General features: G+C 73.5%; 74 protein-coding genes and 2 pseudogenes. 42 read left to right on the top strand and 34 right to left on the bottom strand.

The window, feature by feature from the left end; genetic code table 11:
* Positions 1 to 50 precede the first annotated feature (50 nt).
* The 7 genes and pseudogenes from valS to EFE23_RS08000 form a co-directional block, all read right to left on the bottom strand.
* On the bottom strand, positions 51 to 2705 hold the full coding sequence (gene valS / locus EFE23_RS07975; RefSeq protein WP_123240260.1) for a valine--tRNA ligase: 2655 nt from the start codon (positions 2703 to 2705) through the stop codon (positions 51 to 53).
* Positions 2706 to 2904: 199 nt separating this feature from the next.
* Positions 2905 to 4470 (bottom strand): trypsin-like serine protease, encoded by a 1566-nt coding sequence (locus EFE23_RS07980; protein ID WP_148058421.1) that lies wholly within the window; start codon positions 4468 to 4470, stop codon positions 2905 to 2907.
* Between the two features lie 158 nt (positions 4471 to 4628).
* Positions 4629 to 6530 carry an ABC transporter ATP-binding protein gene (locus EFE23_RS07985; RefSeq protein ID WP_123240262.1) on the bottom strand — a complete coding sequence of 634 codons (1902 nt, stop codon included), beginning with the start codon at positions 6528 to 6530 and terminating at the stop codon, positions 4629 to 4631.
* Positions 6527 to 8341 carry an ABC transporter ATP-binding protein gene (locus tag EFE23_RS07990; RefSeq protein ID WP_123240263.1) on the bottom strand — a complete coding sequence of 605 codons (1815 nt, stop codon included), beginning with the start codon at positions 8339 to 8341 and terminating at the stop codon, positions 6527 to 6529. Before EFE23_RS07990 ends, EFE23_RS07985 begins: the two co-directional genes overlap by 4 nt.
* A gap of 37 nt (positions 8342 to 8378) precedes the next feature.
* Positions 8379 to 8891 carry a methylated-DNA--[protein]-cysteine S-methyltransferase gene (locus tag EFE23_RS07995; RefSeq protein WP_123240264.1) on the bottom strand — a complete coding sequence of 171 codons (513 nt, stop codon included), beginning with the start codon at positions 8889 to 8891 and terminating at the stop codon, positions 8379 to 8381.
* A pseudogene (locus EFE23_RS29725) lies at positions 8888 to 9265 on the bottom strand (DNA-3-methyladenine glycosylase family protein); the annotation flags it as partial. The gene EFE23_RS07995 and the pseudogene EFE23_RS29725, both read right to left, overlap by 4 nt.
* Before the next feature lie 89 nt (positions 9266 to 9354).
* Positions 9355 to 10378, bottom strand: a pseudogene (locus tag EFE23_RS08000) (bifunctional transcriptional activator/DNA repair enzyme AdaA); the annotation flags it as partial.
* Between the two features lie 389 nt (positions 10379 to 10767).
* On the opposite strand from EFE23_RS08000, the gene EFE23_RS08005 reads away from it, so the two are divergent.
* The 6 genes from EFE23_RS08005 to EFE23_RS27995 all read left to right on the top strand — a co-directional run bounded on the left by EFE23_RS08005 (position 10768) and on the right by EFE23_RS27995 (position 15705).
* Positions 10768 to 11223: a hypothetical protein gene (locus EFE23_RS08005; protein ID WP_123240266.1), complete on the top strand. Its 456-nt coding sequence runs from the start codon at positions 10768 to 10770 to the stop codon at positions 11221 to 11223.
* Between the two features lie 62 nt (positions 11224 to 11285).
* Positions 11286 to 12032 (top strand): Type 1 glutamine amidotransferase-like domain-containing protein, encoded by a 747-nt coding sequence (locus EFE23_RS08010; protein ID WP_123240267.1) that lies wholly within the window; start codon positions 11286 to 11288, stop codon positions 12030 to 12032.
* Positions 12033 to 12131: 99 nt separating this feature from the next.
* Positions 12132 to 13217: a redox-regulated ATPase YchF gene (gene ychF, locus EFE23_RS08015; RefSeq protein WP_123240268.1), complete on the top strand. Its 1086-nt coding sequence runs from the start codon at positions 12132 to 12134 to the stop codon at positions 13215 to 13217.
* Positions 13218 to 13701: 484 nt separating this feature from the next.
* Positions 13702 to 14199, top strand: a complete 498-nt coding sequence (locus EFE23_RS08020; RefSeq protein ID WP_123240269.1) for a SigE family RNA polymerase sigma factor — start codon at positions 13702 to 13704, stop codon at positions 14197 to 14199.
* On the top strand, positions 14196 to 15242 hold the full coding sequence (locus EFE23_RS08025) for a hypothetical protein (protein WP_123240270.1): 1047 nt from the start codon (positions 14196 to 14198) through the stop codon (positions 15240 to 15242). The genes EFE23_RS08020 and EFE23_RS08025 overlap by 4 nt, the downstream gene beginning before the upstream one ends.
* Before the next feature lie 241 nt (positions 15243 to 15483).
* Complete coding sequence (locus EFE23_RS27995; RefSeq protein WP_148058422.1) at positions 15484 to 15705, top strand: hypothetical protein; 222 nt, start codon at positions 15484 to 15486, stop codon at positions 15703 to 15705.
* A gap of 28 nt (positions 15706 to 15733) precedes the next feature.
* Here EFE23_RS27995 and EFE23_RS08030 read toward each other — a convergent pair whose 3' ends face one another.
* Positions 15734 to 16432 (bottom strand): SanA/YdcF family protein, encoded by a 699-nt coding sequence (locus EFE23_RS08030; RefSeq protein WP_123240271.1) that lies wholly within the window; start codon positions 16430 to 16432, stop codon positions 15734 to 15736.
* A gap of 244 nt (positions 16433 to 16676) precedes the next feature.
* On the opposite strand from EFE23_RS08030, the gene EFE23_RS08035 reads away from it, so the two are divergent.
* Positions 16677 to 17156: a hypothetical protein gene (locus EFE23_RS08035; protein WP_148058423.1), complete on the top strand. Its 480-nt coding sequence runs from the start codon at positions 16677 to 16679 to the stop codon at positions 17154 to 17156.
* 25 nt (positions 17157 to 17181) lie between these two features.
* Here the strand turns inward: EFE23_RS08035 and EFE23_RS08040 are convergent, their stop codons facing one another.
* The 3 genes from EFE23_RS08040 to EFE23_RS08050 are packed head-to-tail and all read right to left on the bottom strand — an operon-like array spanning position 17182 to position 18443.
* On the bottom strand, positions 17182 to 17739 hold the full coding sequence (locus EFE23_RS08040) for a class I SAM-dependent methyltransferase (RefSeq protein ID WP_199736965.1): 558 nt from the start codon (positions 17737 to 17739) through the stop codon (positions 17182 to 17184).
* Positions 17739 to 18101 (bottom strand): PH domain-containing protein, encoded by a 363-nt coding sequence (locus EFE23_RS08045; RefSeq protein ID WP_123240273.1) that lies wholly within the window; start codon positions 18099 to 18101, stop codon positions 17739 to 17741. Before EFE23_RS08045 ends, EFE23_RS08040 begins: the two co-directional genes overlap by 1 nt.
* A gap of 33 nt (positions 18102 to 18134) precedes the next feature.
* A complete protein-coding gene (locus tag EFE23_RS08050; RefSeq protein WP_123240274.1) occupies positions 18135 to 18443 on the bottom strand; it encodes a 4a-hydroxytetrahydrobiopterin dehydratase in 309 nt (102 codons plus the stop codon).
* 184 nt (positions 18444 to 18627) lie between these two features.
* On the opposite strand from EFE23_RS08050, the gene EFE23_RS08055 reads away from it, so the two are divergent.
* Positions 18628 to 19068 carry a (deoxy)nucleoside triphosphate pyrophosphohydrolase gene (locus tag EFE23_RS08055; protein WP_199736966.1) on the top strand — a complete coding sequence of 147 codons (441 nt, stop codon included), beginning with the start codon at positions 18628 to 18630 and terminating at the stop codon, positions 19066 to 19068.
* Between the two features lie 86 nt (positions 19069 to 19154).
* On the opposite strand, the gene EFE23_RS08060 is transcribed toward EFE23_RS08055, so the two are convergent.
* The 6 genes from EFE23_RS08060 to EFE23_RS08085 all read right to left on the bottom strand — a co-directional run bounded on the left by EFE23_RS08060 (position 19155) and on the right by EFE23_RS08085 (position 26626).
* Entirely contained in the window at positions 19155 to 20225 is a 1071-nt protein-coding gene (locus tag EFE23_RS08060; protein ID WP_123240275.1) for a succinate dehydrogenase/fumarate reductase iron-sulfur subunit, read from the bottom strand.
* Entirely contained in the window at positions 20225 to 22138 is a 1914-nt protein-coding gene (locus EFE23_RS08065) for a fumarate reductase/succinate dehydrogenase flavoprotein subunit (RefSeq protein ID WP_123240276.1), read from the bottom strand. The genes EFE23_RS08060 and EFE23_RS08065 overlap by 1 nt, the downstream gene beginning before the upstream one ends.
* Positions 22139 to 22149: 11 nt before the next feature.
* Positions 22150 to 22971, bottom strand: coding sequence for a succinate dehydrogenase subunit SdhC (sdhC, locus tag EFE23_RS08070; protein WP_123240277.1), 822 nt, complete (start codon positions 22969 to 22971; stop codon positions 22150 to 22152).
* Between the two features lie 241 nt (positions 22972 to 23212).
* Positions 23213 to 24610 carry a TldD/PmbA family protein gene (locus EFE23_RS08075; protein ID WP_123240278.1) on the bottom strand — a complete coding sequence of 466 codons (1398 nt, stop codon included), beginning with the start codon at positions 24608 to 24610 and terminating at the stop codon, positions 23213 to 23215.
* Positions 24607 to 26043 (bottom strand): TldD/PmbA family protein, encoded by a 1437-nt coding sequence (locus EFE23_RS08080; protein ID WP_123240279.1) that lies wholly within the window; start codon positions 26041 to 26043, stop codon positions 24607 to 24609. Before EFE23_RS08080 ends, EFE23_RS08075 begins: the two co-directional genes overlap by 4 nt.
* A gap of 34 nt (positions 26044 to 26077) precedes the next feature.
* Positions 26078 to 26626, bottom strand: coding sequence for a Uma2 family endonuclease (locus EFE23_RS08085; protein ID WP_123240322.1), 549 nt, complete (start codon positions 26624 to 26626; stop codon positions 26078 to 26080).
* 238 nt (positions 26627 to 26864) lie between these two features.
* Here EFE23_RS08085 and EFE23_RS08090 point away from each other — a divergent pair, with 238 nt between their 5' ends.
* The 5 genes from EFE23_RS08090 to EFE23_RS08110 all read left to right on the top strand — a co-directional run bounded on the left by EFE23_RS08090 (position 26865) and on the right by EFE23_RS08110 (position 32811).
* Entirely contained in the window at positions 26865 to 27968 is a 1104-nt protein-coding gene (locus EFE23_RS08090) for an ABC transporter ATP-binding protein (protein WP_123240280.1), read from the top strand.
* Entirely contained in the window at positions 27965 to 28963 is a 999-nt protein-coding gene (locus tag EFE23_RS08095; RefSeq protein ID WP_123240281.1) for an ABC transporter ATP-binding protein, read from the top strand. Before EFE23_RS08090 ends, EFE23_RS08095 begins: the two co-directional genes overlap by 4 nt.
* Positions 28960 to 29973: an ABC transporter permease gene (locus EFE23_RS08100; RefSeq protein WP_123240282.1), complete on the top strand. Its 1014-nt coding sequence runs from the start codon at positions 28960 to 28962 to the stop codon at positions 29971 to 29973. The genes EFE23_RS08095 and EFE23_RS08100 overlap by 4 nt, the downstream gene beginning before the upstream one ends.
* Positions 29974 to 29982: 9 nt before the next feature.
* Entirely contained in the window at positions 29983 to 30969 is a 987-nt protein-coding gene (locus EFE23_RS08105; protein ID WP_123240283.1) for an ABC transporter permease, read from the top strand.
* A 264-nt stretch (positions 30970 to 31233) separates the two neighbouring features.
* Positions 31234 to 32811 carry an ABC transporter substrate-binding protein gene (locus EFE23_RS08110; RefSeq protein ID WP_233600915.1) on the top strand — a complete coding sequence of 526 codons (1578 nt, stop codon included), beginning with the start codon at positions 31234 to 31236 and terminating at the stop codon, positions 32809 to 32811.
* Positions 32812 to 32897: 86 nt separating this feature from the next.
* Here EFE23_RS08110 and EFE23_RS08115 read toward each other — a convergent pair whose 3' ends face one another.
* Positions 32898 to 35042: a S9 family peptidase gene (locus tag EFE23_RS08115; RefSeq protein ID WP_123240284.1), complete on the bottom strand. Its 2145-nt coding sequence runs from the start codon at positions 35040 to 35042 to the stop codon at positions 32898 to 32900.
* Between the two features lie 86 nt (positions 35043 to 35128).
* On the opposite strand from EFE23_RS08115, the gene mshB reads away from it, so the two are divergent.
* From mshB to EFE23_RS08130, 3 genes are all read left to right on the top strand, one after another.
* Positions 35129 to 36049 (top strand): N-acetyl-1-D-myo-inositol-2-amino-2-deoxy-alpha-D-glucopyranoside deacetylase, encoded by a 921-nt coding sequence (mshB, locus tag EFE23_RS08120; protein ID WP_199736967.1) that lies wholly within the window; start codon positions 35129 to 35131, stop codon positions 36047 to 36049.
* A 17-nt stretch (positions 36050 to 36066) separates the two neighbouring features.
* Positions 36067 to 36540: a hypothetical protein gene (locus EFE23_RS08125; RefSeq protein WP_199736968.1), complete on the top strand. Its 474-nt coding sequence runs from the start codon at positions 36067 to 36069 to the stop codon at positions 36538 to 36540.
* An 83-nt stretch (positions 36541 to 36623) separates the two neighbouring features.
* A complete protein-coding gene (locus EFE23_RS08130; protein WP_123240287.1) occupies positions 36624 to 37088 on the top strand; it encodes a hypothetical protein in 465 nt (154 codons plus the stop codon).
* Positions 37089 to 37091: 3 nt separating this feature from the next.
* On the opposite strand, the gene EFE23_RS08135 is transcribed toward EFE23_RS08130, so the two are convergent.
* Positions 37092 to 38051: a GNAT family N-acetyltransferase gene (locus EFE23_RS08135; RefSeq protein WP_123240288.1), complete on the bottom strand. Its 960-nt coding sequence runs from the start codon at positions 38049 to 38051 to the stop codon at positions 37092 to 37094.
* A gap of 79 nt (positions 38052 to 38130) precedes the next feature.
* Between EFE23_RS08135 and fdxA the strand changes: the two genes are divergently transcribed.
* From fdxA to EFE23_RS08160, 5 genes are all read left to right on the top strand, one after another.
* Positions 38131 to 38457, top strand: coding sequence for a ferredoxin (fdxA, locus tag EFE23_RS08140; protein ID WP_123240289.1), 327 nt, complete (start codon positions 38131 to 38133; stop codon positions 38455 to 38457).
* Positions 38454 to 39560 (top strand): succinyldiaminopimelate transaminase, encoded by a 1107-nt coding sequence (dapC, locus tag EFE23_RS08145; protein WP_123240323.1) that lies wholly within the window; start codon positions 38454 to 38456, stop codon positions 39558 to 39560. Before fdxA ends, dapC begins: the two co-directional genes overlap by 4 nt.
* A 67-nt stretch (positions 39561 to 39627) precedes the next feature.
* Positions 39628 to 40638, top strand: a complete 1011-nt coding sequence (locus EFE23_RS08150) for a prephenate dehydrogenase (protein WP_123240324.1) — start codon at positions 39628 to 39630, stop codon at positions 40636 to 40638.
* A 56-nt stretch (positions 40639 to 40694) separates the two neighbouring features.
* A complete protein-coding gene (locus tag EFE23_RS08155; RefSeq protein WP_123240290.1) occupies positions 40695 to 41339 on the top strand; it encodes an SIMPL domain-containing protein in 645 nt (214 codons plus the stop codon).
* Positions 41339 to 41986: a nucleoside/nucleotide kinase family protein gene (locus tag EFE23_RS08160; protein ID WP_123240291.1), complete on the top strand. Its 648-nt coding sequence runs from the start codon at positions 41339 to 41341 to the stop codon at positions 41984 to 41986. Before EFE23_RS08155 ends, EFE23_RS08160 begins: the two co-directional genes overlap by 1 nt.
* Here EFE23_RS08160 and EFE23_RS08165 read toward each other — a convergent pair.
* Complete coding sequence (locus EFE23_RS08165) at positions 41963 to 44539, bottom strand: hypothetical protein (RefSeq protein WP_123240292.1); 2577 nt, start codon at positions 44537 to 44539, stop codon at positions 41963 to 41965. The genes EFE23_RS08160 and EFE23_RS08165 overlap by 24 nt on opposite strands.
* 89 nt (positions 44540 to 44628) lie before the next feature.
* Entirely contained in the window at positions 44629 to 45195 is a 567-nt protein-coding gene (locus EFE23_RS08170; RefSeq protein ID WP_123240293.1) for a sugar O-acetyltransferase, read from the bottom strand.
* A 105-nt stretch (positions 45196 to 45300) separates the two neighbouring features.
* Here EFE23_RS08170 and EFE23_RS08175 point away from each other — a divergent pair, with 105 nt between their 5' ends.
* Positions 45301 to 48678: a S8 family serine peptidase gene (locus EFE23_RS08175; protein ID WP_123240294.1), complete on the top strand. Its 3378-nt coding sequence runs from the start codon at positions 45301 to 45303 to the stop codon at positions 48676 to 48678.
* Between the two features lie 82 nt (positions 48679 to 48760).
* Here EFE23_RS08175 and dapD read toward each other — a convergent pair whose 3' ends face one another.
* Entirely contained in the window at positions 48761 to 49720 is a 960-nt protein-coding gene (gene dapD / locus EFE23_RS08180; RefSeq protein ID WP_123240295.1) for a 2,3,4,5-tetrahydropyridine-2,6-dicarboxylate N-succinyltransferase, read from the bottom strand.
* Positions 49721 to 49744: 24 nt separating this feature from the next.
* On the opposite strand from dapD, the gene dapE reads away from it, so the two are divergent.
* Positions 49745 to 50818, top strand: coding sequence for a succinyl-diaminopimelate desuccinylase (dapE, locus tag EFE23_RS08185; protein ID WP_123240296.1), 1074 nt, complete (start codon positions 49745 to 49747; stop codon positions 50816 to 50818).
* Positions 50819 to 50884: 66 nt separating this feature from the next.
* Here dapE and EFE23_RS28440 read toward each other — a convergent pair whose 3' ends face one another.
* Positions 50885 to 51046, bottom strand: coding sequence for a hypothetical protein (locus EFE23_RS28440; RefSeq protein ID WP_199736969.1), 162 nt, complete (start codon positions 51044 to 51046; stop codon positions 50885 to 50887).
* A 156-nt stretch (positions 51047 to 51202) separates the two neighbouring features.
* Between EFE23_RS28440 and EFE23_RS08190 the strand changes: the two genes are divergently transcribed.
* The 7 genes from EFE23_RS08190 to EFE23_RS28445 all read left to right on the top strand — a co-directional run bounded on the left by EFE23_RS08190 (position 51203) and on the right by EFE23_RS28445 (position 62058).
* Positions 51203 to 52081 (top strand): LOG family protein, encoded by an 879-nt coding sequence (locus tag EFE23_RS08190; RefSeq protein WP_123240297.1) that lies wholly within the window; start codon positions 51203 to 51205, stop codon positions 52079 to 52081.
* Between the two features lie 3 nt (positions 52082 to 52084).
* Positions 52085 to 52630, top strand: a complete 546-nt coding sequence (locus EFE23_RS08195) for an LOG family protein (protein ID WP_123240298.1) — start codon at positions 52085 to 52087, stop codon at positions 52628 to 52630.
* A gap of 231 nt (positions 52631 to 52861) precedes the next feature.
* Positions 52862 to 56395 (top strand): ATP-dependent helicase, encoded by a 3534-nt coding sequence (locus EFE23_RS08200; protein WP_123240325.1) that lies wholly within the window; start codon positions 52862 to 52864, stop codon positions 56393 to 56395.
* Positions 56392 to 59844, top strand: coding sequence for an ATP-dependent helicase (locus EFE23_RS08205; protein WP_123240299.1), 3453 nt, complete (start codon positions 56392 to 56394; stop codon positions 59842 to 59844). Before EFE23_RS08200 ends, EFE23_RS08205 begins: the two co-directional genes overlap by 4 nt.
* Before the next feature lie 211 nt (positions 59845 to 60055).
* The gene (gene cspE, locus EFE23_RS08210) at positions 60056 to 60259 is read left to right on the top strand and encodes a transcription antiterminator/RNA stability regulator CspE (protein WP_007464836.1); all 204 of its coding nucleotides are present in this window, start codon (positions 60056 to 60058) and stop codon (positions 60257 to 60259) included.
* A 216-nt stretch (positions 60260 to 60475) separates the two neighbouring features.
* Positions 60476 to 61741, top strand: a complete 1266-nt coding sequence (locus EFE23_RS08215) for a DEAD/DEAH box helicase (protein WP_233600916.1) — start codon at positions 60476 to 60478, stop codon at positions 61739 to 61741.
* A gap of 143 nt (positions 61742 to 61884) precedes the next feature.
* Positions 61885 to 62058 carry a hypothetical protein gene (locus tag EFE23_RS28445; protein WP_199736970.1) on the top strand — a complete coding sequence of 58 codons (174 nt, stop codon included), beginning with the start codon at positions 61885 to 61887 and terminating at the stop codon, positions 62056 to 62058.
* Positions 62059 to 62108: 50 nt separating this feature from the next.
* On the opposite strand, the gene EFE23_RS08225 is transcribed toward EFE23_RS28445, so the two are convergent.
* The 3 genes from EFE23_RS08225 to EFE23_RS08235 are packed head-to-tail and all read right to left on the bottom strand — an operon-like array spanning position 62109 to position 64823.
* On the bottom strand, positions 62109 to 62993 hold the full coding sequence (locus EFE23_RS08225) for an ABC transporter permease (protein ID WP_123240301.1): 885 nt from the start codon (positions 62991 to 62993) through the stop codon (positions 62109 to 62111).
* Positions 62983 to 63762, bottom strand: coding sequence for an ABC transporter ATP-binding protein (locus tag EFE23_RS08230; protein WP_123240302.1), 780 nt, complete (start codon positions 63760 to 63762; stop codon positions 62983 to 62985). The genes EFE23_RS08225 and EFE23_RS08230 overlap by 11 nt, the downstream gene beginning before the upstream one ends.
* The gene (locus EFE23_RS08235; RefSeq protein ID WP_123240303.1) at positions 63759 to 64823 is read right to left on the bottom strand and encodes an ABC transporter substrate-binding protein; all 1065 of its coding nucleotides are present in this window, start codon (positions 64821 to 64823) and stop codon (positions 63759 to 63761) included. The genes EFE23_RS08230 and EFE23_RS08235 overlap by 4 nt, the downstream gene beginning before the upstream one ends.
* Positions 64824 to 65017: 194 nt before the next feature.
* Between EFE23_RS08235 and EFE23_RS08240 the strand changes: the two genes are divergently transcribed.
* From EFE23_RS08240 to nudC, 3 genes are all read left to right on the top strand, one after another.
* Positions 65018 to 66328 carry a M16 family metallopeptidase gene (locus tag EFE23_RS08240; protein WP_123240304.1) on the top strand — a complete coding sequence of 437 codons (1311 nt, stop codon included), beginning with the start codon at positions 65018 to 65020 and terminating at the stop codon, positions 66326 to 66328.
* Positions 66329 to 66501: 173 nt separating this feature from the next.
* Positions 66502 to 67839 (top strand): M16 family metallopeptidase, encoded by a 1338-nt coding sequence (locus tag EFE23_RS08245; RefSeq protein ID WP_123240305.1) that lies wholly within the window; start codon positions 66502 to 66504, stop codon positions 67837 to 67839.
* A gap of 37 nt (positions 67840 to 67876) precedes the next feature.
* A complete protein-coding gene (nudC, locus tag EFE23_RS08250) occupies positions 67877 to 68824 on the top strand; it encodes an NAD(+) diphosphatase (RefSeq protein WP_123240306.1) in 948 nt (315 codons plus the stop codon).
* Positions 68825 to 69028: 204 nt separating this feature from the next.
* Here nudC and EFE23_RS08255 read toward each other — a convergent pair whose 3' ends face one another.
* The 3 genes from EFE23_RS08255 to EFE23_RS08265 form a co-directional block, all read right to left on the bottom strand.
* Positions 69029 to 69298, bottom strand: coding sequence for a hypothetical protein (locus EFE23_RS08255; RefSeq protein WP_123240307.1), 270 nt, complete (start codon positions 69296 to 69298; stop codon positions 69029 to 69031).
* A gap of 213 nt (positions 69299 to 69511) precedes the next feature.
* The gene (locus tag EFE23_RS08260) at positions 69512 to 69751 is read right to left on the bottom strand and encodes a DUF397 domain-containing protein (protein ID WP_123240308.1); all 240 of its coding nucleotides are present in this window, start codon (positions 69749 to 69751) and stop codon (positions 69512 to 69514) included.
* A 74-nt stretch (positions 69752 to 69825) separates the two neighbouring features.
* On the bottom strand, positions 69826 to 70803 hold the full coding sequence (locus tag EFE23_RS08265) for a helix-turn-helix domain-containing protein (RefSeq protein ID WP_123240309.1): 978 nt from the start codon (positions 70801 to 70803) through the stop codon (positions 69826 to 69828).
* Positions 70804 to 71035: 232 nt separating this feature from the next.
* Here EFE23_RS08265 and EFE23_RS08270 point away from each other — a divergent pair, with 232 nt between their 5' ends.
* On the top strand, positions 71036 to 72310 hold the full coding sequence (locus EFE23_RS08270) for an MFS transporter (RefSeq protein ID WP_123240310.1): 1275 nt from the start codon (positions 71036 to 71038) through the stop codon (positions 72308 to 72310).
* A gap of 61 nt (positions 72311 to 72371) precedes the next feature.
* Here the strand turns inward: EFE23_RS08270 and EFE23_RS08275 are convergent, their stop codons facing one another.
* Positions 72372 to 72614, bottom strand: coding sequence for a mycoredoxin (locus tag EFE23_RS08275; protein WP_123240311.1), 243 nt, complete (start codon positions 72612 to 72614; stop codon positions 72372 to 72374).
* An 80-nt stretch (positions 72615 to 72694) separates the two neighbouring features.
* Here EFE23_RS08275 and EFE23_RS08280 point away from each other — a divergent pair, with 80 nt between their 5' ends.
* The 3 genes from EFE23_RS08280 (at position 72695) to EFE23_RS08290 (ending at position 75736) form a co-directional block, all read left to right on the top strand.
* The gene (locus tag EFE23_RS08280) at positions 72695 to 74857 is read left to right on the top strand and encodes an ATP-dependent DNA helicase UvrD2 (RefSeq protein WP_123240312.1); all 2163 of its coding nucleotides are present in this window, start codon (positions 72695 to 72697) and stop codon (positions 74855 to 74857) included.
* Positions 74858 to 74981: 124 nt separating this feature from the next.
* Entirely contained in the window at positions 74982 to 75236 is a 255-nt protein-coding gene (locus tag EFE23_RS08285; RefSeq protein ID WP_123240327.1) for a hypothetical protein, read from the top strand.
* A gap of 134 nt (positions 75237 to 75370) precedes the next feature.
* Complete coding sequence (locus tag EFE23_RS08290) at positions 75371 to 75736, top strand: WhiB family transcriptional regulator (RefSeq protein ID WP_123240313.1); 366 nt, start codon at positions 75371 to 75373, stop codon at positions 75734 to 75736.
* A gap of 297 nt (positions 75737 to 76033) precedes the next feature.
* On the opposite strand, the gene EFE23_RS08295 is transcribed toward EFE23_RS08290, so the two are convergent.
* The 3 genes from EFE23_RS08295 to EFE23_RS28450 all read right to left on the bottom strand — a co-directional run bounded on the left by EFE23_RS08295 (position 76034) and on the right by EFE23_RS28450 (position 78872).
* Positions 76034 to 77380 carry an ABC1 kinase family protein gene (locus EFE23_RS08295; RefSeq protein ID WP_123240314.1) on the bottom strand — a complete coding sequence of 449 codons (1347 nt, stop codon included), beginning with the start codon at positions 77378 to 77380 and terminating at the stop codon, positions 76034 to 76036.
* Positions 77377 to 78504, bottom strand: coding sequence for a hypothetical protein (locus EFE23_RS08300; RefSeq protein WP_123240315.1), 1128 nt, complete (start codon positions 78502 to 78504; stop codon positions 77377 to 77379). The genes EFE23_RS08295 and EFE23_RS08300 overlap by 4 nt, the downstream gene beginning before the upstream one ends.
* Positions 78505 to 78704: 200 nt before the next feature.
* Positions 78705 to 78872 (bottom strand): DUF5679 domain-containing protein, encoded by a 168-nt coding sequence (locus EFE23_RS28450; RefSeq protein ID WP_007464795.1) that lies wholly within the window; start codon positions 78870 to 78872, stop codon positions 78705 to 78707.
* A 493-nt stretch (positions 78873 to 79365) separates the two neighbouring features.
* On the opposite strand from EFE23_RS28450, the gene EFE23_RS08305 reads away from it, so the two are divergent.
* Both EFE23_RS08305 and EFE23_RS08310 read left to right on the top strand, forming a co-directional pair.
* A complete protein-coding gene (locus EFE23_RS08305; RefSeq protein WP_123240316.1) occupies positions 79366 to 79896 on the top strand; it encodes a M48 metallopeptidase family protein in 531 nt (176 codons plus the stop codon).
* A 195-nt stretch (positions 79897 to 80091) separates the two neighbouring features.
* Positions 80092 to 80694 carry a hypothetical protein gene (locus EFE23_RS08310; RefSeq protein ID WP_123240317.1) on the top strand — a complete coding sequence of 201 codons (603 nt, stop codon included), beginning with the start codon at positions 80092 to 80094 and terminating at the stop codon, positions 80692 to 80694.
* 41 nt (positions 80695 to 80735) lie between these two features.
* Here the strand turns inward: EFE23_RS08310 and EFE23_RS08315 are convergent, their stop codons facing one another.
* Complete coding sequence (locus EFE23_RS08315; RefSeq protein WP_123240318.1) at positions 80736 to 81938, bottom strand: zinc-dependent metalloprotease; 1203 nt, start codon at positions 81936 to 81938, stop codon at positions 80736 to 80738.
* A gap of 184 nt (positions 81939 to 82122) precedes the next feature.
* On the opposite strand from EFE23_RS08315, the gene EFE23_RS08320 reads away from it, so the two are divergent.
* The 3 genes from EFE23_RS08320 to EFE23_RS08330 all read left to right on the top strand — a co-directional run bounded on the left by EFE23_RS08320 (position 82123) and on the right by EFE23_RS08330 (position 86910).
* On the top strand, positions 82123 to 83136 hold the full coding sequence (locus EFE23_RS08320; RefSeq protein WP_199736971.1) for a YlbL family protein: 1014 nt from the start codon (positions 82123 to 82125) through the stop codon (positions 83134 to 83136).
* Between the two features lie 127 nt (positions 83137 to 83263).
* Positions 83264 to 86248, top strand: coding sequence for a UPF0182 family membrane protein (locus EFE23_RS08325; protein WP_199736972.1), 2985 nt, complete (start codon positions 83264 to 83266; stop codon positions 86246 to 86248).
* A 152-nt stretch (positions 86249 to 86400) separates the two neighbouring features.
* The gene (locus EFE23_RS08330) at positions 86401 to 86910 is read left to right on the top strand and encodes an RNA polymerase sigma factor (RefSeq protein WP_123240320.1); all 510 of its coding nucleotides are present in this window, start codon (positions 86401 to 86403) and stop codon (positions 86908 to 86910) included.
* The last annotated feature ends 145 nt before the right edge of the window (positions 86911 to 87055 follow it).

The raw sequence follows: 87055 nt of genomic DNA on the forward strand, positions 1-87055 counted from the left end.
CGATCTTCGCGGCGCGGCGCGGCGCGGCGCGGGGTGGGGCGGCGCGGGGGTCAGAAGGCGCAGGCGATGACGAGTTCGGTGGTGCGGTCGGGGAGGAGGTCGAGCTTGGCGATCCGGCCCGCCGACCTGAGGTCGTCGGCGACCAGGGTGAGCCGGTCGAGCAGGGCGGCCGGGCCGAGCGCCTCGGCCAGCGGCACCTCCGCCTTCATCGACAGCTTCCGCTCCGACTTGGCCCGGCGCACCTGACCCAGCGCGTCCGCGGCCAGCCGCAGCAGCTCCGGGTCAGCCGGCCCCCGCACCGCCCGGCCCACCTCGTAGGTGGTCGGCCAGGTCGCCCGGTGCACCGAGCCGTACCGCCACCAGGACCACACCTCCTCGGTGACGAAGGGCAGCACCGGGGCGAAGAGGCGCAACTGCACCGACAGCGCGGTGGCCAGCGCCGCCCGGGCCGAGTCGGCCCCCGGCCCGGTGCCGTAGGCGCGCTCCTTCACCAGCTCGATGTAGTCGTCGCAGAACCGCCAGAAGAACGCCTCCGTGGCCATCAGCGCGGCCGTGTGGTCGTACCCGTCGAAGGCGGTGGTCGCGGCGGCGACCACGCCGGAGAGTTCGGCGAGCATGGCGGTGTCCAGCGGCGCGGTGGCCGACAGCTCCAGGTCGCGGCGCGCCGAGCCGGAGTTGTCCGGGGCGCGCAACGCGTCGGCGGCGCCCAGCCCGAGCACGAACTTCGACGCGTTGAGCAGCTTGGTGGCGAGCCGGCGACCCACCTTGATCTGCGCCGGGTCGAAGGAGAGGTCCATGCCCGGCTTGCCGTTGGCCGCCCAGTAGCGCACCGCGTCCGAGCCGTGCTGCTCCAGCAGCCCCATCGGGGTCACGACGTTCCCCTTGGACTTGGACATCTTCTTCCGGTCCGGGTCCAGGATCCAGCCGGAGAGTTCCACGTCCCGCCAGGGCAGCACGCCGAACTCCAGGTGGGAGCGGACCACGGTGGAGAAGAGCCAGGTCCGGATGATGTCGTGGCCCTGCGGGCGCAGGTCCATCGGGAAGACCCGGCGGAACAGGTCCGGGTCGGTCTCCCAGCCGCCGACGATCTGCGGGGTGAGCGACGAGGTCGCCCAGGTGTCCAGCACGTCCGGGTCGCCGACGAAGCCGCCCGGCACGCCGCGCTGCTCCTCCGCGAAGCCCGGCGGCGGCTCGCTGGTCGGGTCGACCGGGAGCATCGACTCGTCCGGGGTGAGCGGCTGCGACCAGTCCGGCTCGCCGGCGTCGTCGAGCCGGTACCACACCGGCACCGGCACGCCGAAGAACCGCTGCCGGCTGACCAGCCAGTCGCCGGTCAGGCCGCCCACCCAGTGCTCGTAGCGGTGTCGCATGTGCTCCGGCACCCAGTGCAGCTCCCGGCCCCGGGCCAGCAGATCGTCCCGCAGGCCGGCGTCGCGGCCGCCGTTGCGCAGGTACCACTGCCGAGTGGAGACGATCTCCAGCGGCCGGTCGCCGCGTTCGTAGAACTTGACCGGGTGGGTGATCGGGCGCGGCTCGCCGACCAGGTCGCCGGCGTCGGCCAGCAGCTCCACGATCGTCCGCCGGGCGCCGTTGACGGTCTGCCCGGCCAGCGCCGCGTACGGCTCTGCCGGCACGCCGGCCGGCGGCTCGGGAAGCAGCCGCCCGTCGCGGCCGATCACCACCCGGGTGTCCAGCTGGAGTTCCCGCCACCAGGTCACGTCGGCCAGGTCGCCGAAGGTGCAGACCATCGCGATGCCGGTGCCCTTGGCCGGGTCTGCCAGCGGGTGCGCGCGCACCGGCACCTCGACCCCGAAGACCGGGGTACGCACCGTGCCGCCGACCAGGTCCGCGTACCGCTCGTCGCCGGGCTGGCAGACCAGCGCCACGCAGGCCGGCAGCAGCTCCGGCCGGGTGGTGTCGATCAGCACCTCCCGGCCGTCCGGCGCGTGGAACCGCAGCCGGTGGTACGCGCCGGGCCGCTCCCGGTCCTCCAGCTCCGCCTGGGCGACGGCGGTGGCGAACCCGACGTCCCAGAGCGTCGGCGCCTCGGCCTGGTACGCCTCGCCCCGGGCCAGGTTGCGCAGGAACGCCCGCTGGCTGGTCGCCCGGGCCACCCGCCCGATCGTGGTGTACGTCAGCGACCAGTCCACCGACAGCCCGAGCCGCCGCCACAGCGCCTCGAAGACCTTCTCGTCCTCCGCCGTGAGCAGCTCGCACAACTCGATGAAGTTGCGCCGGGAGATGGTGGTCGGATTCTTCCGGGCGTCGTCGCTCACCGGCGCGGCCGGCGGCCGCCAGTCCGGGTCGTACGGCAGGGCCGGGTCGGGGCGCACCCCGTACACGTTCTGCACCCGGCGCTCGGTGGGCAGGCCGTTGTCGTCCCAGCCCATCGGGTAGAAGACCGTCCGCCCGCGCATCCGCTGGAACCGGGCCACCATGTCGGTGTGCGTGTACGAGAAGACGTGCCCCATGTGCAGCTCGCCCGATACGGTCGGCGGCGGGGTGTCGATCGCGTACACGTCCTGCCCCCGGCCGTCCGGGATCGGCGCGTCCGCCGCCGCGCCGTGACCCCGGACAGCCGCTCTGGTGCGGTCGAACGCGTAGGTGCCGTCCTCCTGCCAGCGGCGCGCCCAGGTCTCCTCGATGCCGTCCAGGGTGGGACGCTCGGGGACACCGGCGCGGGCCGTCCTCGCCGTATCGGTCATCGCCCGATCGTAGGCACCCGGTGACGGACGGCTCCACACCTTTGCCGGCTACCGGCGTCCGGGCGCGGCGGGCGGCCGTGATCCGGGCTCTGCGAGGCCGGGCGGCGCGCCGGACCGGATGCGGGCCGGTCCGCCGCCGCGCCGCGACCCCGGACCGCGTCCCGCCCGGCGAGCCCCCGGGCGGGACGCGGTGGCGCGGTCAGCGGGCGAGGCCGGCCCCCGGGCCCCGGGTGGCGAGCTGGAAGTAGCCCGGGCCGCCCTGCAACGCGTTGACCCGGGCCAGGATGGTGGAGACCGGGGCGTAGTGGTTGCGCTCGTCCGGGTTGGTGCACGGGCCCGAACCGGGGTCGCCGTCGGAGAGGATGCCCAGCGCCTTGCCGTCGGACTCGGTGAAGAGCGGGCCGCCGCTGTCGCCGGGCCGGGCGCAGATGTGCACGTCGATGCCCCCGCCGGTCTTGTCGTAGATCTCGCCGCAGCGGGTGCCGGGCACGTAGCCGGCCCCGGCACCGGAGTCGACGTAGACCTCGCCGGACTTCGGCGTGTAGCCGGACCCGGTCGCGCAGACCACCCAGCCGGTCTGGATCGCGCTGTACGGCACGTACCCGGTGATCGGCACGTCCCGGCTGGCCGTGCAGGCCGGGTTGTCGGCCACGCACCAGTAGTTGACCAGGCTCGGCCCGGCGGCGCCCGGGTACTGCCAGCGCTGCAGCGCCCCCGGCTGGTACGGCATGATCGCGTAGTCGTTCGGGAAGGCGTTCTCGGCCAGCACCGGGGCGGTCGACTCGACCGAGACCGGCACCTTCGGCCCGAGGTACTGGTGCCACGTCTGGTCGACGTGCTGGTGCCGGCCGCCGACCACGCAGTGCCCGGCGGTCAGGATGTACCACTGCCCGACCCGGGAACGGATGTTGAAGCCGACGGTGCAGCCGCCGACCGTGCCGTCGTCGCGCGGCACGTCCAGCCGGATGCCGCCGCGCATCGGCGCCTGGGCGCAGTAGCGCGGGTCGCACGCCTTCGGCACCACACCCGCCGGGCGGGGCCGGGCAGTCGCGGGCACGCCGGCGGCGGCGAGCGCCGCGGTCAGCCGGCTGTCGTCGGCGGCGATCCGCCCCCCGGTGAGCACCGCCAGCGCGTTGCGCCGCGGGTCCACCACCACGTCCTCGCCAACGGTCCCGCCGAGCGTGGTGGCCAGCCGGGCGGCGGCGTCGGTGAGCCGGCGCAGCGGGTGCCGTACCGTCACCACCCGTACGTGCGCGGCGTCCGGTGCGTCGGCCACGGCCGCCCGTACGGCGGCCGGGTCGGTGGCCGCGACGACGAGCACCCCGCCGGCGGTCTGGTCCAGCCACATGCCGCCGTAGGTGCCGGGCTGGTCGGCGGCCAGCCGGTCGGCGAGCGGGCCGGAGTACTCCTGCAGGGCGAGCCGCCGGGCCGCCTCGGTTGCCGAGACGCCGTAGCGCTCGCGCAGGTAGCCGACCGAGGCGGGGGCGGCCGCGGCCACCTGGGCGGCCGGCCGGGCGGCGGTGGTCGCGGCGGCGCCGGTGGACGCCGGACGGCCACCGGGGCTGGTCGTGCCGCCGCCGCGGCTGCCGAGGCCGGCCTGCGCGGTCGCCGTCGGATCGTCCACCGGGCCGTGCACCGGGTCGTCGACGCCCGGCCGTTCGACGGCGGTGGCGGCGACCGGTGCCCGGTCGGCGTCGCCGCCCTGGCTCACCCCCACCGCGGTCGCCCCGATCGTGCAGGCGACCGCCACTCCGGCAACAATCACGCGTCGGCGGATACGCACGCCGCGAACCTCCCCGTGTCGGCGATGCCGATCGGCCCGTCGGCGTCCCGCGTCGGGTCGCCCCGGAGCGGAGCCCGGGACGGGCCGATCGATGATCGCGAAGTCTAGCCGCAGCACCGCTCGCCGGCCGCCCCGTGCGCTCAGATCAGCGAGTCCCGCCACTGGCGGTGCAGGGCGGCGTACCGGCCACCGGCGGCGGCCAGCTCGGCCGGCGACCCGTCCTCGACGATCCGGCCGCCGTCCAGCACCAGCACCCGGTCGGCGGTCTCCACCGTGGAGAGCCGGTGCGCGATGACCAGCGCGGTGCGGTCCCGCAGCACGGTGCGCAGCGCCCGCTGCACCAGGCGTTCGGTGGGCACGTCCAGCGACGAGGTGGCCTCGTCCAGGATCAGCACGCGGGGATCGGCGAGGAACGCCCGGGCGAACGCGACGAGCTGGCGCTGCCCGGCCGAGAGCCGGCCGCCCCGGCGGCGCACGTCGGTGGCGTACCCGTCGGGGAGCGCGGCGATGAAGGGGTGCGCGCCGATCGCGCGGGCGGCGGCCTCCACCGCCGCGTCGTCGGCGTCCGGCCGGCCGAACCGGATGTTCTCCGCCACCGAGCCGCTGAACAGGTGGTTCTCCTGGGTCACCAGGACGATCGCCCGGCGCAGTTCGGCGTCGGCCAGGTCCCGCAGGTCCACCCCGTCCAGGCTGACGGTGCCGGCGACCGGGTCGTGGAACCGGGCGAGCAGCTTCGCCACGGTGGACTTGCCGGCGCCGGTCGGTCCGATCAGCGCGACGGTCTGCCCCGCCGGCACGGTCAGCTCCAGCCCGGCCAGGATCGGCGTGTCCGGCCGGTAGCCGAAGGTGACCGACCGGAAGGCCACCGCGCCCCGGCGCGGGTCCGTGGGGAGCCGCACCAACCGTTCCGGCTCGGCCACCGCGGGCCGCTCGTCGAGCACCCCGGCCAGCTTCTCCAGCGCCGCCGTGGCCGACTGGAGGGCGTTGTAGAACTGGCTGAGCTCCTCCATGGGCTCGAAGAAGCGGCGCAGGTAGAGCAGGAACGCGGCGAGCACCCCGACCTCCGTCGCGCCGCCCAGCACCCGGGCGCCGCCGTAACCGAGCACCAGCGCGGCGGTCAGGTTGCCGATCAGCCGGATGCCCGGCGAGTAGACCGCGATCAGCCGGAACGCCGCCAGGCTGGCCTGCCGGTAGTCGTCGTTGACCGCGGCGAAGATGCGCTGGTTGCGCGACTCCCGGCGGTACGCCTGCACCGCCCGGATGCCCCGCAACGACTCGACGAAGTGGACGATGACCAGCGCCACCGCCTCCCGGGTCCGGCGGTACGCCCCGGCGGAGGCGCGGGCGAACCAGCGGGAGAGCAGGAACAGAAACGGAAAGGCCAGCAGGGTGACGGCGGCCAGCGGCGGGTCCAGCCAGAGCAGGATGCCCGCCACCGACAGCACCGACAGCGCCGCCATCACCAGCTTGTCGACGCCGCCGTCGACCAGCTCGGCGATCGAGTCCAGGTCGCTGGTCAGCCGGGACACCATGCGGCCGGAGGTGTACCGCTCGTGGAAGCCGACGTCGAGGCGGAGGAAGTGGGCGTACACCCGGCGGCGGAGATCGAGCAGCACGGCCTGGCCGATCCGGGCGGAGCGGGAGAGGAAGCCGCGCCGGGCCGCGTACTCCGCGCCGGTGGCCCCGGCGAAGGCGGCGGCGACGGCGATCAGCGGACCGGCGTCACCGGCCCGCAGCGGACCGATGCCCCGGTCGATGCCGAGCATGACCAGGTACGGGCCGGCCATCGCGGCGGCGTTCTGCACCAGCAGCAACGCCACCGCCAGACCGAGCCGCCCCCGGTGCGGGCGCAGCAGCCGGCCGAGCAGCGCCCGGCTGCGGGCGCGGAGCCGGGCCACCGCCTCCGGCGTGGTGTCCTCGGCCCGGCTGCGGTCCGCGTCCGGGTCGGTGGCCCGCCCCCGCCAGCGGGACAGGTCGACGTCGTCGTCGGGGGGCCGGCGCGGCCGGGGGACCGGGGGTGGCCCGCCCGGCGCGCCGGTCACGAGTGCACCAGGCCGACGCCGCCGTGCTGTCGCTCCGGCTCGGCGGAGAGCACCGCCCGGTAGGCGGGCACGCCCGCCAGCAGTTCGGAGTGGGTGCCGACGGCGACGATCCGTCCGCCGTCGAGCAGCGCGACCCGGTCGGCGAGCGCCACCGTGGACGGCCGGTGCACCACCAGCAGGGCGGTGGTGTCCCGCAGCACCCGGCGCAGCGCCGCCTCGACCAGCGCCTCGGTGTGCACGTCGAGCGCGGAGAGCGGGTCGTCGAGGACGAGCAGCGCGGGCCGGCCGAGCACCGCCCGGGCCAGCGCCAGCCGCTGCCGTTGCCCACCGGAGAGGGAGAGCCCCTGCTCACCGACCCGGGTGGCCAGCCCCCACGGCAGCCGGTACGCGAATTCGGCCTGGGCCAGCGCCAGCGCGGCGCGTACCTCGTCCTCGCCGGCGTCCGGCCGGCCGAGGGTCAGGTTCTCCCAGACCGACATGGAGAAGAGGGTGGGCTCCTCGAACGCCACCCCGACCAGCCGGCGCAGCGACCCGAGCCGCAGGTCGCGCAGGTCGTGCCCGTCCAGCGTGATCCGGCCGGCGGTCACCTCGTGCAGCCGGGGGACCAGCGAGAGCAGCGTGCTCTTGCCGCAGCCGGTCGCGCCGACCAGGGCCAGCGTCTCGCCCGGCTCGATGGTCAGGTCGATCTCGCACAGCACCGGCGACCCGGCGCCCGGGTAGCCGAAGGCGACCCGCTCGAAGCGCAGCCGGCCCCGGACCTGGCCGCGGTCCAGCGCCCGGGCGTGCGGCGCGTCCACGATGGTCGGCGGGGTGTCCAGCACCTCCTGGATCCGGTCGGCGGCGGTCGCCGCCTCCTGCCCGTTGGCGATGATCCAGCCGAGCGACTGCACCGGCCAGATCAGCATGAGCTGGAGGCTCACGAAGGCGACCAGCTCGCCGATGGTGAGCTCGCCCCGGGCGACCGCGGCCGCGCCGGCCACCAGCACCACCCCGAGGGTCAGGTTGGGCACCAGGTCGAACAGCGCCGAGGTCCGGGCCAGCAGCCGCGCCTTGTCGAGGCCGATGTCGTGCAGGGTGCGGGCGCCGGTGCCGAACCGGGCGGCCAGCTCCGGCCCCCGCCCGTACGCCCGCATGGTGCGCAGTCCCTGCGCGGTCTCCTCGACCAGGGTGGCCACGTCGCCCTGCTGGTCCTGCATCCGGCGGGAGGCCGCGTGGTAGTGCCGGGCGAACCGGCGGCTGATCAGGAACAGCGGCACCGCGCTGGCCGCCACCAGCAGGCCGAGCCACGGGTGCAGCCGGATCAGCAGCACCACCACGGCGGCGTAGGTGACCAGGTTGAGCACCAGGAAGAGCAGGCCGAAGGAGAGAAACCGGCGGATCACCGACAGGTCGCTGGTGATCCGGGAGAGGAGCTGGCCGGACTGCCAGCGGTCGTGGCACCCGGCCGGCAGGCGTTGCAGGTGGGCGTAGAGGTCGGCCCGGAGCGCCGCCTCCATGCCGACCGAGGAGGAGGACTGGGTCCACCGCCGGATGAAGATCAGCACCGCCTCGGCCACGCCGAGCAGGAGGGCCAGGGCGCCGAGCCGGAGCAGGCCCGTCCCGTCGTGCCGGGCCACCGGCCCGTCCACCACCCGCTGCACCACGAGCGGCACCGCGAGGCTCGCCGCCGTGGCGGCCAGGGCGGCGAGCAGCAGCCAGGCGAACTCGGTGGCGTAGGGACGCAGGTAGGGACGCAGCCGCCAGAGGTTGCGCAGCGGGTGGGTGCGGGCGTCGTCACGCGCCGCTGGGCTGCCGTCGCTCTGCGCAGGCACTACCCGACGGTAGCGGCAGGGGGTGACCGCCCCGCTGTCAGCTTCCCGTCAGGCGTCCCTCATGCCCGAGAAGCCACTTCTTCACGTCCAGCCCCCAGCGGTAGCCGCCGAGCGTGCCGTCGGTGCGCAGCACCCGGTGGCAGGGGACGAAGAGCGCGGCGGCGTTGCGGGCGCAGGCCGCCGCGGCGGCGCGTACCGCGGCGGGCCGCCCGGCCAGCCCGGCGAAGCCGGTGTACGTGACGGGCTCGCCCGGCTTGACGTCGCGCAGCACCCGCCAGGCGTGCGCCAGGAAGGCCCCGTCGGTGTGCTGTTCCACCTCGACCATGTCGATCGCGGTCAGGTCGCCGGCCAGGTACGCCCGGACGGCGGCGCTCACCGGGCCGAGGTCGGCGCGTTCGCGCAGGTCCCCGCGGAGGCTCGGGTGGGTCAGCGGCACCAGGGCCGCCGGGTCGGCGGTGAAGCCGGCGGCGCGTACCGCTCCGGACGGGCCGGCGAGGACGCTCAGCGGGCCGGCCGGGGTCTCGATGACGATGCTGTCCAGGGTGCTCATGCCGCTCTCCAGAGTCGGATCACCGCGTACGACCGCCAGGGGCGCCAGCGGTCCGCGTAGGTGTTCAGGGTCTTCGGGCCGCCCGCCAGGCCGAGCGCGGTCGCGCCCCGGCGTACGCCCAGGTCCGTGGGGAGGAGGACGTCGGGGTCGCCGAGGGCCCGCATCGCGACGTAACCGGCGGTCCACGGCCCGATCCCCGGCAGCGCGACGAGCCGCCGGACGGTCTCCTCCCGGTCGCCACCCGGTTCCAGGTCCAGTTCTCCCTCGGCGACGGCCCGGGCCAGCCCGCGCAGCGTCTCCCGCCGCGCCGCCGGCATCCGGAACGCGCTGTCCGGCAACCCCGCCACCTCCTCCGCGCCCGGGAACGCCGCAAGCTCCCGTCGATCATGAAGTTGGCTGCTGTTTCGGAGATCGACTTCGCCGTCAACCTCATGATCGACGGAGCGGCCGGGGCCGGTGGCGGTGAGGAGGTGGGTGAGGGTGGTGCGGGCGGAGGCCAGGGAGATCTGCTGGGTGGTGATGGCGCGGACGGCCATCTCGAAGCCGTCCACCGCGTGCGGGAGGCGGACGCCGGGTTCCGCGCCGACCGCGGCCGCCAGGGCGGGGTCCCCGGCCAGGGTGGCGTCGATCGCCACCGGGTCGGCGTCCAGGTCGAGCAGGCGACGGCAGCGGGCCACCGCGGGGGACAGGTCGCGCAGGTCGGTCAGGCGCAGCGTGGCCGCCACGTACCCGTCCGCCGGGGTCAGCGCGATGCTGCCGGCGCCGTGCGGCAGCCGGACCCCCCGCCGGTACGTGCCGTCGCGCACCTCCTCCACGCCGGGCAGCGCCCGCACGGCGAGGAAGTCCAGCAGCGCCGCCGCGTGCAACGGCGGCCGGTACGCCAGCCGCAGCGAGATCGTCCCCGCCCCGCCCGCCACCGGCCGCCCGCCCCGAGTGACCCGCAGGTCGGACGGGGCGGCCCCGTACACCTCGCGGACCGTGTCGTTGAACTGCCGGACGCTGCCGAAGCCGGCGGCGAACGCGATCTCGGCCATGCCCAGGCCGGTGGTCTCGATGAGAATCCGGGCGGTCTGCGCGCGCTGCGCCCGGGCCAGCGCCAGCGGCCCGGCCCCCAGCTCGGCGTGCAGCATCCGGTGCAGGTGCCGCTCGGTGTAACCGAGCCGGGCCGCCAGCCCCGGCACCCCGTCCCGGTCGACCACCCCGTCGGCGATCAGCCGCATCGCCCGCCCCACCACGTCCGCCCGGACGTCCCACTGCGGCGAGCCCGGCGCCGCGTCGGGGCGGCACCGGCGGCAGGCGCGCAGCCCGGCCCCCTGCGCCGCCGCGGCGGAGGGGAAGAACCGGACGTTCTGCCGTTTCGGCGTCATCGCCGGGCAGGACGGCCGGCAGTAGATCCCGGTCGAGGTCACGCCGGTGTAGAACCACCCGTCGAACCGCTGGTCGCGGCTGTCGACGGCGCGGTAGCACCGCTCAAAGTCCAACTCCACGCCACCGATACTGCCTCGCAGGTCCAGCCCCCGGCTGGCGGGATTCGGACCTGGCCGTCCACGCCCGCACCCGCCTCCGGGCCCGCCCGCCTCCGCGCCCGCCCGCCTCCGGGCCCGTTGCCGGGCCCGCCGGCCGTCGCCCCCGTCCCCCGCCCTGCCCGCAGCCCGGCCGCCGGCCGTCGCCCCGTCCGTCCGGGCGGCCGCGGCGCGGATTGCCGCATCCCGGGGCCTCCGCTCGCCCGGCGGCGCTGACCTGCGGCAACCCGGGAAACCCCGGCGCCGCAACGGGTTCCGGCGCGGAAAGTGTCGGTAGTGGTCGGTAGGGTCCCGCCACCAACTCAAGAAAAGGTGCGGGAAATGGCGAGCGTGGCCGGGCGAGGTGCCCGCTGATGCGGTCGGGGCGGATCCGGCTGGACCGCGCGGTGGTGCAGGGCTTCTACGACCGGATGCGGGTGGTGGCGCCGGCCGCGTACGGCGCGATCGAGCGGGACCGGGCCGACGGCCCGGGGCGCGCCTTCGCCGAGACCGCCTGCGGCCGGCTCGCCGGCTCGCTCGAGGCGGCGGAGCTGCGCGCGCTCGGCATGTGGGCGCACCACTGGTGCGTGCGCTTCTACGACGACGACACCCGGGTCGGGTTGCGGCTGCTCCGGGAGATCGCCGGCCGGCGCGGGCTGGGCTGGACCGTCGACGAGGTGCGCTGGCTGCTCGACCGGTCGTACGCGGCCGGCCCCGCGGCGGTGCACCGGTTCGACCTGCCGCGTGCCGCCGCGGCCGACCTGCCGCCCGGCGTCCTGCCGGAGTGGGGCGACGAGGCCACCGACCTGTCCCGCCTCCTCGCCGGCTGACCTCGCCGGCCCCGCCGACCGGGCATGATGATCGTGACCATCGCCGACCTGAGGGGGAAACCGTGCCCGCCAGCGCACCGACCATCGTCGCCACCAGCATGGGCTTCAGCAGCCGCCGCCGCGGCCCGTTGGACGTCCGGCCCGGACCGGTCTTCGAGCTGATGGCCGAGCTGGCCCAGGCCGGCGACGCGCCGAGGATCTGCTACCTGAACCAGGCGGTCGGGGACCAGCCCACCTCGTTGACCCTCTTCCACGGCGCCTTCGCCGGCACCCCGTTCCGCGCCTCCCACCTGGCCCTGTTCCCGATGCCCAACGTCGACGACATCCGGGCGCACCTGCTCGCTCAGGACGTCATCTGGGTCGGCGGCGGCAGCGTGGCCAACCTCTGCGCGGTGTGGCGGGTGCACGGGCTGCCGGACATCCTGCACGAGTGCTGGCAGGCCGGGGTGGTGCTCGGCGGCGTCTCCGCCGGGTCGATCTGCTGGCATCTCGGCGGGGCCACCGACAGCTACGGCCCGGAGCTGCGGCCGTTCACCGACGGGCTCGGCTGGCTCCCGTACGGCAACGGCGTGCACTACGACAGCGAGGAGCAGCGCCGCCCGCTGATGCACCGGCTGGTCGCCGAGGGCACCCTGCCGACCAGCCACTGCACCGACGACGGGGTCGGGCTGGTCTACCGGGGGACCGAGCTGGTCGAGGCGGTGGCCGACCGCGAGGGCGTGGCCGCGTACGAGGTGACCCGTGCTCCGGACGGCACCGCCCGGGAGACCCGGATCGAGCCCCGGCTGCTGGCCGCGCGGTCCGGCTGAGCCCGGCGGCGGGCACCCACGGTGACCGCCGTCCCTTTTCCCGGCTTTGGTGCACCTGCCTGCCCGCTGCCGGCCGCGAACCGCGTAAGCTGGCTCGTCGTGAGTCTCACCATCGGCATCGTCGGCCTGCCCAACGTGGGCAAGAGCACCCTGTTCAACGCGCTGACCAAGAACGACGTGCTCGCCGCGAACTACCCGTTCGCCACCATCGAGCCGAATGTCGGCGTGGTCGGGCTCCCCGACGAGCGGCTGACCAAGCTCGCCGAGATCTTCTCCTCGCAGAAGGTGCTGCCGGCGCCGGTCTCGTTCGTCGACATCGCCGGGCTCGTCCGGGGCGCCTCCAAGGGGCAGGGCCGGGGCAACGCGTTCCTCGCGAACATCCGCGACGCCTCGGCGATCTGCCAGGTGGTGCGGGCCTTTTCCGACCCGAACGTGGTGCACGTCGACGGCAAGGTCTCCCCGGCCGACGACATCGAGACGATCAACACCGAGCTGATCCTGGCCGACCTCCAGACCCTGGAGAAGGCGCTGCCCCGGCTGGAGAAGGAGGCCAAGCTCCGCAAGGACCGGGCCGCCGCCGTCGAGGCCGCCAAGAAGGCGGTCGAGGTCCTGGACAACGGCACCACCCTGTACGCGGGCGCGGCCGCCGCCAAGATCGAGCTGGAGCACCTGCGCGAGCTGCACCTGCTCACCACCAAGCCGTTCCTCTACGTGTTCAACGTCGACGAGGCCGAGCTGGGCAACGCCGAGTTCCTCGACGAGCTGCGTGCCCTGGTGGCGCCGGCCGAGGCGGTCTTCATGGACGCCAAGATCGAGTCCGAGCTGGTGGACCTGCCCGAGGACGAGGCCCGCGAGCTGCTGGAGTCGATCGGCCAGTCGGAGCCGGGCCTGGACCAGCTCGTCCGCGTCGGCTTCCGCACGCTCGGGCTCCAGACGTACCTTACGGCCGGACCCAAGGAGGCGCGGGCCTGGACCGTCCCGGTCGGGGCGACCGCGCCGGAGGCCGCCGGGGTCATCCACAGCGACTTCCAGCGCGGCTTCATCAAGGCCGAGGTGGTCTCCTACGCCGACCTGGTCGAGGCCGGATCGATGGCCGCGGCGAAGGCCGCCGGCAAGGTCCGGATCGAGGGCAAGGAGTACGTCATGCAGGACGGCGACGTGGTGGAGTTCCGCTTCAACGTCTGAATCCGGCATCAGGCGCCCGTGCCCGGTGCAGACAGGCGAAGTGGCGTTGCGGTGCCAGGTAGCCTCCTGGGCATGCCGAGATATCGGATCCGCCCGAGTAAGGCAGAGTTCCTACTCGCCGCGGTGGGACGCTGATCCTCCTCTTCGGCATCACCCAGTTCGTCAGGCAACCCTTCTCCTGGTTCTTCGTGGTCTGGGTGGCCGGCGGGATCGCGATCCTCGGAGCGCATCTGCGGGGCGGGTTGGGTAAGGGGAGTGGCCACTGGCTGGTCACCACCATCGAGGTTGACGAGAATGCCCGCTCTCCAGATGACGCCCAGATGACAGTCAGCCGGTTCCCCTGACTGCGGAGTGAACCCCGAGCGGCGAACCTTCCAAGGCAGTGGCCTGGGCGCGAATCGTGACTTCGGCCCTGCCTCGCATGCAACCTTCTCGGGTCCCAGGCGGTACTACCCGGTGACCGACTGAACAGAAGGGCGGGCACGTGATCACACCGGAGGGCTTCGACGACTTCGTCGTCACCCGGTCACCGCGGTTGTTGCGCACCGCGTTCCTGCTCACCCGCGACTGGGCGTCGGCCGAGGACCTGTTGCAGACCGCGCTGGCGCGGGCCTGGGAGGCGTGGCGGCGCATCGACGGTGACCCGGAGCCGTACGTGCGGCGAATCATCGTGAACGCGTACGCGTCGTCGTGGCGGCGCCGATGGCGGGGTGAGCTGCCCACGGCCGACCTTCCGGAGATGTCGGTCGAGGCCGACCCGCACGCCGGCCTTGACAATCGGGACAGCCTCTGGCGGGCGCTGGGCCGGCTACCCCGGCGGCAGCGTGCCGTGCTCGTGCTGCGCTATTTCGAGGATCTCTCCGAGATCGAGATCGCCGAGGTTCTCGGTTGTTCGGTCGGCACGGTCAAAAGCCAGGCCAGCCGGGCTGTGGCCAAGCTTCGCCTCGACGAGACGCTGACGCCGGAAGGGATGCTGGGATGAACCTGACCGACCTGAAGCAGGTGCTCGACGAGCACTCCGGCGACCCGGCCGAGCACGTCATGCACCACCTGCGACTGCAGGGCGTACGCGCCAAGGTGGTCGCCCGCCGGCGCCGGCGCGTCGCGACCTGGGCGGCATGCGCGATCGTCCTCGTGGCCGGCGTCGCGGCGGCCGCCGTCGTGCCCGGGCTGCACTCCGACGTCACCCCCACCCCGGCGGACAGCCCGCCGCCGGTACGCACGATCGAGGGATTCCCGGAGTACGCGAACGGAGCACGCGTCGTGGCCGCGAAGTCCGCCGAGCTGTCTCAGCAGCGCCTCGAACTGACGATCGTGCCGACCACTCTCGATCTCGTCGTCTTCAACCGCTGCGACGGCTCGGGAGAGCGGGTCGGGATTCTGCAGAAGGTGACCGTCAACGGGCGCGAGTTCACGTCGGGCGGCTGCGGCGGTGCCTACCGATCCGCGGACTGGGCCGAGATGGGTGTCACGGTCGGCTCGCCCGCCACCTTCGTCGTCACGATCACCGGAGCAGAACGGTTCGACGACACCGGCGTCGTCGGTGTGCCGATCCCGCACAGCGGCACCTTCGCGCTCGCGGTCGGTGAGCGGATCCCGTTCGACCGGTACCCGCTGCCACCCCGGCCGTCAGGAACGCTCGCCCCACTGTCCGAGGTGCTGCCCTCCGGCTGCAGCGAGGCGCTCTGCCCGGACGCCGTCATCATCAGATCCGACGCCGCGGACCCGACCCGACCCGTACGGCGGACTGTGACGTGGAAGACGCTCGACTCGATCGACATGGTCGCCCAGACGCCTGGGCTGCTCCACCTCCGCATCAACGGTGTGGAGATCACCACCGGCGAGTGGTGGGACTACGCGATGACCGGCAACGGCATGTACGGCGACAAGGGTGGTGACTGGAAGCGCGAGTTCGGCCTCGACCTGCACCCGGGCGACTCGGCGACGATCGAGATCGTGCCCGAGCACATCACCGGCGCCTGGCAGGTCGTCCTCTCGCCGGACCGAGCGGGCGGGGGCGGGTGACGCCGCGCAGGGGCAGCTGACCCATCGCGGAAGAGCGAACGGAACCGGAACCGCTGGCCGCGGCCGATTGCGATCTCGGCTCGGCCGGTCCGACGCTTGCGGCCCACGCGTTCCTAGCTCTTTGATCTCCAGCCCTGTGCTGCGACGATGCTGGTCATCGACGCGGCTGTGCGCGTCTCGTTGCGACGAAGGAGCCAGAGTTGCAGCTGCCCCGCGAGCCTCACCCCGTCGACGGTCGGGCTTGATCTTTTCCATGATCGTATGTGCCGGTTTTGGAACGATCGCGGCGAGCGGATGGAACGGCGATGCAGGGCGGTTCCAGCCGGTCGCGGCAGTGCTCGCCATCGTGCTGTTCGCGTGCTTTCTGATCATGTTTGCGGTCTTCTGCGTCGGGTGGCTGATGCGCGGGCACGAGTTGTGGCGCGAGGGGCGGCGAGGGGAGACCGGCCAGGACAACGATTGAGGGGCCGTGGTGGGCCGTGGGGGTCGGGTCAGCCCTCCCGGAGGGCGTCGTCGATGCCGGTCTCGCGGCGGCCGAGGTGGACGGGGTCGCGGCCGGAGAGCACGTCCACCGCCGCCTTCACCGCGGCGCCGTACTCGCGAACGGAGCCGATCCGCCACTTGGAGTATTGGCGGACGGTGTCGTCGCCCACGCCGTTGGCCTCGATACCGAAGTGTCGGCACAGCGCTACGGCGCGGGGCAGGTGGAAGGACTGGGTCACCACCGTCATCCGGTCCACCCCGAAGATCCGCTTGGCTCGCGCGCACGAGTCGTACGTGTCGAAGCCGGCGTAGTCCAGCACCACCTTGCCCGTCGGCACGCCCCGGTCGACCAGCCAGCGCCGCATCGCCTCGGGCTCGTTGTAGCCGGCGTGCATGTTGTCGCCGGACACCAGGATCGCGTGGACCTTGCCGGCGGCGAACAGCCGCTGCGCCAGCTCCAGCCGGGCGGCGAGGAACGCCGACGGTGTGCCGTCCGCCTCCACCTTGGTGCCCAGGACCAGGGCGACCGGCGCGTCCGGCACGTCGGCCTCGGTGAAGATGTGCCCCTCGGCGCCGCCGCGGAGCCATGCCACGCTGGCCACGCTGCCGCCGGTCGCCAGCATCGCGCCGGCCGCGACCGCGAGCAGCGCCCAACGCACCCATCGGACGTTCCACCACCGTTTGACGAGCCCGAACCGTCCCCGCATGGGCACGATTATCGCCGGAATGCGGATCGCCGACGTTCCCGTCGCCGCCCGGCCGGCTGGCTTTGGGTGCGTATATCGAAAGTTGTGCCGCTGACGTGCCCGTCAGGAGGAGGACGCGATGGGGAGCGGCATCCGCTGCTCGCGTGGCTGGACGTGCCTCGCTGTACGCCGACCCGCGCGGTGCGCACCGGGTCTCCCTCCGGCAGGGGCAGCGGCGGAAGACCGGGAGGTGCAGACTGCCGCCGTGGCGATGACTCCGGCGCGGCGTATCGAGGTGGTGCGGCTGCTCGTGATCGGCGCCGTGGTGACTCTGGTGGCGCGGCCCGTGACCTGGATGGTGACCTTCGGGTTCCTGGGCCCGGGGTTCGGCTGGTTCGACTACGCCGCGTGGGCCGCCAGCGGCGGCGGCGGGCGGCGGGCGGTGATCGTGATGGTGTGGGCCCTGCCCGCAGTCGCCGTGGTGGTCGCGCTCAAGGTGGCTCAGCAGGTCCACCGGGGTTCGGCCCGTGCCGCCTGTGCCGTCCCTGCGCTGGGCTTTATCTTCCTTTCTGCCACGGTGTTGTACCTGATCAGCATCGCGGTGGTGGGGCTGCTCCACGGCCATCTGGTTGATTCGGCCACCCTGGCGACGGCCATGTTCGTGGTCGGGCCCGTGGTGGGGGTGCACCTCTATCTGCTGCGGCTGTGCTGGCGGATCTGGCGCTGGCGTCCGGGCGGCGCCTGAGATCAGACCGCCCGGGCGACGACGATCAGCTCGCCGTCGTCGCGCGCCCTGACCGGCTCGCCGGCCCAGCCGCCGTACACCCGGTCGACGGTGAAGGCAGCGACCGCCTGGGACTCCCGCAGCTCCGCCTCGGTGCGGAACCGCAGCGTGCCGGGGCTGCGCAGTGCCTCCCCGCCGGGGAGCAGGTAGTGGGGCAGTAGGCCAGCGCGCCGTCCAGCAGGGCACGCCGCAGGTCGGCGAGAGCGCCCGCCCACTCGTCGTCGCCTCGGATCTCCTGCGCCACGTGGCTGGTCAGCAGGGCCAGGTCGAACGCGGCGTCGGGCAGTTCCTCGGCGGTGCCCTCGATCCAGGTGACCTGCCCGGCGCCGGGCTTGGCGCGGGCCGCGTCCAGGGCCGCCCGGGCCGGTTCGACCCCGGTGACGGGTGGCCGGCGGCGGCCAGGGCCAGGGGTGAGCCGCCCGGTGCCGCAGCCCGGGTCAACGACCCGAGCCGCCGGCGTCTCGGCCGCGAGGCGGAGGAAGAACTCGTCGTCGCGCCCCCACGGGTTCTCGGCGTCGTAGAGCGCCGCCAGCCGGTCGTCCATCAGGAGATGTGGTGGAGGATCACGTTGTGCACGTGGTGGCTCTTCTGCGCGCCCCGGAACTCGACCTCGTAGGTGTGCGTGCCGACGTGGATGGCGATCGCCCCGGTGGAGAAGAACGAGCCGCCCCAGGACTTGTTGCTCACCACGCTCACGCTGGTGATCTTCGAGTACGGGATGCTGGTGATGGCGTACTTCTTGCCGACGAAGGAGCGGTCCTGGATGATCACCCGCCGGTCGGTCAGGCCGATGAACCCGGTACCCGCGCCGATCGCGTCGTAGACGGCGATGATCTGCTCGCCGGCCAGGAGGCCGCTCTGGATCTGCTGGAACTGTTCCCTGCGGTCGTACGTCGGACTCGCCATGGGTCCGACGGTAGGTGGACCGTGCCAGTCGACTCAGGGCGTGGTGACCGCGCGGACCGCGTCCTCGATGCGGGCGGCGAGCAGGACCTCGCCCTCGGTGAGCGGCTCGCCGTCGCCGTGGCCCACCCTGATCTGCGTACGGTCGGCCCGGCGGCTGATCTCGGGGCGCAGCCGGAGCGCGTCCGCGACCACCGCGACCCGCTCGGTCAGCGCGGCGTGCTGGGTGTCGTCCAGGACGAGGGTCCGGCGGATCTGCTCACCCTCGCGGGTCCACCCGGACAGCAGGGCGAGGGCGTCGCTGAGGTAGTCGTGCTTCGACCTGCTGTTGAACAGCACGCGCATCACCGCACCTCCCAGGCGTCGTTGCCGGCTTGTGGCCAAATCGTCGCCATCCCGTGTCCTCGTCGACGACCTCTAGTCTGTCGTCGCGCGGATGGTGTGTCCACGCCCACACTTCCGTCTTCTGTTGGCCTGACGTCGGCCTCAGCTACCCAAACCGCCGATTGATCTGGCACGCTGGACGGCCGTGCGGACCGAACGGGTTAGCGGTAACGGGCAGGCGGAGCGACGGGAACCGAAGGTGGTCGTCGGGGCGGCGATCATCGCGGACGGCAGGGTGCTGGCCTGCGCCCGCTCCGCACCCCCGGAGGTGGCCGGCCGCTGGGAGTTCCCCGGCGGCAAGGTCGAGCCGGGCGAGGGCGAGATCGCCGCGCTGGTCCGCGAGTGCGCCGAGGAACTCGACGTACGCGTGGAGATCGGCGCGCGGCTCGGCCGCGACGTGCGGATGGCCCACGGCCGTTCCGTCCTCCGGGTGTACGTGGCCCGCCTCCTCCATGGTGACCAGCCGAAGGCCCTTGAGCACTCCGAGCTGCGCTGGCTCTCCGCCGCCGAGCTCGACAGCGTGCCCTGGCTCCCCGCCGACGCGCCGATCGTCGCCGCGTTGCGTCCCCTGCTCACCAACGGCTGAGCGGCGGGAGCGGACACGGGGGCGGAAACGGGACGGGGGCCGTCGGCATCCGCCGCGGCCCCCGTCGTCGTGTACGTCTGTGCTGATCAGTGCTTCGGCTCGTCCTGCTGCGGGTGAGCGAAGTTGAGGTGCTCGGGCGGCAGCGGGAAGGTCACGTCGTCGCCGAACGGCGACGGCGCGGCCGGCTTGTCGAAGGTCAGCTCCGTCAGCGGCAGCTTGCCGTTGGCGTCGACCGCCGGGGCGGTCGGGTGCGGCACCTCGCGGTGCCAGTTGACGCCCTGCTGCGCCTGGCGCTCGGCCGCGGTGTCGTGCGAGCCGCCGGCGTGCGAGTGCACCCCGCCGTGAGCGGCGCTGGCGGTCGCGGCGCCGCTGGAATGCCCGCTGGTCACGCTGGTCTGAGGCACCTGACCCCTCCGGAAGATCTTGCTACCAAGCCACACAAGGGGATCGTACCTGCGGTCGACGACCCGCTCCTTCATGGGGATGATCCCGTTGTCCGTGATCTTGATGTGCTCGGGGCAGACCTCGGTGCAGCACTTGGTGATGTTGCAGAAGCCGAGGCCCATCTCGGCCTGCGCGTACTCCTTGCGGTCCGGCTTCGCGTCGAGCGGGTGCATGTCCAGCTCCGAGGCCCGGATGAAGAACCGGGGACCGGAGAACGCCGGCTTGTTCTCCTCGTGGTCGCGGATCACGTGGCAGACGTTCTGGCACAGGAAGCATTCGATGCACTTGCGGAACTCCTGCGAGCGCTCGACGTCCACCTGCTGCATCCGGTACTCGCCGGGAGCCAGGTCGGCCGGCGGCGCGAACGCCGGCGTCTCCCGGGCCTTCTCGTAGTTGAAGGAGACGTCCGTGACCAGGTCCCGGATGACCGGGAACGTGCGCAGCGGGGTGACCGTGACGGTCTCGGTCTCCTCGAACGTCGACATCCGGGTCATGCAGCTCAGCCGCGGCTTGCCGTTGATCTCCATGGAGCAGGAGCCGCACTTGCCGGCCTTGCAATTCCAGCGGCATGCCAGGTCGGGCGCGTCGGTGGCCTGGAGCCGGTGGATCACGTCGAGGACGACCTCGCCCTCGTTGACCTCGACGGTGTAGTCCTGCAGGTCACCGCCGGTCTCGTCGCCCCGCCAGATGCGGAACGGCCTCTTGGTCCCCATCAGTTGCCCGCCTCCTCGGTGAGGGCGTCGAACTCGGCGAGTTCCTCGTCGGTCAGGTACTTGGCCAGCTCGGCCCGGTCGAAGAGCTGGATCAGCTCCGGGCGCATCTTCGGCAGGGGCTTCTGGGTCAGCCGGACCGTCTCCCCGTCCAGCGAGCAGACCAGGTTCACCCGCCGCCACTTCGCGTCCATCGCCGGGTGGTCCTCCCGGGTGTGCCCGCCCCGCGACTCCTGCCGCTCCAGCGCGGCCTTCGCCGTGCACTCCGAGACCACCAGCATGTTGCGCAGGTCCAGGGCCAGGTGCCAGCCCGGGTTGTAGCGCCGGCCGCCGGCCGCGCTCACCTTGGCCACCCGCTCGCGCAGCTCCGCCAGCCGAGCCAGCGCGTCGACCAGCTCGCCCTCCCGGCGGATGATCCCGACCAGATCTCCCATCACCGCCTGGAGGTCCTGCTGCAGGGTGTACGGGCTCTCCCCGGTGTCCCGCTGCAGCGGGGCCAGCGCCGTCTCCACCGCGGCCTCCACCGCCGCCACCGACACCTTCGGCCGGGCGGTGAGCTGGTCGGCGTACGAGGCGGCGTGGCCGCCCGCCCGCTTGCCGAAGACCAGCAGGTCGGAGAGGGAGTTGCCGCCGAGCCGGTTGGAGCCGTGCATACCGCCGGAGACCTCACCGGCGGCGAAGAGCCCGCGTACGGTGCCGTACGCCGCACCGGAGTCCGGGTCCACCTCGACGCCGCCCATCACGTAGTGGCAGGTCGGGCCGACCTCCATCGGCTCCTTGGTGATGTCGACGTCGGCCAGCTCCTTGAACTGGTGGTACATCGACGGCAGGCGGCGGCGGATCTCCTCGGCCGGCAGCCGGGAGGCGATGTCCAGGTAGACGCCGCCGGCCGGGGTGCCCCGGCCCGCCTTGACCTCGCTGTTGATCGCGCGGGCGACCTCGTCGCGGGGGAGCAGCTCGGGCGGGCGCCGGTTGTTGTCCGGGTCCTTGTACCAGCGGTCCGCCTCGGCCTCGTTGTCCGCGTACTGCTTGCGGAAGACGTCCGGGACGTAGTCGAACATGAACCGCTTGCCCTCGGAGTTCTTCAGCACCCCGCCGTCGCCGCGGACCGACTCGGTGACCAGGATGCCCTTCACCGAGGGCGGCCAGACCATGCCGGTCGGGTGGAACTGGAGGAACTCCATGTTGATCAGCGTCGCCCCGGCGCGCAGCGCCAGCGCGTGACCGTCCCCGGTGTACTCCCAGGAGTTCGAGGTGACCTTGTAGGAGCGGCCGACGCCGCCGGTGGCCAGGACCACCGCCGGGGCCTCGAAGAGGATGAACTCGCCGGACTCCCGGTAGTAGCCGAACGCGCCGGCCACCCGGTCACCGTCGAGCAGCAGCTCGGTGATGGTGGTCTCGGCGAAGACCTTGAGCCGGGCCTCGTAGTCGCCGTGCTCGCGCTTGTCCTCCTGCTGGAGGGAGACGATCTTCTGCTGGAGGGTGCGGATCAGCTCCAGCCCGGTCCGGTCGCCGACGTGCGCCAGCCGGGGGTACTCGTGACCGCCGAAGTTGCGCTGGGAGATCTTCCCGTCCTTGGTGCGGTCGAAGAGTGCCCCGTACGTCTCCAGCTCCCAGATCCGCTGCGGCGCCTCCTTCGCGTGCAGCTCGGCCATCCGGAAGTTGTTGAGGAACTTGCCGCCGCGCATGGTGTCGCGGAAGTGGACCTGCCAGTTGTCGCGCGGGTTCACGTTGCCCATCGCCGCCGCGGCGCCGCCCTCGGCCATCACCGTGTGCGCCTTGCCGAACAGCGACTTGGAGATGATCGCGGTCTTCTTGCCGGCCAACCGGGCCTCGATCGCCGCGCGCAGGCCGGCGCCGCCGGCCCCGATCACGACGACGTCGTAGTGGTGTCGTTCGATTCGCGTCTCAGTCATGTCCCGGGCCTTCAGTTGATGAACCGCAGGTCGTTGAACCAGCCGGCGGCGACCGCCATGACGTAGAAGTCGGTGAGCGCCAGGGTGCCGAGGGTGATCCAGGCGAGCTGCATGTGCCGCACGTTGAGCATGGAGATGAAGGTCCAGGCCCGGTAGCGCAGCGGGTGCTTGGAGAAGTGCTTGAGGCGGCCGCCGATGATGTGCCGGCAGGAGTGGCAGGAGATGGTGTACGCCCAGAGCATCACAACGTTGCCGAGCAGGATCAGGTTGCCGAGGCCGAAGCCGAAGCCCTTCGGCGAGTGGAAGGCGTAGATCGCGTCCCACGTGTTGATCAGCGAGATGATGAACGCGGCGTAGAAGAAGTAGCGGTGCAGGTTCTGGCCGAGCAGCGGGAAGCGGGTCTCACCGCTGTACGCCTTGTGTCCGTCCGGGACGGCGCACGCGGGCGGTGACAGCCAGAACGACCGGTAGTACGCCTTGCGGTAGTAGTAGCAGGTCAACCGGAACAGCAGCAGGAACGGCAGGGTCAGCGCCGCGTCCGGGATGATCCACCAGCCGGGCAGGAAGCTGCCGAAGTGCGAGGAGCCTTCGACGCACCGGTCGGTCACGCAGGGGGAGTAGAACGGCGTCAGGTAGTGGTACTGGTCCACCCAGTACCACTTGTGCATGAAGACCCGGACCGTCGCGTAGATGACCCAGGCGGTGAGCCCGACGACGGTGATCAGTGGTGCGAACCACCAGCGGTCCGTACGCAACGTCTTCGCCGCGATCGCGGCACGTGCACGCCCGCGTCCGGGCTGTGCGGCCGGCGTCGGAGGCGACTTCAATGTCATGTCCTCTGTCTCCCTCACGGGCCCTCGCGGGGCGGCGGATCACCTTTCCATGCCGGTCAGCGGACCGGTCAGACCGCGTCCACTGCCACGTCGTGCGCACGCATGCGGCCGCGCCGGCGAACCGGCGCAGCTAAATGACACACGTTACGCCGATCTTCGCGGCCCGGCCGCGCAACGCAGTGTCCCGTGTGTCCCGGGACTTGGAAAGACCCGGAGCATGATCAATATTCGCCGGGCGGGCTCAGCCGGACGCGCCGCCGGTGAAGTTCCACGACGCCAGGCGCAGCGGCGGCGCCTCCCACCAGGCGCCGTCGACCCGGTCCGGCTGGCGCACCGGGGTCCGGCCCAGGCCGAGCACCCCGCCGGGGCCCAGGGCGCGGGGGTAGGACTCGGTGAACCGGAAGTCGCGCACCGCGCGGGTCGGCACGCCGTCCTCGACCAGCCAGACCCCGTTGCGGGTCAGCCCGGTGATGACCAGGCGCTTCGGGTCCAGCACCCGGGTGTACCAGAAATCGGTGACCAGCAGTCCCCGCGTCATCCCGGCGACCAGCGCCGCCGTGTCCGGGTCGGCGACCGCCCCGCTGACCCCGCCGGTCACCGCGCCGGCGGCCACGCCGGTCCCGCCGTCGGCGGGCAGCAGGCGCAGGTTGCGCGGGATCGGGCCGAAGGTCGACCCGCCGAGCATCCCGTGCCCGGTCGACCCCGTGCCCGCCTCGGCGCCGCTGCGCCGGTCCTGCGCCACCCCCCGGGTGGTGCCCGCCTCGACCAGCGGCAACGCCCGGCGTGGCGTGCCCTCCAGGTCGTACGGCAGCCCGGAGGCGTGCAGCGGGTCGTCCACCAGGGTCACCGCCGGGTCGAACTGGGCGGCGCCCGGCTCGGCGAAGGACTGCCGTTCGGCGTACCGCTTGCCGTTGAAGCCGTACCAGGCCAGGTTCTGCAGGAGGTCGGCGACGGCGGCCGGTTCGAGCACCACCTCGTACCGCCCCGGCGGCAGCTCCACCGGGTCGGCCGCGGCCCGCGCCTTCGCCGCGGCCCGGGCGCCGAGCGCCGCGCCGTCGATGTCGGCGAGCCGGTCCGCGCAGAGCCGGGCCACCCCGTCCGACCCGCCGGTGCGGGCGATGCCGTCCATCGCCGCCTCGGCCGTCCGCCCCACCGCCGACTGCCCGGCCGAATTGGCGAACGCCCCGGACCGGTACGCCGTCCGGCAGTAGCCGGCCGCCTCCAGCCCGCCGGCCGCGTCCACGAAGGCGCGGACCCGGGCGGCCCGCTCGTCCGGCGAGGCGTACGCGGTGGCCTCGTCGAAGATGCCGTCCGCCGGCACCGGTGCGGGCGGGGTGAGCCCCGGCCAGGCCGGGTCGGGCGGGGCGAGCCGGGCGGCCGTCCGGGTCCGCTCGACCAGCGCGGTCAGCCCGTCGGTGTCCACCAGGCTGCCGCTGCCCGCCGCGGTCCGCCCGTCGGTGTGCAACCGCAACCGGACCGTGGTGCCCGACTCGGCGACGTTCTGGTGGATGAACGAGTTGGCGAACCGGGCCAGCGCCAGGTCGGACCGGGTCACCACCACCTCGGCCTGGGCCTGCGGCCCGGCGATCCGGCGGACCAGTTCCACCACCCGGCCGGCCAGGTCCCGCTCGGCGCTCATGCCCGCACCCCCACCCGTACGTCGCGGAAGCGGGCCGGGGCGGCCGGGTGGCCGGTGTGCCCGACCTGGCCCGGCTGCCCCTTCCCGCAGTTCGGTGTGCCCCAGGGGACGATCTCCGACGAGAGCATGTCCATCGACCGCCAGAAGACCGGGCCGATCCCGGTGTACGTGGGGTTGCGCAGCATCCGCCCCCGCCGGCCCTTCTTCACCTCCCAGCCGATCTCGCAGCCGAACTGGAAGTTGAGCCGCTTGTCGTCGATCGACCAGGAGCGGTTGACGTCCATCAGCACCCCGTCGTCGGTGGCGTCGATGATCTCGTCGAGGGTGTGCGGACCGGGTTCCAGGCCCACGTTGGTCATCCGCACCATCGGCAGCCGGGCCCAGCCGTCGGCCCGTACGCTGCCGCCGTAGCCGAGACCGGCGACGGCGGCCGAGTCACGGCCGGCGAGCACCCCCACCCAGCGGCCGGCGCGGACCGCGTCCCGGCGGACCGCGGGGGAGCCCTCGTCGTCGAAGCCGAAGCTGCCCAGCGCGCCGGGGATGGTCGGGTCGATGGTGATGTTCATCAGGTCGGAGCCGTAGCGCAGCGAGCCGAGCCGGGTCAGGTCCAGCCAGGATGTGCCGGCGAAGGCGGCCTCCCAGCCGAGGATCCGGTCCAGCTCGATGGCGTGCCCGACCGACTCGTGGATCTGGAGGGCGAGCTGCTCGCCGCCGAGGATGAGGTCGGTCTCGCCGGCCGGGCACTCCGGGGCGGTGAGCAGCTCCCGGGACTCCTCGGCGATCCGGGCGGCGTGCCCGGCCAGGTCGAGCGAGTCGACCAGCTCCCAGCCGGTGGTGCCGTACTGCCCGCGGTAGCTCGGCCAGGACCGGCGCTGCGTCTCGCCGTCGCCGATCGAGGTGGCCGAGATGCCCCCGCCGCACTCCCGGATCCGCTGGTCGATCCGGTGGCCCTCGCTGGAGACGAACCACTTGGCGGTGTCCCAGATCTGGTAGAGCCCCTCGGCCAGGTCGGCGCCGTGCGCCCGCATCGTCTCCGTGGCGCGGACCAGCAGGTCACCCTTGTCGGAGAGGGGCACGCCGAGCGGATCCACCTCGCAGCCGGAAGCCCAGCTCGCCACCGTGGCCTCGACCGGGACCAGGTCGACCGCCGGGCCGGGGACCCGCGCGCTCGCGGTGGCGGTCGCCGCGGCGCGCCGGCCGGCCTCGCGGGCCGCGGCCTCCGACAGCTCGGGTACGGCGTGAAAGCCCCAACTGGACCCGACCAGCGCCCGGACGCCCAGCCCGATGCTCTCGTCCTGGGTCAGCTCCTCGATGTCGCCGTTGCGCGCCGACATCGACTCGTAGCGGCGGTGCATCACCCGGGCGTCCGCGTACCGGGCTCCCGCGTCGAGGGCGGCCTGGACGGCAGCGGTGGCCGCGTCGAACTCCGTCATGCCCACCGACCCTAGGCGAGCCGACCGACACTCGTCAGCCGAGCAGCTCCTCCGGCCGGATCGTGGCGCGGACCGGTTCGGTGAGCTCCAGCGCCGCGCCCGCCTTCGTGACGGACCGCTCGACGTAGTGCGCGCCCTGCCGCTGGTAGAGGTGCATGGTCAGGGTCTCCTGCTCGACGAGCAGGTACCACTCGATGCCGGCGGCGGCGTAGTAGTGCATCTTCAGCACCTTGTCGGTGGCGGCGTTGCTCGGCGAGATGATCTCGCAGACCAGCCGGACCGCATCCGCTTCGATGATGAGTTCGTCGAGGTCGACCTGCTCGGTGATGACGAGGTCGGGAATGGGGACGCGGCCAGGCCGGAGTCGCACGTTCACCGCCTCCAGCAGCTCCAACCGCACGGCTTCGGCGGCCGCCTCGAGAACGTTGCCGAGCTTGCGTGAGATCCGCTGGTGCCGTGGCGTGGGGGCTGGCGTCACGTGAAGACTCCCGTCGAAGAGTTCGACGCGCTGCTGCGTCTCGCCGAGGGCGAGGTACTCCTCTTCGGTCCACGGGCCGTCGTGGCCGAACACCGCCGCGGTCATGGTCACCTCCACCTCGTGCCGGCGGGAATCCTCCCGTGGTCGCCGGGACCATGGTCGCACCTCACGTGCGACGACGCGGCGAGGACGTCCAGTCACGGGCGCGAATGTCCAGGTGAGGACTGTTCAGGTCGGAAACCGAGTCGTTACGCTGGGGCCGCTGACAGGCCGCCGTTTGTAGCTTATTTTCGCCTCGAGAAGTTTCCTGTAGGTTCTCTTCGTCACCGAGGGGGAGGCGGTCATGGGCAGATCGGAGTCGGTGCCGTCCGGGGAGCCGGACCGCCCCGAAGTGCCGGAGCAGCGCTCCGGCGAGGACCCCTATCTGCAGGTCAGGGATCTGCGGGTGCGGTTCGACACCGAGGACGGCCTGGTCCGGGCCGTGGACGGGGTGTCGTTCTCGGTGGAGCGTGGTCGCACCCTGGGGATCGTGGGGGAGTCGGGCTCGGGTAAGAGCGTCACGTCGTTGGCGATCCTGGGTTTGCACAACGCCAAGCGGGCCACCATCTCGGGGGAGATCTCCGTGGGCGGCCGCCAGTTGGTCGGCCTCCCGGAGGAGGAGGTGCGGCGGCTGCGTGGCCGGGACATGGCGATGATCTTTCAGGATCCGTTGTCGGCGTTGCATCCGTATTACACGGTGGGTAGGCAGATCGCTGAGGCGTACCGGGTGCATCATCCGAAGGCCGGGAAGCGGGAGGCCCGTAACCGGGCGGTGGACATGCTCGGGCGGGTGGGGATTCCGCAGCCGGGGAAGCGGTACGAGCAGTATCCGCATGAGTTCTCCGGTGGGATGCGGCAGCGGGCGATGATCGCGATGGCGTTGGTCAACGATCCGGATCTGGTGATCGCCGATGAGCCGACGACGGCGTTGGATGTGACGGTGCAGGCGCAGATCCTGGACCTGCTCGCGGATCTGCAGGCCGAGTTCCACTCGGCGATCATCCTGATCACGCATGACCTGGGTGTGGTGTCGCAGGTGGCCGACGACGTGCTGGTCATGTACGGGGGTCGGGCGGTGGAGCGGGGGAGTGTGGCGCAGGTGTTGCGGCGGCCGCAGCATCCGTACACGTGGGGGTTGTTGTCGAGCGTGCCGTCGTTGCACGGTGACGCCGACGCGGACCTGGTGCCGATCAAGGGGAACCCGCCGTCGTTGATCAATCTGCCGTCGGGGTGTGCGTTCCACCCGCGTTGCCGGTACGCGGGCCGCAACGGCGACCGCTCCCGCACGGTGGTGCCCGAACTGCGCTCGGCGGGGGAGGCCGGCCATCTGGTCGCCTGCCACCTGCCGGCCGACGAGCGCACCCGGCTCTACCAGCAGGACATCGCCCAGGTGGGAGTCGCCCGATGACCGAAGCACTGTTGACGGTGCGGGGGCTGACCAAGCATTTCCCGGTTCGGGACGGGTTCCGCGCCAGCGGGGCGGTGCGGGCGGTCGACGGCGTCGACTTCGACGTCCGCCCGGGCGAGACGTTGGGCCTGGTCGGGGAGTCCGGCTGCGGGAAGACCACCACCGGGCGGATGCTGGTCCGCCTGCTGGAACCCACCGCCGGGTCGATCGAGTTCGCCGGGCGGGACATCACCCACGCCCGCCGCCGCGAGCTGCGGCCGTTGCGGCAGGACCTGCAGATCATCTTCCAGGACCCGTACGCCTCGCTGAACCCCCGCCACACCGTCGGCCGGATCGTGGCCATGCCGCTGCAGGTCAACCGGATCACCCCACCCGGCGGCATCAAGAAGCGCGTCCAAGAACTGCTGGAACTGGTCGGACTGAACCCCGAGCACTACAACCGCTACCCGCACGAGTTCTCCGGCGGGCAACGCCAACGCATCGGCATCGCCCGCGCCCTGGCCCTGCGCCCCAAGCTGATCGTCGCCGACGAACCCGTCTCCGCCCTGGACGTCTCCATCCAGGCCCAGGTCATCAACCTGCTCCGCGAGCTGCAACGCGACCTCGACCTGGCGTTCGTGTTCATCGCCCACGACCTCGCCGTGATCCGGCACTTCTGCCACCGCGTCGCCGTCATGTACCTCGGCAAGATCGTCGAGATCGGCGACCGCGACGACATCTACGAACGACCGCAGCACCCCTACACCCGGGCGCTGCTCTCCGCGGTGCCCGACGTGACGCAGACCGACTCCTCCGGGCGGATCCGGCTGGTGGGTGACGTCCCGACCCCGCTCAACCCGCCGTCGGGCTGCCGGTTCCGTACCCGGTGCTGGAAGGCGCAGGAGCGCTGCGCCACCGATGAGCCGGCGCTGGTGCCGCGGGACGGCGGGGTGCAGGCGGTCGCCTGCCACTTCCCGGGGCCCGACGGTCAGGACAGTGATGGGGGGACGCGATGAGCCTGTCACCAATTGACGAGGCGGCGCTGACCGAGGGGCCCCAGGCGCCCGGTGACGCGGTGCCGGAGGCGGCGGCGAAGGAGTTCGTCGGCCGTTCGCCCGGGCAGCTCGCCTGGGCCCGGCTGCGGCGCGACCGTACCGCGATGATCAGCGGCGTGACGGTGGTGCTCTTCCTCGTCATCGCGCTCGCCGCACCGCTCATCGAGCGGCTGTACGGGGTCGGGCCGTACCAGCAGTTCCAGGGCCAGCTCGACGGGGCGGGCATGCCGCTCGGTTACGCGGGCGGGATCTCCGGCGAGCACTGGTTCGGCCTGGAGCCGCAACTGGGCCGGGACATCTTCATCCGGCTGGTCTACGGGATCCGTACCTCGCTCCTCATCGCCTTCGTCGCCGCGGTCATCACCGCGGGCACCGGCGTCGTGCTGGGCGTCGTCGCCGGCTACCTGGGCGGCTGGGTGGACGCGGTGATCGGGTGGATCATCGACTTCACGCTGGCCCTGCCGTACCTGATCTTCGCGCTGGCGGTGGTGCCGACCGCGGCGCTGCGGTTCTACGGTCCGCGGGACAACCCGCCGGACTGGTTCAAGATGACCGTGATCATCGGCATCTTCGCGGCCTTCGGTTGGACGGCGACCGCCCGGTTGGTACGCGGCCAGGTGATCTCGCTGCGCGAGCGGGAGTTCGTCGAGGCGGCCCGGGCCAGCGGTGCGGGGCTGCTGCACATGGCGTTCCGGCAGCTGCTGCCGAACATCTGGGCCCCGATCCTGGTCTCCTTCTCGCTGGCGCTGCCGGCGTACATCACCAGCGAGGCCGCCCTCTCCTTCCTCGGCGTCGGCATGGTCGACCCGACCCCCGACTTCGGTGCCATGATCTTCAAGAGCATCGACTTCATGCAGACCGATCCCGCGTACCTCTTCTTCCCCGGCGTCGCGATCTTCGTCCTCGTCTTCGCCTTCAACCTGTTCGGTGACGCGCTGCGTGACGCGCTCGACCCGAAGTCGTCCCGCTAGAGGTGTGACATGGTGCGATTCCTGATCAAGCGCATCCTCACCGCGGTGCTCACCCTGACCGCGGTCAGCATCGTCGCGTTCCTGATGTTCTTCGCGCTGCCCGCCGACCCGGTCACCGGGATGTGCCCGAAGAACTGCAACACCGAGCGGCTGGAGCGGGTCCGCGACGAGTTGGGCCTCAACGACCCCAAGCCCGAGCAGTACGTCAACTACATGAAGGGCATCTTCGTCGGCCGGGATCTGGGCAGTGCGCAGGGCGGGCAGTGCGACGCGCCGTGCCTGGGCTACTCGTACGTCAACAGCGAGGCGGTCAGCGACACGTTCGCCCGGGTGCTGCCGGTGACCCTGAGCATCGTCATCCCGGCGGCGGTCATCTGGCTCGTCCTCGGCGTCGGCCTCGGCATGGTCTCCGCGTTACGCAAGGGCACCGTGCTGGACCGGCTGTCGGTCGGTTTCTCCCTCACCGGCGCCTCGCTGCAGCTCTACTTCGTGGGCGCGGTGCTCCAGCTCGTCTTCGTCTACACCCTGCACATCCTGCCGACGCCGGGCTACACGTCGATATTCGACGACCCGCTCAAGTGGGCCAGCGGCCTCGTGCTGGCCTGGTGGTCGTTGGCCTTCCTCTTCTCCGCCATCTACACCCGGCTGTCCCGGGCGCAGATGCTGGAGACGCTGTCGGAGGACTTCGTCCGCACCGCCCGGGCGAAGGGACTGGCCAAGGGGAAGGTGTACGGCCGGCACGCGCTGCGCGCGGCGATCACCCCGATGGTGACGATCGCCGGGCTGGATCTCGGCTCGGCGTTGGGTGGCACGGTCATCACCGAGACCACATTCGGCATCCGGGGTCTGGGGCGGACGGCGGTGGATGCCGTCCGGCTCGGTGACCTGCCGACCATCATGGCCACGGTGTTGATCTCCGCGTTCTTCATCGTGCTGGCGAACATCGTGGTGGACCTGCTCTACGCGGCGATCGATCCGCGCGTCCGGCTCGGGTGATCGGGGGATTGTTGTCGGCCCGTTATTCGATTGAAATTTACCTTCGTGGGCTACTAGGCGAAGCTTTCCTTCATATTGGAAGATCGGAAGGAACGGAATCATGAGAGCCAGAGTGGTCGCTGCCGCGGGCAGTGCCGTCGCCTTGGCGTTGGCACTGGGCGCGTGCAGCAAGAACACCGGCACCAAGACGGACGTGGACAACAACCGGCAGACCACCGGGGTCATCGCTACCGACCCCAAGGACTCGCTCGGCCCGCGGCCGAGGTGCCGGGGGCGACCAAGGGTGGCACCTTCACCATCCTGCGCGAAACGCAGATCTCGCACCTGGACCCGCAGCGGGTCTACTCCTTCGCCGGGCTGATGGCCGCCCCGCTGTACGCCCGTTACCTGACCACGTGGAAGGACGACGGCAAGGGCAAGCTGACCCTCGTCGGTGACCTTGCCGAGACGCCGGGCACGAACGTCAACAACGACTGCAAGGTCTGGGAATTCAAGATCAAGGACGGGCTGAAGTTCGAGGACGGCCGGCCGATCACCAGCAAGGAGATCGCGTACGGCATCGCCCGCTCGTTCAACCCCGACCTCACCGGCGGCCCCACCTACATCCAGGAGTGGCTGGCCGACACCGCGCAGTACGACACCGCCTGGAACTTCAAGGCCAACAAGGGCTCCCTGCCCCCGGGGCTGACCACGCCGGACGACAAGACCCTGCGGTTCGAGTTCAAGAAGGCGCACTGCGATCTGCCCTTCGCCGCGTCGCTGCCGGCCACCGCGCCCCTGCCGCCGGACAAGGACACCGGCGTCAACGTGGACAACCAGCCGTTCGCCTCCGGCCCGTACAAGATCACGAAGCTGACGCCGGGCGTCGAGGTGGTGCTGGAGCGCAACGACCAGTGGGACCCGAAGACCGACCCGGTGCGCCACCAGTACCCGGACAAGTTCGTCTGGTCGTTCGGCACCACCCCGGACGCGCAGGCCAACCGGATGATCGCCGACAACGGCCCGGACCAGAGCGCGGTCGCCTTCAACACGGTGCCCGCCTCGCTGATCTCGCGGGTGCTCGGTGACGCGGCGCTGAAGAGCCGCTCACTGCTCTCGCCCACGCCGAGCGCCAACCGGCTCACCATCAACACCCAGCGGGTCACCGACCTCAAGGTGCGCCAGGCGCTCAACTACGCGATCGACCGGGACGGCCTGATCAAGGCGCTCGGCGGCGAGGCCGTCGCGTCGCCGCTGACCACGCTGCTGCCGCCGGCCACCCTCGGCTACGAGAAGTCGGACGTCTACCCGGCCGGCCCGAACGGCAACCCGGACAAGGCCAAGGAGTTGCTCGGCGGCAAGGAGGTCCCGCTGGTGCTCGCCGTGCGGGACGACGACCTGAACCAGCGGCTCGGCACCCAGCTGAAGAACAACCTGGAGAAGGCCGGCTTCAAGATCACGGTGAAGACGACCCCCGCGGACTCCTACCTGGACGACGTCAAGTCGAAGAACAACGCGTGGGACATCTACCTCGACTCGTGGGCGGCTGACTGGCCCAGCGGCGCGGCGGTCCTGCCGGTCCTCTTCGACGGGCGCGGCATCAAGGCCGCGGGCAACAGCAACACGTCGTACATGAACAACGACGCGATCAACGCCGAGTTCGACCGGGTGCTGGCGATGGACCCGGCCGCCCAGGCGCCCGAGTGGGCCAAGCTGGACAAGAAGATCATGGAGGAGGTCGCCCCGGCGGTGCCGCTCTATGTGGACGTGTCCTTCAACCTGTACGGCTCCAAGGCCGGTGGCCTCTTCATCGAGAGCATCTTCGGCAACGTGTCCTTCGTGAACGCGTACGCCAAGCAGTAACCGCTTGAAAGCAGGGGCCCCTTCCTGACGCCAGGCGTTAAGAAGGGGCCCCTTTACTACGCCAGGCGTTAACAGGGGGCCCTTCCTTACAAGTGCCGGCGGAGGAAGTCCAGCTCCAGCCGGAGCAGCCGCTCGGCGACCCCGCCGGCGGCCATGTGACTGGCCCCGGTCAGCGGCAGCACCGCGTGCGGCCGTCCGGCCGCCAGCAGCGCCGCCGACAGCCGCAGCGTGTGCGCGGCCACCACGTTGTCGTCGACCAGGCCGTGCACCAGCAGCATCGGCCGGGCCTGCGCCGGGTCGCCGACCGGCTCGGCGGCCAGCTCCACCAGCGAGTGGTGGGCGTACACGTCCATCCCGTCGTCCGGCATCCCCAGGTACCGCTCGCTGTACGCGGTGTCGTACAGGGTCCAGTCGGTGACCGGGGCGCCGACGATCGCGCAGCGGAACAGCTCCGGGTGCCGCAGCACCGCCAGCCCGGCCAGCCAGCCACCGAACGACCAGCCCCGCACCGCCACCCGCCCGAGGTCCAGGTCCGGGTGCTTGCCGGCGAGCGCGGTCAGGGCGTCCACCTGGTCGGTGAGGATCACGTCGGCCACCCGCCGGTGGATCGCCTTCTCGAACGACGGGGCGATCCCCGGGGTGCCCCGGTTGTCGATGGTCACCACCGCGAAGCCCTGGTCGGCCCACCACTGCCGCTCCAGCCAGGCGGCCCGCGCGGCGACCACCTCCTGGTGCCCCGGCCCGCCGTAGATGTCCAGCAGCACCGGCAGCTTCGTGCCCTTCACGTGCTCGCCGGGGTAGAGCACGGCGCTCGGCAGCCGGCGGTCGGTCACCCGGACCAGCATCGGCCGGGGCGCGTACGGCGGGTTCGCCGCCAGCGAGCGCAGCTCGCCCACCTCCCGGTCGCCGTGCCACACCTGCCAGCGGGTGCCGGGGTGCTCCAGCGAGGCCGTCCCGACCACCAGGGTGGCGCCGCCGATCGCGGCGGTGTGCCAGCCCGGATCGCTGCCCATCCGCCGGGCGTCCACCCCGCCGCCGATCACCGTCCGGACCCGGTAGAGGTGCCGCTGGCTCGGCTCGCCCTCGCTCGCCTCCACCAGCAGGTCCGCCGGGCCGTTCGGCCCGGCGGGCAGGCGTCCCACCACCCGGCGCACGTAGAGCGAGGGCGGGGTGAGCAGCGTGCCGTCGGCGAACAGGCAGCGGGCGTCGTACCCGTCGTGGGCCAGCTCGCCGCCGACCAGCACCCGGCCGTCCGGCAGGTGGGCCGGGGTGCCCGGGATCGGCTCCACCCAGCGCGGGTCGGCCAGCTCGGCGTGCACCTGGGTCTCCCCGGTACGCGGGTCCACGGCGAGCACCAGGCCGTGCTGCTGCGACCGGCGCAGCACGGTGATCAGCGGCCCGCCGTCCGCCCAGTCGACCGAGGTCAGGTACGGGTAGGTCTCCCGGTCCCAGTGCACGTCGACCCAGCCGCCGTCGAGGTCCAGCAGGTGCAGGCTGACCTCCGCGTTCGGTCCGCCCGCCCGGGGGTACGCGACGGTCGCCGGCGGGCTCTCCGGGTCCGCCGGGTCGTGCAGGTGCCACCGGATCAGCCGTGACTCGTCCACCCGGGCGGCCAGCACCGAGCGTCCGTCCGGCGCCCACCAGTAGCCCCGGTACCGGTGGAACTCCTCCGCCGCGATGTGCTCGGCGAGCCCCCAGGTCACGCCGCTGTCCTCCCCGGCGAGGAGGTTGTCCGTGCCGTCCGGCTCGACCACCCGCAGCTGGCCCCGGCGGACCCCCTCGGCGGCGTCGGTGACGTAGGCCAGCCGCTCGCCGGTCGGGTCCGGGCGCGGGTCGATCACCGGACCGACGGCGGTCACCTCGACCACGTCGCCGTGCACCAGGTCGGCCCGGAACAGCCGGCCGGCCAGCGCGAACGCGGCCACCCGGCCGGCCGCGTCCAGCGCGTACGAGCCGATGCCGGCCGACGCCAGGCGCAGCCGCTCGCGGAGCGCCCGCTCACCCGGCGACAGCACGGTCGGGTCACCGTCCGAGCCCAGCAGCACCGCCGGGTCGGCCACCAGCCGCTCCTCGCCGGAGGCGACGTCCAGCAGCCAGAGCGCGTCGGCGGGATCCGCCGGTCCGGCGGAGCGCAGGAAGATCACCCGGGAGCCGTCGTCGGCGACGGAGACGGCGCGCGGCGCCCCGTGGCTGAACCGACGGGTACGGGCGGCCAGCTCGGGAAAGTCCACGCCTCGGATGTTAGGCGCGCGCCGGGCGTGATGTGGCCGACCTGCACGGACGCGTAAACCTTGGCGGGACAGGACCGCCGGTTAGAGTGACGGTCGTGACGACGCTGCCCGATCGACGCCTCCTGCTGGTCCACGCGCACCCCGACGACGAGTCCATCGGCACCGGCGCGACGATGGCCCACTACGTCGCCACCGGCGCCCACGTCACCCTGGTGACCTGCACGCTGGGCGAGGAGGGCGAGATCCACGTACCGGCGCTGGCGCAGCTCGCGGCGGCCGAGGCCGACCAGCTCGGTGGCTACCGGATCGGCGAGCTGGCCGCCGCCTGTGCCGCGCTCGGCGTCACCGACCACCGCTTCCTCGGCGGGGCCGGCCGCTACCGCGACTCGGGCATGATGGGCCTGGTCACCAACGAGCACCCGCGGGCCTTCTGGCAGGCCGACCTCGACGAGGCCGCCGGCCACCTGGTGGAGATCATCCGGGAGGTCCGCCCGCAGGTCCTGGTCACCTACGACCCGAACGGCTTCTACGGCCACCCCGACCACATCCAGGCGCACCGCGTGGCGATGCGGGCCGTGGAACTGGCCGACGCCGAGGGCATCGCCCCGGCCAAGGTCTACTGGACGGCGATGCCGCGCAGCGTGCTGGAGGCGGGGCTGAACCACTTCGTGGAGTCCACGGACAACCCCTTCGCCGGCATCGAGAGCGTGGACGAGCTGCCCTTCGGCACCCCCGACCCGGAGATCGCCGCGCGGGTCGACGCCACCGAGCAGCACGCCGCCAAGGAGGCGGCGATGCGGGCGCACGCCACCCAGATCCCGGCCGACTCCTGGCTCTACTCGATCGCCGGCAACTTCGGCGCGGAGTTCATGGGTGTGGAGTACTTCACCCTCGCGGTCGGCGAGAAGGGCCCCGGCAACGGCCCGTACGGCTGGGAGGACGACCTCTTCGCCGGGCTGGCGCTGGACGGGCCGGACCGGTCCCCGGTCGCGGCCGGTCTCCGGTGACGCTGCCGGCCGTACCGATGTCGGTCGCCCCCGAGCAGCAGCCCGCCGTGCCGCCCGAGCGGTCGTCGCGGGCGCTCGACGTCGCGCTGCGGATCGCCGGCGGCGTGGTGGTGGTCTGGGCGGGGGTGCTCGCCGCGGTGCTGGAGCTGATCTTCGCCACCGGGGCCTGGGAGCTGGTCAAGGGCCGGCCGGGCGGGGTGTCGAAGGCCGTCGTGGGCATCTCGGGTGCGGTGGGCGGGGCCGGCGGCGTGGTCGCGCTGACCGTTCTGCTGGGCTGGTTCGCGTACGCCGCTGTCGGGGCCCGCTGGGCGGTGGCGCTGGCCGCCGTGCCCTGGTTCGTGGTGATCGTCGCCGGTGGTTTCCGGACCACCGAGGGGGATCTCGCGCTCACCGGCGACAACGTCCTGGGCCTGGCTCTGGTGGTCGCGGGCGCGGTCACCTTCGCGGTGCTCGGCTTCCGGCAACTCGTGGCCCCGCCGCCCGTCGGTTGAGGGCAGACGGCGCACAGGTAGCGGTGGTAGATATTCCTGCCAGGAGCCTGCCGTGGGGGCGGGCGGACGGCGGGAGGCGTGCGATGAAGGAGCGGTGGCGCGCGATCGGCGTGCTGGCGGCGGCGCTGTTCTTGGTCAACGTGGCGGCGCGGCTGGTGAACAGGTTCGTCTTCCCGGACGACGACACCGCGACCGACCGGATCACCCTGCTGATGTTCGTGGTGATCGGCCTGATCCTCGCCGTGCTCGCCTTCCGCTGGGGCCGGGACCGCCCGGTCGGGTGGTGGGCCGCCGACCTGACCGCCGCCGTCGCGGTGGCGCTCGCCCTGACCGTGTTCGTCGGTCCGCTGCTGGTCGGCGAGAGCCCGTTCGCCAACGGCGCGGGGTTCTTCTTCGCCCAGATCTGGCTCTACCTGGCGGCCACCGCGGCCGGTGTGCTGGTGGGCTTCCTGACCCTCACCGCGCTCGGCCGCGACCACCGTTCCCAGCAGCTCAAGCGGTACGCCGAGCTGAAGGCCGCCAAGCCGCGCAAGGTGGTCCGCCGCTGACGGTCAGACCGGGGCGACCCGGGTCAGGTAGGTGTGGTGGGTGGTGAAGCCCAGGCCGCGGTAGAGCGCCACGGCGGGCGTGTTGCGCTGCTCGACCTGGAGGAAGGCGTGCGTGGCGCCCTCGGCGCGGGCCCAGTCGACCAGGGCGCGGATCACCCGGTCGGCCAGTCCCTGCCGGCGGGCCTCCGGCAGCACCTCGATCAGGGTCAGGCCGAGCCAGCGCCCCTGCCCGGTCACCGTGCCGCGGCCGACGGCGACCAGTCGGCCGTCGGCGTGCACGCTGGCGAAGCGGACCTGCTCCACGGCGGTGAGCACGTGCCGGGCGGCGTCCGGCAGGCCGCCCTTGCGGCCGGCGGCGATCCCGAGCCAGTCCTCGGAGGGCGCGCCGGCCAGCTCGACCGGCGGCTGGTCGGTCCGTCCGGCCGGCGCGGGCGGCAGCGCGGCCAGCGGCGCGGCCTGCACCAGCACCGGCGGCCGGGCGGCCCAGCCCCGCGCGTCCAGTTCGGCGCCGACCGGCGCGGCGAGCGGAAGTGGCGTGTTCACCATGGCCGGCTGGCCACGCTCGGCGTACCACCGCTGCACCGCGTCGATCGCAGCGGCCAGTGGGCGGTCCGGGTCACCGACCGGCAGCGCCGAGTTGGCCCGGCCGGTCCAGCCGTCCGCGCTGCGCAGCAGCCAGTCGCCGAGCTGCCCGCGTACCGGCGCGGGCCAGGCCTCGTCGGCGGCGAGTTCGAGGGCGACCACCGCGCCGGCCGTGGGCCGGCGCGCCGCCGGCACCCGCCGGGCCCGGTGGATCTCCCCTATCGGGACCCGGAGCCGACCCCTGTCGGTGGCGAGAGTGATGTGGCTCTCGCTCAGCTCGATGAGATCACCGAGGGCGTCCGTGAACAGCGGCCGGCCTTCGCGAATCCCCACAATTCGGCGGACCACGATCCGGTGTCCCACGTCCTGCTGTCGGAGCACGATCGACCTCCTCCCCGCCGAGATACTAGGCTCTTACCGGTCGCGGTGATCGCGACGAGTCTTGCGGAGGAGAAGACCGGTGACCTACATCATCGCCGAGCCCTGCGTGGACGTGCTCGACAAGGCATGCATCGAGGAGTGCCCGGTCGACTGCATCTACGAAGGCAACCGGATGCTCTACATCCACCCCGACGAGTGCGTCGACTGCGGTGCCTGTGAGCCGGTCTGCCCGGTCGAAGCGATCTTCTACGAGGACGACGTCCCGGAGCAGTGGAAGGACTACACCGGGGCGAACTACGAGTTCTTCGAGGATCTGGGTTCCCCCGGTGGCGCCTCCAAGATCGGCAAGGTGGAGAAGGACGCGCCGTTCGTGGCCGCCCAGCCGCCGCGCGGAGAGGGCCACTGAACCGGCGCGCGCCGGTCTCGTCGCGGCTGCCCGACTTCACCTGGGACACCCTGGACGCCGCCGCGGCGACGGCCGCGGCGCACCCGGGTGGTCTGATCAACCTCTCGATGGGTACGCCGGTCGACCCGGTCCCCCCGATGATCCGGCAGGCGCTGGCCGACGCGTCCAACGCCCCGGGCTACCCGCTGACCGCCGGCACCCCCGCGCTGCGGGACGCCATCGCGGCGTGGGTGGCCCGGGCCTGCGGCGCGGGCGTCGACGGGCTTGGCGTGCTGCCGACCATCGGCTCCAAGGAGCTGGTGGCCTGGTTGCCCACGCTGCTCGGCCTCGGCCCCGGTGACATCGTCGTGGTGCCGTCCATCGCCTACCCGACCTACGAGGACGGGGCCCGGCTGGCCGGCGCCACCGTGGTGCGCGCCGACTCGCTGACCGCGCTCGGGCCGGACCCCCGGGTCCGGCTGGTCTGGGTCAACTCGCCCGGCAACCCGACCGGCCGGGTGCTGCCCGCCGCCCACCTGCGCAAGGTGGTCGACTGGGCGCGCGAGCGCGGTGCGGTGGTCGCCAGCGACGAGTGCTACCTGCCGCTGGGCTGGGACGCCGAGCCGGTCTCGGTCCTGTCGACCGAGGTCTGCGGCGGGTCGTACGAGGGCGTGCTGGCGGTGCACTCGCTCTCCAAGCGCTCCAACCTGGCCGGCTACCGGGCCGGCTTCGTGGCCGGGGACCCGGCGCTGGTCGCCGAGCTGCTCAAGATCCGCAAGCACGCCGGCATGATCGTGCCCGCCCCGGTGCAGGCCGCCATGGTGGCCGCGCTCGGCGACCAGGCGCACGCCGACGAGCAGCGGGAGCGCTACCGGGCCCGGCGCGAGCGCCTCCGCGCCGCGTTCACCGGCGCCGGCTTCACCGTCGAGCACTCCGAGGCCGGGCTCTACCTCTGGCTGACCCGCGACGAGGACTGCTGGGAGACCGTCGACTGGCTGGCCCGGCGGGGCATCCTGGTGGCCGCCGGGGTCTTCTACGGCCCGGCGGGCGCCCGGCACGTCCGGGTGGCGCTGACCGAGTCCGACGAGCACGTCGCCGCGGTCGCCGACCGGCTGCGCGACTGATCCTCGGGCGGCGGCGGTGACCGATGGCCGGACCGGACGGGACGCACCGCCCACCGTCGACCCGCCGGTGGCGGGCGTCCGCGCCGCGGTGGTCGGCACCGGGCTGATCGGCGGTTCGCTGCTGCTGCGGCTGCGTGACGCCGGGCTCGACGTGACCGGGTGGGACCCGGACCCGGTCGCCCGGGGGCACGTGCGCCGGTGGGGTGTCGCCTGCCCGGACGCCGTCGAGGCGGCGGTCACGGGCCGGGACGCGGTGTTCCTCTGCGGTCCGCTGCCCACCCTGTCGGGGATGCTGGCCCGGGTCGCCGCCGCCACCCCGGAACACTGCGTGCTCACCGACGTGGGCAGCACCAAGGCCGAGGTCGCCGCCACCGCCACCGCCTCGGGCCTGGGCCACCGCTTCGTCCCCGGCCACCCGATGGCCGGCGCGGACCGGGCCGGACCGGCGGCGGCCGACCCGGGGCTGCTCGTCGGCGCCGCCTGGGTGCTCTGCCCGGGGCCCAACGGGCTGGCCTCCTTCCGCCGGCTCGCGGCGCTGCTCATCGAGGTGTTCGAGGCCCGGGTGGTGCCGATGTCCGCGCCAGAGCACGACGCGGCGGCCGCCCTCAGCTCGCACGTGCCGCATCTGTTGGCCGGCGCGCTGGCCGGGGCGGTGCAGCGGTCGACGCTGCGTGACGCCGTGCTCTCCCTCGCCGCGGGCAGCTTCACCGACGGCACCCGGGTGGCCGGTGGCCCGCCGCAACGCACCGCCAACATGCTGCTCGGCAACCGGGACCGGGTGCTCAGCGGCCTGGCGTCGGTCCGGGCGATGCTCGACGAACTCGCCGACGCGCTGCGGGCCGCTGACGCCGGCACGCTGACCGACCGGTTGGCCGAGGGGCGGGCCGCCCGCGCCACGCTGGGGGAGCGGCGCTTCGACACCCACCAGCGGGAGTTCCCGGCCCCCGCCGACCACGCGGGGGAGTTGGACTACCTGCGCGCGCTGGGGGCGGCCGGCGGCCACCTCACCGGCTGCCGGACGGCCGGCGGCGCGGTCACGTACACCGGGCAGCTGCCGCACACGCCCGATCCCGCCTGAGCCGGGCGAGCGGCGCTGCGCCCGGACCGGGCCGCGGCATGGCCTAGGGTTGAGGCATGGTGGACGCACCCGTCGTGGCCGTACGCGGCGAGGCGTACCGGGAGGTGGCTCCCGAGCTGGCCCGGTTCGCCGTCACCGCGAGCGCCCGGGGCCGGGACCGGGAGAGCACGCTCGCCCGATTGGCCGAGCGGGCCGCCGCCGTCCGGGTGCTGCTCGACGAGGCCGGCCCGGCCGTGGAGCGGCGGGAGACCGGGCAGCTCCGCGTCTGGCCGGAGACCCGGCGCTCCGGCGAGCGGGTGGTGGCGTACCACGGCAGCGTCGGCACCACGGTGACCGTCCAGGACTTCACCGCGCTCGGCGAGCTGATGCTCCGCCTGGCCGACCAGGACCAGGTCGAGGTGGCCGGCCCGTGGTGGTCGCTGCGCCCGGACAGCCCGGCCCACCGGGAGGCGCGGCACGCGGCGATCGCGGACGCGCTGGCCCGCGCCCGGGAGTACGCGGAGGCGCTCGGCGCCCGGGTGACCGCCCTGCTGGAGCTGGCCGACACCGGCGTGCCCGCCGCCCCGCCGATGCTGGCCCGGGCGGCGTTCGCCAAGGGCGGCCCCGCCGCCCCGCCCGAGCTGGAGCTGGACCCGCAGCCGCAGTCCGTGCAGGCGGCGGTCGAGGCCCGGTTCACCATCAGCGAGCCGGTGCTCGGCTGATGCCCCCGGCCCGGCAGCTCTCCGTCGACGACCTGGTGGCCCGGGCGCGGGCCCTGGCCGATGCCGGGCCGCGGCAGCTGCTCGGCATCGCCGGCGCGCCCGGCGCGGGCAAGTCGACCCTGGCCGAGCGGATCGTCGCCGAGGTCGGGCCGCTCGCCCGGCTGGTGCCGATGGACGGCTTCCACCTGGCCCAGTCGGAGCTGCTCCGGCTGGGCCGGGAGGGGCGCAAGGGTGCGCCGGACACGTTCGACGTCAACGGGTTCGTGTCCCTGCTGCGCCGGTTGCGCCGGCTGGAGCCGACCTCGGTCTGGGCGCCGGTGTTCCGCCGCGACCTGGAGGAGCCGGTCGCGGGGGCGATCGAGGTGCCGCCCGAGGTGCGGCTGGTGGTGACGGAGGGCAACTACCTCCTGCTGCGGGAGGACCCGTGGGAGGAGGTGCGGACGCTGGTGCACGAGGTCTGGTTCCTGGACCTCGACGCCGAGCTGCGGGTGCGCCGGCTGACCGCCCGGCACGAGGCGTACGGGAAGACCCCGGAGCAGGCCCGCGCCTGGGCGCTGGGCAGCGACGAGGCGAACGCGGCCCGGGTCGCGGGCACCGCCGAGCACGCCGACCTGGTGGTCCGGCTAGTCGACCCCCTGCCGGGGTGACGGGACGGCCCGGCGCAGCAGTCGGGCCACCACCGCCCGCTCCCGGGTGAACTCCAGCGCCTCCGGGTAGTTGCTGTGGCTGCGGATCGGCGGGTCCGCCACCTCACCCCCGCTGGGGTGCAGGGCCTCCGGGTCGGCGACCGGCACGTCCCGCTCGCCGGCGTTGACCGGCCAGCCCAGCGGGTCGGTGTCGCGCCAGAAGTTGGTCCAGGCGACGTATCCGCCGGGCCAGGTCAGTGCCCGGGCGAGGGCACGCAGCCGGTCCGGCCCGAAGTAGGCGGGGAAGACCCGGCCGTAGAGGCGGGTGAGCTGGCAGCCGTACGAGAAGAACCAGATCCGCCGGCGCCAGTGGCGGGGCAGTTGCAGCAGCGTGGCGGCGCAGATGACGGTGCCCTGGCTGTGCCCGGAGAGGATCACGCCGTCCATCCGGTCCGGATGGTGCGGGGTGAGCGCGAGCAGGCCGGCCACCCGGGTCTGGAGTTCCGGCACGGCCCGTTCGGCGTAGCTCGGCGGGGCGAGCGGGTGCGCGGCCCGGGGCCAGAACGTGCCGACGTCCCAGATGACGCCGACCGAGCGCCGCACGGTGTCGTTGCGGTAGACGAACAGGCCGATCACACCGACCACCACGGGCAGCAGGCCCAGCAGCATGTCGCCGAGGTCGGCGGCCCGGTGGACGACCGCCGGCCAGCCGGCGGGGGACTGCGGGCTGGGGCGGCTGCGGGACAGCGCCGCCGCGCAGCAGAGCGTGACCAGGCCGGTGGAAACCGCGGCGTGGCACCCGATCAGCCGGATCGCGTGCTCGCCGACGAGCCGGTGCAGCGCCCGGAACGTGCTGACGTCGCGGCAGCGGCGCAGGTCGTGCGCGGAGAGGCCGGCGGCCGCGGCGAGGGTGGCGTGCTCGGTGCGGCGCAGCGACCGGAACAGGAAGCCGGCCCGGACCAGCAGGCCGAGCAGGGCGAGCAGGCCGACCACGCAGGCCAGCCCGGCCCAGAACACCGCGAGCGGGGGCACCACCCGGAAGGATTCGCTCGGCGTGCCCCGGCTGTTGAGCCGGTCGCTGAACCAGTAGAGCAGGCCGGCGCAGTAGGCGACGGCCATCATCCAGCCGAAGCCGGCGATCAGCGCGGGCCCGCGCCCGCCCCAGGCCAGATCGGTGTGGGCACCGAGCGGCTGCTCGGCCACCGCCGGCCGGGTGCGGGGCAGCAGCAGGCCGGTCACGGCGACCGCGACGGCCGGCACGACGAGCGCCCAGATGTCCAGCCCGGCGGGTGCGGGCGGTACGGCGGGCAGTCCCCGCTCGATCCAGACCACCCCGAACGGCAGCAGCGCGGCGCCGGCCGCCGGGGCGAGCAGCGCCCGCCGCCCGGAGCGGTTCACCGCGCCGATGGCGATCAGCAGCAGCACCTGGTACGTGGCGAGCCAGGCGACGGCGGTGTCGTAGCCGGGCAGCGACCGGTCGGCCCGGCAGCCGGGGATGCCCGGGTCGTGGGCGCAGCCGACCGGTGGGCGGAACTCGGCCAGCGGCCGCCCGGCCGGGCCGTCGGGGAGCAGCAGCAGCGCGAAGGTGCCGACCAGTCCGAGGCCGGCGAGGACGGCGACGGTGGCGCTCCACCGACCGAGCGGGGTCGCCCCCTGGCGGCGACTCAACCAGGGCCGGGCCACCGCGACCACGGCGATGGCCACGACGGCAGCGAGCAGGACGACGGTCGGCCAGGCGACCGCGGCCCGTGTCCCGCGCGGCGGGTCCATGATGATCACCGCGCTGACCGGTACGGCGGCGGCCGCCACCGCGCCGGTGCACAGGTGCAGCACGGCGGCCCGGCGCAACTGGCCCTCGCCGCACCAGAAGGTCGGGTCCTGGAGGGGGTTCTCCCACGGTTCGGGGGGTTCGGTCGCCGGGCGGTCGTCCCGGTTCCCCGGGCGGGGCCGGGGATCGGCGGGCATCTCCGCCTCGTACTGGTAGGTGCGCCAGGCGAGCCCGCCGAGCGCCAGGAGTATGAGCAGCGGCAGCAGCAAACCGACGGTGAGTGCCCGGGTGTCCCGGCGCCACCAGGTGTCGCCCAGCCACTCCCAGGGGCCGGGAAGGTGGCTGAGGCAGTCCGGGCCGACGCACTGCCAGGCGATCAGGTCCACGCCGACCCCGGTCAGCGTGATCACCAGGGTGCCGGTGAGGCTCAGGCAGAACAGCCGGATGAGCCACGCGACGATGCCGGAGCGGCTGCCCCAGCGTTCCTGGTCGGGGTCGGCCGGGATGCCGGTGCGTGCGAAGAGTGCCACGTTGGCCAGGGTGAACGGCAGCAGCAGCGTCCACAGCGCCCGCTCGACGTCCCGCGCCGTCCGCGCGCCCGAGGTCAACTGCCCCCAGCTGTACGCCTCGACGCTGATCGGGTCGTCGCGGCCGGCGGTGGTGGACCGGTAGAAGCCGGTCACGTCACCGCCGGCGACGCGCCAGGGCTGCGGCCCGTCACCGCCGGGCGCGGGGTGCAGGCCGAGCAGCTGGTTCGGCGGGGTGTTCGACACCCCGTGCACCCGAAGTTCGAGCACCCGTTCCATGATTCGCGCTCCCTGGGTCAACCCTCCCACTACCCAGAGTGCACTGTCCGGTACGGATCCGCACCCCCAAGAGCCGGTGTTTTAGCAGGTCAAGTGGCATTATCCAGGGCCCGGACCGGGCGGGCGGGATTACCGACCGCCACTACGTCGGGTGGCAGGTCCCGGGTCACCACCGCGCCGGCGCCGACCACCGTGTTCGCCCCGACGGTGACCCCGGCCAGCACGATCACCCCGCCACCGAGCCAGGCGTTGTCGCCGATGGTGATCGGTTTCGCCGCCTCCCACTTGGCCCGCCGGGGCTCCGGTTCGACCGGGTGGGTCGCGGTGAGGAGCTGGACGTTCGGTCCGATCTGGACGTCGGCGCCGATGGTGATCCGGGCGACGTCGAGGAACACCGCGTTGAAGTTGACGAAGCTGCGCGGCCCCAGGTGGGTCTGCCAGCCGTAGTCGCAGTGGAACGGCGGTCGGACCCAGGCGTTCTCACCCACCGAGCCGAGCAGCTCGCGCAGCGCGGCGAGCCGTCCGTCGGGGTCGTCGGCGGAGGTGGCGTTGAACCGTTCGGTGAGCCGGGCCGCCCGGTCCAGGTCGGCGATGATCTCGGGGTCGTCGGCGAGGTAGAGCTCGCCCGCGAGCATGCGGTCCTTCATGGAGGTCACCGGCAGATCATGCCCCGGATCGTCCGGGAATCTGTCGGCTCCGCGACTTCCGATTGCATACCCGGTATGTAATCCTGACGCTACGCATCGATGTGCTTCCCATCGATGAAGACGCTTCGGGAGGAGCAGAGGTTGCTCGGAAAGAGAAGAAAACTCGTCGCGCTCGGCCTCGCCGGCACCCTGGTGCTCGGCAGCACGCCGGGGACCGCCGCCGCACGTCCCGCCACCACGCCGGCCGGCCCCACCGCCGCCCGGCCCACCGGCACGACCGGTCGACCGGTCACCGTCACCCTGCTCACCGGGGACCGGGTCACCGTCACCGGCGACGGCCGGGCCGCCGTCCACCCCGGTCCCGGCCGCGCCGGCACCCGGTTCCTGGTCGGCCGGGACCGTGGCCACCTCACCGTGACGCCCCGCGACGCGCTGCCACTGATCCACGCGGGGCGGGTCGACCGGCGCCTCTTCGACGTCACCGAACTGATCTCGTCCGGCTATGACGACGCCCACCGGGACACGCTGCCGCTACTGGTGTCGTACCCGAAGGGGGTCGCCCGGCGCGGCGCCGCGCCCGTCGCGGGCACCCGGGTGACCCGCGAGCTGCCGGCGATCGGCGGCGCGGCGGTCACCGCGGCGAAGGCCGACGCGGGCGCGGTCTGGCGGACCCTGACGGCCGGCAGCCCCGGCGCCCGGATCGACGCGGCGGGGGGTGCCGACCGGATCTGGCTCGACGGCAGGCGACAGATCTCCCTGGACCACAGCGTGCCGCAGATCGGCGCGCCGACCGCCTGGGCCGCCGGCTTCACCGGCAAGGGGGTCACCGTCGCCGTGCTCGACACCGGCGTCGACGTCACCCACCCCGACCTCGCCGGCCGGGTCGCCGAGTCGCGCAACTTCAGCGAGATGCCCGACGCCGACGACAAGGTCGGCCACGGCACCCACGTCGCCTCGATCATCGGCGGCAGCGGTGCGGCCTCCGGTGGCAAGTACCGGGGCGTGGCACCGGACGCGACCCTGCTCTCCGGCAAGGTCTGCGAGGAGTACGGCTGCGCCGACTCGGCCATCCTGGCCGGCATGGAGTGGGCCGCCGTGGAGAAGGACGCCGATGTGGTCAACCTGAGCCTCGGCGGCTGGAACACCCCGGAGATCGACCCGCTCGAGCAGGCCGTGCAGACGCTGACCGCGCAGACCGGCACCCTCTTCGTCATCGCAGCCGGCAACGACGGCGCGGACGGCTCGGTCAGCTCGCCGGCCACCGCCGACGACGCGCTCGCCGTGGGCGCGGTGGACCGCGACGACGAGCTGGCGCCCTTCTCCAGTCGGGGACCACGCGCCGGCGACGACGCCCTCAAGCCCGAGATCACCGCGCCCGGCGTGGAGATCGTCGCCGCCCGGGCCGCTAACGGCCAGATCGGCGACCCGGTGGGAGACAGCTACGTCTCCCTCTCCGGCACCTCGATGGCCACCCCGCACGTGGTCGGCGCGGCGGCGATCCTCGCCCAGCGGCACCCCGACTGGGCCGCCGGGCAGCTCAAGGCGACGCTGATGTCCTCGGCGAAGCCGCACCCGGAGCAGACCGCGTACGAGCAGGGAGCCGGCCGGGTCGACGTGGCACACGCGATCAGCGAGCCGGTGACCAGCGAGCCCGCCGGCATCTCCTTCGGCCGGGCGGCCTGGCCGCACGACGACGACGCTCCGATCGAGCGCACGGTCACCTGGCACAACTCCGGTACGAGCGTGCTCACCCTCGACCTGACCACCGAGATCACCGGGCCGGGCGGGCGGACCGCGCCGGCGGGGATGTTCCGGCTGAGCGCCACCCGGGTCACCGTGCCGGCCGGCGGCACCGCCCAGGTGACCGTCACCGTGGACACCCGGCTCGGCGGCGCCGACGGCTACTGGACCGGGCGGATCGTGGCCCGCGCCGGCGACACGGTCGCGGTCACCCCGCTGGCCGTGAACCGGGAGGTGGAGAGCTACACGGTGACCATCAGTCACCGGAACCGGGCCGGCGCGGCGACCGGGGACTACTTCACCACCCTGGCCGGGCTGGACGGCTTCGCGACGATCGACGTCTACGACGCCGACGGCGAGGCTCAGGTGCGCGTCCCGAAGGGCGCGTACGGCCTGTACACCATCGTCTTCGAGAGCGACGGTCAGGGCGAACCGGCCGGGGCCAGCACGCTGGCGCAGCCGCTCCTGACCGTGGACCGCGACCTGCGGCTCACCGTGGACGCCCGGTCGGCGAAACCGGTCCGGGTGACCGTGCCGAAGCGGGACGCCACGCCCGCCCTGGTCGACGTCGGCGCCAACTGGTTCTCCGCGGACGGTGGCGGTTACGGCTTCAGCCTGCTGTCGGCGGACTTCACCGGGCTGGCCAGCGCTCAGCTCGGCGGCGCCACGACGGCCGACCGGTTCGTCGGCGCGGTCGGCAGCCAGTGGGCCGACCTGACGGCCGCCTCCAGCCCGTACCTCTACGCCACCAGCGAGGCGCTGCCCGGCCGTTTCCCGACCGGGTACGTCAAGCACTACCGGCAGCGGGACCTGGCCACCGTGGTGCACCGGTTCCGCGGCGGGGCCCCGGGCCAGGAGGCGGAGCGGATCGTCTTCCCCGACTCCGCGTACAACATCGGCGGGTGGGCGATCGGCCTGCCCACCACCGTCCCCGGCCAGCGGGTCGAGCACTACAGCACCGCCGGGATGCGCTGGAGCACCGAGCTCGACCTCGGCACCCGGGACGAGGAGGGCTGGCTGAACCCGCAGACCGCGCTCTTCGCGGACCGGGTCCGGTACCGCCCGGGCCGGACCGTCCGGGAGGACTGGAACGCGGCGCCGTACGGGCCGTCCTTCCCGCAGCCGCGCTGGCCGGGGGAGGGCGTCACCCGCAACGGTGACACGATCGCCGTCGGCCTGCCGCTGTTCAGCGACGCGGCCGGGCACGCCGGTGCGTCGCTCACCGAGGCCGAGCAGACCGCGCTCTACCGCGACGGTGAGCTGGTCGGCGAGTCCCCGTACGGCGGGTACGGTGAGTTCGAGGTGCCGGCGGGCGCCGCGGACTACCGGCTGGAGACCTCCGCCCGGCGCGGCTTCACCGACCTGAGCACCGAGGTCACGGCGACCTGGACCTTCCGCTCCCGGCACGTCGCCGGGGACGACTGGATCCCGCTGCCCGCCATGGCGGTGCGCTTCGCGCCGCCGCTGGCCGTGGACAACAGCGCCCCGGCCGGCCGGACCTTCACCATCCCGGTGACCGTCGAGCGGCAGCCGGGCGCGCCGGCCGCCAAGGTCGCCAAGCTCACCGTCGACGTCTCCTACGACGGCGGGCAGACCTGGCGGAAGGCGGACCTGCACAAGCAAGGCGCCGGCTGGGCGGCCGTGGTCCGGCACCCCGCCGGCCCCGGGTACGTCTCCCTGCGGGCCACCGCGCGGGACAGCGCCGGCAACACGGTGACCGAGCGGATCATCCAGGCGTACCGCCTGCGGTGAGCCGCGTCCGGGCCCGCGGTCTCCCCGCCGGGAGGCCCGGACGGCGGACGGGCCGGGGCAGCGCGCCCCGGCCCGTTCCGCGTCAGTCGTTGGCGTGCAGCGCCGCGTTCAGCTCGATGCCCCGGCCGGTGCGCGGCTTCGCCTCCAGCGCGCCGGTCACCGAGTTGCGCCAGAAGAGCAGCCCGTCCACGCCGGACAGCTCGCGGGCCTTCACCACCCGGCCGTCCGGCAGAGTGATCTTGGAGGCGGCGGTGATGTAGCAGCCGGCCTCCACCACGCAGTCGTCACCGAGGGTGATCCCCACGCCCGCGTTCGCGCCGACCAGGCTCCGCTCACCGATCCGCACCTTCTCGGTGCCGCCGCCGGAGAGGGTGCCCATGATGGACGCGCCGCCGCCGATGTCGGAGCCGTCGCCGACCACCACGCCCTGCACGATCCGCCCCTCGACCATCGAGGTGCCCAGCGTGCCGGCGTTGAAGTTGACGAAGCCCTCGTGCATCACGGTGGTGCCGGCGGCCAGGTGGGCGCCGAGCCGGACCCGGTCCGCGTCGGCGATCCGCACGCCGGACGGGACCACGTAGTCGGTCATCCGGGGGAACTTGTCCACCCCGTACACGGCCAGGTGGCGGCCGGCGGCCCGCTCGATGACGCGCAGCTCGTCCACCCGCTCGGGCGGGCACGGCCCCGCCGAGGTCCAGGCCACGTTGGCCAGCTTGCCGAAGATGCCGTCCAGGTTGAGCTCGTTGGGTCGCACCAGGCGGTGGGAGAGCAGGTGCAGCCGGAGGTACGCGTCGGGGGCGTCCTTGATCGGGTCGTCCAGCGAGCCGATCACGGTGACCACCTGGACCGTACGCAGGCCGGGCAGCGACCGCTCGCCGACCGCCCCGGGCGGCAGGTCGAGCACGTCGGCCTGGTCCTCGCCGGGGACCAGCGGCAACTCGCCGAGTCCCAGCTTGCCGGTCGGATACCAGGTGTCCAGCACCTGATCGTCAGCGGTGATCGTGGCCAGGCCGATGCCCCAGGCAGACTGTGCGCTCCTCACGGTGCTGACGGTACCGTGCGAATCATGCAGAACCCGCTGACCCCCGAGGTCTTGGCTGATCCGGTGGCGCTGACCCGCGCGCTGGTCGACATGGAGTCCGTTTCCCTGAACGAGAAGGCGATCGCCGACTGTGTCGAGGACGTGCTGCGGGGCGTTCCGCACCTGACCACCTTCCGGCACTCCAACACCGTGATGGCGCGCACCGACCTGGGTCGGGCGCAGCGGGTGGTGCTCGCCGGCCACCTGGACACGGTGCCGCTCAACGGCAACTTCCCGTCGACCATGCGCGGCGACCTGATGTACGGCTGCGGCACCTCCGACATGAAGTCCGGGGTGGCCTTCGCGCTGCACCTGGCGGTGACGCTGCCCGACCCGCGCTACGACGTCACGTACTTCTTCTACGAGGCCGAGGAGATCGAGTCCCGGTACAACGGCCTCACGCTCGTCTCCCAGGCCCACCCCGAGTGGCTCCAGGCCGACTTCGCGGTGCTGCTGGAACCGACGTACGGGATCGTCGAGGCGGGCTGCCAGGGCACCATGCGGGCGGTCGTCACCACGCACGGCGAGCGCGCCCACGCGGCCCGGTCCTGGCACGGGGTGAACGCGATCCACGGCGCGGGCGAGGTGCTGCGCCGGCTGACCGCGTACGAGGCCCGCCGGGTCACCATCGAGGGCTGCGACTACCGCGAGGGGTTGAACGCGGTGCGGATCACCGGCGGGGTGGCCGGCAACGTCATCCCGGACCACTGCGAGATCGAGATCAACTACCGGTACGCCCCGGACCGGGACCCGGCCGCGGCCGAGGCGCACCTGCGCGAGGTCTTCGCCGGCTTCGACCTGGCGGTGACCGACGCGGCGGCCGGCGCCGCCCCCGGGCTGGACAACCCGCCGGCCCAGGAGTTCCTGGCCGCGGTCGGGGCGGCGCCGATCGGCAAGTTGGGCTGGACGGACGTGGCCCGGTTCGCGGCCCTGGGCATCCCGGCGCTGAACTTCGGCCCCGGCGACCCCAACCTGGCCCATCACAAGGACGAGCACGTCGAGCTGACCAAGATCCGCGACGGCGCGGCCACCCTGCACCGCTGGCTCGCTTCGGCCTGACCCCGACACCCGATCGGGGGGCCCGCGACGGTGTCGCGGACCCCCCGGAGTCGGGCCGGCGGCCGGTCAGACGTTCGTGCTCAGCGAGGCTTCGGTCTCGGTGGACTCGCCGGTCAGGTCGGTGTGGTGGGCTTCCATCATCCGGGCACGGCGGCGCTCGGCCACCACGTCGCGGATCCGCCGCTGCATCTGCCGGCGGATCCGGACCATCTCGCTGTTGCTGATCAACGCTCGCTCCTCCCCCGAAGGCAACGCGCCGGGGCATACCCCGTATGTGAATAGTAAGACGTACGAGCGACCGAATTAGTTGCCCAAGATCGCGAAGAATTTCGTCGGCTGGCCCGCCTCCGCGCCCGGCCGCCGTGCCTCCACTACGGTGGCTGCATGAGCCAGAGCGACGGGCGGCCGCCCGGCCGCGTTCCGGGCGGGGAGCGGCACCGCGGTGCCGTCACCCTGCGCAACCGGGCGATCCCCACCAGCACCGCCGACCAACGGTTGCTGGACTCGCGGGGCAGGGGCGACTGGAAGACCAAGGACGCCTGGCGGGCGCTGCGCATTTTGTCGGAGTTCGTCGAGGGTTTCGACACCCTGGCCGACCTGCCACCCGCGGTGAGCGTCTTCGGCTCGGCCCGCAGCAAGCCGGACAGCCTGGAATGCCGGCTGGCCGAGGAGTTGGGCGGCGCCCTGGCCCGGGCCGGCTACGCGGTGATCACCGGCGGCGGCCCCGGCGTGATGGAGGCGGCCAACCGGGGCGCCAGCGAGGCCGGTGGGCTCTCCGTCGGCCTCGGCATCGAGCTGCCGTTCGAGCAGGGCCTCAACGACTGGGTCGACCTGGCGATCGACTTCCGCTACTTCTTCGCCCGCAAGACCATGTTCGTCAAGTACGCGCAGGCGTTCGTCGTGCTGCCCGGCGGCTTCGGCACCATGGACGAGCTCTTCGAGGCGCTGACCCTGGTGCAGACCGGCAAGGTCACCCGCTTCCCGGTGGTGCTGATGGGCGTCGACTACTGGAGCGGGCTGCTCGACTGGCTGCGGGACGCGATGGCCGGCGAGGGCAAGATCGGCCCGGCCGACCTGGAGCTGATCTGCCTCACCGACGACGTCGACGAGGCGGTCCGGCACATCGTGGAGGCCGAGGCGGTGCTCTCCGCCGAGCAGGAGGCGATCCGCGAGGAGGCGGTCGCCCGGGTCGCCGCCGACCAGCGGGCCGCCGCCGACGCCGCGCCCGAGGGCCCGGGGGCCCGGCGGGCCGGGGAGCGCTGAGTCGTGGCCGCGATCTGCGTGTTCTGCGCGTCCTCCCGCACCCTGGACCAGCGCTGGCTGCAGCTGGCCGCCGAGACCGGCGGGGAGCTGGCCCGGCGCGGGCACACGCTGGTCAGTGGCGGTGGCTGCGTGGGGATGATGGGCGCGGTGGCGGACGGGGCCCGGGCCGCCGGCGGCCGTACCCTCGGGGTCATCCCGCAGTCGCTGGTCGACCTGGAGGTCGCCGACCTGGCCGCCGACGAGCTGCTGGTCACCGACGGGATGGCCAGCCGCAAGACGCTCATGATTGACAAGTCGGACGCGTTCGTCGCGCTGCCCGGCGGGCTCGGCACCCTCGACGAGCTGTTCGAGGTGTGGACCACCGCCACCCTGGCCCTGCACGACAAGCCGATGGTGCTGGTCGACGCCGACGGTTTCTACCGCCCCCTGCTCGACTGGCTGCACACCCTCGCGGACCACCACTTCCTCAAGCCGGCCGGCCTCGACCTCCTGATGGTGGCCGACACCGTCCCCGCCGCCCTCACCCTCCTAGACGCCCACCTCACCTAACCCCCACCCCACCCCACCCCCCACCCCCCCACCCCCCCACCCCCCCACCCACCGCCCACCGCGCGGTCGATCATGAAGTTGGCGGCGAAGTCGATCTCCGTTGGTGCCGTCAACCTCATGATCGACGTGAGCTGGGGCGGGGTGAGGGTGGGCGGTGGGGTGGGTGGTGGGGTGGGTGGGGTGGGTGGTGTCGGTTTTCGGGCGTCGTACCGGCGTGGTGGGATGTGGGCGATGGAGGCGTACCGGCTGGTGCGCCGGCCCGGTGGGGTGGGGGCGGGGGTCGTCCACTCCGGCGGGGCGGGGCAGGGGGGTGGCCGGGCCGAGGGCCCGGCCGTAGCGGAGCCGCGATCCGGGGGGTCGACGGGCGATGGCGCGCACCCGCGCGCCGCCCACGGACCCGACGCGCGGCGACCCGATCCGGTGCAGGCCGAGGTGGTCGCGCACACCGACGGGCCGATGCTGGTGGTCGGCGGGCCGGGCACCGGCAAGACCAGCACGCTCGTCGAGGCGGTCGCCGCCCGGGTGGCCGAGGGCGTCGACCCGGAACGCATTCTGGTGCTCACCTTCGGCCGGCGCGGCGCCACCGACCTGCGCCACCGGATCGAGGCGCGGATCGCCGGCACCGGCCACCGCCCCGCCGACGGGCCGGCGGTCGGCGGCACCGCGACCCGGCCCGTCCGGGTGGTCCGCGAGCCGCTGGTGCGCACCTTCCCGGCGTACGCCTTCGGACTGCTGCGGCGGGCCGCCGTCGAGCGGGGCGAACCGTCGCCCCGGCTGCTCACCGGTCCCGAGCAGGACCTGATCATCCGCGAGCTGCTGGACGTGGTCGGCGAGGAGCCGGGCGACGACCCGGTCGGCTGGCCGGAGGACCTGCGCCCCGCGCTGCGTACCCGGGCCTTCGCCCAGCAGCTCCGCGACCTGCTGATGCGTGCCGCCGAGCGGGGCGTCGGCCCGGTCGAGCTGGCCCGGCTGGGGGAGAAGCTGGGCCGCGCCGACTGGCCGGCCGCCGCCCGCTTCCTCCGCGAGTACGTCGCCGTCCTCGCCCTGCGCGACGTCAGCAACCGGGGCTCCATCGCGTACGACCCGGCCGAACTGGTCCGGGCCGCCACCGGCATGCTGCTCGACGACCCCGAGCTGCTGGCCGCCGAGCGCCGCCGGCTGGCGCACGTCTACGTGGACGAACTCGCCGACACCGACCCCGCCCAGCTCGACCTGCTCGCCGTGCTGGCCGGCGGTGGCAAGTCCCTGGTCGCCTTCGCCGACCCGGACTCCTCCACGTACGCCTTCCGCGGCGCCGACCCGGCCGGCGTGGGCACCTTCCCGCACCGGTTCCGCACCGCCTCCGGGGCGCCGGCCGCGCAGGTCACGCTGACCACGTCGTACCGGGCCGGGCCGGAGCTGCTCGCGGCGACCGCCCGGCTGGCCCGCCGGCTGCGCGGCCCGGCGGGGCACCGCCGGCTGCACCCGCTGCCCGACGCGCCACCCGGCGCCGTCGAGGTACGCACCTTCCGCTCCGCCACCAGCGAGTCCGCCTGGCTGGCCCACGCGCTGCGCGAGGCGCACCTGCTCGACGGGGTGCCCTGGTCCCGGATGGCGGTGCTGGTCCGGTCCACCGGCCGGCAGCTGCCGTCGCTGCGACGGGCCCTGCACACGGCCGGGGTGCCGACCGTGGTGCACGGCGAGGACCTGCCGCTGCACCTGCAGCCCGGGGTGGCCCCGCTGCTGCTCCTGCTCCGCTGCGCTCTCGACCCCGAGCAGCTGGACGAGGAGGCGGCGGTCGCCCTGCTGCACTCGCCGCTGGGCGGCGCCGACCCGCTCGCCGAACGCCGGCTGCGGCAGGGCCTCCGCGCGCTGGCGCTGGCCGCCGGCGACCGCCGTCCCTCCGGCGAGCTGATCGTCGAGGCGCTGCGCGACCCGGCCGAACTGGCCACCGTGGAGCGGCGCTGGGCGGCCCCCGCGCAGGCGGTGGCCCGCCTGCTGGACACCGCCCGGCAGGCCGCCGCCGGGCCGGGCGCGACCGCCGAGGACGTGCTGTGGGCGGTGTGGCGGGAGAGCGGCCTGGCCGAGCGCTGGGCCGGGGCGATCACCCGGGGTCGGGCGGCCACCGGCGAGCACGAGACCGCGCAGCGCTGGCGGGCCGAGGCCGCCGACCGGGACCTGGACGCGGTGCTGGTGCTCTTCGACGCGGCGGCCCGGTTCACCGACCGGCTGCCCGGCGCGCGTACCGAGGTCTTCCTCGACCACGTGCTCGGCCAGGACCTGCCCGCCGACACCCTCGCCGCCAGCGCCGACCGGGGCGAGGCGGTACGCCTGCTCACCGCGCACGCCGCCAAGGGGTTGGAGTGGGACCTGGTCGCCATCGCCGGGGTGCAGGAGGGTGTCTGGCCGGACCTGCGGCTGCGCGGCAGTTTGCTCGGCTCGGAACGGCTGGTCGACGTGCTCGCCGGCCGGGCCGACGGCGCCGGTCTCCGGGCCAGCCTGGTCGGGCAGACCTCGGCGCTGCTCGACGAGGAGCGCCGGCTCTTCCACGTGGCGGTCAGCCGGGCCCGCCGCCGGCTGCTGGTCACCGCGGTCGCCTCCGCGGCGGTGGGCGGCGACGACCACGAGGAGCAGCCCAGCCGCTTCCTGCACGAACTGGCCGCCGCCGGGCCGCCGGCCGTGGGTGGGAGCGGCGCGCCGCCGGCCGGCCCGCACCCGACGCCGATGCCGGACGGGCCGGTGCCGGTCGTCGACGACCCGCCGGACGGCGCGCCGGTGGTTCTCCCGGTCACCCTGCCGCCGCGCGGGCTCACCCTGTCCGCGCTGGTCGCGGAGCTGCGTACCGCGGTCACCGACCCGGCCGTGCCGGTCACCCGGCGGCGCGCGGCGGCGGCCGAGCTGGCCCGGCTGGCCGCCGCCGGGGTGCCCGGCGCGCACCCAGACGACTGGTGGGGGCTGCGCGGCCTCTCCGACGACCGGCCGCTGGTCGACGAGGGAGAGCCGGTCCGGGTCACCCCGTCGGCGATGGAGAGCGCGCTGCGGTGCAGCCTGCGTTGGCTGCTGGAACGGCACGGCGGCAGCGGTCCGGCCAGCGCCGCGCAGGGCGTCGGCAACCTGGTGCACGCCGCCGCGATGCTGGCCGAGGACGCCAGCGCCGACCGGACCGCCCTGCTGGACTACGTGGCCGCCCGGTTCGACGCGATCGAGCTGGCCGCCCGCTGGATGGTCGGCCCCGAGCGGCAGCGCGCCGAGGCGATGGTGGACAAGCTGCTCCGCTGGCTGGCCGGCAACCCGCGCCGGCTGCTCGCCATCGAGCACGAGTTCGCCGTCCGGCTGGACGACCCGGCCCGGCCGATCGAGCTGACCGGCCGGGTGGACCGGCTGGAGGTCGACGAGGACGGCCGGCTCGTGGTCATCGACCTGAAGACCGGCAAGTCCACCGCGGTCACCGAGCGGGAGGTCGCCGAGCATCCGCAGCTCGGGGCGTACCAGGCGGCGGTGGAGGCGGGAGCGTTCGCGGAGTTCGGCGAGGAGTCCGGGGGCGCCGCGCTGGTGCAGCTCGGCACCGGGGCGAAGGAGGCCAAGGAGCAGGCGCAGGCCGCCGCCGGGGAGGGCCCCGAGGCCGGGTGGGCCACCGCGCTGGTCCGGCGGACCGCGGACACGATGGCCGCCGCGACGTTCGCGGCGGTCGCCAACGCCAAGTGCCGGGTCTGCCCGGTACGCACCAGCTGCCCGGTGTCCGGCCAGGGCCGCCAGGTCGTCGAGCCGCCCGCGGAGAGCCCGTGACCACCCAGCCCACGCTGTTCGGCGCCGGTGCCGCCCCGGCGCCCCGCGCCGCCGACGCCGGCCCCCGCTACACGCCGGTCGAGCTGGCCAAGCTGCTCCGGCTGCCGGCGCCCACCCGGGAGCAGGCGGCGATCATCGCGGCCCCGGTCGAGCCGCTGCTGGTGGTGGCCGGCGCCGGCTCCGGCAAGACCGAGACGATGGCCGCCCGGGTGGTCTGGTTGGTCGCCAACCAGTACGTCCGGCCCGAGCAGGTGCTCGGCCTCACCTTCACCCGCAAGGCCGCCGGCGAGCTGGCGCACCGCGTGCGTACCCGGCTCGACCAGCTGATCCGCCGGCTCGGTCGGCAGGGCCGGGATCCGCACGAGGACCCGCTCACCGGCGAGCCGACCGTCTCCACCTACCACTCGTACGCCGGGCGGATCGTCACCGAGCACGGGCTGCGGGCCGGCTACGAGCCGACCACCCGGCTGCTCACCGAGGCGTCCCGCTGGCAGCTCGTCGACCTGCTGGTGCGCAACTACGACGGGGACATGTCCGAGGTGGACCGGATGCCGTCCACCATCACCGACGCGGTGCTGGCGCTGGCCGGGGAGCTGGACGAGCACCTGGTCGATCCGGACGATCTGGCCGCCTGGACCGGCCGGTTCTTCGCCGACGTGCAGTCCCGCCCCGGCCGGGTCTACGCGGACGTGAAGAAGGCGCTCCAGCTCCAGCGGACCCGGCTCAAGCTGCTACCCCTGGTCCGCGCGTACGCCCGGCGCAAGGACGACTTCGAGGCGATGGACTTCGCCGACCAGCTCGCCCGGGCGGCCCGGGTGGCCCGGGACCACCCCGGCGTCGGGGTGATCGAGCGGGACCGCTTCCGGGTGGTGCTGCTCGACGAGTACCAGGACACCAGCCACGCCCAGGTGGTGCTGCTCAACGCGCTGTTCGGCGGCGGCCACCCGGTCACCGCCGTGGGCGACCCCTGCCAGTCGATCTACGGCTGGCGGGGGGCCAGCGCCGGCACGCTGGACCGGTTCCCCACCGAGTTCGCCCGCGCCGACGGCACCCCCGCCGAGGTGCTGAGCCTCACCACCAGCTGGCGCAACCGGCCGGAGATCCTCGGCGTCGCCAACGCGCTCTCGGTGCCGCTGCGGGCGGCCGGCGCCCGGGTGCCCGAGCTGCACGCCGCGCTCAGCGTCCGCGAGCCGATCCCGCACCGCAGCCCGCGCGGCCGGGCCGCCGGCACCGTGCACTGCGCGCTCCTGGAGACGTACGCCGACGAGGCGGACTGGATCGCGGACAGCGTGCTGGCCGCCTGGCGGGGCGCGGCCGGGACGCCCGGCGCGCTGCCCGAGCACATCCCGGTGCCGCAGCGCCCCACCACCGCCGTGCTGGTCCGGGTGCGCAGCCAGATCCCGGCGATCGAGTCCGCGCTGCGCGCCCGCGGGCTGCCGGTCGACGTGGTCGGGCTCGGCGGCCTGCTGGACACCCCCGAGGTCCGGGACGTGGTCTGCACGCTGCGGGTGCTCGCCGACCCGACCGACGGGGCGGCGCTGCTGCGGCTGCTCACCGGGGCGCGCTGGCGGATCGGGCCGCGTGACCTGGTGGCCCTGCACCGGCGGGCGAAGGCGATCGCCCGGGCCCGCCGGGAGCTGGCCGGCGAGGGCGGGCCCGAGATCACCGTGGACGCGCTCGACGAGGCGACCCTGGTCGAGGCGCTGGCCGACCTCGGGCCGGCGCAGGCGTACTCGGCGGAGGGGTACGCCCGGCTGCGCGCGTACGGGATGGAGCTGGCGCTGCTGCGGTACCGGCTCGACCAGTCCCTGCCGGAGCTGATCGCGGACATCGAGCGGACCATCGGCCTGGACGTGGAGGTGGCGGTCCGGGCCGGCCGGGACGGCACCGGCGACGCCGGCCTGGCCCGCGGCCACCTGGACGCGCTCGGCGACGTGGCGGCCCGGTTCAGCGGTGAGACGCCCGGCGCCACGCTGGCCGGCTTCCTCGCCTATCTGGCCGCCGCCGAGGACGAGGAGCGCGGTCTCACCCCGGGCGAGGTCGAGGTGGTGGAGGGCGCGGTGCAGATCCTCACCGCGCACGCCGCCAAGGGACTGGAGTGGGACGTCGTGGCGGTCGCCGGGCTGAGCCGGGGCGTCTGGCCGGGGCCGGTGCGCAACTCCGACCACTGGCTGGGCGGGCTCGGCGTGCTGCCGTTCCCGCTGCGCGGCGACGCCGACGGCCTGCCCGAGCTGGGGCTGACCGGGGCCGGGGACCAGCGGGGGGTGGCCCGGGCGCTGGAGGACTTCACCGACGCCTGGCGGGCCCACGACGAGCGGGAGGAGCGCCGGCTGGCGTACGTGGCGGTGACCCGGCCCCGGCGGCTGCTGCTCTGCTCCGGCCACTGGTGGGGGGAGGGGACGAAGCGGTTCCGCGGTCCCTCGGTGTTCCTGCGCGAGGTGCACGACGCGTGCCTGGACGGCACCGCCGGGCACCTGGTCGACGAGTGGGCGCCCGAGCCGGCCCCGGACGCGGTCAACCCGACCACCGAGCAGGTGCTCCGCGCCGAGTGGCCGGCCGACCCGCTCGGCGCCCGCCGCCCGGCGCTGGCCGAGGCCGCCGCCCTGGTCCGCCGGTACCTCGCCGACCCCGACGCGGCCCACCGCGAGGCGGCCGTCCTCGCCGCCGGCGCCGCGGCCGTCGACCTCCGGACCGCCGTCGAAGGAGCCGTGCCCGCCGCCGCGCCGCCGGCCGACGATGCCGAGGTGGCGCGCTGGCGGCGGGAGGCCGACCTGCTCCTAACCGAGCGGGCGGAACTGCTGCGCGGGGCGGAGGCGGTCGAGGTCGAGCTGCCCGGGCACCTGTCGGTGACCCAGTTGGTGGCGCTGCGCCGCGACCCGGCGGGCCTGGCCCGGACGCTGCGCCGGCCCATGCCGAGCGAGCCCAACCCGTACGCCCGTCGGGGCACCGCCTTCCACACCTGGCTGGAGCAGCGCTTCGGCGCCGACCGGCTGCTCGATGTGGACGAGCTGCCGGGCGCGGCGGACGAGGATGCCGCCCCGGACGAGGCGCTCACCGACCTCCAGGAGCGCTTCCTGGCCAGCGAGTGGGCCGACCGGGTGCCGGTCGAGGTGGAGGTGCCGTTCGCCACAGTGATCGCCGGCGTGGTGGTACGCGGCCGGATGGACGCCGTCTTCGCCCGCCCCGGCGGCCGGTACGACGTGGTCGACTGGAAGACCGGCCGGCAGCCCACCGGACGGGAGGCCGAGGCGGCGGCGGTGCAGCTCGCCGTCTACCGGCTGGCCTGGGCCGAGCTCGCCGGGGTGCCGGTCGAGCGGGTAGGGGCCGCCTTCCACTACGTCCGGGACGGGGTCACCGTCCGGCCGGCGGACCTGCTGGACGCCGACGGGCTGACCGCACTGGTCGGCGGCGTGCCGGAAATTTCGGCGGACGGGCGCGGCGTTACGTAAACCGTGGTAGGTTAGGCGCGTTGCAGTTTTGGTTACCAGAGACTCTGTGTGCGCCTGGCGGATTGTGGCCCCAGGCGCTCTTTGTTGTGTCCGGAGTTCTCCGGGCGGGGCGACCAGCAGCGACAGGTGCGCCGCGCATCTCCGCGCGACGCACTCAATTTCGGCCCGCAACAGGTGCGGGTCCGAACGTTCCGTCAAGGAGACGAAACACATGGCAATTGGCACCGTCAAGTGGTTCAACGCTGACAAGGGCTTCGGCTTCATCACCCCGGACGGCGGCGGCGCCGACGTCTTCGCCCACTTCTCGGCGATCCAGTCCTCCGGCTACCGGAGCCTGGACGAGAACCAGCGGGTCGAGTTCGAGGTGACCCAGGGCCAGAAGGGCCCGCAGGCGGAGAACATCCGCCCGCTCTGATCTTCGGATCGCTCAGCACCATCCACCGCGCCCTCAGGGCACGGTGACGGGCCCGGTCCGCCGCGCCGCCCCCGCTCCGGCGGGCGGCGCCCGGCGGCGGACCGGCCCGTACCCCCTTCGGTTCGTGCTTGTGAGTCCCGGCGGACGAGTCCCCCGGTTGACAGCGTCGCTCTCGACGCCTCCCTCGACACGTGCCGCGTCGAGGAAGGCTTCCGCATGACCATGACCATGAGCGCGCCCACCTTCGCCACGACGGGCCTGGCTCCCGCGCTGCTCGCCGAACTGTCGGCGCAGGGCATCGCCGAGCCGTTCCCGATCCAGGCGGCGACCCTGCCGGACTCGCTCGCCGGCCGGGACGTGCTCGGCCGGGGCCGGACCGGGTCGGGCAAGACGCTCGCCTTCGGGCTGCCGCTGCTGTCCCGTACCGCCGGCCGTCGGGCCCGCCCCGGCCGGCCGCTGGCGCTCGTGCTGGTGCCGACCCGTGAGCTGGCCCAGCAGGTCACCACCGCGCTCGCCCCGTACGCCCGCGCGGTCGGGCTGCGCTGCGCCACCGTCGTCGGCGGGCTGTCCCTCCAACGGCAGGCGGACGCCCTGCGCGCCGGCGCCGAGGTGCTGGTGGCCACCCCGGGCCGGCTCCACGACCTGATCAACCGCGGCGACGCCCGGCTGGACCAGGTGGCGATCACCGTGCTGGACGAGGCCGACCAGATGGCCGACATGGGCTTCCTGCCGCAGGTGACCAAGCTCCTGGAGCAGGTCGCCCCGAACGGGCAGCGGATGCTCTTCTCCGCCACCCTGGACGGCGGCGTGGACAAGCTGGTCCGCCGCTTCCTCACCGACCCGGTCTCGCACTCCGTCGACCCGGGCACCGCCACCGTGACCGCGATGACCCATCACGTGCTGCACGTCGACGCGGCGGACAAGCCCGACGCGCTCGCGCACATCGCCGCGCGGGAGGGGCGCACCATCCTGTTCATCGCGACCAAGCACCGGGCCGACCGGGTCGCCCGCCAGCTGCTCGCCAAGGGGGTCCGGGCCGCCGCCCTGCACGGCGGCAAGTCGCAGCCGCAGCGCACCCGGATCCTGGAGCAGTTCCGTACCGGCCAGGTGACCGCGCTCGTGGCCACCGACGTGGCGGCTCGCGGCATCCACGTGGACGGGCTGGACATGGTGGTCAACGTGGACCCGCCGACCGAGGCGAAGGACTACCTGCACCGGGGCGGGCGTACCGCCCGGGCGGGGGAGTCCGGCACTGTGGTCACGCTGGTCCTGCCCGAGCAGCGCCGGGACGTCTCCCGGTTGATGAGCGTCGCCGGGATCACGCCCCGGAGCGCCCGGGTACGCCCCGGCGACGAGGAGCTGAGCCGGGCCACCGGGGCCCGCGAGCCGTCCGGCGTACCGGTCACCATCGCCCCGCCGCCCCCGGCCTCGCTTTCGTCCGCCGCCCGCCCGGGGCGCTCCCGGCGTCCGCGCCGCCGCTGACCGGACCCCGGGCGCTTTCTCGCCGTTGAGTCGGGGATCAGCGATCCGTGGGTCCGGTGGGCGACTGTTTCCCCGTGACTCGCCGGTGATGCTGGTTGCGGGGGAGCGAGGCCGGGCGTGCCGGCCGCGGGGGAGGGGTGACCATGGCGGGCGACGCCGGTTCGAGGGCGACCCGTGAGCTGCTGCTGGTGCTCGCGATCGCGGGCGCGGGCCTGGTGCTCGCCATGGTCGCGGCCTTCGCGCCCTGGCACCCCGCCCCCGCCGGGCTGGTCGGTCTCCACCCGCCGGCCGGCGCCGCGGGGGACGCCGCCGGCTGACGCCGCCGTGCGACCCCGGGCGTCAAGCGACCGCGAGCACCGGGTCGTCGTCAGGCACCGGCCTGGTCCAGTACGCCCCACCGGCGGCGGATCGCCTTGTCGGCCGCGCCGAAGGCGGCGTCCACGAGCAGTCCCACCACCAGGATGACGATCATGATGGCCAGCAACCGGGGCGCCTCGCTCAGTTCCCGGGCGTAGGTCAGCTGCGCGCCGATCGACGTCCGGGTGGCGATGACCACCAGCAGTTCGCCGGCCATCAGGCTGCGCCAGGCGAAGGCCCAGCCCTGCTTGAGTCCGGCGACGATAGCGGGCAACGCGGCCGGCGCGATCACGTACCGGTAGAGGTGCGGGCCGCGGGCGCCGAGGTTGCGGCCGGCCCGCACCAGCAGCGGCGGGACGTAGTCGACGCCGTGGATGACGCCGTTGGCCACCGACGGGGCCGCGCCGAGCACCACCACGAAGAAGATGGCCTGCTCGCTGAGTTGGAAGAGCAGGATGGCCAGCGGGAACCAGGCGATCGACGGCATGGTCTGCAAGGCCGTGATCATCGAGCCGAGGGCGGCGCGGAGCACCTTCACCCGCGCCACTCCGAGACCGAGCAGCAGCCCCACCGCGACCGCGGCGGCGAAGCCGATGGCGGCCCGCCGGGCGGTGGTGGCCAGGCCGTCCCAGAGCGCCGGGCTGACCAGGTAGTGGCCGAGGTCGGCGAAGACCACGGCCGGCCCGGGCAGCGCCCACGGGTCCTTCCAGCCGGTCCAGACCACGACCTGCCAGGCGCCGACGGCCAGGGCCAGCGCGGCGAGCTTGGGCCAGAGCGCGGACCAGCCGCGACGCAACCGGGACGGGGCCTTCTCCCGGCCGGCGATGTCGAGGGCGTCCAGTCCGGAGATCTCCGCGTCGGTGCGCGGGGACCCGGTGAGGGTGTCACTGGCCATGGCGGCCCACCTCCGTACGCAGTCGGTCGGTGACCTCGGCGGCGATGGTGGCGATCTCCGGCGAGTCGATCCGCCGGGGCCGGGGCACGTCGACCCGGGTGGACCAGATGATCCGGCCGGGCCGGCTGGAGAGCAGGATGATCCGGTCGGCGAGCCGGGCCGCCTCGCGGACGTTGTGCGTCACGAAGAGCACGGTCAGCCCCCGCTCGGACCAGATCCGTTCCAGCTCGTCGTGGAGGATGTCCCGGGTCATCGCGTCGAGCGCGCCGAACGGCTCGTCCATCAGCAGCACCGGGGTGTCCAGGGCGAGGGTGCGGGCCAGCGCGACCCGCTGGCGCATCCCGCCGGAGAGCTGGTGCGGGCGCCGGCGGCCGAAGTCGGCCAGGTGGACCGTGCGCAGTAGCTCGGCGACCCGGGCCCGGCGCTCGGCGCGGGGCAGGCCGCGCAGCTTGAGCGGCACCTCGACGTTGGCCTCGACGGTGAGCCACGGGAACAGCGCCGGCTCCTGGAACATCAGGCCGGGGTTGACCCCGTCGCCCAGCTCGATCGCGCCGCCGCTGGCCCGGTCCAGGCCGGCGACCAGGTTGAGCAGCGTGCTCTTGCCGCAGCCGGAGGCGCCGACCAGGCAGACGAACTCGCCGGGTGTGACGTCCAGCGAGACCCGGTCGAGCGCCAGGACGGCGTTGCCGCCCTGGCCGTACACCTTGGTCACCCCGCGCAGCGCGACCGAGCCGGTCACGCCGCGCGGGGTCGTCGTGGTCGGCGTCACGGCTGGGTGACCTCGGGCTCGCCCTGGGCCTTGAGCACCTCGTTGAGGAACGACAGGTCGTACAGGCCGTCGAGGTCGACCGGCTGGGTGAGCCCGACGGCGACGGCGTGGTCCAGGCCGGTCTTCAGCGACGCGGCGATCGGGTCGTTGGTGAACTCCAGGGTCGGCCAGGCCTGCCGGATGAGCTTGACGTCCAGCGGCTTGCCGGTGATCTTGCCGATGTGGTCGGAGATGGCCTGCTGCGCCTCGTCCGGCCTGGTGTTGACGAACTCGTTGGCCGCCACCTGGCCCTCGACCAGGTTCCTCACCACGTCCCGGTGGGCCTTGAGGAACTTCGTGCTGACCAGCAGGTTGGTGATCACGAACTTCCGGTCCGGCCAGAGGTCGCGCTCGTCGACCAGCACCTTCCCGCCAGCGTTGACCAGGCGGGAGACGAACGGCTCGGGCACCCAGGCACCGTCGATCGCGCCGCTGCCGAACGTCTCCACGGTCTGCGCGTTCTCCTGCGGGACGACCTTGACGTCGCCGCCGCCCTCCTTGGTGGTCCGCAGGCCCTTCTCCTTGAGCCAGTAGCGCAGCGCGACGTCCTGGGTGTTGCCGAGCTGCGGCGTGGCGATCTTCCTGCCGCGCAGCTGCTCCACCGCGGTGATCTCCGGCTTCACCACCAGCGCGACGCCGCCGGAGGCCGCCCCGGAGACGACCCGGACCGCCTCGCCCTTGGACTTGGAGAAGGCGTTCACGGTCGGGTTCGGGCCGATGTACGTGGCGTCGAGCGCCCCGGAGAAGACCGCTTCGATGGCGGCCGGGCCGGCGTTGAAGGTCTTCGTCTCCAGCTTGACGTCGCTGCCGAGCTTTTCGGCGAAGATGCCCTTCTCCACGCCGACGACGGCCGGCGCGTGGGTGATGTTCGGGAAGTAGCCGAGGCGCAGCGTCACCGGTCCGGACGTGCCGGCCGCGTCGCCGGTGGCGGCACCGCAGGCCGCCGTGCCGACCTGGGTGGCCGTGCCGACCACGGCGAGGGTGGCGAGGGAGACCAGCCGGTGCCAGGGGAGCCGTCTCATCGTGATGTCCAATCCACAGTATTCCTATTTAGTTGATAGGGATAGTGGAGTGGCGGCGGAGCGGCGTCAACTCCCATCCACGATCCGGGAAGGCCGACGTGGGTCGGGCCACCCGGTCGACTCCGGCGCGGGCCGCCAGGAGTGCCGCGCCACACCGCGCGTGCGGGCGGTGCGGACGCGTTAGGGTCGATCACGTGCCGACGCGGAGAGCGAGAATTCCAGCGACGAAATACCCGGTCGAGCGGTTCACGCTCGGCAACGGCCTGCGGGTGGTGCTCACCCCCGACCGCAGCGCCCCGGTGATCGGGGTGGCGGTGGTCTACGACGTCGGCATCCGCTCCGAGCCGGAGGGGCGCACCGGCTTCGCCCACCTCTTCGAGCACCTGATGTTCCAGGGCTCGGAGAACCTGGAGAAGCTGGCCCACTTCCGGCACGTCCAGGGCTCCGGGGGCACCTTCAACGGCTCCACCCACCTGGACTACACGGACTACTTCGAGACCCTGCCGAGCAACGCCCTGGAGCGGGCGCTCTTCCTGGAGGCCGACCGGATGCGCGGCCCCCGGCTGACCGAGGAGAACCTGCGTAACCAGGTCGACGTGGTCAAGGAGGAGATCCGGGTCAACGTGCTCAACCGGCCGTACGGGGGCTTCCCCTGGCTGACCCTGCCGCCGGTCATGTTCGACACCTTCCCCAACGCCCACGACGGCTACGGCTCCTTCGACGACCTGGAGTCGGCCACCGTCGCCGACGCCGCCGACTTCTTCCGTCGCTACTACGCGAGCGGCAACGCGGTCCTCGCGGTCAGCGGCGACATCGACGTGGCCGAGGCCACCACGCTGATCGAGCGGCACTTCGGCGACGTATCGGCGCGCCCCGCCCCGGAGCGGCCCGACTTCGCCGAGCCCGACCTGACCGCCGAGCGGCGCACCTCGTACCCCGACAAGCTGGCCCCGCTGCCCGCGGTGGCCAGCGCCTGGCGGGTGCCCGACCCGGTCACCGACTTCACCGGGTACCTGCCGTACGTGGTGCTCGCCGAGGTGCTCACCGACGGGGACGCCTCCCGGCTGGTCGAGCGGCTGGTCCAGCGGGACCGGTCGGTCACCAGCGTCGGCGGCTACCTCGGCTTCATGGGCGACCCGTTCGACGTGCGTGACCCCACCGCCCTGCTGCTCCAGTCCCACCTACCACCCGGCGGCGACGTGGACAAGGTGCTGCGCACCGTCGACGAGGAACTGGACCGGCTGGCCACCGACGGGCTGACCGACGGGGAGCTGGCCCGTACCCAGGCCCGGATGGCCACCCACCTGCTGCGGGACACCGACGCGGTGCTCGGCCGGGCGCTGCGGATGGCCGTGCTGGAACAGCAACGCGGCGAGCCCGGCCTGCTCAACGAACTGCCCCGGCTGGTCGGCGAGGTGACCGAGGAACAGGTCCGCGCCGCCGCCGCCACCCTGCGGCCAGAGCGCCGCGCGTCCATCGAGGTCATCGCGGGAGGTGGCCGGTGAGCGCGAGGAGTGAGCCGGGTTTGCGAGCCCCGCAGTCGCGAACGGAGATGGTCCAGTGAGCGCGAGGAGTGAGCCGGGTTTGCGAGCCCCGCAGTCGCGAACGGAGATGGTCCAGTGAGCGCGAGGAGTGAGCCGGGTTTGCGAGCCCCGCAGTCGCGAACGGAGAGGGTCCAGTGAGTGTCGTCGTGGAGACCGGGACCCGGCCGCTGCCGCCGCTCGGCCCGAACCGCCGGCTCAAGCTGCCGACGCAGGCCGAGCGCACGCTCGGCAACGGGCTCACCGTGATCGCCGTACGCCGGCCCGCGGTGCCCCTGGTCGAGCTGCGGCTCTGGATGCCGTTCGGGCGTACCCACCTGGCCCGGGGCGCGATGCTGGCGCAGACCATGCTCTCCGGCACGGCCACCATGACCGCCACGGAGATCGCCGCCGAGCTGCAGAAGGTCGGCGGCGGCCTGTCGGCCGGAGTCGACCCGGACCGGCTGATGCTCTCCGGGGCGGGCCTGGTCACCGGCCTGGACCGGATGCTGGAGATCCTCGCCGACGTGCTGACCGGGGCCGCCTACCCGGCCGACTGGGTGGAGACGGAGCGGGACCGGCTGGTCGACCGGATCCAGGTCGCCCAGAGCCAGCCCGCGCACCTGGCCCGGACCGCGCTGCTCAAGCGGATCTACGGCCGGCACCCGTACGCGCTCCAGACCCCCGAGCCGGACCAGGTCCGCGCCGTCAAGCCGCCGGCCCTGCGCAAGCTGCACGCCGAGCGGGTGCACCCGGCCGGCGCGGTGCTGGTGCTGGTCGGCGACGTGCAGCCGGAGCGCGCGTTGGACGCCGCCGAGCGGGCGCTGTCCGGCTGGAACGGCGACGGGCACGTGGCCGAGCTGCCGCCCGCGCCGCCGCTGGAGCCCGGTCCGCTGCTGCTGGTCGACCGGCCCGGCGCGGTGCAGTCCTCGCTGCGGATCGCGCTGCCCGCGGTGCCCCGCACCCACCCCGACCACGCCGCGCTGCAACTGGCCAACCTGCTCTTCGGCGGCTACTTCTCCTCCCGCTGGGTGGAGAACATCCGGGAGGACAAGGGCTACACGTACGGGCCACACTCGCTGGTCGAGCACTCGGTCGCCGGGTCGGTGCTGGTCGCCGCCGCCGAGGTGGCCACCGAGGTGACCGCCCCGGCGCTGCTGGAGACCATGTACGAACTGGGTCGCCTGGCCGCCCTGCCGCCGAAGCCGGACGAGCTGGAGCAGGCCCGCCAGTACGCCCTCGGCACGCTTCAGCTCGGCATGTCCACCCAGGCCGGTTTGGCCTCGTTGACCAGCGCGTACGCCGGAAACGGGCTGCGCCTGGACTTCCTCGCCGAGCACGCCGCCCGGCTGGCGAAGGCGACCGTCGACGACGTGGCCGAGGCGGCGGCCCGCTACCTCGCCCCGGCCAAGGCGGTCACCGTCGTACTCGGGGACGCCGATCGGGTCGCCGAACCGCTCGCCGCGCTGGCCGCGGTCCGGACGGAGTCGGCGTGAGCGAGCGCGGCATCCGGCTCGACCGGGAGGCGGCGGCGTGAGCGGCGAACCCGCTCCGCCGCTGGCCCGCGCCACCCTGGACCGGGCGGCGCACCGGCGTACCGACCCGGACTGGCTCGCCGAGGCGTGGGAACGGGCCCGGGTGCTGGTGCTCGACTCGGCCGACGACGGCCGGGCGCTGGTCCGCGGGCCGGCGGCGCCACCGGAGCTGGTGCTGATCGGTTCCGCCGAGCTGCCCGAGGTGCCCCGCTCGGTGCCCATGTTCCTCGGCGTCGAGCCGGACGGCGTACCGGTCTTCGCGGTGGATGCGCCGCTGCCGGAGCTGCCCGGCGCCCGGCCGGTCAACCTGCGCGAGGTGGGCCATCTGCTGGTCGACCGGGACGCGGGCCTCTTCACCACCGCGCTGGCCCTGCTCAACTGGCATCTGCGGCACCGGTACTCGGCGGCGACCGGGCACGCCACGCAGGTCGACGAGGCGGGCTGGTCCCGGGTCGACGCGACGGGTCAGCGGATGTGGCCGCGTACCGATCCGGCGATGATCGTGCTGATCCACGACGGGGTCGGCGGCCCGGACGGCCGCTGCCTGCTCGGCAACAACGCCACCTGGGCGCGCAGCCCGGGGCAGCGCCGCTACTCCTGCCTGGCCGGCTACGTCGAGCCGGGGGAGTCGGCCGAGGCCGCGGTGCTCCGGGAGGTCCGCGAGGAGGTCGGCGTCGGGGTCGAGGAGATCGCGTACGCGGGCAGCCAGTCCTGGCCGTTTCCCGGCTCGCTGATGCTCGGTTTCCTGGCCCGCGCGGACGCCGACGAGCCGATCCGGGTCGACCCCGCCGAGATCGCGCACGCCCGCTGGTTCACCCGTCGGGAGATCGGTGCCGCGTTGTCCGGTGAGCCGGTCACCGTGGACGGCGGCGACCGCCTGGTGCTCCCACCGCCGTCCTCGATCGCCCTCTTCCTGGTCCACCGCTGGCTCGACGGCCACTGCTGACCGGCCGTGCCTCGCCAGGTCGGGGATCTGGCGGGGCGGTGCGATCGGGATGGCGCCACGTCGGCGACCTGGCGTGAACGCGGCCCCGGCCCGGGACCGCCGTTGCCGCGACGGTCCCGGGCCGGGGACACGGGCCGCCGTGGCCGGTGAGGCGAGGAGCGCGGCGGGGGAGCCGGTCCGACCACGACGGACGTCAGCCGCGGGTCAACCGCCGCCCCAGGGACCGGGGTACGCCGGTTCCGGGTCCGCGATCGGGAGCACCTTGACCCGGTGCCGGCCGCAGCGGACGGCGCCCACCGACGCCAGCGCCCGGGCCAGCAGCAGCGCGGCCTCCCGGTCCTCGGCGTGCACGACCTGGCGGCGTGGCTCCGGCGCGGTGGTCTCGTCCCGCAGCCGACCACCGCCCGCCCACACGGCGGCGATCTCGGTCTCGGCGGCGGTACGGATCTCGGTGCGGACGATCAGGAACCGCATGAGTGTCCCCCGGGTACGGACGGACGGATACGCGCTGGAACTTCCACGTCACTCTGACGACATGTTACGCCCGGGCGTTGTCCCAGCAAGTGAAACTCAACGATTGTTCGCGGCGCTGGACCGATCGGGTGACCCCAGGTCAGCACGGTTGTCGGGGGTGGACACGCGAAGGGGCCGCCGGCCCGATGCCGACGGCCCCCGGGACTGACCGGATCAGTTCAAAGCGAACTGTCCGTTCTTCGCGCCGGCGATGAAGCCCAGCCAGCCGGCCCGGTTGAACAGCAGGATCGGCCCGCCCCGGTCCTTGCTGTCCCGGAGCGCCACCGCCGCCGGCCCGGTACGCAGGGGTGCGACCTCCACGCAGTTCGAGGTCTGGCTCCGGGTGCTCTTGCGCCAGGCGGCAACGGCGAGCTGCTGCGCGAGGTCGGACGAGCTGTTGCGGATCTCGTTCATGGTTCTGCTCCTGGTCTGGAGTGCTCCGATGGGGACGAGTGACGCCGCGGGCCGCCCCGGCAGTCCTGCGTGGATCACCGGTCCGTCGTCAGACGCCCCGAGTCCCGGCGGCGCTGGGTCGGCGCCGTTGCCGGCCCGAACGCCACTGTGGGCTCGACTGCCGTGTCGGGCCGTCCCGTGGCCTCGATGAGCCAGGAGAGGGTGTCCGATGCGGAGAGCGCCGCCGAGCATAGCCACTCGAACACCACTTTATAGCGATTTAGGGTGTTTACCTCGGTCGACATGACGTCGGTGAACCCACCTTCGATGGCGAGCGTCTCCGGATCGAGGGGATCGGCGAACCGGTAGACCGAGAAAGCGGTCGGCGGGAGGTACCAGTCGCCCACCCGGGTGTCGCGCAGCAGCAGGTGCAGCGTGACGTTCGGCAGCATGGCCAGCTCACACAGGTGGACGAGCTGCTCGTGCAGCACCTCCGGCGGGCCGGCCCGCCGGCCGAGCGCCGCCTCCTCCAGCACGACCGTGTAGCGGGGCGCGTCCGGCCGGTTCAGCAGGGACTGGCGGGCCTGGCGGGCGCGTACCTGGTTCTCCGGGTCCTCGCCGCCCTCCGGGTCGCCGGCCTGCTCCGCCACGCGGGCCGCGGAGATGATCCGGTGCCGGGCGTACCCCGGGGTCTGGAGCAGGCCCGGGACCAGCACGGGGTTGTACTCCGAGATCTCCGAGCAGCCCGCCTCCAGCTCCGCGAAGCCGCGCTGCTGTTCGGTCATGACCGGAAAGTTGCGCAGCCAGCCGCGCATGTCGCCGGCCTCGTGCGTGATCGCCAGCAGCTCCGCGCGCTGCTCGTCGCCGGCGCCGTAGAGGTCGAGCAGGACGCCCACGTCGTCGGGATCGGGGCGGCTGCGGCCGTTCTCCAGCCGGGACAGCTTGGACGCGGAGGCCCAGCCGATCCGTTCGATCACCTGATCCCCGGTGAGCCCGGCCTGCTCGCGCAGGCGGCGCAGCTCGGTGCCGAGCCTGCGCCGGCGCAGGATCGGGCCTGGTGCGGTAGGAGGCACGGTGTCCTCTTCTCCGTCGACCGTCGCGAGACGCGACGGTAACTGTATGAAATTCGCCCCCCACGGTCAGTATGGACGGCGCGACCGGCGTCGGTGGTTCCGGCGGGGGCGTGTCACGAGACAAAAAGAGGACTGTGGAGGGGTGCCCGCGCCGCGGACGAGGAGGTCCGCGGCTCGGGCCCCCGTCCCCGACGCGCCCCGCCGCGGGCGCCTCCCCTCGGGAGGGAATCCGATGCGCTCCGTCCTGCGCCGCCCCGATTTCCGCCTGCTCTTCGTGGCCCTGGTCGCCAGCATGGCGGCCGAGTCGGTCCTGCTCCTGGCCCTCGCCGTCTGGGTGAAGGACCTGACCGGGTCGGACGGCATGGCCGGCGCGACCATCTTCGCCATCATCGCGCCGATGACGCTCGCCCCGCTGGTCGGCTGGCTGGTCGACCGGCACCGCCGCCGGCCCTTCTTCGTGGCCGCGAACCTGGGCACCGCCGTGCTGCTCAGCCCGCTCCTCGCGGTCCACGACCGGGCCGACGTCTGGGTCATCTACGTGGTGGCGGCGCTGTACGGGCTGTCGTACATCACGTTGAGCGCGGTGCTGAGCGGACTGATCCGGCACCTGGTCCCGAGCGACCTGCTGGCCGACGCGAACGGGGTGCTGCAGACCGTCCGGCAGGGCCTCCGGCTGGTCGGCCCGCTCGCCGGGGCCGGCCTGTACGCGGCCGTCGGCGGCTGGCTGCTGGTCGCCCTCGCGATGACCGGGTTCCTCACCGCCGCGGGTGTCGTCGGCCTGCTCCGGGTCACCGAGACCGTTCCGTCCGGCGCCGACCTGCGCTGGCCGGCCGAGCTGGGTGCCGGGCTGCGGCACCTGGCCGGCGAGCCCGCGCTGCGCCGGGCCCTGCTCGGCTACGGGCTGGGGTCGCTGGTGATGGGCTTCACCGAGTCGCTGATCTTCGCGTACGTGGACCAGGGGCTGCGCCGGGACGTCGCGTTCGTCGGCGTGCTGGTCACCGTGCAGGGGATCGGCGGGCTGGTCGGTGGGCTCCTCTCCGCGACCGTGGTGCGCCGGGCCGGGGAGGTGGGCGCGCTCGCCGCCGGGGTCACCTTCTTCGGGCCGGCCGCGCTGGCGCTGGCGTACCCCCGGCTCTGGCTGGGGGTGGTGGCGCTGCTGCTGGCCGGGGTGTCCCTGCCGCTGACCATGGTCGGGCTGAACACGCTGGTCCAGCGGCGTACCCCGGCGGCGCTGCTGGGCCGGGTCGCCGCCGCCTCCGAAGCGCTGGTCAGCGGTCCGCAGGCGCTCTCCATCGGCACCGGCGCGGTGCTCGTCGGCGTCGTCGACTACCGCCTGCTCTTCGCCCTGGTCGGGGTGACCACCACGGCGGCCGGTCTCTACCTCTGGCACGGCCGCCGCCTCACTCCACCCCGGGCCGCCCCGGCCCGCATCCCGGCCCCCCGCCGCCCGGCGGACCCGGTCGATCATGGAGTCGTCGCCGCGACCCACCGGCCCCGGGCGCGGTGACGTCCGGATCAACGACGAAGCGGCCGCGCCTCGGTGAGGGCGGCCGCTTCGGGGCGAGGGGTCAGCCGGGGAGGGCGGCGAGGTGCTGCTTGACCTGGGTGATCGACGGGTTGGTCAGCGCGCTGCCGTCGACGAAGCGCAGGGTCGGCACCGTCTGGTTGCCGCCGTTGACGCTCATCACGAACTCCGCGGCCTTCGGGTCCTGCTCGATGTCGACCACCTCGTACGCGATGCCCTCCCGGTCGAGCTGCGACTTCAGCCGGTGGCAGTAGCCGCACCACGGGGTGGAATACATCGTCAGCATGGTCAGGTCCTCCAAGGGGATTCCAGGTCAGGCCAGGCTAACCGCTGCAACATCGGCGGGGGCTGGGATGATTCCTGGCTGTGGCGGTTCACTCAGCGGCGGAACGGGTGCTGGCCGGACTGGATCCGGAGCAGCGGTCCGCGGTGACCGCCCCGGCCGGCCCGGTCTGCATCCTGGCCGGCGCCGGGACCGGCAAGACCCGCGCGGTGACCTCCCGGATCGCCCACCGCGCGCTCACTGGGGACATCTCGGCCCGGCACGTGCTCGCGGTCACCTTCACCGCCCGCGCCGCCGCCGAGATGCGAAGCCGTCTCGCCGTCCTCGGGGTGCCGGGCGTCCAGGCACGCACCTTCCACGCGGCGGCGTTGCGCCAGGTCCGCTACTTCGCGCCCCGGTTGCTGGAGGGGCGGGCCATGCCGGAGTTACTGGACAGCAAGGTCCGGGTGGTCACCCTGGCCGCCGCCAAGGTCGGGCTGCGCGCCGACCGGGCCGCCGCCCGCGACCTGGCCGGCGAGATCGAGTGGGCCAAGTCGTCGCTGGTCGAGCCGGGGGAGTACGTGGTGGCCGCGGCCAAGGCGCTGCGCGAGACCCCGCACGAGCCGGCGAAGGTGGCCGACGTCTTCGCCGCGTACGAGAAGCTCAAGCGCGGCAACGGCATGATCGACTTCGAGGACATGCTGCGCGCCGCCGTGTGGGGGATCGAGGAGCACGCCGACGTCGCCGAGCAGGTACGCGGCCAGTACCGGCACTTCGTCGTCGACGAGTACCAGGACGTCAACCCGCTCCAGCAACGCCTGCTGGAGGCGTGGCTGGGCGGCCGGGACGACCTGACCGTGGTCGGCGACGCCAGCCAGACCATCTACTCGTTCACCGGAGCCACCTCGTCGTACCTGGTCGACTTCCCGCGCCGGTACCGGAACGCCACCCTGGTCCGGCTGGTCCGCGACTACCGCTCCACCCCCCAGGTGGTCGGGCTGGCCAACGCGGTGATCTCCCAGGCCCGGGGCGCCGAGGCCCGGCTGCGGCTGGAGCTGCACGGCCAGCGCCCGGCCGGCCCCGAGCCCGAACTGCGGATCTTCACCGACGAGCCGGCCGAGGCCACCGCGGTCGCCGCCCGCTGCCGCGCGCTGGTCGCCGGGGGCACGCCGGCCCGCGAGATCGCCGTGCTGTTCCGGACCAACGCGCAGTCCGAGGCGTACGAGAAGGCGCTCACCGAGGCCGAGGTCCCGTACGTGGTGCAGGGGGCGGAGCGGTTCTTCGAGCGGCCCGAGGTGCGCCAGGCGATGATCGCGCTGCGCGCCGCCACCCGGTCGATCGACGGCTCGACGCCGCTGCCCGCCGCCGTGGCGGCGGGGCTCGCCGCGGTCGGCTGGGCACCGGACGCGCCCCCGGCCGGCGGCGCGGCGCGGGAACGGTGGGAGGCGCTCGCCGCCCTGGTCCAGCTCGCCGAGGAGTACGCGGCGACGCCCGTGGTGATGCCGATCGGCGAGGCCGCCGCGATCGAGCGCCCGGTGACCCTGAGCGACTTCAACGACGAGTTGGCCCGGCGGGCCGCCCAGCAGCACGTACCCACCGTGGAGGGGGTGACCCTGGCCTCGCTGCACTCGGCGAAGGGCCTGGAGTGGGACGCGGTCTTCCTGGTCGGGCTCGCCGAGGGGACCCTGCCCACCAGCTACGCGAAGACCCCGGAGCAGGTGGAGGAGGAGCGGCGGCTGCTCTACGTCGGGATCACCCGGGCCCGGGAGCGGCTCTGGCTGTCGTACGCCGCGGCCCGCTCGCCGGGGGGTCGGGCCCGGCGGCCCTCCCGCTTCCTGCCGCAGCTCGACCGCTCGGGCGGCGGGGCCGAGCGGGCCGGCGCCGGGGCGGCCCGGCGGACCGAACGCCGGCGCACCCAGGTGGTCTCCTGCCGGATCTGCGGCGCCACCCTGCTGGCCGGCGCGGACCGGAAGCTGGGCCGCTGCCCGACCTGTCCGTCCGACCTCGACGAGGAGCTGTACGAGCGGCTGCGCGACTGGCGGCAGCGGGTGGCCGGCGCGCAGAAGGTGCCGGCGTACGTGGTCTTCACCGACGCCACGCTGACCGCGCTGGCGGAGCGGAAGCCGGGCCGCACCGAGGAGCTGATCGCGATCGCCGGGATCGGTCCCCGCAAACTGGGACTTTACGGGGATACGGTGCTGGCCCTGGTGGCCGGCGCGGCGGTGGACGAGGTCTGCCCGCAGAAAAGTTTCGAAATCCAGCCGTAAATCGTTTGCCCTCGCCCGCAGGCGAGGAATAGCCTCAGGACACACCTCGCGAGCGGCGCCATTCTGGCTGCTCACGGGGGACGAGTCCATGGTCGATACGAGGAACGTGAGGGAGGTGGCACCCGTGGAGATCTTCACCTATGAGCGTCCGGCGGCGATGCCAGCTGCCTGCGCTCCGCTGTCGGCTGTCCGGGTGGCCCTTGCCGCTCGACCGTCGGCTCCGCAGGTGCACCAGGTCCAGGTTCAGGCCGAGCTGAACCTGACCGTCGCGCCGATTGCCGGAGTCGAGGGGACCAGTGGCTTCACGGGCATGGGCATCGGCGACGTCAAGAAGCGCACCGATGTCCGCGGCGTTCCACCTCGAGGTAGACCGGTCTGATCCATCAGACCACCGGCTCACCTCGAGGCCGCGGAACCCGCACACCGGGATCCGCGGCCTCAGTTTTTTTGCACCGCAGTAGTGCCGAAGAGATGCGATCCACGAGATCGAAGTGAGAGAGAGGTGACCGGAGGATGAGTCTGGCGTTGGCCCCGCTCGACGTGAGCGTCGAGGTGGAGGCGAACCTGCCCTGCCGGAAGTTCGACCCCGACCTGTGGTTCTCCGACTCGCCCACCGAGCTCGAGCTGGCCAAGTCGCTCTGCGGGGACTGCCCGCTGCGCGTCGAGTGCCTCGCCGGGGCGGTGGAGCGGGCCGAGCCCTGGGGCGTCTGGGGCGGCGAGATCTTCGAGCGTGGCGCGGTCGTCCCGCGCAAGCGGCCCCGTGGCCGTCCGCGCAAGGAGGACCTCGCCCGCGACGCCCAGCTCCGGGTCGAGGCCGAGGCGCGACTGGCGGCCAATGGGCTGTCCGAGTCGCGCAGCGCGGTCCGGCTGGCAGCCTGACACAACCCCGTTCCACACGTCCCGCCGGCGACCGCCGGCCGAACAAGAAAGCCGAAACCGATGCTGCACATGACGAATGGAACCGAGATGCAACTACTCCACGAAGCGTTGTCCCGGGCTCGAATGCCCCGGCCTCAGGCCGGCACCACCACGAGCACTGAGGCAACCCGTTCCGCCCGTACCGTCGCGATGAAGAGCCGGAACCAGTCCGCTCGTGACCTGGGCGTTCTCTAGATCCCTACCTGATCGGAAGGGGCGGTGACCGGATGGTCACCGCCCCTTCGGCGTATTCGTGGCTCAGCTCACCGGGGCGAAGCCGGGCAGCCAGCGCTCCAGGATCGCCCGGTACGGCGCCTTCGCCTCCAGCTGGCAGAGCACCCCGATCGAGCCGAGCGTCACCCGGTGGATCATCAGGTACGCCGGCGGCAGGTTGAGCTGCCGGCTGAGCTGGAACGCGGGCGACCGGGGGCTGGCCAGCCGGGCCGCCTCCGCGCGCAGCCAGGCCCGGGTGAACCGGAACTCCTCCTCGGCGACCGGGGTCAGCATCGGTTGCAGGTAGTCCAGCAGCGCCTGCGCGTCGATCGGCTCGGTCTGGCTGATGAAGCCCTCCGCGCGCAGTCCGGCCACCACCCCGTCCGCGTCGCCGCGGATCGCCAGCGCGGCGATCCGGCCGATCGGCTCGGGGGTGCCCTCCGGCATCCGGGCCACCGCGCCGAAGTCGATCACGCCGAGCCGGCCGTCGGGCAGCAGCCGGAAGTTGCCCGGGTGCGGGTCGGCGTGCAACAGCCCGGCCCGCATCGGCGCGGAGAGGTGCAGCTCGGCCATCAGCCGACCGGCCTGGTCGCGCTGCTCCTCGGTGCCCTCCCGGATGATCTCCGACAGCGGAATGCCCTCGACCCACTCGGTGATCAGGACCCGCGGGGAGGCGTCCAGCACCTCCGGGATGTAGATGTCCGGGTCATCGGCGTACGCGGCGGCGAAGGCGCGCTGCGACTCGGCCTCCAGCTCGTAGTCCAACTCCTCGGTGATCCGTTCGCGCAGCTCGACCAGGAGCGGCTTGACGTCCAACCCGGGCTGGATCGCGCGGAACATGCCGCCCAGCCGGGAGAGCTGCTTCAGGTCGGCGAGCAGGGCGTCGCCGGCGCCCGGGTACTGGATCTTCACGGCCACGTCCCGGTGGTTCGGGCCGCCGTTCGGGCCGTACCCGGGGTCGCGCCAGATCGCGCGGTGCACCTGCCCGATGCTGGCCGCGGCGGCCGGAGTGTCGTTGAACTCGACGAACCGGTCCCGCCAGTCCGGCCCGAGCTGCTCGGCGAGCACCTTGTGCACGGTGGCGGCCGGCAGCGGCGGGGCGGCCTCCTGGAGTTTGGTGAGCGCCTGCCGGTAGGGGGCGGCGATCTCCTCGGGCAGCGCCGCCTCGAAGACCGACAGCGCCTGGCCGAACTTCATCGCCCCGCCCTTGAGCTGCCCGAGCACGCTGAACAGCTGCTCGGCGGTGCGCTGCTGGATCTCGGCGGAGATGACGTCGGACGCGAGGCCGGTGACCCGCTTGCCCATGCCGAGGACGGTCCGACCGGCGAAGCCGAGCGGCAGAGCGGCGAGCTTGGCGGTCCGGGACACGGCCCGGCGCGGGATGTCGGTCACCCGGTCATTGTTACCGACTCGAAGGGCTCGCTGCTGCTACGAAGCCCGGAGCGGGTGGGGCGGACCCGGATCGGGCGACGCCCGGAGCACCGGCAGGACGGGTGCGGCGGCCACTGGCGGCGGCGGAAGCGGCCCGCTCCGGCGACCTCGACCGCACACCCGAGGGTCTCCGGGACGGCCCCGTCGAGGTGGGCGAGCGCCTCGGCGAGCGCGTAGGCCACCCCCGCGAGCCGGGTGGCCGTGGCGCAGGCCCGCTCGCCGCCGTCGGCCGCGAGTTGGGCGGCGAGCCGGGGCCAGTCCGGGTCCCGGTCGACCCGGTGCAGGTCCACGCAGTTCAGGCAGGGGCCGGCCGGCGGCCGGACCAGCGGGCCGACCACCGGCACGCCGCCGCGCACGTCGACCAGGAGATGGGGCTGGCGGCGCTGGGCGTACCCGGTGGCCAGCAGGGCGGCGGGCCGGTCGGTGCCGAGCTGGACCACCAGGTCGACCCGGCCGCGCCGGAGCGGGGCGGTCGCCGTGCCGGGGGCGCACCGGCCGAGCGCGGCGCGGACCGCGGCGCTGAGCGGCCGGCCCACCTCGGCTGCGGTCAGCCCGGTCCCGACCAGGTCGGCCGGGCGGACCGGCCCGGCCAGTCCGGGCGTCACGTGCCCGACGCCGGCCTGGGCCAGCCCGACGGCGATCGCCGCGCCGAGCCGGCCGGCCCCGGTGACCAGCACCCGGGCGGCGCGGCGACGGCGCACCACCTGGGCGGGCGTGGCCGGTGGTGCGGGCACGGCCAGGGCCAGGGCGTCCGCCTCGCCGGCCAGCCGGGCCCGGGCCGGCCCGGCGAGGTCGCGGGGCAGCAGGCTGTGCGCGGGTACGACGAGGCCGGCGGCCCGGAGCGTGTCGAGCAGCAGCCGGGCCTCCGCCGGGGCCACCTGGACCGTGGCCGCGCCCGCCAGCACGGCCCGTTCGCTGCGCGTGCCGTCGAGCAGGTCGAGCAGCTGGGCGGCCCGGGGGTTCACCAGCTCCAGCAGCACCGCCCGGCCGGGCTCGACGCCGAGCTGGAGGGTGTGCCGGTCCCGCCAGAGGCGGGCCAGGCCCGGCAGGAGGGTGGGGCGGGGGAGTGGACTGGGGTGGGTCATGACACGAATCGTGACCGTGTCCGCGCTCTCCGTCGATCGTTGTCCACAGGTGCGCCCGTCCCTGTCCAGGGTTGTCCACAGGCAGGGGCGGGGTTGTCCACAACCGGCCGGTAACCGGTGTCGGTGAGCTGACAGTCAGGACGCGGACGCGCGGGGGAGGGGCGGCCGGCGGCCGCCCCTCCCCACGTGACCCGTACGGGTCAGACCTTGGCCTTGCCGAGGATGCGGTTCACTGTTGTGCCGCACACCGGGCACTTGCCCTTGGCCATGTTCATGCCGGTCTTCGAGACCTCCACGTGCCCCTCGAAGTCCCGCTTCTCCTTGCACTTCACGCAGTAACCGTTGTAGGTCTGGGCCTGGTCGGCCACGGTAGCCCTCCTCGTCTCGTCCGCCGGGCACGCCGTCCCGGCGGGTTTCCCTGCGGCGGGCCACGCGGGGCACCGGCGCCGGGGGGTTCTCGGCGGCCACGCTCGTGACCGCTGGTTGGCGGACCCTACCCAGGTATGGGCGGTTCCATGTCAGCTGTGCGCCGACTCTGTGAGCTAGTCGACGTCGAGAGTGTGCATGCCGCATTACGTCGGATAAGTCAGTTTGGCGGGGACACGCCGGATGAATGCGCTCGGATCCCCCTTCAGGGCGCCCCGGCGCGACGGCGCGTCCGTAGATCACCTAACGTTGTTGCCGGCTCCGAGGTGACGCTCCGGAGCGGCGGACGGGTCTCCCGCAAAGAAATTTTTCAGGACTCCTGACGACCAACCACCATTTTCCGGGCGCGTTTCGTCGTGTTGACTCTTGCGGACCCCTGGTCACTACGCATTAGCTTTCCCTCGTGACAGTCATCCGAGGCTGCGCGGGTCAGTGATGGCCGCGACGCGGAAGCCCGTCGTCGAGGTACGGCGCAGTCAGCGCCGGCGACGCACGGTGTCCGCGTACCGGGACGGTGAGCGGGTCGTGGTGCTCATCCCCGACCAGTTCTCCCGCGCCGAGGAGAGCGAGTGGGTCGACCGGATGCTGGCCCGGCTCGCCGCCCGGGAGGGCCGGCTCGCCCGCTCCGACGACGAGCTGCTGGCCCGGGCCACTCGACTGATCAACCTGTACCTGCCCGAGCACGGCGCCGCGGCCGTCCCCACCAGCGTGCGCTGGGTCACCAACCAGAACGGCCGCTGGGGCTCCTGCACCCCGGCCGACCGCACCATTCGGATCTCGCACCGGATCCAGGACATGCCCGACTGGGTGGTCGACTACGTGCTCCTGCACGAGCTGGCGCACCTCATCGTGCCCAGCCACAATGCCTCGTTCTGGGGCCTGGTCGGGCGGTACCCGAAGACCGAACGGGCCCGTGGCTACCTGGAGGGTGTCGCCGCCGCCAGCGGCGTACCCCTGGCCGACTGACCGCCCCGCCGACACCCCGCCCCGCCGCACGCAGGCCACTGTTTCGGGGAAAGAGTGGTCTTTCCGCGCACCCAGGCCACTGTTTCGGGGAAAGAGTGGCCTGCGCCTGCGCCTGCGCTGCGGGGGTACTACTTCCGGGACGTTGGGCGGATCTTGGTGGGAGGGTGGGGCGTGGGTAGGGGTTAGGGTCATCGGGTGGCCCGACGTGTGGTGGTGGCGTTGCTCGGACCGGTGCCCTGGACGCCGCCGGGGACCGACCCGACCCGGTGGCGGACGGTGCTCGCCGAGGACGTTGTGGACCTGCTGGCCACGCTCAACGAGGTGGAGACCGCCGTCGCGGTGACGCCGGCGGACCGCTGGCTGGCCGACGCGGTGGTCTGGCCCGGCACGGCCGTGCACGAGGTCGCGGAGCCCACCCCGAACGCGGTGTTCGCGGCGCTCACCGGGTACGACCAGGCGGCGGTGGTGGCCGCCGACGCGCCGGACGTGCCGGGGCTGACCCTCGGCAAGCTGCTCCGGCCGCTGTCCAGCCGGCCGGTCGCGGTCGCCCCGGTGGAGGGGGGCGGTGGAGGGCTGCTCGGTGTGGCCGCCCGGCTGCCCGTACCGGACTGGCTGCCGGCGCTGGACCTGGACAGGGCCGCGCCGGCGGAGGTGCGGGCGGCGGCGCCGCACCCCGGGGACGTGGCGGTCACCGCCGGCTGGCGCCGGCTGCGCGGCCCGGCCGACCTGGCCACCCTCGACCCGGCGGTGGAGGGCTGGGAGGCCACCCGGGCCCTGCTCTCCGGCCACCCCGGCTGACCCGCCGCGAGGCGCTTGCGGATCCTGGACGGTGGAGCGGGTCAGGACTTGTCGTCGTCCTCGCCCGGGGTCTGCTCCTCCGGGGCGCCGGGGGCGGTGAAGTCGAAGTTCGCCAGCTCCTCGTCCAGGTCGGTGCTGGTCGCCGCGAACGCCTCCGGGTTGGCGAAGTCGTCGTCGGAGGGGAGCAGGTCGGGGTGACCCCAGACCGCGTCCCGGCCGGCGATGCCGCGGTGCTCGGTCAGCGCCGCCCAGAGCACGGTGGCCTCCCGCAGCCGGCGCGGCCGCAGCTCCAGGCCGACCAGGGCGGCGAACGTCTGCTCGGCCGGCCCGCCGGCGGCCCGGCGGCGGCGGAACGCCTCGCCCAGCCGGACGACGTTGGGCAGCCGGTCGCCCGCGGCGCTGTCGACCACGTGGCACACCCAGCCCTCGACCAGGGCGAGCACCGTCTCCAGCCGGGCCAGCGAGGCCTTCTGGGCCGGGGTGTCCTCCGGGGTGAAAATGCCCTCCAGGGCGATCGCCTGCATCGACTCCGGGTCGGTCGGGTCGACCCGGCCCATCGCCTCCTCGATCGCCTCCCGGTTGACCCGGATGCCGGCGGCGTAGTTCTCCACCGCGGTGAGCACGTGCCCGCGCAGCCACGGCACGTGCTGGAAGAGCCGCTGGTGGGCGGCCTCGCGCAGCGCGACGTAGAGGCGTACCTCGTCCTCGGGCAGCTCCAGGCCCTCGCCGTACGCCCGGATGTTGGCCGGGACGAGCGCGGCGGTGCCGGCCGGTCCGAGCGGCAGGCCGATGTCGCCGGCGGAGAGCACCTCGACGGCGAGCGAGCCGAGCGCCTGGCCGAGCTGGCCGCCGAAGAGCGCGCCGCCCAGCGTGGCGACCATCGACTGCATCGGGCCGAGCTGGGCGCGGGCCTCCGGCGGCACCAGGTCGCCCATGGCGCCCACCATCCGGCTGGCCACCGGGTCGCAGAGCTTGCGCCAGACGTCGAGGGTCTTGTAGATCCACTCGTTGCGGTTCCAGGCGACCGACGTCCGGATGCCGGAGGGCCACGAGGTGGCCGGTTCCAGCCAGAGGTCGGCGATGCGCAGGGCCTCCTCGACCGCGTTGCGTTCGAACGGCGAGACCGCCGGGTCGCCGCTGGCGGCGAGCTGGCTGGCGGCCACCTGACGGGCGAGGTCCCAGTTGACCGGCCCGCTGCCCGGCGCGGAGAGCAGATGCTGCAACTGCGACATGAACTGCTGCATCTGCGCGGGATCGTTGGGGTCTGGTGGTTGCCCACCCGGCAGCGCGAATCCGAACGGAATATCAGGCACGTCGTCTACGGTACGCGGGCGACGCCGCAGGTCGCGCCCGTCGGCGTTGCGCTGAGGGCGAAGTCCGGCGCTCACCGCCCCGGACGTCTCCGCCCGGATCGGTACGCTCTGCCGCATGAGACGTCGCGGCCTGACCGTCCTCCTGGGTGCACTGCTCACCGCCCTGCTCAGCGTCGGGGTGTTGAGCGTGCCCATCCCGTACGTGGTGCTCGGTCCCGGCCCGACGGTCAACACCCTCGGCACCGCCGACGGCAAGGAGATCATCCAGGTCACCGGGCGCGCGACGTCCACCTCGGCGGGCCAGCTGCGGCTCACCACGGTCGGCGTGCAGCCCACCGTGCGGCTCCGGTCGGCGCTGGCCGGCTGGTTCTCCGAGGACGAGGCGGTGGTGCCGCGCGAGCTGGTCTACCCGCCGGGCGAGTCACAGGAGGAGGTCGAGAAGCGCAACGCCGAGGACTTCCAGAACTCGCAGACCAGCGCGGAGACCGCCGCCCTGCGGAAGCTGGGCTACCCGATCCGGGTGCTGGTGAAGGCGGTCACCCCGGGCGGCCCGTCCGTCGACGTGCTCAAGCCCAACGACGTGCTCACCTCGGTCGACGGCCAGCCGGTGACCAGCGCCGCCCGGCTCACCGAGCTGATCCGGGCCAAGCCGGCGGGGACGGCCCTGAAGATCGGGTACACCCGGGGCGGCGAGCCGGCCACCGCGACGGTGACCAGCCGGGAGCAGGACGGCCGGCCGCGGATCGGCGTCGAGATCGACCAGCAGCAGCCGCACCCGTTCACCCTCAAGATCGACCTCGGCGACATCGGCGGGCCGAGCGCCGGGCTGATGTTCGCCCTCGGCATCGTGGACAAGTTGGAGCCGACCGACCTGACCGGCGGGAAGATCATCGCGGGCACCGGCACGATCGACGACGAGGGCCGGGTCGGTCCGATCGGCGGCATCGCCCAGAAGCTGGTCGGCGCCAAGGAGGCCGGCGCGAAGGTCTTCCTGGTGCCCGCCGACAACTGCGCTGAGGCGGTCCGTAACCCGCAGCCCGACCTGCCGTTGCTCAAGGTGGCGTCGCTGGACGACGCGCTGAAGGCGCTCGATACGCTCCGCGCCGGAGGGCAGCCCACCCGCTGCTGACCCGAACCGGTCGCGGCTGCGCGCGAGGATCGTGACGTGACCTTGACCCGACGTGTTCAGGAACACCCCGTACTCTTGGTGCCTGGTCGGAGCCGATCACATCGAGCGTGCGGAGCCAACAGTGGTCATGCGTAGCAGCCCCCTGCCGAGGATGAGCCGGCGCGGACGCGTCACCATCGGGGTCCTGATCGGGGTGTTCGTGCTCTTCACCCTGCTCGGGTGGGGGGTCAACGCGTGGACCGACTGGCTCTGGTTCGACGAGGTCCGCTACACCCGGGTCTTCACCGGCGTCCTCACCACCCGGCTGCTGCTGTTCCTCCTGGTGGGGCTCGGCATGGCGCTGGTCATCGCGGTCAACCTGTGGCTGGCCCACCGGCTGCGACCGCAGCTGCGCCCGCACTCCCCGGAGCAGGCCACCCTCGAGCGCTACCGGATGCTGCTGAGCCCCCGGCTCGGCACCTGGATCGCGGTGGCCTCCGTGGTCATCGGGCTCTTCGCCGGGCTCTCCGCGCAGAGCCGGTGGAGCCAGTGGCTGCTCTTCCGCAACGGCGGCAGCTTCGGGGTGAAGGACCCGGAGTTCGGTGTCGACGTCGGGTTCTACGTCTTCCAACTGCCGTTCTGGCGCTACCTGCTCGGGGTCGCCTTCACCGCGGTGGTGCTGTCGCTGCTCGGCGCGCTGGCCATGCACTACGTCTTCGGCGGGGTGCGGCTGCAGGGCGTCGGCGACCGGATGACCAATGCCGCACGCGCCCACCTGAGCACCCTGATCGCCGTCTTCGTCCTGCTCAAGGCGGTCGCGTACGTGCTGGACCGGCGGGCGATGCTGCTGGAGTACAACGAGGGCGCCAAGCTCTACGGCGCCGGCTACGCGGACGTGAACGCGCTGCTGCCGGCCAAGGAGATCCTGGCGTACATCTCGGTCGTGGTGGCGATCGCGATCATCGTGTTCTCCAACGCGGTGATGCGGAACCTGGTCTGGCCCGGCATCGCGCTGGCCCTGCTCGGCGTCTCCGCGGTGGCGATCGGCGGCATCTACCCGTGGGCGGTGCAGACCTTCGAGGTGAAGCCGAGTGCCCGGGACAAGGAGGCGCCGTACATCCAGCGCAGCATCGAGGCGACCCGGGCCGCGTTCGGGCTGACCGACACGAAGAGCGCCGGGTACCCGGCGAGCAACCTCACCCCGCCGGGCTCCCTGGCCACCGACACCTCGGTGGTGCAGAACGTCCGGCTGCTCGACCCGCAACTGGTCTCCGAGACGTACACCCAGCTCCAGCAGGTGCGGGGCTTCTACGACTTCGGCCCGAAGCTGGACATCGACCGGTACACCGTCGGCGGGAAGACCGGCGACTACGTGGTCGGCGTCCGGGAGATCAACTACGGTCAGCTCACCGCCCAGCAGAGCAACTGGATCAACCGGCACACCGTCTACACGCACGGGTACGGCCTGGTGGCGGCCCCCGCCAACCAGGTCTGCAACGGCCTGCCGTACTTCGTCTCCGGCTTCCTCGGCGACACCGGGAAGGAGGCGCAGGGCTGCTCCTCGTCGACCGACCAGATCCCGGCCCAGCAGCCCCGGATCTACTACGGCGAGCGGATGGAGGCCGACGACTACGCGATCGTCGGCCAGACCGGGGACCGCAACGTCGAGTTCGACCGCCCGACCTCGACCGGCGGCGAGCAGTACTACACCTACACCGGCGAGGGCGGCGTCGAGATCGGTTCGTTCGGCCGCCGGCTGCTCTACGCGATCAAGGAGCAGGAGTCGAACTTCCTCCTCTCCGAGGCGGTGAACGACAACTCCAAGCTGCTCTACGTGCGTAACCCACGGGACCGGGTGGAGAAGGTGGCGCCGTTCCTCACCGTGGACGGCGACCCGTACCCGGCCATGGTCAACGGTCGGATCCAGTGGATCATCGACGGTTACACCACCGCGGCGACCTACCCGTACGCCGAGCGGGTCAACCTCCAGGCCGAGACGGCCGACGAGTTGACCGGCCGGGGCACCTTCCAGCTCGCCCGGGAGAACGTCAACTACATCCGCAACTCGGTGAAGGCGACGGTCGACGCGTACGACGGCACGGTCCGGCTCTACGCGTTCGACGAGAACGACCCGGTGCTCAAGGCGTGGAACAAGGCGTTCGGTGGCGACCTGGTGCAGCCGAAGGCGGACATCCCGCCGGAGCTGGCCGCGCACTTCCGCTACCCGTCCGACCTGTTCAAGGTGCAGCGCAACCTGCTCACCCGGTTCCACGTGACCGACCCGGGCGACTTCTACTCCGGGCAGGACTTCTGGCAGGTGCCGAACGTGCCGGACGCGCCGGACAGCGGGCAGAAGCAGCCGCCGTACTACCTCTACACCCAGTTCCCGGGGCAGGACGAGGGGCCGCGCTTCCAGCTCACCTCGGCGGTCACCCCGAACGGCCGGCAGAACCTGGCCGCGCTGATCTCCGGGTCGTACGTGGCGGGGGAGCCCCGGCTGGAGGTGCTGGAGCTGCCCGACCAGACCCGCACGGCGGGCCCGGTCCAGGTGCACCAGCAGATGATCAACACCAACTCGAACATCCGACAGCAGCTCAACCTGCTCTCCTCGGGCAACCAGGCGCAGGTGCAGTACGGCAACCTGCTGTCGCTGCCGTTCGGCGACGGGATGCTCTACGTCGAGCCGGTCTACGTGAAGAGCAACACCGAGAAGGCCTTCCCGCAGTTGCAGAAGGTGCTCCTGTCGTACGGCGACGGCGCTTCCTACGTGGTGCTGGCCGACAACCTCGCCGACGGCATCAAGCAGCTCGTCGAGCAGGGCAAGCGGGCCGCCGCCGGCAGCCCGCCCAGCTCCGGCGGCACCACCCCGCCGCCCGGGGGCACCAGCTCGCCGGCGCTCACCGGCGAGCTGGCCCAGGCCGCCGACCGGGTGCAGACCGCGATCGGCGAGGTCAAGGCCGCCCAGGCATCCGGCGACTTCGAGCGGTACGGGCGGGCGCTGAAGGCGCTGGACGAGGCGATGACCGCGTTCCAGGAGGCGCAGGCGGCAGCCAACCCCTCGGCCGCCCCGGCGCCGAGCGGCAGCCCGTCCGCGTCGCCGCCGACCTCACCGTCCGCCTCGCCGAACGGCTGACGCCGACCCGTCCACACCGGCCCGTGGCCCGGAACCCGTAGCGGTCCCGGGCCACGGGCCTGTGCTGTCGCGTACCGGACGGAAGAGCCGCAACCCGGCACCCCGTTCCACCGTCAACAGGGCAGGTGGAACGAGGGGAGGCGGATTCTTCGATGCGGGACGCGAACAGCTTTGACGACTTCTACCGCAGCACGTCGGCGCGGGCGCTGCGGTACGGCCGCGCCGTGGCGGACAGCCCCGTTGAGGCCCAGGACCTGGTCCAGGAGGCGTACGCCCGGGCCTGGCGGCAGTGGGCGAAGCTGGCCGCCCATCCGGCACCGGAGGCGTGGTTGCGGCTGGTGATCAGCCGGCTCGCCACGGACCGCTGGCGGCGGCTGCGGGCCTGGCGGCTGGCGGCCGGCCGGACCGGGCCGCCCGACGACGTCCGACCGCCCGGCGAGGAGACCGTGCTCCTGGTGGGCGCGCTCCGCCAGCTGCCGGCCCGGCAGCGCCAGGCCCTCGCCCTGCACTACCTGTTCGACATGTCGGTGGAGGAGATCGCCCGGGAGGCCGGCGTCCCCACCGGAACGGTGAAGTCGTGGCTGGCCCGCGGACGTGCCCGGCTGGCCGCGCTGCTGCCCGGGGTGGTCGCCGAGGAGTTGGAGGTGAACGATGTCGCGTGAACTGGGCCGTTACTACCGGTCGCTGGCCGCCGACACCGACGAGCGGGCGCTGCCGGCCCCGGACCAGCTGCGCCGGGGGGCCGACCGGCGGGCGCGGAACCGGGCCGCGCTGGGCGCGTTGGCCGCCGTCCTGGTGATCGGGACC

The sequence above is a fragment of the Micromonospora solifontis genome, from assembly GCF_003725545.1.
Lineage (GTDB): Bacteria > Actinomycetota > Actinomycetes > Mycobacteriales > Micromonosporaceae > Micromonospora > Micromonospora solifontis.

Excerpts from the sequence above, each read along its gene's own strand:
- valS (WP_123240260.1), bottom strand. The coding sequence starts at position 2,705 with ATGACCGATACGGCGAGGACGGCCCGCGCCGGTGTCCCCGAGCGTCCC.
- EFE23_RS07995 (WP_123240264.1), bottom strand. The coding sequence starts at position 8,891 with ATGAGCACCCTGGACAGCATCGTCATCGAGACCCCGGCCGGCCCGCTG.
- EFE23_RS08005 (WP_123240266.1), top strand. The coding sequence starts at position 10,768 with ATGCGGTCGGGGCGGATCCGGCTGGACCGCGCGGTGGTGCAGGGCTTC.
- EFE23_RS08025 (WP_123240270.1), top strand. The coding sequence starts at position 14,196 with ATGAACCTGACCGACCTGAAGCAGGTGCTCGACGAGCACTCCGGCGAC.
- EFE23_RS08030 (WP_123240271.1), bottom strand. The coding sequence starts at position 16,432 with ATGCGGGGACGGTTCGGGCTCGTCAAACGGTGGTGGAACGTCCGATGG.
- EFE23_RS08040 (WP_199736965.1), bottom strand. The coding sequence starts at position 17,739 with ATGGACGACCGGCTGGCGGCGCTCTACGACGCCGAGAACCCGTGGGGG.
- EFE23_RS08045 (WP_123240273.1), bottom strand. The coding sequence starts at position 18,101 with ATGGCGAGTCCGACGTACGACCGCAGGGAACAGTTCCAGCAGATCCAG.
- EFE23_RS08050 (WP_123240274.1), bottom strand. The coding sequence starts at position 18,443 with ATGCGCGTGCTGTTCAACAGCAGGTCGAAGCACGACTACCTCAGCGAC.
- EFE23_RS08060 (WP_123240275.1), bottom strand. The coding sequence starts at position 20,225 with ATGGGGACCAAGAGGCCGTTCCGCATCTGGCGGGGCGACGAGACCGGC.
- EFE23_RS08065 (WP_123240276.1), bottom strand. The coding sequence starts at position 22,138 with ATGACTGAGACGCGAATCGAACGACACCACTACGACGTCGTCGTGATC.
- sdhC (WP_123240277.1), bottom strand. The coding sequence starts at position 22,971 with ATGACATTGAAGTCGCCTCCGACGCCGGCCGCACAGCCCGGACGCGGG.
- EFE23_RS08075 (WP_123240278.1), bottom strand. The coding sequence starts at position 24,610 with ATGAGCGCCGAGCGGGACCTGGCCGGCCGGGTGGTGGAACTGGTCCGC.
- EFE23_RS08080 (WP_123240279.1), bottom strand. The coding sequence starts at position 26,043 with ATGACGGAGTTCGACGCGGCCACCGCTGCCGTCCAGGCCGCCCTCGAC.
- EFE23_RS08085 (WP_123240322.1), bottom strand. The coding sequence starts at position 26,626 with ATGACCGCGGCGGTGTTCGGCCACGACGGCCCGTGGACCGAAGAGGAG.
- EFE23_RS08090 (WP_123240280.1), top strand. The coding sequence starts at position 26,865 with ATGGGCAGATCGGAGTCGGTGCCGTCCGGGGAGCCGGACCGCCCCGAA.
- EFE23_RS08095 (WP_123240281.1), top strand. The coding sequence starts at position 27,965 with ATGACCGAAGCACTGTTGACGGTGCGGGGGCTGACCAAGCATTTCCCG.
- EFE23_RS08100 (WP_123240282.1), top strand. The coding sequence starts at position 28,960 with ATGAGCCTGTCACCAATTGACGAGGCGGCGCTGACCGAGGGGCCCCAG.
- EFE23_RS08105 (WP_123240283.1), top strand. The coding sequence starts at position 29,983 with ATGGTGCGATTCCTGATCAAGCGCATCCTCACCGCGGTGCTCACCCTG.
- EFE23_RS08125 (WP_199736968.1), top strand. The coding sequence starts at position 36,067 with ATGTCGGTCGCCCCCGAGCAGCAGCCCGCCGTGCCGCCCGAGCGGTCG.
- EFE23_RS08130 (WP_123240287.1), top strand. The coding sequence starts at position 36,624 with ATGAAGGAGCGGTGGCGCGCGATCGGCGTGCTGGCGGCGGCGCTGTTC.
- EFE23_RS08155 (WP_123240290.1), top strand. The coding sequence starts at position 40,695 with ATGGTGGACGCACCCGTCGTGGCCGTACGCGGCGAGGCGTACCGGGAG.
- EFE23_RS08160 (WP_123240291.1), top strand. The coding sequence starts at position 41,339 with ATGCCCCCGGCCCGGCAGCTCTCCGTCGACGACCTGGTGGCCCGGGCG.
- EFE23_RS08165 (WP_123240292.1), bottom strand. The coding sequence starts at position 44,539 with ATGGAACGGGTGCTCGAACTTCGGGTGCACGGGGTGTCGAACACCCCG.
- EFE23_RS08175 (WP_123240294.1), top strand. The coding sequence starts at position 45,301 with ATGAAGACGCTTCGGGAGGAGCAGAGGTTGCTCGGAAAGAGAAGAAAA.
- dapE (WP_123240296.1), top strand. The coding sequence starts at position 49,745 with ATGCAGAACCCGCTGACCCCCGAGGTCTTGGCTGATCCGGTGGCGCTG.
- EFE23_RS08190 (WP_123240297.1), top strand. The coding sequence starts at position 51,203 with ATGAGCCAGAGCGACGGGCGGCCGCCCGGCCGCGTTCCGGGCGGGGAG.
- EFE23_RS08200 (WP_123240325.1), top strand. The coding sequence starts at position 52,862 with ATGGAGGCGTACCGGCTGGTGCGCCGGCCCGGTGGGGTGGGGGCGGGG.
- cspE (WP_007464836.1), top strand. The coding sequence starts at position 60,056 with ATGGCAATTGGCACCGTCAAGTGGTTCAACGCTGACAAGGGCTTCGGC.
- EFE23_RS08215 (WP_233600916.1), top strand. The coding sequence starts at position 60,476 with ATGACCATGACCATGAGCGCGCCCACCTTCGCCACGACGGGCCTGGCT.
- EFE23_RS28445 (WP_199736970.1), top strand. The coding sequence starts at position 61,885 with ATGGCGGGCGACGCCGGTTCGAGGGCGACCCGTGAGCTGCTGCTGGTG.
- EFE23_RS08225 (WP_123240301.1), bottom strand. The coding sequence starts at position 62,993 with ATGGCCAGTGACACCCTCACCGGGTCCCCGCGCACCGACGCGGAGATC.
- EFE23_RS08235 (WP_123240303.1), bottom strand. The coding sequence starts at position 64,823 with ATGAGACGGCTCCCCTGGCACCGGCTGGTCTCCCTCGCCACCCTCGCC.
- EFE23_RS08255 (WP_123240307.1), bottom strand. The coding sequence starts at position 69,298 with ATGCGGTTCCTGATCGTCCGCACCGAGATCCGTACCGCCGCCGAGACC.
- EFE23_RS08260 (WP_123240308.1), bottom strand. The coding sequence starts at position 69,751 with ATGAACGAGATCCGCAACAGCTCGTCCGACCTCGCGCAGCAGCTCGCC.
- EFE23_RS08270 (WP_123240310.1), top strand. The coding sequence starts at position 71,036 with ATGCGCTCCGTCCTGCGCCGCCCCGATTTCCGCCTGCTCTTCGTGGCC.
- EFE23_RS08275 (WP_123240311.1), bottom strand. The coding sequence starts at position 72,614 with ATGCTGACGATGTATTCCACCCCGTGGTGCGGCTACTGCCACCGGCTG.
- EFE23_RS08290 (WP_123240313.1), top strand. The coding sequence starts at position 75,371 with ATGAGTCTGGCGTTGGCCCCGCTCGACGTGAGCGTCGAGGTGGAGGCG.
- EFE23_RS08300 (WP_123240315.1), bottom strand. The coding sequence starts at position 78,504 with ATGACCCACCCCAGTCCACTCCCCCGCCCCACCCTCCTGCCGGGCCTG.
- EFE23_RS08305 (WP_123240316.1), top strand. The coding sequence starts at position 79,366 with ATGGCCGCGACGCGGAAGCCCGTCGTCGAGGTACGGCGCAGTCAGCGC.
- EFE23_RS08315 (WP_123240318.1), bottom strand. The coding sequence starts at position 81,938 with ATGCAGCAGTTCATGTCGCAGTTGCAGCATCTGCTCTCCGCGCCGGGC.
- EFE23_RS08320 (WP_199736971.1), top strand. The coding sequence starts at position 82,123 with ATGAGACGTCGCGGCCTGACCGTCCTCCTGGGTGCACTGCTCACCGCC.
- EFE23_RS08325 (WP_199736972.1), top strand. The coding sequence starts at position 83,264 with ATGCGTAGCAGCCCCCTGCCGAGGATGAGCCGGCGCGGACGCGTCACC.
- EFE23_RS08330 (WP_123240320.1), top strand. The coding sequence starts at position 86,401 with ATGCGGGACGCGAACAGCTTTGACGACTTCTACCGCAGCACGTCGGCG.